The organism is Haloarcula hispanica ATCC 33960 (assembly GCF_000223905.1).
GTDB classification, from domain to species: domain Archaea; phylum Halobacteriota; class Halobacteria; order Halobacteriales; family Haloarculaceae; genus Haloarcula; species Haloarcula hispanica.
In genome coordinates this window covers 496000-607901 of the sequence record NC_015948.1, presented here as the reverse complement: position 1 = coordinate 607901, position 111902 = coordinate 496000, and the positions used below count along the sequence as shown (strand labels likewise).

The 111902-nt window shown below is 63.4% G+C and carries 115 protein-coding genes and 2 tRNA genes (2 of these 117 only partly in view); 60 read left to right on the top strand and 57 right to left on the bottom strand.

What is annotated here, in order from left to right:
* From HAH_RS03105 to nadC, 4 genes are all read left to right on the top strand, one after another.
* Positions 1-914: the 3' portion of an amidohydrolase gene (locus HAH_RS03105; protein WP_014039598.1), read on the top strand. Its footprint begins 583 nt before the window's first position; only the last 914 of its 1497 coding nucleotides appear in the window; the start codon falls outside the window, past its left edge; the stop codon is at positions 912-914.
* A 269-nt stretch (positions 915-1183) separates the two neighbouring features.
* A complete protein-coding gene (gene nadA, locus HAH_RS03100) occupies positions 1184-2311 on the top strand; it encodes a quinolinate synthase NadA (RefSeq protein WP_174878663.1) in 1128 nt (375 codons plus the stop codon).
* A 2-nt stretch (positions 2312-2313) separates the two neighbouring features.
* Entirely contained in the window at positions 2314-3840 is a 1527-nt protein-coding gene (locus tag HAH_RS03095) for an L-aspartate oxidase (RefSeq protein WP_014039596.1), read from the top strand.
* Positions 3840-4661, top strand: coding sequence for a carboxylating nicotinate-nucleotide diphosphorylase (nadC, locus tag HAH_RS03090; RefSeq protein WP_014039595.1), 822 nt, complete (start codon positions 3840-3842; stop codon positions 4659-4661). Before HAH_RS03095 ends, nadC begins: the two co-directional genes overlap by 1 nt.
* A 7-nt stretch (positions 4662-4668) precedes the next feature.
* On the opposite strand, the gene HAH_RS03085 is transcribed toward nadC, so the two are convergent.
* Together HAH_RS03085 and HAH_RS03080 are read right to left on the bottom strand one after the other, a co-directional pair.
* Entirely contained in the window at positions 4669-5160 is a 492-nt protein-coding gene (locus tag HAH_RS03085; RefSeq protein ID WP_023843134.1) for a pyridoxamine 5'-phosphate oxidase family protein, read from the bottom strand.
* A 90-nt stretch (positions 5161-5250) separates the two neighbouring features.
* A complete protein-coding gene (locus HAH_RS03080) occupies positions 5251-5985 on the bottom strand; it encodes a bifunctional helix-turn-helix transcriptional regulator/GNAT family N-acetyltransferase (RefSeq protein WP_014039593.1) in 735 nt (244 codons plus the stop codon).
* A 183-nt stretch (positions 5986-6168) separates the two neighbouring features.
* Here HAH_RS03080 and HAH_RS03075 point away from each other — a divergent pair, with 183 nt between their 5' ends.
* A complete protein-coding gene (locus HAH_RS03075; protein ID WP_014039592.1) occupies positions 6169-6837 on the top strand; it encodes an RNA 2'-phosphotransferase in 669 nt (222 codons plus the stop codon).
* Between the two features lie 17 nt (positions 6838-6854).
* On the opposite strand, the gene gpmI is transcribed toward HAH_RS03075, so the two are convergent.
* A complete protein-coding gene (gene gpmI / locus HAH_RS03070) occupies positions 6855-8414 on the bottom strand; it encodes a 2,3-bisphosphoglycerate-independent phosphoglycerate mutase (protein ID WP_014039591.1) in 1560 nt (519 codons plus the stop codon).
* A 170-nt stretch (positions 8415-8584) separates the two neighbouring features.
* Here gpmI and HAH_RS03065 point away from each other — a divergent pair, with 170 nt between their 5' ends.
* Both HAH_RS03065 and HAH_RS03060 read left to right on the top strand, forming a co-directional pair.
* On the top strand, positions 8585-8977 hold the full coding sequence (locus tag HAH_RS03065; protein ID WP_008310728.1) for a DUF7522 family protein: 393 nt from the start codon (positions 8585-8587) through the stop codon (positions 8975-8977).
* Positions 8978-9114: 137 nt separating this feature from the next.
* Positions 9115-10365 carry a DNA double-strand break repair nuclease NurA gene (locus HAH_RS03060; protein ID WP_014039590.1) on the top strand — a complete coding sequence of 417 codons (1251 nt, stop codon included), beginning with the start codon at positions 9115-9117 and terminating at the stop codon, positions 10363-10365.
* 6 nt (positions 10366-10371) lie between these two features.
* Here the strand turns inward: HAH_RS03060 and HAH_RS03055 are convergent, their stop codons facing one another.
* From HAH_RS03055 to HAH_RS03040, 4 genes are all read right to left on the bottom strand, one after another.
* The gene (locus tag HAH_RS03055) at positions 10372-10674 is read right to left on the bottom strand and encodes a DUF7521 family protein (RefSeq protein ID WP_014039589.1); all 303 of its coding nucleotides are present in this window, start codon (positions 10672-10674) and stop codon (positions 10372-10374) included.
* Positions 10674-11024, bottom strand: coding sequence for a winged helix-turn-helix domain-containing protein (locus HAH_RS03050; RefSeq protein ID WP_044951683.1), 351 nt, complete (start codon positions 11022-11024; stop codon positions 10674-10676). Before HAH_RS03050 ends, HAH_RS03055 begins: the two co-directional genes overlap by 1 nt.
* A gap of 90 nt (positions 11025-11114) precedes the next feature.
* Entirely contained in the window at positions 11115-11450 is a 336-nt protein-coding gene (locus tag HAH_RS03045) for a DUF7113 family protein (protein WP_014039587.1), read from the bottom strand.
* 43 nt (positions 11451-11493) lie between these two features.
* On the bottom strand, positions 11494-12285 hold the full coding sequence (locus tag HAH_RS03040) for an endonuclease/exonuclease/phosphatase family protein (protein WP_079891611.1): 792 nt from the start codon (positions 12283-12285) through the stop codon (positions 11494-11496).
* Between the two features lie 87 nt (positions 12286-12372).
* Between HAH_RS03040 and HAH_RS03035 the strand changes: the two genes are divergently transcribed.
* Both HAH_RS03035 and HAH_RS03030 read left to right on the top strand, forming a co-directional pair.
* The gene (locus tag HAH_RS03035; protein ID WP_014039585.1) at positions 12373-14223 is read left to right on the top strand and encodes an ATP-binding protein; all 1851 of its coding nucleotides are present in this window, start codon (positions 12373-12375) and stop codon (positions 14221-14223) included.
* 69 nt (positions 14224-14292) lie between these two features.
* On the top strand, positions 14293-14724 hold the full coding sequence (locus HAH_RS03030) for a universal stress protein (RefSeq protein WP_014039584.1): 432 nt from the start codon (positions 14293-14295) through the stop codon (positions 14722-14724).
* Between the two features lie 2 nt (positions 14725-14726).
* On the opposite strand, the gene HAH_RS03025 is transcribed toward HAH_RS03030, so the two are convergent.
* Positions 14727-15170: a universal stress protein gene (locus HAH_RS03025; protein WP_014039583.1), complete on the bottom strand. Its 444-nt coding sequence runs from the start codon at positions 15168-15170 to the stop codon at positions 14727-14729.
* A 157-nt stretch (positions 15171-15327) separates the two neighbouring features.
* Between HAH_RS03025 and HAH_RS03020 the strand changes: the two genes are divergently transcribed.
* Entirely contained in the window at positions 15328-16041 is a 714-nt protein-coding gene (locus HAH_RS03020; RefSeq protein ID WP_014039582.1) for a DUF4013 domain-containing protein, read from the top strand.
* Here HAH_RS03020 and HAH_RS03015 read toward each other — a convergent pair.
* Positions 16038-17171, bottom strand: coding sequence for a KaiC domain-containing protein (locus HAH_RS03015; RefSeq protein ID WP_014039581.1), 1134 nt, complete (start codon positions 17169-17171; stop codon positions 16038-16040). The two genes, HAH_RS03020 and HAH_RS03015, sit on opposite strands and share 4 nt — an antisense overlap.
* Before the next feature lie 108 nt (positions 17172-17279).
* On the opposite strand from HAH_RS03015, the gene HAH_RS03010 reads away from it, so the two are divergent.
* Positions 17280-18131 (top strand): NAD(+)/NADH kinase, encoded by an 852-nt coding sequence (locus HAH_RS03010; RefSeq protein ID WP_008310745.1) that lies wholly within the window; start codon positions 17280-17282, stop codon positions 18129-18131.
* On the opposite strand, the gene HAH_RS03005 is transcribed toward HAH_RS03010, so the two are convergent.
* Together HAH_RS03005 and HAH_RS03000 are read right to left on the bottom strand one after the other, a co-directional pair.
* Positions 18128-18415 (bottom strand): hypothetical protein, encoded by a 288-nt coding sequence (locus HAH_RS03005; protein ID WP_008310747.1) that lies wholly within the window; start codon positions 18413-18415, stop codon positions 18128-18130. The genes HAH_RS03010 and HAH_RS03005 overlap by 4 nt on opposite strands.
* 76 nt (positions 18416-18491) lie before the next feature.
* Positions 18492-19100 carry a hypothetical protein gene (locus tag HAH_RS03000; RefSeq protein ID WP_023843132.1) on the bottom strand — a complete coding sequence of 203 codons (609 nt, stop codon included), beginning with the start codon at positions 19098-19100 and terminating at the stop codon, positions 18492-18494.
* Positions 19101-19224: 124 nt separating this feature from the next.
* On the opposite strand from HAH_RS03000, the gene HAH_RS02995 reads away from it, so the two are divergent.
* The gene (locus tag HAH_RS02995) at positions 19225-19779 is read left to right on the top strand and encodes a response regulator (protein WP_014039579.1); all 555 of its coding nucleotides are present in this window, start codon (positions 19225-19227) and stop codon (positions 19777-19779) included.
* Between the two features lie 54 nt (positions 19780-19833).
* Here the strand turns inward: HAH_RS02995 and HAH_RS02990 are convergent, their stop codons facing one another.
* A complete protein-coding gene (locus HAH_RS02990) occupies positions 19834-20466 on the bottom strand; it encodes a TetR/AcrR family transcriptional regulator (protein ID WP_014039578.1) in 633 nt (210 codons plus the stop codon).
* Between the two features lie 204 nt (positions 20467-20670).
* On the opposite strand from HAH_RS02990, the gene HAH_RS02985 reads away from it, so the two are divergent.
* The 3 genes from HAH_RS02985 (at position 20671) to HAH_RS02975 (ending at position 26610) form a co-directional block, all read left to right on the top strand.
* Positions 20671-22596 (top strand): COG1361 S-layer family protein, encoded by a 1926-nt coding sequence (locus HAH_RS02985; protein ID WP_014039577.1) that lies wholly within the window; start codon positions 20671-20673, stop codon positions 22594-22596.
* A 3-nt stretch (positions 22597-22599) separates the two neighbouring features.
* Positions 22600-25116 (top strand): efflux RND transporter permease subunit, encoded by a 2517-nt coding sequence (locus HAH_RS02980; RefSeq protein WP_014039576.1) that lies wholly within the window; start codon positions 22600-22602, stop codon positions 25114-25116.
* A gap of 93 nt (positions 25117-25209) precedes the next feature.
* Positions 25210-26610 (top strand): dihydrolipoyl dehydrogenase family protein, encoded by a 1401-nt coding sequence (locus HAH_RS02975; RefSeq protein WP_014039575.1) that lies wholly within the window; start codon positions 25210-25212, stop codon positions 26608-26610.
* Here the strand turns inward: HAH_RS02975 and HAH_RS02970 are convergent, their stop codons facing one another.
* The 3 genes from HAH_RS02970 to HAH_RS02960 all read right to left on the bottom strand — a co-directional run bounded on the left by HAH_RS02970 (position 26611) and on the right by HAH_RS02960 (position 30522).
* Positions 26611-28608: a hybrid sensor histidine kinase/response regulator gene (locus HAH_RS02970; protein WP_014039574.1), complete on the bottom strand. Its 1998-nt coding sequence runs from the start codon at positions 28606-28608 to the stop codon at positions 26611-26613.
* A gap of 86 nt (positions 28609-28694) precedes the next feature.
* Positions 28695-29423, bottom strand: coding sequence for a 5-formyltetrahydrofolate cyclo-ligase (locus HAH_RS02965; RefSeq protein WP_014039573.1), 729 nt, complete (start codon positions 29421-29423; stop codon positions 28695-28697).
* A gap of 4 nt (positions 29424-29427) precedes the next feature.
* Complete coding sequence (locus HAH_RS02960) at positions 29428-30522, bottom strand: PGF-CTERM-anchored ABC transporter substrate-binding protein (protein WP_023843131.1); 1095 nt, start codon at positions 30520-30522, stop codon at positions 29428-29430.
* A 58-nt stretch (positions 30523-30580) separates the two neighbouring features.
* On the opposite strand from HAH_RS02960, the gene btuC reads away from it, so the two are divergent.
* From btuC to HAH_RS02945, 3 genes are all read left to right on the top strand, one after another.
* Positions 30581-31651 carry a vitamin B12 ABC transporter permease BtuC gene (btuC, locus tag HAH_RS02955; protein WP_014039571.1) on the top strand — a complete coding sequence of 357 codons (1071 nt, stop codon included), beginning with the start codon at positions 30581-30583 and terminating at the stop codon, positions 31649-31651.
* 53 nt (positions 31652-31704) lie between these two features.
* A complete protein-coding gene (locus tag HAH_RS02950) occupies positions 31705-32919 on the top strand; it encodes an ATP-binding cassette domain-containing protein (protein ID WP_014039570.1) in 1215 nt (404 codons plus the stop codon).
* A 70-nt stretch (positions 32920-32989) separates the two neighbouring features.
* A complete protein-coding gene (locus tag HAH_RS02945; RefSeq protein ID WP_014039569.1) occupies positions 32990-35452 on the top strand; it encodes a DEAD/DEAH box helicase in 2463 nt (820 codons plus the stop codon).
* A gap of 26 nt (positions 35453-35478) precedes the next feature.
* On the opposite strand, the gene HAH_RS02940 is transcribed toward HAH_RS02945, so the two are convergent.
* The 4 genes from HAH_RS02940 to HAH_RS02925 all read right to left on the bottom strand — a co-directional run bounded on the left by HAH_RS02940 (position 35479) and on the right by HAH_RS02925 (position 39375).
* Positions 35479-36666, bottom strand: coding sequence for a sensor histidine kinase (locus HAH_RS02940; RefSeq protein ID WP_014039568.1), 1188 nt, complete (start codon positions 36664-36666; stop codon positions 35479-35481).
* 134 nt (positions 36667-36800) lie between these two features.
* Positions 36801-37901: an AI-2E family transporter gene (locus HAH_RS02935; RefSeq protein ID WP_014039567.1), complete on the bottom strand. Its 1101-nt coding sequence runs from the start codon at positions 37899-37901 to the stop codon at positions 36801-36803.
* Between the two features lie 88 nt (positions 37902-37989).
* Positions 37990-38865, bottom strand: coding sequence for a mechanosensitive ion channel family protein (locus tag HAH_RS02930; protein WP_014039566.1), 876 nt, complete (start codon positions 38863-38865; stop codon positions 37990-37992).
* Positions 38866-38961: 96 nt separating this feature from the next.
* Positions 38962-39375, bottom strand: coding sequence for an Lrp/AsnC family transcriptional regulator (locus tag HAH_RS02925; RefSeq protein WP_008310783.1), 414 nt, complete (start codon positions 39373-39375; stop codon positions 38962-38964).
* Positions 39376-39477: 102 nt separating this feature from the next.
* Between HAH_RS02925 and carA the strand changes: the two genes are divergently transcribed.
* Complete coding sequence (gene carA / locus HAH_RS02920; protein ID WP_014039565.1) at positions 39478-40524, top strand: glutamine-hydrolyzing carbamoyl-phosphate synthase small subunit; 1047 nt, start codon at positions 39478-39480, stop codon at positions 40522-40524.
* Between the two features lie 293 nt (positions 40525-40817).
* Here carA and HAH_RS02915 read toward each other — a convergent pair whose 3' ends face one another.
* The 10 genes from HAH_RS02915 to HAH_RS02870 form a co-directional block, all read right to left on the bottom strand.
* Positions 40818-41444 (bottom strand): hypothetical protein, encoded by a 627-nt coding sequence (locus HAH_RS02915; protein WP_014039564.1) that lies wholly within the window; start codon positions 41442-41444, stop codon positions 40818-40820.
* Positions 41445-41670: 226 nt separating this feature from the next.
* Positions 41671-44691, bottom strand: a complete 3021-nt coding sequence (locus HAH_RS02910; protein WP_014039563.1) for a PAS domain S-box protein — start codon at positions 44689-44691, stop codon at positions 41671-41673.
* 107 nt (positions 44692-44798) lie between these two features.
* Positions 44799-48050 carry a carbamoyl-phosphate synthase large subunit gene (carB, locus tag HAH_RS02905; RefSeq protein ID WP_014039562.1) on the bottom strand — a complete coding sequence of 1084 codons (3252 nt, stop codon included), beginning with the start codon at positions 48048-48050 and terminating at the stop codon, positions 44799-44801.
* A gap of 156 nt (positions 48051-48206) precedes the next feature.
* Positions 48207-48437, bottom strand: coding sequence for a hypothetical protein (locus HAH_RS02900; protein WP_014039561.1), 231 nt, complete (start codon positions 48435-48437; stop codon positions 48207-48209).
* Between the two features lie 87 nt (positions 48438-48524).
* Positions 48525-49286 carry a hypothetical protein gene (locus HAH_RS02895; RefSeq protein WP_014039560.1) on the bottom strand — a complete coding sequence of 254 codons (762 nt, stop codon included), beginning with the start codon at positions 49284-49286 and terminating at the stop codon, positions 48525-48527.
* A 49-nt stretch (positions 49287-49335) separates the two neighbouring features.
* Positions 49336-49869 (bottom strand): DUF5815 family protein, encoded by a 534-nt coding sequence (locus HAH_RS02890; RefSeq protein ID WP_011224755.1) that lies wholly within the window; start codon positions 49867-49869, stop codon positions 49336-49338.
* Positions 49870-49923: 54 nt separating this feature from the next.
* Positions 49924-50697 carry a DUF7847 domain-containing protein gene (locus HAH_RS02885; protein WP_014039559.1) on the bottom strand — a complete coding sequence of 258 codons (774 nt, stop codon included), beginning with the start codon at positions 50695-50697 and terminating at the stop codon, positions 49924-49926.
* A 74-nt stretch (positions 50698-50771) separates the two neighbouring features.
* The gene (locus HAH_RS02880; protein ID WP_004963972.1) at positions 50772-51188 is read right to left on the bottom strand and encodes a DUF7124 domain-containing protein; all 417 of its coding nucleotides are present in this window, start codon (positions 51186-51188) and stop codon (positions 50772-50774) included.
* Positions 51189-51240: 52 nt separating this feature from the next.
* On the bottom strand, positions 51241-51465 hold the full coding sequence (locus tag HAH_RS02875) for a hypothetical protein (protein WP_004963975.1): 225 nt from the start codon (positions 51463-51465) through the stop codon (positions 51241-51243).
* Positions 51466-51514: 49 nt separating this feature from the next.
* Positions 51515-52765, bottom strand: coding sequence for an NAD(P)/FAD-dependent oxidoreductase (locus HAH_RS02870; RefSeq protein WP_014039558.1), 1251 nt, complete (start codon positions 52763-52765; stop codon positions 51515-51517).
* Positions 52766-52896: 131 nt separating this feature from the next.
* On the opposite strand from HAH_RS02870, the gene HAH_RS02865 reads away from it, so the two are divergent.
* A complete protein-coding gene (locus HAH_RS02865; protein WP_044951676.1) occupies positions 52897-53505 on the top strand; it encodes a DUF6149 family protein in 609 nt (202 codons plus the stop codon).
* A 105-nt stretch (positions 53506-53610) separates the two neighbouring features.
* Here the strand turns inward: HAH_RS02865 and HAH_RS02860 are convergent, their stop codons facing one another.
* Entirely contained in the window at positions 53611-54972 is a 1362-nt protein-coding gene (locus tag HAH_RS02860; RefSeq protein ID WP_014039556.1) for an NAD(P)/FAD-dependent oxidoreductase, read from the bottom strand.
* 11 nt (positions 54973-54983) lie between these two features.
* Positions 54984-57215, bottom strand: a complete 2232-nt coding sequence (locus HAH_RS02855) for a sensor histidine kinase (RefSeq protein WP_014039555.1) — start codon at positions 57213-57215, stop codon at positions 54984-54986.
* 123 nt (positions 57216-57338) lie between these two features.
* Here HAH_RS02855 and HAH_RS02850 point away from each other — a divergent pair, with 123 nt between their 5' ends.
* Entirely contained in the window at positions 57339-58214 is an 876-nt protein-coding gene (locus HAH_RS02850; protein WP_014039554.1) for a homoserine kinase, read from the top strand.
* Between the two features lie 45 nt (positions 58215-58259).
* On the opposite strand, the gene HAH_RS02845 is transcribed toward HAH_RS02850, so the two are convergent.
* Complete coding sequence (locus HAH_RS02845) at positions 58260-58712, bottom strand: peroxiredoxin (RefSeq protein WP_014039553.1); 453 nt, start codon at positions 58710-58712, stop codon at positions 58260-58262.
* Between the two features lie 104 nt (positions 58713-58816).
* Here HAH_RS02845 and HAH_RS02840 point away from each other — a divergent pair, with 104 nt between their 5' ends.
* The 9 genes from HAH_RS02840 to HAH_RS02800 all read left to right on the top strand — a co-directional run bounded on the left by HAH_RS02840 (position 58817) and on the right by HAH_RS02800 (position 66516).
* Positions 58817-59467, top strand: coding sequence for an adenylate kinase (locus HAH_RS02840; RefSeq protein ID WP_014039552.1), 651 nt, complete (start codon positions 58817-58819; stop codon positions 59465-59467).
* An 87-nt stretch (positions 59468-59554) separates the two neighbouring features.
* A complete protein-coding gene (locus HAH_RS02835) occupies positions 59555-60445 on the top strand; it encodes a DUF106 domain-containing protein (RefSeq protein WP_014039551.1) in 891 nt (296 codons plus the stop codon).
* 45 nt (positions 60446-60490) lie between these two features.
* Positions 60491-61069, top strand: a complete 579-nt coding sequence (gene cmk, locus HAH_RS02830; RefSeq protein WP_007189104.1) for a (d)CMP kinase — start codon at positions 60491-60493, stop codon at positions 61067-61069.
* A gap of 4 nt (positions 61070-61073) precedes the next feature.
* Positions 61074-61964, top strand: coding sequence for an RNA-guided pseudouridylation complex pseudouridine synthase subunit Cbf5 (locus HAH_RS02825; protein ID WP_014039550.1), 891 nt, complete (start codon positions 61074-61076; stop codon positions 61962-61964).
* A gap of 90 nt (positions 61965-62054) precedes the next feature.
* The gene (locus HAH_RS02820) at positions 62055-62675 is read left to right on the top strand and encodes a hypothetical protein (protein ID WP_014039549.1); all 621 of its coding nucleotides are present in this window, start codon (positions 62055-62057) and stop codon (positions 62673-62675) included.
* A 44-nt stretch (positions 62676-62719) separates the two neighbouring features.
* The gene (locus HAH_RS02815) at positions 62720-62911 is read left to right on the top strand and encodes a DUF1328 family protein (RefSeq protein ID WP_014039548.1); all 192 of its coding nucleotides are present in this window, start codon (positions 62720-62722) and stop codon (positions 62909-62911) included.
* Between the two features lie 75 nt (positions 62912-62986).
* Positions 62987-63673, top strand: a complete 687-nt coding sequence (locus HAH_RS02810) for a nucleotide exchange factor GrpE (RefSeq protein WP_014039547.1) — start codon at positions 62987-62989, stop codon at positions 63671-63673.
* A 165-nt stretch (positions 63674-63838) separates the two neighbouring features.
* Entirely contained in the window at positions 63839-65743 is a 1905-nt protein-coding gene (gene dnaK, locus HAH_RS02805; RefSeq protein ID WP_014039546.1) for a molecular chaperone DnaK, read from the top strand.
* A gap of 455 nt (positions 65744-66198) precedes the next feature.
* Complete coding sequence (locus HAH_RS02800; protein ID WP_014039545.1) at positions 66199-66516, top strand: DUF7344 domain-containing protein; 318 nt, start codon at positions 66199-66201, stop codon at positions 66514-66516.
* Positions 66517-66553: 37 nt separating this feature from the next.
* Here HAH_RS02800 and HAH_RS02795 read toward each other — a convergent pair whose 3' ends face one another.
* Positions 66554-67267, bottom strand: a complete 714-nt coding sequence (locus HAH_RS02795) for a TrmB family transcriptional regulator (RefSeq protein ID WP_233425846.1) — start codon at positions 67265-67267, stop codon at positions 66554-66556.
* A 718-nt stretch (positions 67268-67985) separates the two neighbouring features.
* Here HAH_RS02795 and HAH_RS02790 point away from each other — a divergent pair.
* On the top strand, positions 67986-68294 hold the full coding sequence (locus HAH_RS02790; RefSeq protein ID WP_014039543.1) for a HalOD1 output domain-containing protein: 309 nt from the start codon (positions 67986-67988) through the stop codon (positions 68292-68294).
* A gap of 86 nt (positions 68295-68380) precedes the next feature.
* On the opposite strand, the gene HAH_RS02785 is transcribed toward HAH_RS02790, so the two are convergent.
* The gene (locus HAH_RS02785) at positions 68381-68899 is read right to left on the bottom strand and encodes a hypothetical protein (protein WP_014039542.1); all 519 of its coding nucleotides are present in this window, start codon (positions 68897-68899) and stop codon (positions 68381-68383) included.
* Between the two features lie 246 nt (positions 68900-69145).
* On the opposite strand from HAH_RS02785, the gene dnaJ reads away from it, so the two are divergent.
* Positions 69146-70300 carry a molecular chaperone DnaJ gene (gene dnaJ / locus HAH_RS02780; protein WP_014039541.1) on the top strand — a complete coding sequence of 385 codons (1155 nt, stop codon included), beginning with the start codon at positions 69146-69148 and terminating at the stop codon, positions 70298-70300.
* Here the strand turns inward: dnaJ and HAH_RS02775 are convergent, their stop codons facing one another.
* Positions 70301-70606, bottom strand: coding sequence for a MazG-like family protein (locus tag HAH_RS02775; protein ID WP_014039540.1), 306 nt, complete (start codon positions 70604-70606; stop codon positions 70301-70303).
* 78 nt (positions 70607-70684) lie between these two features.
* Between HAH_RS02775 and HAH_RS02770 the strand changes: the two genes are divergently transcribed.
* On the top strand, positions 70685-71434 hold the full coding sequence (locus HAH_RS02770) for a hypothetical protein (protein WP_044952150.1): 750 nt from the start codon (positions 70685-70687) through the stop codon (positions 71432-71434).
* Between the two features lie 29 nt (positions 71435-71463).
* On the opposite strand, the gene HAH_RS02765 is transcribed toward HAH_RS02770, so the two are convergent.
* Positions 71464-71646: a DUF7333 family protein gene (locus tag HAH_RS02765; protein ID WP_014039538.1), complete on the bottom strand. Its 183-nt coding sequence runs from the start codon at positions 71644-71646 to the stop codon at positions 71464-71466.
* Between the two features lie 47 nt (positions 71647-71693).
* Positions 71694-72443, bottom strand: coding sequence for a hypothetical protein (locus HAH_RS02760; protein ID WP_014039537.1), 750 nt, complete (start codon positions 72441-72443; stop codon positions 71694-71696).
* Between the two features lie 127 nt (positions 72444-72570).
* On the opposite strand from HAH_RS02760, the gene HAH_RS02755 reads away from it, so the two are divergent.
* Positions 72571-73239 (top strand): halocyanin domain-containing protein, encoded by a 669-nt coding sequence (locus HAH_RS02755; RefSeq protein ID WP_014039536.1) that lies wholly within the window; start codon positions 72571-72573, stop codon positions 73237-73239.
* Between the two features lie 15 nt (positions 73240-73254).
* Here the strand turns inward: HAH_RS02755 and HAH_RS02750 are convergent, their stop codons facing one another.
* Positions 73255-73785 (bottom strand): type II toxin-antitoxin system RatA family toxin, encoded by a 531-nt coding sequence (locus tag HAH_RS02750; protein WP_014039535.1) that lies wholly within the window; start codon positions 73783-73785, stop codon positions 73255-73257.
* Positions 73786-73927: 142 nt separating this feature from the next.
* Here HAH_RS02750 and HAH_RS02745 point away from each other — a divergent pair, with 142 nt between their 5' ends.
* Together HAH_RS02745 and HAH_RS02740 are read left to right on the top strand one after the other, a co-directional pair.
* The gene (locus HAH_RS02745; protein ID WP_014039534.1) at positions 73928-74203 is read left to right on the top strand and encodes a MarR family transcriptional regulator; all 276 of its coding nucleotides are present in this window, start codon (positions 73928-73930) and stop codon (positions 74201-74203) included.
* 128 nt (positions 74204-74331) lie between these two features.
* Complete coding sequence (locus HAH_RS02740; RefSeq protein ID WP_014039533.1) at positions 74332-75405, top strand: tubulin/FtsZ family protein; 1074 nt, start codon at positions 74332-74334, stop codon at positions 75403-75405.
* Positions 75406-75452: 47 nt separating this feature from the next.
* Here the strand turns inward: HAH_RS02740 and HAH_RS02735 are convergent, their stop codons facing one another.
* From HAH_RS02735 to HAH_RS02730, 3 genes are all read right to left on the bottom strand, one after another.
* Positions 75453-76796, bottom strand: a complete 1344-nt coding sequence (locus HAH_RS02735) for an alkaline phosphatase family protein (protein WP_014039532.1) — start codon at positions 76794-76796, stop codon at positions 75453-75455.
* Between the two features lie 86 nt (positions 76797-76882).
* Positions 76883-77008, bottom strand: a complete 126-nt coding sequence (locus HAH_RS20260; RefSeq protein WP_004593838.1) for a hypothetical protein — start codon at positions 77006-77008, stop codon at positions 76883-76885.
* A gap of 131 nt (positions 77009-77139) precedes the next feature.
* Positions 77140-77673 (bottom strand): inorganic diphosphatase, encoded by a 534-nt coding sequence (locus HAH_RS02730; RefSeq protein WP_004593839.1) that lies wholly within the window; start codon positions 77671-77673, stop codon positions 77140-77142.
* Between the two features lie 297 nt (positions 77674-77970).
* Between HAH_RS02730 and HAH_RS02725 the strand changes: the two genes are divergently transcribed.
* Entirely contained in the window at positions 77971-78330 is a 360-nt protein-coding gene (locus HAH_RS02725; protein WP_004518536.1) for a PadR family transcriptional regulator, read from the top strand.
* 83 nt (positions 78331-78413) lie between these two features.
* Here the strand turns inward: HAH_RS02725 and HAH_RS02720 are convergent, their stop codons facing one another.
* The 3 genes from HAH_RS02720 to HAH_RS02710 are packed head-to-tail and all read right to left on the bottom strand — an operon-like array spanning position 78414 to position 80000.
* The gene (locus HAH_RS02720; protein ID WP_014039530.1) at positions 78414-78968 is read right to left on the bottom strand and encodes a DUF7108 family protein; all 555 of its coding nucleotides are present in this window, start codon (positions 78966-78968) and stop codon (positions 78414-78416) included.
* Positions 78961-79557 carry a ribonuclease HI gene (rnhA, locus tag HAH_RS02715; RefSeq protein ID WP_014039529.1) on the bottom strand — a complete coding sequence of 199 codons (597 nt, stop codon included), beginning with the start codon at positions 79555-79557 and terminating at the stop codon, positions 78961-78963. Before rnhA ends, HAH_RS02720 begins: the two co-directional genes overlap by 8 nt.
* Before the next feature lie 47 nt (positions 79558-79604).
* Positions 79605-80000, bottom strand: a complete 396-nt coding sequence (locus HAH_RS02710) for a hypothetical protein (protein WP_008310867.1) — start codon at positions 79998-80000, stop codon at positions 79605-79607.
* A gap of 100 nt (positions 80001-80100) precedes the next feature.
* Here HAH_RS02710 and nreA point away from each other — a divergent pair, with 100 nt between their 5' ends.
* Entirely contained in the window at positions 80101-81390 is a 1290-nt protein-coding gene (gene nreA, locus HAH_RS02705) for a DNA repair protein NreA (protein ID WP_014039528.1), read from the top strand.
* A 42-nt stretch (positions 81391-81432) separates the two neighbouring features.
* On the opposite strand, the gene HAH_RS02700 is transcribed toward nreA, so the two are convergent.
* Entirely contained in the window at positions 81433-82299 is an 867-nt protein-coding gene (locus tag HAH_RS02700) for a DUF4013 domain-containing protein (RefSeq protein ID WP_014039527.1), read from the bottom strand.
* A 105-nt stretch (positions 82300-82404) separates the two neighbouring features.
* Positions 82405-82566 (bottom strand): DUF7560 family zinc ribbon protein, encoded by a 162-nt coding sequence (locus HAH_RS20545; RefSeq protein ID WP_117614927.1) that lies wholly within the window; start codon positions 82564-82566, stop codon positions 82405-82407.
* A 179-nt stretch (positions 82567-82745) separates the two neighbouring features.
* On the opposite strand from HAH_RS20545, the gene HAH_RS02695 reads away from it, so the two are divergent.
* Complete coding sequence (locus HAH_RS02695; protein WP_014039526.1) at positions 82746-83174, top strand: arsenate-mycothiol transferase ArsC; 429 nt, start codon at positions 82746-82748, stop codon at positions 83172-83174.
* Between the two features lie 145 nt (positions 83175-83319).
* Here the strand turns inward: HAH_RS02695 and HAH_RS02690 are convergent, their stop codons facing one another.
* From HAH_RS02690 to HAH_RS02670, 5 genes are all read right to left on the bottom strand, one after another.
* On the bottom strand, positions 83320-84177 hold the full coding sequence (locus HAH_RS02690) for a hypothetical protein (RefSeq protein WP_007189124.1): 858 nt from the start codon (positions 84175-84177) through the stop codon (positions 83320-83322).
* A 207-nt stretch (positions 84178-84384) separates the two neighbouring features.
* Positions 84385-85134: a class I SAM-dependent methyltransferase gene (locus HAH_RS02685; RefSeq protein WP_014039525.1), complete on the bottom strand. Its 750-nt coding sequence runs from the start codon at positions 85132-85134 to the stop codon at positions 84385-84387.
* 418 nt (positions 85135-85552) lie between these two features.
* Positions 85553-85626, bottom strand: a tRNA-Ile gene (locus tag HAH_RS02680).
* An 81-nt stretch (positions 85627-85707) separates the two neighbouring features.
* A complete protein-coding gene (locus HAH_RS02675; protein ID WP_007189126.1) occupies positions 85708-86265 on the bottom strand; it encodes an FxsA family protein in 558 nt (185 codons plus the stop codon).
* A gap of 73 nt (positions 86266-86338) precedes the next feature.
* Positions 86339-87715: a cytochrome P450 gene (locus HAH_RS02670; RefSeq protein WP_014039524.1), complete on the bottom strand. Its 1377-nt coding sequence runs from the start codon at positions 87713-87715 to the stop codon at positions 86339-86341.
* Positions 87716-87796: 81 nt separating this feature from the next.
* Here HAH_RS02670 and HAH_RS02665 point away from each other — a divergent pair, with 81 nt between their 5' ends.
* The 3 genes from HAH_RS02665 to HAH_RS19075 all read left to right on the top strand — a co-directional run bounded on the left by HAH_RS02665 (position 87797) and on the right by HAH_RS19075 (position 91379).
* Positions 87797-89410 carry a DUF255 domain-containing protein gene (locus HAH_RS02665; RefSeq protein WP_014039523.1) on the top strand — a complete coding sequence of 538 codons (1614 nt, stop codon included), beginning with the start codon at positions 87797-87799 and terminating at the stop codon, positions 89408-89410.
* 76 nt (positions 89411-89486) lie between these two features.
* Entirely contained in the window at positions 89487-90293 is an 807-nt protein-coding gene (locus tag HAH_RS02660; RefSeq protein ID WP_008310877.1) for a TrmB family transcriptional regulator, read from the top strand.
* Between the two features lie 64 nt (positions 90294-90357).
* Positions 90358-91379 (top strand): IS630-like element ISHhi1 family transposase gene (locus tag HAH_RS19075; RefSeq protein ID WP_076611118.1). Its coding sequence is split into 2 segments (ribosomal slippage): positions 90358-90861 and positions 90864-91379, totalling 1020 coding nucleotides; the frame shifts between segments, so codons are not numbered across the junction.
* Between the two features lie 197 nt (positions 91380-91576).
* On the opposite strand, the gene mptA is transcribed toward HAH_RS19075, so the two are convergent.
* The 3 genes from mptA to ahbB all read right to left on the bottom strand — a co-directional run bounded on the left by mptA (position 91577) and on the right by ahbB (position 94322).
* Positions 91577-92515 (bottom strand): GTP cyclohydrolase MptA, encoded by a 939-nt coding sequence (mptA, locus tag HAH_RS02645; RefSeq protein WP_014039521.1) that lies wholly within the window; start codon positions 92513-92515, stop codon positions 91577-91579.
* A 97-nt stretch (positions 92516-92612) separates the two neighbouring features.
* Positions 92613-93212 carry a response regulator gene (locus HAH_RS02640; RefSeq protein ID WP_023843125.1) on the bottom strand — a complete coding sequence of 200 codons (600 nt, stop codon included), beginning with the start codon at positions 93210-93212 and terminating at the stop codon, positions 92613-92615.
* Between the two features lie 72 nt (positions 93213-93284).
* Entirely contained in the window at positions 93285-94322 is a 1038-nt protein-coding gene (gene ahbB / locus HAH_RS02635) for a siroheme decarboxylase subunit beta (RefSeq protein WP_014039519.1), read from the bottom strand.
* 109 nt (positions 94323-94431) lie between these two features.
* Here ahbB and HAH_RS02630 point away from each other — a divergent pair, with 109 nt between their 5' ends.
* The 14 genes from HAH_RS02630 to HAH_RS02565 all read left to right on the top strand — a co-directional run bounded on the left by HAH_RS02630 (position 94432) and on the right by HAH_RS02565 (position 107644).
* On the top strand, positions 94432-95517 hold the full coding sequence (locus tag HAH_RS02630) for an anthranilate phosphoribosyltransferase (RefSeq protein ID WP_014039518.1): 1086 nt from the start codon (positions 94432-94434) through the stop codon (positions 95515-95517).
* A 57-nt stretch (positions 95518-95574) separates the two neighbouring features.
* On the top strand, positions 95575-96507 hold the full coding sequence (locus tag HAH_RS02625) for an alpha/beta fold hydrolase (protein WP_014039517.1): 933 nt from the start codon (positions 95575-95577) through the stop codon (positions 96505-96507).
* 166 nt (positions 96508-96673) lie between these two features.
* Positions 96674-97222 carry a peptidylprolyl isomerase gene (locus HAH_RS02620; protein ID WP_014039516.1) on the top strand — a complete coding sequence of 183 codons (549 nt, stop codon included), beginning with the start codon at positions 96674-96676 and terminating at the stop codon, positions 97220-97222.
* Positions 97223-97261: 39 nt separating this feature from the next.
* On the top strand, positions 97262-98047 hold the full coding sequence (locus HAH_RS02615; RefSeq protein WP_014039515.1) for an MOSC domain-containing protein: 786 nt from the start codon (positions 97262-97264) through the stop codon (positions 98045-98047).
* 57 nt (positions 98048-98104) lie between these two features.
* Positions 98105-98446, top strand: coding sequence for a hypothetical protein (locus tag HAH_RS02610; protein ID WP_014039514.1), 342 nt, complete (start codon positions 98105-98107; stop codon positions 98444-98446).
* Positions 98447-98714: 268 nt separating this feature from the next.
* The gene (locus HAH_RS02605) at positions 98715-100565 is read left to right on the top strand and encodes an ABC transporter substrate-binding protein (protein WP_014039513.1); all 1851 of its coding nucleotides are present in this window, start codon (positions 98715-98717) and stop codon (positions 100563-100565) included.
* A gap of 111 nt (positions 100566-100676) precedes the next feature.
* Positions 100677-101717: an ABC transporter permease gene (locus HAH_RS02600; protein ID WP_014039512.1), complete on the top strand. Its 1041-nt coding sequence runs from the start codon at positions 100677-100679 to the stop codon at positions 101715-101717.
* On the top strand, positions 101717-103174 hold the full coding sequence (locus tag HAH_RS02595; RefSeq protein WP_079891631.1) for an ABC transporter permease: 1458 nt from the start codon (positions 101717-101719) through the stop codon (positions 103172-103174). Before HAH_RS02600 ends, HAH_RS02595 begins: the two co-directional genes overlap by 1 nt.
* The gene (locus HAH_RS02590; RefSeq protein WP_014039510.1) at positions 103171-104391 is read left to right on the top strand and encodes an ABC transporter ATP-binding protein; all 1221 of its coding nucleotides are present in this window, start codon (positions 103171-103173) and stop codon (positions 104389-104391) included. The genes HAH_RS02595 and HAH_RS02590 overlap by 4 nt, the downstream gene beginning before the upstream one ends.
* A complete protein-coding gene (locus tag HAH_RS02585) occupies positions 104384-105721 on the top strand; it encodes an ABC transporter ATP-binding protein (RefSeq protein WP_044951665.1) in 1338 nt (445 codons plus the stop codon). Before HAH_RS02590 ends, HAH_RS02585 begins: the two co-directional genes overlap by 8 nt.
* On the top strand, positions 105714-106121 hold the full coding sequence (locus HAH_RS02580; protein ID WP_014039508.1) for a DUF7555 family protein: 408 nt from the start codon (positions 105714-105716) through the stop codon (positions 106119-106121). Before HAH_RS02585 ends, HAH_RS02580 begins: the two co-directional genes overlap by 8 nt.
* Positions 106122-106158: 37 nt before the next feature.
* Positions 106159-106683 (top strand): DUF7529 family protein, encoded by a 525-nt coding sequence (locus tag HAH_RS02575; protein ID WP_014039507.1) that lies wholly within the window; start codon positions 106159-106161, stop codon positions 106681-106683.
* 148 nt (positions 106684-106831) lie between these two features.
* Positions 106832-106916 (top strand) — tRNA-Leu (locus HAH_RS02570).
* 215 nt (positions 106917-107131) lie between these two features.
* Positions 107132-107644, top strand: coding sequence for a DUF5813 family protein (locus tag HAH_RS02565; RefSeq protein WP_014039506.1), 513 nt, complete (start codon positions 107132-107134; stop codon positions 107642-107644).
* Between the two features lie 39 nt (positions 107645-107683).
* On the opposite strand, the gene HAH_RS02560 is transcribed toward HAH_RS02565, so the two are convergent.
* Both HAH_RS02560 and HAH_RS02555 read right to left on the bottom strand, forming a co-directional pair.
* Positions 107684-107914: an Lrp/AsnC family transcriptional regulator gene (locus HAH_RS02560; protein ID WP_014039505.1), complete on the bottom strand. Its 231-nt coding sequence runs from the start codon at positions 107912-107914 to the stop codon at positions 107684-107686.
* Between the two features lie 2 nt (positions 107915-107916).
* The gene (locus HAH_RS02555; RefSeq protein ID WP_008310911.1) at positions 107917-108603 is read right to left on the bottom strand and encodes a potassium channel family protein; all 687 of its coding nucleotides are present in this window, start codon (positions 108601-108603) and stop codon (positions 107917-107919) included.
* Between the two features lie 140 nt (positions 108604-108743).
* Here HAH_RS02555 and HAH_RS02550 point away from each other — a divergent pair, with 140 nt between their 5' ends.
* Together HAH_RS02550 and HAH_RS02545 are read left to right on the top strand one after the other, a co-directional pair.
* Positions 108744-108974, top strand: coding sequence for an Lrp/AsnC ligand binding domain-containing protein (locus HAH_RS02550; protein WP_014039504.1), 231 nt, complete (start codon positions 108744-108746; stop codon positions 108972-108974).
* 52 nt (positions 108975-109026) lie between these two features.
* Complete coding sequence (locus HAH_RS02545; protein ID WP_014039503.1) at positions 109027-109347, top strand: hypothetical protein; 321 nt, start codon at positions 109027-109029, stop codon at positions 109345-109347.
* Here HAH_RS02545 and tmk read toward each other — a convergent pair.
* Entirely contained in the window at positions 109344-109931 is a 588-nt protein-coding gene (gene tmk / locus HAH_RS02540; RefSeq protein ID WP_014039502.1) for a dTMP kinase, read from the bottom strand. The genes HAH_RS02545 and tmk overlap by 4 nt on opposite strands.
* A 139-nt stretch (positions 109932-110070) precedes the next feature.
* On the opposite strand from tmk, the gene HAH_RS02535 reads away from it, so the two are divergent.
* Both HAH_RS02535 and HAH_RS02530 read left to right on the top strand, forming a co-directional pair.
* The gene (locus tag HAH_RS02535; protein ID WP_014039501.1) at positions 110071-110970 is read left to right on the top strand and encodes a complex I NDUFA9 subunit family protein; all 900 of its coding nucleotides are present in this window, start codon (positions 110071-110073) and stop codon (positions 110968-110970) included.
* A 137-nt stretch (positions 110971-111107) separates the two neighbouring features.
* Positions 111108-111902, top strand: partial view of a tubulin/FtsZ family protein gene (locus HAH_RS02530; protein ID WP_005536054.1) — the 5' portion only. Its footprint extends 387 nt past the window's final position; the window shows 795 of its 1182 coding nt (coding positions 1-795); it begins with the start codon at positions 111108-111110; its stop codon lies beyond the right edge, outside the window.

The window sequence follows — 111902 nt, the reverse complement described above, 5'->3', positions numbered from 1 at the left end:
AGGTGGCTCTCTCTGAGGGAATCACTGCCGTCCACGACATGGTACGGCAGTCTCACGCCCCGCGGGTGTACCGCGATCTAGACACCGAGGACGCCCTCTCCCTGCGGATTCGGCTCAACTACTGGGTAGACCACCTCGACGCCATACGGGAACTCGGCTTAGTGACGAACCACGGGAGCGACCGAGTGCAAACGGGCGCTATCAAGGCGTACATCGACGGGTCGCTCGGGGCCGGAACCGCGCGGCTCCGGGACCCCTACGCCGACAGCGACAGCGTCGGCGAGTGGCGAACGGACCCAGATGCCCTCCGGGAACTCGTGTCAGCGGTGGACGACGCGGGCCTCCAGTTCGCCGCCCACGCCATCGGCGACGCGGCTATCGACGCGCTGCTTTCGGCTATCGAATCAATCGACGCCGCGGACGAGCGCCACCGCGTCGAACACGCCGAGGTGCTCACGGGCGATCTGGTGGAGCGACTGGCGGCGTCGCCGCTGGTCGTTTCGGCGCAGCCGAATTTCCACCGCTGGGCGGTGCCGGGCGGCCTGTACGACGAGCGACTCGGCGAGCGCCGCGCGCTGACGAACCGGTTCCGCGACCTCGTGGATGCCGGCACACAACTGGCCTTCGGGAGCGACTGTATGCCGCTCTCCCCGCTGTATGGCGTCCAGCAGGCCGTCGCCGCGCCGGAGCCGAACCAGCGCTTGACAGTCGACGAGGCGCTCCGAGCGTACACCAGCGGTGCCGCGTACGCGGGCTTCGACGAGGACCGGATGGGCACGATTACGCCGGGATCGGTTGCGGATTTCGCCGTGCTGTCGGCCTCTCCGTGGGATGTCCCGAATGCGGATATCTCGGACGTAGCCGTCACGCTGACCGTCAGCGACGGCGAGGTCGTGTTCGATTCCGGCGAGTAAATCCGACAGGCGGCAGTATCGACGCGTCACGGTTCCTGTTTCTCGGTAACAAACAACATAATTCGACAGTACGGGATATAGAAGTAGTTAGATCGCCAAAGACAGATTTAAAACCCGATAGACCACCAACACCGGAAACAGAACTGTAGTTGACTCCAATATCAGGTATACAATTTCTTTGCTCACCAACCCTCGTCATTGAAGATAAAATCTTTTCACGAGGGAGTTCCGAAGTGTGAGTACCGACAGGTGGATACATCGTGCCCGAAATGGAAACCGCCGCGTTCGAGACGGACCTTAGCCTCTTCAAGTATGACAACCTCGAGCAACTCCCGCCGGCGTACCGGGACCTCGAGGCGGACGAGCGGACCGAGCGCATCGAGAGCGCGCTCGATACCCTCGGCGACGACGTGGTCATCCTCGGCCACAACTACCAGCGTCGGGAGATAGTCGAACACGCCGACTTCATCGGCGACTCCTACCAGCTCTCGAAGGAAGCCGCCGAGTCCGACGCCGACTACGTGATTTTCGGCGGCGTGACGTTCATGGCCGAATCCGCGGACATCATCACGGACGACGACCAGTCCGTGATCCTCCCGTCGATGGAGGCGTCCTGCCCGATGGCGGGCATGGCCGAGGCGCTGCAGGTCGACGCCGCGTGGGCAGAACTGACCGCGGCGCTCGACGACGACGAAGATATCATCCCGATCACGTACATGAACAGCTACGCCGACCTGAAGGCCTTCTGCGCCGAGCAGGGCGGGCTGGTGTGTACGTCCTCCAACGCCCACAAGGCCTTCGAGTACGCCTTCGAGAAGGGCGACAAAGTACTCTTCCTGCCCGACAAGCACCTCGGCGAGAACACGGCCCACCGGCTCGGCATGGCCGACGAAACCGTCGAGTGGGACCCGTGGGACGCCGAGGGCACCGACGCCGCTGACGCCGTCGAAAACGACGTCATTCTCTGGGAGGGGTACTGTCAGGTTCACGAACGCTTCCGCGAGCACCACATCGAATCGATCCGCGAGGACTACCCCGACGCGAACGTCATCGTTCACCCCGAGTGTCGCCGCGAGGTCGTCGAGGCCGCCGACGTGGCCGGCTCTACGTCGACTATCTGTGAGTCCGTCGCCGAGGCTGATCCCGGCGAAACGTGGGCCATCGGCACCGAGATTCACCTCACCCACCACCTCCAGCGGTGGCACCCCGAGGTGGATGTCGTCCCGCTGTGTGGCGACGCCTGCATGGACTGCAATGCCATGCGCCAGATCGACCCGAACTACCTCGCGTGGGTGCTTGAGGAACTGGTCGAAGGTCGCGAGCGCAACGTCATCGAGGTCGCGCCCGAGGAGAAGGAACTGGCACAGGTCGCGATGGACCGAATGCTGGAGATCTAACCATGACGGACGACCCGATTACGACGGACGTGCTGGTCGTCGGCTCCGGCATCGCCGGGCTGGCGGCGGCGCTCGCCGCGGCCCGTGAAGGCGACGACGTGACGCTCGCCACGAAGGCGACCCGTCCGGAAGGCTCCTCATCCTGGTGGGCTCAGGGCGGCATCGCCATCTCCCGAGATACGCCCGAAGAATTCAAAGACGACATCATGGCCGCCTCCGACGGCACCGCCGACCCCGACGCCGTCGATGTGCTGGTCGAGAATGCCAACGAGGCCGTCGAGGACGTGCTGCTTGAGACCTTGGACGTCGAGTTCGACCAGAACGGCTCGGGCCACGACTTCACCCGCGAGGCCGCCCACAGCGAAGACCGCATCCTCCACGTCGATGCCTCCACGGGCAAACACATCCACGTCCCGTTCCTGAACTACATCGACGACCACGACGGCGTGGAGATTCTGGACGACACCGCCGCGCTCGAACTCATCCGTCACGAGGGGCGGGTCCACGGCGCGATGCTCGAATCCGACGGCGAGGTCGACCCGTACTTCGCCGGCAGCGTCGTGCTGGCGACGGGCGGTATCGGCGACCTCTACCCGCGGACGACGAACCCCGACAACACCACTGGGGACGGCATCGGGATGGCCGCACTCGCCGGGGCCGAGGTCGAGGACATGGAGTACGTGCAGTTCCACCCGACGGCGTGCGTACTCGAAGGTAATTCCGGTAGCGCTGAGGTCGCCTTCCTCGTCAGCGAGGCCGTCCGCGGCGAGGGCGGCCTGCTACGCAACGACAAGGGCGAGCGGTTCATGCCCGACTACCACGCGGACGCCGAACTCGCGCCCCGCGACGTGGTGGCCCGGGCAGTCAAGGCGGAGCGAGAGGCGACCGGTGAGGTGACGCTGGATGTCTCGCCGCTTGACTTCGCCGAAGAGTTCCCGAACCTCGCAGACCGCTGTAAAGAGCACGGCATCGACTGGACAGACGGCATTCCGGTCGCGCCCGCCGAGCACTTCCTCTGTGGCGGCATCAACGTCGACGACCGCGGCCGGACGACGCTGGACCGACTGTACGCCGTCGGCGAATGCTCCCGGACCGGCGTCCACGGCGCGAACCGCCTCGCCAGCACCTCCCTGCTCGAAGGGCTGGTCTGGGGTCTACGCGCCGGCGAAGACGCCGCCGGGGCCGAACCCGAACCAATCGAAGCGCCGGAACTGCTCGAACGCGACCCGGACCTGCCCGAGCGGTTCGCCCGCGACAAGTTCCAGCGGCTGACCCGCGTGATGGACGAGAACGTCGGCGTCGAGCGCGACCCGGCCGACCTCCAGCGGGCGATGGCCGTCCTCCGCCGGCTCAAGGGCGAGGTCGACGCCTACGTCCGCACGCGGACCAGTCGCTCGCTGTACGAACTCCGCCACGCCAGCGTCACCGCCCTGTTGATCGCGCGCCACGCCGCCGAGAACGAGGAGAGCGTCGGCACGCACAATCTCGTGGATGCGAGCGAGGAACCACCGGAGTCCACGGCTGACTGATGCTCGCCGACAGCGACATCGAGCGGTGGCTCCACGAGGACGTGGGCCACCACGACGTGACCAACGACGTGCCCGGCACGACCGAGGGGCGACTGGTGGCAAAAGAGTCCGGCGTCGTCGCCGGCCTTGACGCTGCCACCGCGGTGTTTGAGTATCTGGACTGTGCGGTTGAGACACCGGTCGACTCGGGGGCGGCCATCGACGCCGGCGACGTAGTGCTTCGCGTCGACGGCCCCGCGCAGTCGGTCCTCCGCGGCGAGCGCGTCGCCGTGAACATCACCGGCCATGCCTCGGGCGTGGCGACGAAGACACGGGCCGCCGTCGATGCGGCGGAATCGGCTGCGACAGATTCCACCCCTCGTATCGCCGGCACGCGCAAGACGACTCCCGGCCTGCGCGGCATCGAGAAGCGGGCGGTAGCGGCCGGCGGCGGCGACACCCATCGACTGGACCTCTCGCACATGGTGATGGTCAAGGACAACCACATCGCCGAGATGGGACTGGTCGACGCCATCGAGCACTTCCGCGAGCGGGCCTCCTTCGCGACGAAACTCGACGTCGAGGTCGAAGCTCCGGAGGACGCCCCGCGGGCCGCCGAGGCCGGCGCGGACATCGTCCTGCTCGACAACATGTCCCCCGCGGAAACTGAGCGGGCCGTCGACAGAGTGGCAGCGTCTACTTCCGGCGCGCTCACCGAGGCTAGCGGCGGTATCACAGTTGCGGACGTGCCGGCCTACGCCGAAACGGGCGTGGACATCATCTCGATGGGGTCGCTGACCCACTCCGCGCCGACGCTGGATTTCTCTTTCCGCACGGGCTAGGTACCGGTCAATCCGGCCCGCTCGTCGAGAATTCGGTTCTGAGTTCCGGCGGGAGTTCGAGTTGCTTGATACCAACCCGGTCGTCGATCCGGAACCGATACAGCGCTGTGGCTTCCGTCTCGGCCGCCCGTTCGAACACGTCGGGCGTCCAGGAAGTGTCTATCTGTTCTTCGATTGCCCTGCGTTCGTCGTCAGGGACTCGTTCGATGGTCCCCGTCAGCAGGACGCTGCGCCAGTTGAACGTCGTTTCGACGTCGTAGATGAGAAACCGGGCAACGTCCGCATGGTCGCTTGCCGTCACTTTCCGGCTGTCGGCACCGAGAACGTAGACGAAGTAGAGCGCGGACTCGCCGTCGTACCAGAAACCAAGCGGGCGCAGTAGCGGCGCGGAATCGGTCGGGACGCCAAGCACGCCAATGCTCTTCCGTTCGAGGGTCTTTTCGATGTCCTCGACGTTCATCCGGAGCATTCCGTAGTCTTCTAGTTCGGTAACTGTCATGTCGTCACTTGTCGGTAGATAATCATAAAGCCATAGGGCGCTAGCCCCGGGTTCTCCGCTCACAAGGGTAGCCCTTGCCGTCAGTCCGTCTCAGTCCAGCCGGCGCGCCAGCATCACCTCGTCGACCAGTTCGCCGTCGATCTCGTAGTGGCCATCGCGGACAGCCTCGACCGTCCAGCCGGTCTCCTTCAGGAAGTCGATGGCCCGCTCGTTTGTGGCCGGCAGGCTGTTGTACACCTTTCGACAGCCGCGGCTCGCGGCCCATTCGACCCCGCGGTGGAGCAGGTGGCTGCCGATACCGTGGCGGCGGTACGTCTCCATTACTCCGAGCGTGAGTTCGGCCGTCGACGCGAGTTCGGCCACCTCGGACATGGCGACGTGGACCCAGCCGACGACGTCGTCGTCGACCGTGGCGACGAAGACGACGCGACAGCGATTGGGACCCCAGCGGACGAGCGTGTCCTCGTAGGCCAGTTGCTCGGCGACACCGGCCGCGATGATGTACGGTGCCTCGCTGGTCACGTCGCGTATCGTGCCGACGACGCCGGAGAGGTCCGACGGCCGGGAAGGTCGTATCTCGTAGCTGACGCCGGCCTCGTAGTGTTCGGCCGTCTCGCCGTGGTGGAGCGCCACGGTCAGCTTCCCGTCCTCGGTGGACTCGATGAGGTCGTCCCGTTTGAGAATGGAGACATGGTGCTGGAACCGCTCGGGATCGACGCTGATGGCTTCGGCCACCTCGGCGGGCGCGACGGGGCCGTTCCGCTCCACGAACCGATACACGTCGGACCGCTCACCGCCGAGTTCGAGGTCTGTTGGGGACGGCATTTCGCTATGGCTCACTGATGACTGTATCCACTTGAAAATTCCCGAGAAGTTAGTCTGAGAGCTTATGTCGACTTGCCAGCAGCGATGCCGTGGCCGCCGGTGAAAGCGTCTGGCAGCTGTCGATACGCGGGCCGTCGTCACGTCCGCGTGATGCTTTTGTATGGTCGTGGCTCATTCTCGACCATGCCAGACGCGGTCCGTCGCTGTTCCGAGGACGGCTTTTTCGAGGGGGATGCGTGCCCGGTCTGTGACAGAGAGGGGACCCTCGTTCTCGACGGCGAACGGCGGCGACAGCTCTCGAAATTCACCTCGGGAGCGCTCAGGCACTTCCCCGAAGACGCAGGCATCGAGGTAGACGAAGCGGGGTGGACGGCGTTCGCGTCCCTCCAGGCCGCAGTCGAGCGGAAGTACGACTGGGCCGACGGCGAGGCGCTGGCTGGAGTCATCGCCACGGACCCGAAAGGGCGGTTCGAGCGGACAGGAACCAGTGACGAGTCAAGTACAGTGGCCGCTGGCGGCCGCGTTCGGGCGGCCTACGGGCACTCTGTCGACGTAATCTTGGATGCGACCGACGACCCCATCCCGGCGACGCTGTATCACGGAACTGTACCGCGAAACGTCGCGTCGATACGCGAAACGGGACTGAAGCCGATGGGGCGACAGACGGTCCACCTCTCGGACTCCGTCGCGGCGGCCCGCGAGGTGGGACGTCGCCACGCCACCGAGCCCGTCGTGTTCGTCGTCGACGCCGCGGCGATGCAAGCCGACGACCGCCGAATCGTCAAGCGCGGGACCGAGACGTACACGACTGACCGCGTGCCGCTGGGGTATCTCTCACTGCTCGAAAAATAGCGTGATCGCGTCGCCCGCTATTCGACAAGCGGCGTGCCGGTCATCGCCTCCGGCTGGTCGATGCCCATGAGCATGAGCATCGTCGGCGCGAGGTCGGCCAGCGTCCCGCCATCGCGGGCGGTCCGTCCGCCGGCAGTCCCGTCGGAATCGAGGTAGATGAACGGGACGGGGTTGGTCGTGTGGGCCGTGTGCGGGTCATCGACAGTCCCCATGTCGTCGGCGTTCCCGTGGTCGGCACAGATGAGAGCGTGGCCGCCGGCGGCCCCAATCGCCGCGACCAGCCGGCCGAGCTGTTCGTCGACGGCCTCGACGGCAGTCACCGCCGCGTCGAAGTCGCCGGTGTGGCCGACCATGTCGGGGTTCGCGAAGTTCAGGACCATCGCGTCGGGGTCCTCGGTCTCGATGAACTCGATGGCAGTGTCTGCCAGCTCCGGCGCACTCATCTCCGGTTGCATATCGTAGGTCGCCACGTCGGGGCTATCGACGATTTCTCGGCTCTCGCCGTCGAACGCGACCTCGCGACCGCCGTTGAGGAAGTAGGTGACGTGGGGGTATTTCTCGGTCTCGGCCAGCCGAATCTGTGTCTTCCCGGCTTCAGAAATCACCTCGCCGAGTACGTCCTCGGGCTGGTTCGGCGGGAAGGCGACCGGCAGGTCGAACGTCTCGTCGTACTGCGTCATCGTCACCAGTCGGGTGTCCGGCGGTTCGGTGTCGGCCCCCCAGTCGTCCGGGCGGATGTCGCCGAGCATCCGGGTGAGTTGTCGGGCGCGGTCCGAGCGGAAGTTGAAGAAGATGACCGCGTCGCCGTCTTCGAGACCGGCGTGGTCGCCGACGGTCGTCGGCTCGATAAACTCGTCCGTGGTGTCGCGGGCGTAGGACTCCGTAGCGGCCGTGACGGCGTCATCCGCGTGGTGGTCGCCCTCGCGGTGGACGATGGCGTCGTAGGCCCGACGGGTCCGCTCCCAGTTCTGGTCGCGGTCCATCGCGTAGTAGCGCCCGCAGACGGTGGCGACGTGGCCAGTTCCGTGCGCCTCGGCGTGGGCTTCGAGGTCGGTGAGGTAGTCCTCGCCGCCGGTCGGCGAGGTGTCGCGGCCGTCGGTGAAGGCGTGCGAGACGGCGTCAGTCCCACGCTCGCCAGCGAGTTCGATGAGCGCGTGGAGGTGGTCCTGATAGGAGTGGACGCCGCCGTCCGACACGAGGCCCATGAAGTGGACCCGGCCGCCGTGGTCCTCGGCGTGCTCGAAGGCCGACAGAATCGTTTCGTTCTCGAAGAATGGCGGGTCCTGTGCGGCGTCATCGGGCGGCGACTCGCCCCGGGAGCGCGCGATACTATCGCTGACGCGAGCGGAGTCCTGCTTGACGACGCGGCCGGCCCCGATGTTGAGGTGGCCGACCTCGGAGTTGCCCATCTGGCCCTCCGGGAGGCCGACCCGGCGGCCGTGGGTGGCAAGCGTCGACGCTGCGCCTGCGTCTCGGTAGCGGTCGAAGTTCGGCGTGTCGGCGGCGGCGACGGCATCCCGGACATCGTCGTCCGGATTCAGGCCCCAGCCGTCTAAGATGATAAGTCCGACGTCCATACCCGGTGGGTCACGCGACCGGCCTAATACACTGTCGGTCAGTCCCGAACGTGACGGTCGATAATGCGAAATTCGGCGGCTCTGGTGTCGGTACTCCATGTCGCTACTCCGCTATCGCTGCCGGTATCGGGAACCCTGAAATTAAGAGGGTGGCCCGCCTTCGGTCTGGCATGACTCGGAACATTCTCTCGGACGATCTGGCCGACGCAATCGTCACGACAGCCCGGACAGCGACGGGTGACTCGCTCCGTTCAGTGACGTATTTCACGCGTGCGAACTTCGAGCAACTCTACCTGCGGGAGGACCTTGAACAGGACGCCGACCTCAACGACTTCGTGGGCCACGAATGGCAGGGGTACAAGCAAACGAAAAACGCATATCAGGAGTCCGAACTGGGCGACTACCGCTTCACCGTCCGCGCGTTCTCTAACGGCTACCTCCTGCGGGCGACGACCGAGCGCCAGGGCGTGCTCATCACCACGGACGGCCTGACGATGCAGTCCTACGAGGAGATCGCCGAGGCCATCGAACGCATCCTCCGTGAAGAGTCCGGTAAGGAGTAATACTGTCGGCTGTAACAGTTACAAGATATTCGCCAACCCCGGAGTGGCGGAATTCGTCACAGACGGACAGCCGACAGTATAAGCGCCGAATCGGCAGGTGACCAAAGGGTTATGCCCGTCCCCGCGAACGCACGGGCATGACGCTGGACCCGGTCCACGTCGACGGCATCGCCAAGCTCGCCGGGCAGGTGCGCGAGACCGTCGAGACGAGCGACCAGGAGGCGGCCGCCGAGGAAGTCTGGGACAGTTTTCTCGACCCGCTGTGGCAGGACGGGACGAAGATTCTGGAACCGCTAGGCGAGCAGCGCCGCCGGAAGGTTCCCATCGAGGACATCGCGCTGGCGGACCCGCCGTTTCCAACCCAGCACGGCCTGGATTCGGGGACTATCAATCCCACGACATTCAAGAACGGACTGGTGCTGGACGTGGCGCAGGCGGCGATGGGCAGCGTGCCATCCGACGTCGAACTGCATCGCGGCCGGACGATCATCATGGCCGTCCACTCGAACGACGCGACGCTGGGGTTCGACGGCGAGTGGCAGGGCGGGGACCGCGGCTACGCCAAGCGGCGCGTCCTCGACGTGCCCCAGGTCGACCGCTACGAGCAGCGGGTCGTCCACGCGCTGGCACTATACCTCGCCGAGAGCCAGCACGCGCTGACCAACGCCGACGTGGTCGAGGACCTGTTCATCCTCGACGGCCCTATCTATCCGACCGGTGTCCTCCGATGGGCCGACCGCGACACCGAACTGGCCGACCTGCTCGCGGAGGACGACCGCCCCAAAACGGTCGTGAACAACTACGTCGACCTCGTCGAGCGGTTCGTCGAGCGGGACGTCCCGATGGTGGGGTTCATCAAGAACTCCTCAACGAAGGCCCTCACGCGGGCGCTCCGGCGCAAGACCAACGCGCCGTGGGTGAACGACACCGCCTTCTTCCGCCGAATCCTGGAGCGTCGCGACGACGATGGTGAGCGGCAGACCGACTGTCTCACCGCGACGAACTGGTTCCGCTCGCGGGGCGGCACCGACGGCATCATGGCCGCCGACGGCGACGCGCTGGGCATCGAGCGGTCGCTCGACCCAGAGGCCTACGAGGTGACGTTTTTCGTCCTCTATGACCCGCGCTCCGACCTCGTGTTCCGCGTCGAGGCCCCGTACGCGTTCACCAAAGACCCGGAGTGTCGGGCCAAACTCACACGGCAGATACTCCACGACGTGGCCCGGGAACAGGGGCCGCCGCTGGCTATCGGGAAGGCTGACGAACTCGCCAAAATCGACCGCCAGGGCAGCGAGGAACTCACCCGCCGCATCGAGCGGACCTTCGAGACCGACCGCGAGCGGGAGTTCAACGATATCCGGTGGGGAGCCGTCGAAGAATCGTTCTGAAGCGTGCTATCCGCGGCGGGCCAGAACGATGGCGTACAGGAGGACGAGGAGCCCGACGAGTTCTGTGATAGTGCCCGGAAGGGGAAACACCACTCGCGGGAAGACCTGCACGGCACCAAGGGTAACGAGGTACGAGACGAAGGTGAGGAGGCTGATTCCGACGGCCAGCGCGAGCATGGAGCGGGTCCGCTGTCGACGGTAGCCGACGAGCGCCAATGCAGCAATGAGCAGCCCGACCCCCGTCTGTGCGAGGTGGAAAGCAGTGTTCACGGTAACCCACGTTTCGGCGGAGAGGCCGGCAACGTCCATCAGAGCCCCTCCCAGAGATCCACCAGCGCGTCGGCGAACTCGTGTGTCGTCGATTCGACGGAGAGGCTGACATCGAAGGTCCCGTCGGTGAGACACACGGTGAGTTCGTCCATCTGTGCCTCGTACACGTCTACATGGTGCCCATCGTCCGCGATTTGCGTTCGAGCGGCGACGAGGCCGCAGTCCTCGAGGGCGTCGAGGCGGCGATACACGGTCGAGAGTGACATGTCGCAGTCGTTGCTGAGTTCAGTTGCAGTCATCGGTCTGTGACTCGTGGCTGCAAGGAGCGCGCGAGCGTAGTCATCGTCGAGGAGGGCGAACACCTCGGTCGGGGACGGGTCCTCGGCCACGCGCAGTGGGTTCACCCGTCACATTGGTATAACTCACTGGTCGTTCGCTGACTCAGAAAACGGGCCGCCTTTCTCCACAGACCTGTGCAGCTACGCCGTCTCAGCTTGCTGCACCGTCACGTCAACGGTCTCGCCAGCCACGCCGAGCCGGGCGAACTGCGTTCTGACGTGTTCCTTGGCCGCGTCGATGGCCGCATCGCGCGTCTCGAAGCCGCGGGGCATCGGGGACTCGAAAGCAATCCGGATCTCGCGGTCGCCGATAGACTGGACCTGACCGCCGCTTTCGACCTCGTAGAAGGCGTCACAGAGCCAGACGTAGGGCGTCCCCTCGTCCGGCGCGCCGTTGAACTCGGGCGGCTCCTCGCCCGGTTCGTACAGCGTCCCGGTCAGCGCCGTCCCGCCTGCTGTCCCCCGAATAAGCAACATAGCTCACTGTAGGGGCCACACAGGCAAAAGATTCTCCCCCAGGTCAGGGCTCGCAGTCGACCACGACGGGCAGGTGGTCGGAGCCGTAGTGGTCGTCGTCGCGGTCGGCGATGACCGCTCTGGTGTCGACGGCCACGTCCTCGCTGACGAACACATGGTCGATCCCCATCTCGGGGAGCAGAGCGTGGAAATCGGTCCGGCTCGTCGTCGGGCCGTGAGTGACGGTCGCTGTGTCGCGGGCGTCGACGAGCGTGCGGCCGTCCGGGAGTTCGTGGCCCTCGGCCCGCTCGTAGGCCGGCTCGCCGACGATACAGTTGAAATCGCCGGTCACGACTGCGGGGGCCTCGCGGGCGATGGAATCGAGGTGGTCGAGTACCAGTTCGATGCCCTCGACCCGCGCGTCAGCCCCCTGGTGGTCCAGATGCGTGTTCAGACACAGCAGGTCGTCGTCGGTGTCGCGGTCACGGAGGCGCGCCCAGGTCGCTACGCGGGGGTAGGCGGCGTCCCAGCCGACGCTGCTCGGCTCGGCGGGCTGTTCGGAGAGCCAGAACGTGTTCGTGGCCGCGCAGTCGAAGCGCTCGGCCCGGTAGCCGATGGCCGTGTGCTCCCCACCGGCATCGACGGATTCCCGTGGGTCACCAACCCACTCGTAGCCGTCCAGCAACACCTCTAGCTCCCGGAGCTGGTGTGCCATCGCCTCCTGCACCCCGATAATATCGGGATTGTGATACTGGATGGTCCCCGCCACCAGCCGCCGCCTGTGGGGCCACCCGTCTACCCCATCCCCGGCGGTATCGTACCGCACATTGAAAGACATCACCCGCGTCGGCTTCATATGCGTTCGTTGACAGCCATCCGGGTAAGGTTTCACATTCATGCTGCTGGGGAAAGGTGTTAATCCCCGGCTACCCTGAACTGGGGTATGTCCGACCTCGGGGATTTCACTGATTTCGACGGCGACGATGCGGCGGCCGACGACGAGGCCGCTGATTCTGCCGAGACGACCGACGACAGCGACCGGGCTGTCGACGCGTCGGGGAGCACCGACCCGACAACACAATCGACAGACGACGACTTCGAAGATATGGACGTGACACCGGCCGGCACAGACACCGGCCTCGGTGTCCTCTCGGCGGCGAACGGCCTCCGAATCAGCGAGGAAGCGGAGGAAACGGTCCTCCGGGCGTACGTCACCGCACGGAACCGCTCGCGTCTGCGCATCGGCACGTATCTACTCGTCCCATACCCAGGCGGTGAGCGCCTGTTCTGTCGCATCAAGGCCCTGGAGTACGCACAGGAGTTCCACGCCGACGACGCGACCGAAATCCACGCCCGGCGAGCGATGCGCGAGCGGGGCATCGACGAGCGGGATTTCAAATTCATCGCCGAGCTTGAGCCGGTTGCAGTGCTGTACAGCGACGGTGGCGAACTCAAGCGGCGGATGACTGACCGGGTGCCCAAACCCGAAACCGTCGTCCGGGAGGCCACCGACAAATCCGAGATCAAGACCGGCCTGAAGATTCCCGAGGACGGCGTCTTCCTGGGCCATCTCGCCGTCGGCGGCGAGAAGGTCCGAACGGCCGCCGAACCACCGACCATCGACTACCGGCTGAAAGACGACTACGACGCCGGCGACCCGCTCGTGTTCCGCCACACCCTCGTCGCCGGCGGGACCGGCTCCGGGAAGACCCACAGTTCCAAGAACGTCCTGCGGCAGTATCTCGGCCGGACCTACGAGATGGGCGACGGCCGCACGCCCGAACTCGCCGTCGTCCAGTTCGACCCCCAGGACGAGTACGCCCAGATGCACGACGACAACCCCGCGATGACGGACGAGTTTGAGCGCCGCTGCGAGCGGGAGGGCGTCGCCTACGGCGGGCACGACGACACCATCGCCTTCGTCCCGAAGGTGGCCGGCGCGGATTACAACGCCAGCCACCACCGCGCCGAGCAGGTGGAGTTCACCATCCCGTTCTCGCTCGTCCACGACAACCCCTGGCTCATCGCCGGGTCCAGCCTGAACGACAACCAGTACGGCGCGCTCGTCAATACGCTGCTCCCGCGGTTCGAGCGCGAATACGGAACCGGTGGGACCTACAGCGACTTCCGGACGTTCCTCGGCGACCCCGCGCTCAAGGAGGAACTGGACGAGGCGGGCGACGTGCACGAGGCCACGTTCGACGCCATCAAGCGCCGCGTCCAGGGCTTCGGCGCAGTCTTCGACCAGGACGCCCGCCCCATCACCGACCAGATATCGCAGTTCGTCCGCGACGGCGGGCTGACGGTCATCCCGACGTACCACATCACGGACTCCCGGACCGCATCGACCATCGTGCTGGCCGTCTCCAGCCTGCTCATCGATCAGAAGCTCTCGAACGACCCGGACTACGACCGCATCAAGGAGACGCCGCTCGTGCTCGGGATGGACGAGGCCCACAACTTCCTCACCGACGCCGACAGCGTCCAGGGCCGCAAGGTCATCGGGAAGTTCACCGAGGCCGCCAAACAGGGCCGGAAGGAGCGCCTCGGCCTGTACCTCATCACGCAGGACCCCCAAGACATCGCCGACCCGGTGTTCAAGCAGATCAACACGACGATGGTGCTCAATCTCGGCGACGAAGACGCCATCTCGGCGGTAAACATTCCCAGCAACCTCGAATCGAAGGTTCCCTATATGGAGAAGGGCCAGCGGGTCGTCTACTCGCCGGATAACTCCGAACCGGTCGAACTGATCGGTCTGTCGACGTGTGTGACCCGTCACGGGCGAGACTGACAAACCGACGGCCCGCTCACCGATTGCAGCGGGCCGAAGATTCAAACCGGCCCCAGCGGAAGTGGGCATATGGCAAAGCGAATCCTCGTTCCGGTCGACAGTTCAGATCAAGCAACAGTAGCCTGTGAATTCGCGGCCGAGGAGTATCCGGACGCGACGGTCGTTCTCCTGCACGTCATCAACCCCGCAGAGGCCGGCTACAGCGCGGAGGCCTCGATTCCATCCTTCTCCGAGGAGTGGTACGAAAAACAGAAAGCCACAGCGGAGGACCTGCTCGACGAACTCGAAGCTGAAGTGGCCGAGTCCGGTGTCGAGTCCGTCGAACGCGTCATCGAGGTCGGGCGACCGACGAAGGTCATCGTGGAGTACGCGGACGAACACGACATCAACCAGATCGTCATGGGAAGCCACGGCCGCTCGGGGATGTCCCGCATCCTGCTGGGCAGCGTCGCCGAAATCGTCGTCAGACGAGCGTCCGTCCCCGTAACCGTCGTCAGATAGTGCTACGGGTGCCGGACGATATGGACGTCGTACTCGGGGTCTTCCGACACCGGTGAGCCGACACTACAGACCGGTGTCGACACCCGTCCGGCGTTCTCACTGCCGATAAACACGATTGAGGCCCCCGCTTCGTGAGCGACTTCTCTGATGGTCCGGGTGATGTCCGTCGTCGTCGATGCCATCGAGCTCACGTCTTCCGGGACCTCGTAGCGGAACGACGCCGTCGGGGCGACCGACTCGGCTTGCTCTCGCATTCGGTCGGCGACGGTCCCAGTATCGAACACCTCGTCCGCATCGATCCAGCCGCGTTCCCGCGCGTACGCCGCATCGTCCGGGATAACGGACAGCACAGTGATGTCCTCGTCGCGATAGTCCGCGAACTCCATCGCCCGCGTTAGCGCGGCTTTCGACAGGTCCGAACCGTCGAAGGGCACGAGTAGTACCATATCCCTCCTGTCGCCCGGTTGTGATTTATTGGTTCCGCAAGCTGGCGCGATTTGAGTGGAATCGTGTTGGAATCGACACATCGCAGTCCTGCGGTAAGCCGAGCGAATAACCCGGCAAGGTGTCTGTAACTAATTATGTAGGGCGTGACCAAGACACATGGAATCACTCGAAGAGACACTCAGATATCCCATGGAAGACGACGACTGGACCGTGACCGTTCTCATCGGCGGCGTTCTCAGCCTCCTCGCCTTTCTCCTCGTACCCGGTATCCTCGTGTACGGCTATCTCGTTCAGGCAGTCCGCGAACGGGCAGACGGGGCGACAGAGCCGCCGGCGTTCGAGGACTGGGGCGAACTGTTCGTCGGCGGCCTCAAGGCCTGGGTCATCGGCATCGTGTACATGCTCGTCCCGCTCGTCGTGTTCGGGGTGACCGTCGGCGGCAGCCTGTTCGCGATGGCGACGGGGACCCGCGCCGGAGCGGGTGCCGGCCTGGCCGGCCTCTTCGGCGGGCTGGTGATCTCGTTCGTCCTGTCGCTGGTGTTCGGCTACGTGGCGACGGCCGCCATCATCCACTTCGCCTGTACCGGCGAGTTCGGTGCTGGGTTCGATTTCGGGACGCTACGGAAGTTAGTCCTGTCCCCGAAGTACGCGACGCCGTGGCTGGTCTCGATTGCGCTGTTCATCGCCGTCAACGTCGTGGTGAACTTGCTCAATGTGATACCGTTCCTCGGTTCGCTCCTCGCCGTGATTCTCAGCCCGTTCGCCACCTTCTACGTGCTGGTCGTCGCGACGGACCTCTGGGCCGGCGGCTACAACGCCGCACTCGACGAGCGGGACGAACCGGAGTCGGTCGGGACGGCGACGGCTTAGAAGATGTTGGCCTGCTGGTAGACCGAGATACCGTCGTTCGTTATCTCGTAGGGTTTCGTCTCCCGCGAGTGGTTCGCGTTCCGTATCTTCTGAATCTCGACGGCGAGTCGCGTCTCGCCGGTGTCCGACCGGACGTACTGAAGGATGAACACCGCGTCAGTCAGGTATTCGATGATACCGTGTCTGGACGCGAAGGGGTTGTTCTCGCTGGCTTCGGAGACGAGCATCGTCGTCACGCCGGCCTGTTTCAGTGACCGGGTGAAATCGAACACTTCGGTGCGTCTCCGGGACTGGTCGTCGTACATCATCTCTAGCAGGGAGACGGAGTCAAGCACCAGCCGGTCGGCGCCGAACTTCTCGATGAGCGCCGGCAGTTCGCCCCGGATGTTGTCGAGGCTGTTCGCCATCTCGACCGGGTCGAGGTCGACAATCGCTAGCTGGCCCTGTTCCTCGTACTCCTCGAACCCCCAGCCGCGTTCACTGGCAGTGTCCAGTATCGCGTCGTGGGACTGTTCGAGCGTCAGAAACACCGCGTTCTCGCCGTTCCGGAGGCCGTGGTGAAGGAACTGCAGCCCGAACGTCGTCTTCCCGGTTCCAGCCGAGCCGATAGTGACGATGAGATGGCGCTGTGGAATCCCGCCCTGAATCATCTGGTCGAGCCCCTCGATACCGATGTCGACCCGCGGGATGTCGGACTCGAACTCCTCCTCGAAGTCGCTACCGCTGTCACCGTCACCGCTGCCGGCGGACTCGAACGCGGTGGCGAAGTCGTCGTCGAAGAGTCCACCGCCGCCGTCGTCGTCACCGGAGGACCCGGCGTCGGTATCGGAGGCACCACTCTCGCTGCTGAAGGGGTCACCGCCGCTGTCGTCGAACGGGCTGCTGTCACTCTCCTCGCTAAAGGGAGTGCCCCCATCGTCGTCCAAGGGGCTGTCGCCACCACTGCGCTTGGATTGCCCGTCGTCGCCGTCGGCGTCGAACGGCCCAGTGTCCGCGGATGTGGACTCCGCTGCGTCGCTTTCGGATGGTGTCGCCGAAGTATCGTCGGTATCCGTCTGTTCGCTGTCGCCGTCCTCGTCGTCCAGCGCACTTTCGAACCAGTCGTCGTCGGACCCGTCGTCCCCGCTCATACGCACGACCACCAGCCACACGAACGGCCCATGGAAGTGGATACGCGTCGGGACGGATATAATTGCCGTCGTAGAGGGTTTATATGCGGCCGGCGGGAACGTCCGGCAATGACTGTCGGTATCGTCGCGCAGCGGGACAACGACCGGGCCATGTCGCTTGCGAGTACACTGTGTGACCGACTGCGCGCCACGTCGGCGGCCGTCGTCGTGGACGAAACGACCGCCGGGGCGCTGGGAGACCACGACGCGTGGGAGGCCGCCGTACCCGATTCGGCCCCGGTCGATGAGATGTCCGCCTGTGACCTCGTCGTGAGCATCGGCGGCGACGGGACGTTTCTGTACGCGGCCCGCGGCGCGGGGTCGACGCCGATCCTGGGCGTCAATCTCGGCGAGGTCGGCTTTCTGAACGCTATCGCACCCGAAGAAGCCGTCGAGACAGTCGTCGCGGAGGTCGAACACATCCAGAAGACCGGCAGCGCCAGAACGCGGGCCAAGCCGCGGCTCCAGGCCAGCGGCGACGACTGGGAGCTATCGCCGGCGCTGAACGAAGTCGTCGTCCAGGGCGAGCGCCGCGGTCACGGCGGCGGGGCGACGCTCGACGTGTACATCGACGACTCGCTGTACACGTCCGGTCACGCAGACGGCGTGCTGGTGGCGACACCCACCGGCTCGACGGCGTACAACCTCAGCGAACGCGGCCCGCTCGTCCATCCCGACGTGGCCGGCCTCATCATCACCGGGATGGCAGACGAAATGGGGACGCCGCCGCTGGTCGTCGACGTCGACAGCGAAATCGTCGTCGAACTCAGAGACGCCGACAGTGGCGTCGTCGTCAGCGACGGACGGGTCAGAGAAGACGTGGTCCCGCCGGAGCGAATTACGGTCTCGCGTGCGAGCGAACCGGTCCGGCTCGCCGGGCCGCCGCTTGACTTCTTCACCGCACTGGACAAGCTAGCCTAACGCCGACCGACGGCGTACAGCACCGGGGCGAGGACGAGCAGCACCAGGCCGAACAGTTTGTACTGGAACGACGACGCGAGGACGCTCGCACTGCTTGGTTCCATCGCCGACGCCGGCGTAATCACGAGCAGTGCGCCCAGCGCAATCGTATGCAGCCCCAGCATCCGGAGCGACCGTTGCGGGAGAATTGCGACGAGCCCACCGACAAAGCCGAGTAGCAGGACATCACCGATGGTGTAGTTCAGCAGGAAACTATCGATGAGTTGCAGCGGTGACGCGAGCATTCCTATCCAGAATTTCGCCGGGATGGAATCTTTAAAGTTCCGTTACGCCGCCGACCTGCGGGCGGCGTTCGACCGTTCAATCGCTCGCCGTCCCCAATGGTGTGAGCAGGAGGTAGCCGGTCGATGGGACGCCGGCCGTCCGCAGCCGGAACTGCCTCGGTTCGTCGAGTGCCGTCGAGAGGGCCACGACATCGAGGTCAGTTGTACTGACTGTCTCGGCGTCCACTTCGTCGATACCAGCCACGAGCAGCGCCTCGGAGAGCGCCGTTCCGTCGAGGCGGTCGGACGGCACGTCGAACGTGGTCCCGAACGCCTCGTTGGCCGCACGCACGACCGGGCCGTGGCCCTCGTCGGCGAAGTACAACACCGGGTCCGGATGACCGTCGAAGAGATCGACCGGTTGTGGCTCCGGTGTTCGGTCGACATCTGCCGACACCGTCATCGTCTCGTCGGTCGTCTCGCCGGGCGAATCAGTCACCAGGAGATAGGAGACGCCACCCAGTCCTCCACCGAGCGCCAGGCCGAGGCCCACGGTGACCTGTTCCGAGAGCCCGAGCGAGAACACCGACTGCACCACCAGCGCGACGGTGGCGAGCACGACCGCTCCTGCCCCTATCCAACCGACCACGGCCGCGAGGCTCCCAAGGCGATGTCGACCGCCTGTGCCCGCCGACGACTTGCTCATCAGTACACACTCGATGGGCCATCGGTTAACGCTTTTCGAGAGGCGGCTGCCGATAAAACATATACAGTTGCCAGCCCTAGAACGGTGTAATACCGTGTCAAGAACTACAGGCGGCCCGCCGCGGGTGCTCGTCGTCGACGACGAGCACGACGTCGCCGACACGCAGGCCCTGAAACTCGGCGAGCGCTACGAGACGACTGTCGCGTACAGTGGCCAGGCCGCGCTCGACGCTGCCGGCCCGGAGTTCGACGCCGTGTTGCTCGACCGGCGCATGCCCGACGTGCACGGTGACGACGTGCTTTCGCGGTTGCGCGAGCGGGGGTACGACGGCATCATCATCATGCTGACCGCGGTCGACGCCGACCTGAACATTCTGGAGATGCCCTTCGACGATTACCTCCAGAAGCCGGTCGACCAGTCGACGCTTCTGTCGGCGCTCGACCAGCACCTCGACAGGCCCGACGAGGATGACAGGCTCGACGAGTACTTCCGGATCTCCTCGAAACTCTCCGTGCTGGAACGAGAGAAATCCACGTCACAACTGGAGGCGAGCGACGAGTACACCAGGCTGAAAGAGCGGGCCAGAGAACTGGAGTGGGTGTTGCACGCCGAGAACGACGATTTCGAGGAGCTGAAGGAGACGTACCAGTCGATCAGCCGAAGCTATAGTAACAATTGAAACGATGTACACACTGATCGCACTGCCGTCGCGCGATCAGGTGTGCATTGATTTTCAATGGCTACTATAGGTACCGAGAATCAGCGTCTCTTCGATATACTCGTCGATAGTGTCCCGAACCTCGGCGACAGGGTTGTCGTTGCGAGTTGCGCTCTGGAGAATCACGCCGTCGAGTATCGTAATCATGAACCGCGACACCGTCTCGGGGTTGACGTCGGCGAAGACCCCCTGTTCGATGCCGTCCTCGATGATCTGTACGAGTTGCCGGGCGAACAGCTCGTCCGTCTCAGTGAACTTCTCGCGGAAGTCCGGGTTCTGGACCGCCTGGGCGCGCATCTCGACGTACGACCCGAGGACGGCGTTCTTGTCCGGCGTTTCGACGCAGTCCGGGAAATCGTCGAGAACGAGGCTGACAAACGTCTTGATGTCCTGTTCGGGGTCGCCGGTCGATTCGACCTGAAAGATGCGGTTAAATTCCGTGAGGATGAACTCCTGGAACGACAGCAGGAGGTCCTCCTTGCCGTCGAAGTGGTGATAAAACGTCGATTTGCTGAGGTCGGCCTCGTCCGCGATTCGCTGTATCGAAAGTCCGGCGTACCCGTATTCCCGGAGGGCACGGAACGTGGCCCGCATTATCGCCTCGTGCGAGTCCGCTGGCTCCCCGGCGAACGGAATTCCATCAGTCATCCCGACCGAATATTCGTTCGGGCAGTAAATATCTTCCCACTGTTACGGAACCACAACGTTGATAGGCGACCGAACGTTCGTTCGATGTACACGGTTCGGGCGGGAGTCTGCACAGACGTATGTGGGTACATATCCCGATCTCCCAAGCATGACGTCCGCTCCAGACAGAAACAACGGCAAGGAATGTCCGAAGTGTCCCTACGCATGAAACCACGAACATTACTGACGCTGGCAGTTGTCGCATTGCTCATGGCATCCGGAACGGCGATCGCCGCCGTAACCGGGAGCCCCGACTTCGACGCAACGTTCGTCGATAATACCGTCACGCCCGGTGAGGAGACGACACTCGACGTCGTCCTCGTCAACAGCGGCACGATCGACTCCGGGTCTTCGACCCAGGGTGTCCAGAGCAGCGAGGTGACGACCGCCCGCGGGACCACAGTCAAAGTCAACGACGGTGACGCCCCGATTACGGTGACAACGAGCAAACAGGCTGTGGGTTCCGTCCCGGAAGGGAAGACCCAACCCATTTCATTCGACATCAGCGTCGCTGACGACGCAAGTCCCGGGAGCTACACTGTTCCTGTCATCGTCGAATACGAGTACACGAGCTACATTTCGGAAAGCGACGGTGCACGGGACGAAGAGACCACCACCGAACGAATCGAACTCGAACTCGACATCGACGACGACGCGGCTTTTGACGTGGTAAGCGTCGACTCCGACGCGCGCGTCGACTCGACCGGCACGGTCGCAGTCACTGTCGAGAACACCGGTGACGAGCCGGCCCGAGAATCCTCGGTAACGCTGAAATCGACGAACTCCGAACTCACAGTCGGTGGCGACGCCAGCAGCTCCCGGTTTATCGACACCTGGGAGGCCGGTGAACAGCGTACCCTCCGGTACCGCGTCGGTGCGAGCGGTGATACGAGAGCCGAACCGTATCAGTTCGACCTCCAGGTCGACTTCGACGACACGGACGGGGTGCGAAAGAGCACGACCGCCTCCTCCCTCGGTATTACGCCCGACCCCGAGCAAACGTTCACCGTCGAAAGCACCGACAGTGACGTCGCTGTCGGCGATTCCGGGACGTACAACGTGACCCTGCGCAACGACGGCCCTGTCACGGTCTCGGACGCGACAGTGTCGCTTGCCACGCAGAACACCGCGATTACGTTCGGGCAGTCCGAGTCCACGTCGCAGTTCGTCGGCTCCTGGGAGCCCGGTGAAACGCGAACGGTGAGCGTCGACGCAAGCGCCAGCGACGACGCCAAGACACAGAGCTACGCCCTGTCGGCGTCAGTGAGCTACGACGACCCCGAAGGCGATGCCGGCGTCGCTGACGACATCTCGCTCGGACTCACGCCCGAGCCCGAACAGTCCTTCGCCATGGGCGACGTGGAATCGACCCTCCAGGCGGGCGATGACGGAACCATCGAAGCGTCACTGACCAACACCGGCGACCGAACAGTCCGCAACGTCGTCCTGAACTGGGCGAGCACCCACGACAACATCTCGCCGAAGGAGACCCAGTACGCGGTCGGCAACCTCGAACCGGGCGAATCGACGACCGTCTCGTTCGACGCCGACGTGTCGGACAACGCGAACTCCGGCCCGCGGCAGTTCGACTTCGTCGCCAACTACCGCAACAGCGAGGGCGACCAGCGCGAGAGCGACACGCTCGAAATCCGGCAGAGCGTCGACGGCAGCGCTGACGAGTTCATCGTCGAGACGACGAACGCGTCCGTCGACGTTGGCGGATCCAGCACACTCGAAGTGACGATCACCAACGACGCCGGCGAGCGACTGACCGATATCGAGGCAAAGCTGTTCGCCGAGTCACCGATTTCCGTGTCGGACGACCAAGCGTACGTCGACAGCCTCGACCAGGGCGAGTCGACGACCATCGAGTTCGGTATCAGCGCAAGCGGTGCCGCGATGACGAAAAACTACCCCGTCTCGGTAGACTTCCAGTACGAGGAGCCGGACGGAGATACGCCGGTGTCCGACACCTACCGCCTTCCGGTCTCCGTGACTAACTCCGGCGGTGGCAGTTCGCCGCTGACGGCGATTATCGGCGTCGCACTCGTGGCCGCCCTGGCCATCGGCGGCTACTTCAGGTTCCGCTAACGCATGGACTACCAGCGCTACATCGATTGGGCGGACGACCGAATCGTCCACGATTCACGGAAGGTGGTGCTCCTCTTCCTGATCGTGACGGTGGTCTTCAGCGCCGGCCTCGGGAGCGTCTCGACCAACTCCGGGACGTCACAGTTTACGACCGGGCTTCCGGCCGAGGAGGCACTGCAGGAGGTCAACGACAAGTTCTCGCCGACCTTCTCGCCGGATACAGGGAGCACACAGCTCATCCAGCAGGAGAACAACGTGCTCTCGAAGCCGGCGCTGCTCCGGATGCTCAGGTCACAGCATCGGCTGGAACAGCACGGAGCACTCCGTGTCACGTCGACCGCAAGCGCCGCCAGCATTGTCGCCCAGCAGCTAGACCCGGAAGCGACGACGACTGAACAACAGATCTACGCTGTCGAATCAGCGACGCCGGGTGAGATCGATTCCGCTGTCGGGCGCGCGGCCGAGCAGAGCCCCCGGTTCAAATCGTTACTGAGCAAGGATTTTAACCGCAAAGCCGCCTCGGCGTCGGCGACCATCGGGGTCGTCACGCACGAGGTCCCGGCCGGAATCTCCTCCGGGTCAGGCCAGGGCGGTTCGAGTCCGCTGACGAGCATCCAGAAACAGGCCGGGTTCACTGTCTCCAGCGCTGACCACGGTGGCATCACCCTGTTCGGCAGCGGTATCGTCGCAGACGAGTTCTCGAACGTCGTCGGCGACTCGCTCATCCTGACCGTACCCGCGGCAGTGCTGTTCATCCTGTTTTTCCTGACGATTGCCTACCGCGACCTCGCGGACATGGCGCTTGGCCTGCTCGCGCTGTTTATGGCCGTCGTCTGGACGTTCGGCTTCATGGGGCTTGCCGGTATCCCCTTCTCGCAGATGCTCATCGCCGTGCCACCGCTGTTGCTGGCGGTCGGGATCGACTTCGGTATTCACGCCGTCAACCGGTATCGCGAGGAGCGCGAGACCGGGGCGTCCATCCAGAAGTCGATGCGAATCACGACCGACCAGTTGCTTGTCGCCTTCTTCATCGTTACCGGGACGACAGTCATCGGGTTCGCCGCGAACCTCACCAGCGCGCTGCCGCCGATTCAGGACTTCGGCTACGTGGCCTCTGTCGGTATCACCTTCACGTTCCTCATCTTCGGGGTGTTCCTGCCCGCCGCGAAGGTGGAGCTGGACCGGCTCAGACAGTCCTACCCCATCCCGACGTTCAGCGAGACGCCGCTGGGTGCAGAGGATTCCGCACTCAGTGACGTGTTGCGCGGCGGCGTCGTCATCGCGAACCGCGCCCCGATCATCTTCCTCGTTCTCATCCTCGTGTCCACGGTCGGCGCCAGCTACTACGCCACCGGCGTCTCGACGTCGTTCAGTCAGGAGGACTTCCTGCCGCCCGAGGAGAACCCGGACTTCGTCGAGGCCCTGCCGGAGCCGTTCGCCCCGAGCGAATACACCGTAACGGAGGTGACGAACTTCCTCGATGAGCGATTCGACACGACCCAGTCCAGTCAGGCGACGGTGTACGTAGAGGGGCCAATGCGGAACGATGCGGCGCTCGAACAGATGTATCGGGCGGGTAACAACCCGCCGGACTCGTTTGTCCGCGAGGACGGGCGCGCCGATTCGACATCCATCGTGACAGTCATTCAGGACCAGGCGGAACGCGACCCCGAGTTCCGTCGGATGGTCGAGCGCAACGACCAGAACGACAACGGCGTCCCGGACGATAACCTCGAAGAGATCTACGAGTATCTGCTCGACTCGCCGGCCCGTAGTACGGCGCTAGAGTACATCACCGAGGACTACCGGAGCGCGCGTGTCGTCTACACAGTCGAATCGGACGCAACCGACGCAGAGGTGACCGCCGATACAAGAAACGTTGCCGACGACTTCCGGTACGAGGCGACGGCAACCGGCTCGGTCGTCGTGTTCCAGGCCGTCTCGGACCTGATTCTGGAGTCCGCAATCCAGTCCCTGGCGATTGCGCTTATCGGCGCGTCAGTGTTTCTGGTCCTCATCTACAATATGCTGGAGGGGCGGCCGTCGCTCGGTCTCGTGAACATCATCCCCGTCGTCGTCACAGTGGCGTGGCTCGGCGGGACAATGCGGCTGCTCAGCATCCCGTTCAACGCGCTCACAGCGACGATGCTGGCGATAACTATCGGGCTGGGGGTCGACTACTCGGTCCACGTCACCCACCGGTTCGCCGACGAGTTCGACGAAAACGACCTCGAAACGGCGCTGGACCGGACCGTCCGCGGGACCGGCGGTGCGCTGTTTGGCAGTATGCTCACCACGACGTTCGGCATCGGTGTGCTCGGCCTGGCTGTGTTCCCTGCGATCGGCCAGTTCGGCATTCTGACAGCGTTATCAATCGGGTACGCCTTCCTCGCGTCCCTCCTAGTGATTCCCTCCGCCCTCGTCGTCTGGGACCGGGTGTTCAACGTTGACTGGTCGGTTCGTGGCCTACTCGGGTTCGGGCGGTCGCGTCCGCCCGCGCCCGTCGAAGGCGACGATTGAGTCCGCGGCCCTGGCGGCAGAACTACCGCCGGTCGTGTTCGAGCAAAACACGCCACTGAAGCCTTTATTTGCTGGCATCGTCCTAGCACTGGTATGACTCACGTCGTTATTATCGGCGCGTATGGGAGTGCCGGGGCCGCAGTCGCCGGCGACCTCGTCGAGGAGGAAGACATCGAACTCACGCTCGTCGACAACGGCGAGCCCGGCGGCGGCCTCTGTATTCTTCGTGGCTGTATGCCGTCCAAGGAAGTCCTCTCGGCGGGAGCCCACCGCTTCCAGGCGCGCCACGACGAACGGCTCGTCGGTGACGTGCCCGAGGTTGACCTGGAAGCCGTCGTCGAGCGCAAGGACGACCATGTACTCGACTGGGCCGGCCACCGGCGGGACTCCATCCACGAGATGGCCGAGCGCGACGACGTGACGTTCATCCACGACACTGCCACGTTCGTCGACGAGCACACGGTCCGGGCCGGCGGCGAGGAGCACGAGGCCGACTACGTCGTCATCGCGACCGGGTCCAGCGTGAACGTCCCGGACACGCCCGGCATCGACGAAGTCGACTTCATGACCAGCGACCAAGTGCTCGACGCCACGGAGTTCCCCGACTCCGGCATCGTGATGGGCTTCGGATACATCGGGATGGAGATGGTCCCGTATCTGGCGGAGGCTGGCGGGATGGAACTCACCGTCATCGAGCACGACGACCGGCCAATTGACGAAGGCGACCCCGAGTTCGGCGACGCGGCACTCGACATCTACGAGGACAACTGGGACGTGACCATCCCGACAAACTGCTACGAGCAGGAACTCGAAGAGACCGAGGACGGCGGCGTCCGCCTCACCGTCGAGTACGACGACGGGGGCGAGGAGACGTTCGAGGCCGACCAGCTGTTCCTCTTCACCGGCCGCCGGCCGACTGTCAACGGTTTGGGCCTGGAGAACACGTCCGTCTCGGTCGAGGGCGACTGGGCAAAGGATACGATGCAGACCCGCGACGCCGACCACATCTACGCCGTCGGCGATGTCAACGGCAAGGAGCCGATTCTCCACGTCGCCAAGGAGCAGGGCTTCACCGCGGCCGAGAACATCGTCCGGCAGGAGGCCGGGGGCTCGCTCAAGGACTACCGGAACGTCCACCACCACGTCATCTTCTCCGGGCTGGGGGTCTACCCGTTCGCCCGCGTCGGCCACAACGAGGAGACGGCGAAAGAGGCTGGCTACGACGTCGTCACGGCGACGCGACAGGCCAGCGACGACGGCGTGTTCAAATCGAAGGACGTGCCCGAGGGGCTGGCGAAGCTCGTCGTCGACGCCGACGACGGGACAGTGCTCGGCTGGCAGGGGATGCACTACCACGCGGACAGCTTCGCCAAGGCGTTCCAGATTATCGTCGAGCTGGGACTCGACGTGCGTGACCTGCCGGACCGGGCCTACCACCCGACGCTCCCCGAAAACGTCGACGGCCTCATCCGGGACTGCGTCGACCAGCTGTAGTCACTCGACCTGAATACCGGTCACGTCGAAGCGCGCGCCGCCGTCCTCGCTTTCCGAGACGGTGATCCGAGCGCCGTGCGCGTCGACGATCTCGGAGACGATGGCCAGCCCGAACCCGGTCCCGTCGTCGCTCGTGGTGTAGCCGCGTTCGAACACCTCGTCGCGCTCGTCCTCGGGAATACCAGGGCCGTCGTCGGCGACGTAGAAGCCCCGTCCGTCCGAGAGCGTCCCGACCCGGACGGTCACATGTTCGTCGCTGTCGCTGTCGTCGGCCCCCGTCAGACTGTGCCCGTGTTCCACGCTGTCGTCGGACTCCGTCCGACTGCTTGTGGAACCATGTTCCACACTGTTTCGGAAGAGGTTCTCGAACAGTTGCTGGAGGCGGGTCTGGTCGCCCGTGATTCGCACGTCCGTGTCGCGCCGTTCCAGCGTCGCGTCCGAACTCTCGACGGTGTCCCAGGCGGCCGTGATGATATCGTCTAACGACGCTTCGGTCGCGTCGATGACCTTGTGGCCGCCACGGGCGAGCGCGAGCACGTCGTCGATGAGTTCGTCCATCCGTTCGAGCGACCGCCGGAGCGCCTCGACGTGCTCCGGGTCCCCGTCGTACGCCTCTTCGACGAGCGTGAGCCGGCCGAACGCGACGTTGAGCGGGTTCCGGAGGTCGTGGCTGACGACGCTGGCGAACTCTTCTAGACGATTTCGCTCGCGTGTGAGTTCCTGCTCGCGCCGTTCGCGCTCCTGTTCGTAGCTGACCCAGTTCCCCATCAACTCCACGAGCGTGACTTCCCACTCCGAAAAGGAATCGCGGGGCTCCGTGCCGTAGAAGCAGAACGTGCCGTACACCGAGCCGTCGACGACAACGGGCGTTCCGAGGTAACAGGAGACGCCCATCTCGGTGTAGCCCGCTCTGTCGGTCAGTTCTGGCCGGTCTTCAGCGATATCAGCGAGCACCAGCGTCTTCTCCTCGACGACGGCCCGCTCGCAGTTCGTCGCGTCCAGCGGGACTGCATCGCCCGCCTCGATGGCCCCCGTCCGGTCGCGAACGATTTCGAAGACGTACATGTCGCCATCGATGCGCGAGAGGGCGGCCGTTTCGGTCCCGAGGGCGTGCTGCCCGATTTCGAGCAGGCGCTCGACCTTGTCCTCGAAATCGAGGTCCTTGCGGGAGATGACCCGGTAAATCTCTCGGAGCGTCCGCTCTCTGCCCCTGATCTCCTTCTCGTGCTTGTGGCGCTCAGTGATATCGCGGAAGTACACCGAAATCCCGGTTGGCGACGGATAGACGGACACCTCGAACCACGTCTGCAGCGGTTCGAAGTACGCCTCGAAGGAGGTTGGCTCCTGCTGTGTCATCGCCTGCCGGTACTGCTTGCTGAACTCCGTTCCTTCCAGGGACGGAATCGCCTCCCAGATGTTCCGTCCCAGCAGGTCAGTGGTATCTCCGTCAACGTCCATCGCACGGCCGATGACACGTCTGCCGCGTTCGTTGGCATACGTGAACTCCCAGTCCTCGTTGAGCGCGAAGAACGCGTCCGTCATCCGGTCGAGAATGTCCGCCTCCTCCTGAGAGCGGGCGACGGCCGAAGTGATCCGCTGTCGGAGCAGTTCCGTCTGCTCCGAAAGCGGCGTTTTCGTCACGTAGTCTGTGACGCCGGCAGAGATAGCGTTGCTGGCCACGCTCTCGTCGCCGTCGTCAGTGAAGAGCAGAAACGGGAGGTCGAACGACTGGTCCCGGACGGCCCGTAACAGTTCGATGCCGTCTCGGTCCGGGAGTCGGTACTCGCTAACGACGCAGTCGTACGACGCGTCTTCGAGGGTTTTGAGCGCGTCGTCCGCCGTCTCACACACCGTTACAGTGAATTCATCGGTGCTACCGCTCAGCGTCTCCTTGACCGCCGTGATATCGTCACATTCCGAGTCGACGTAGAGGACGCGTAGCCGCCCAGCAGGTCCATCGACCCCGTGACGGTTCGACGTGGCCACGGGCGTATCCATATGCGTCCCAAGGCATGTGGGGCTAAAGTTGTACCGCCGGTAAGCTTTCATTACCAGGGTTCTACCCCGCGATAGCGGCTGAGAGGTCAGTCGGGCCGGCGGGTCGAAAGTACCGGTATCTCGTCGATGCGGTCCGTCGAAAGCGCATCCCAATCGACGCCCGCTGGTGTCGTGTGCGTGGTCTCCGTCTCGACAGTTCGCTCCGGCGTCACGACCCAATCCATCGGCACGTCGTGGTCGTCGACGGGAACAGAGGTGTCGACGGCACCCCCGGGACCCCCCACAATCTGGAGTTCGTGGACCGTCGTCACGACTGGCGTCGTCTCGTCGACCAGCCCCAGTTCCCGGAGGACGGCGTATTCGAGGTCGCTGTACCCCTCGCCCTTTCCGATACGAGCGCCGTCCTCGGTGACCGCGACTGAGCCCGACACCACGAGGTCGACGCTCCCGACCGCCTCGGGGCCGACCTGTCGTGCGTGGTCCGCGACGTTCGAGATCGCCGGTGCCGCCTCGATGTTGTCGAGTTCGTCGGGGTCGAGTTCGTAGAAGCACCGCTCGTCCCGGAGCCGAGGAACGGCCATATATACCGTCTTGCCGGCCCGAAGCGCCGCCCGTCGGACCGGGAGCTGTGGCGAGTCCGGGTTCGCCTTCACCATCTCGGCGGCGTCCCAGACCGCCGTCTCGGTCAGGCGCTGTGCAGCCTCGCTTGCGCCCTCGAAGTTCGGAATCCGGTCGTGGGGCGGGAACGGGAACCGGGCGATACCCTGCTCTTCCAGCGCGTCCCAGACCGTTTCGCGGATAGTTTGCTTGTCCATGGCGCTACGGCCTCCGGCGTGAGAGCGTGCTGACGAGGGCGAGTACTGCGAGAAGCGCCCCGACGGCGGTGAATCCGGGACCGCTGGCGTCGGTCGTGGGCTGGTCAGTGCTCGGCGTGTGGTCCGCGGGCGTGGGCTCGCTCGTCTGGGTCACTGCCGGCGTCACAGCCGACCGGGGAACGTAGCTGTCGGCGTCGTAGCGGTCCGGATAGAGCTGTGCGGTGGCGTTGTGCGCGAACGAGACCACGCTCCGTGGGGCGGGCTGATTGATGTTCCGAGCCCGGGCAGAAACCGTCGAGTTAGTCTCGCCCGCGGTCGTACTGGCGTAGGGCTCGGTCTCCGCGATGTTCGCCGTGTTCTCGGTGACAAAGAGCACGTCCGGATCGAACCGGAGGATGACTTCGTCGCTGAGCTGTGGGTACTGGGTGTGGTTGCGGGCCGCGACGTTCTCCGCGCCCGCGAGTTCGATGAGCGACGTGACGAAGGTATTGTTCGCCGCCACGTACCCCCCGCCAAGCGGGTACAGCGCAGTCGGTCGGTCTTCGGCGTCCGCGGTGACCTGCCGAACGGCGTCGACGTTCGCGTCCATCCAAGCGTTCGCTTCGCTCGCACCCTCGCAGTTACCAGTCAGTCGACCGATGGTCGCCGTCTTTGCTCGAATGTCCTCAATAGTTGTCGCGGCGGGGAGGTGATACACCGTGAGCCCGGCCTGCCGAAGCGGGGCCACATCACCGGCGCTGGCGTTCGGTGCAATCACCAGGTCCGGGTTCGTACCGACGACGCGCTCAACGTTGACACCGAAGCTCGCGGAGACGTTCGTTCGGCTCTCAGCACCGTCGAGATAGCTCGCGTACTGGGTGAGCCCGACCACCTGGGAGCGGCCGTCGATCTCCCACATCGTCTGGGCGGCCGAGGGATTGGTCGTCGTGACCCGTTCCGGGCGCTCCTCGATAGTGACCTCGGTCCCGGTCGCGTCGGTCATCGTGACCGGGAACGAGCAGTCGTCCGCCTGCGTGTCGGCTGTTGCTGCGGCCGAAGTCACACCTGCGGACGAGCCCACGAGCAAGGCAAAGACGCAGACGAGAGAAAGTCGTCGCATGCTCTAGGCGGGTGTCAGGAGCAATAAATACTTATCTACTGCAACTGGGCTTTCATACATGCGTTTCGCGGGTCGGACTGTCGGGTGGTCGGCGGGGCTCGTCGCCGTCCTCTGTGCCGTGGTGACGACGAGCGCCGGTATCGGCCCGGTGTGGATTCCACCCGAAATCGTCGGGAAAGTGCTGCTCAACGCCGTCGTCGTCCCGACTGGCATCTCGGTTTCCGGCCCTGCCGTCGACGTGACTACGGCCCATGTGTTTTCTTACGCCGTGAGCGACCTCCAGACACAGATTGTGATGCAGGTCCGGCTCCCCCGGATACTGCTGGGCGCGGTCGTCGGCTTCTCGCTCGCCGCCGCGGGGACGATCATGCAGGGGATCTTCCGGAACCCGATGGCCGACCCCTCTATTATCGGCGTCTCCTCCGGCGCGGCGGTCGGCGCGGTCGGCTTCATCGTCACGCCGGTCGTGATCCCGTTCGGACTCGGCCTCCGCGGCGCGGCCTTCGTGGGTGCGCTGGTCGCGGCCTTCGGCGTCTATCTCATCGCGACGCGGAACGGCCGCACGCCGGTCGCGACGCTGTTGCTGGCCGGCGTGGCGATACAGACGTTTCTGGGCGCTGTCGTCTCCTTCCTGTTGCTCCACAGCGGCGAGAGCATCCGCCGGGCGCTGTACTGGCTGATGGGCCATCTCAAGGGCGCGTCGTGGCCTGAAGTGACCAGCAGCGTCGTGCTCGTCGCCGTCCCGTTCGTCGTGTTGCTCGCGTACGCACGCGACCTGAACGTCATGCTACTCGGCGAGGAGGACGCTCAGAGCCTCGGTATCGAAGTCGAACGGACCAAGCGGGTCCTGCTCGCGCTGTCGGCGGTCATCACGGCGGCGGGTGTCGCCGTCGCCGGCATCGTCGGCTTCGTCGGCCTCATCGTCCCCCATGTGATGCGGCTGCTCGTCGGGCCGGACCACCGGATACTGCTCCCGACGGCGGCGCTCGCCGGCGCGTCGTTCCTCGTCGCGACGGACACGCTAGCACGCTCGGGCAGCGCCGAGGTCCCAGTCGGCATCGTCACCGCCGTCCTCGGCGCGCCGTTCTTCCTGTACTTGCTCCGGAAGCGGGAGGTGCACGAGCTGTGAGCGGGCCGGCTACATCGAACGGTGGGGACCCGGGACGGGACCGCTCCGGGCCGATGCTCGACGTGTCCGACCTCGCGGTGTCCTTCGGCGACCAGTCTGTCGTCTCGGGCGTCGAGTTCAGCGTCGACCGCGGGTCGCTCGTCGGTCTCGTCGGTCCCAACGGCGCGGGCAAGACGACCGTCCTGCGGACGGTGAAAGGGACGCTCGACCCGGACGCCGGCACAGTCCGTGTCGACGGCGAACCCATCCACAGGAAGTCCGCGAAGGAAGTGAGCCGCCTCGTCGCGAGCACGCCACAGGGCACTGCGCTGTCGTTCGACTTCAGCGTCAGGCAGACCGTTGAGATGGGCCGGACACCGCATCTCGGCCGGTTCGACCGAATGGACGAGAGCGACCGGAACGCCGTCGAAACAGCGATGGAGCGTGCGAGCGTCACCCAGTTCGCCGACCGGCCGTTCACCTCGCTCTCGGGCGGCGAGCGCCAGCGGGTCCTCCTCGCTCGGGCGCTTGCACAGGAGACACCGGCCCTCCTGCTCGACGAACCGACGGCGAGCCTCGACATCAACCACGCCGTCCGCACGCTCGAACTGGTCCGAGCGCTCGTCGACGACGGGAAGACGGCCGTCGCCGCGATTCACGACCTCAACCTGGCCGCGCGGTACTGCGACGAACTGGTGTTGCTCGCCGGCGGCGGGGTCCGCGCCGCGGGCCGCCCCGCGGACGTGCTCACGAGCGACACGCTCCGTGACGCTTTCGACGCGGAGACGCTGGTGACGACCCAGCCCGGCACCGACGCGCCGCTCGTGACCCCGCTGGCCGAACAAGAGTCGGTCGCCCGTCGCGTCCACGTCGTCGGGACCGGCACGCCAGCGGCTGCCGCCGTCTCGAAGCTCGTCGGGGCCGGCTGTCGGGTCAGCATCGGCGTCGTCCCCGCCGGTGACACAGCTGCCGAGCGGGCCGCCGATCTCGACTGCGAGGCGGTCACGGTCCCGGCCTTCGCCGGCACCGACGACGCGGCACGCCAGCGCGCCGCCGACCTCGCCGCTGCGGCCGATGCCGTCGTGATAGCGGGCGAAACCGGTGACGGAAACAGTGCGGTTATTGAGGCAGGTAGCCCCCGTCTCGCCGTCGAGACAGACGAGAGCGCCTACACCAGCAACGGTCACGACACCGTGCCGCTGGCTGCGCTCCCTGCGGCAGTCGCGTCCCTGCCGTCCGCGGCGGAGCCCGACGCGACACCGCCACTCAATCAGTCGACCACTGACTGAGTCCACCGCCAGCCGAGCCAGTTCCGGCAGAAACAGCAACACCGATACCTCTCGTCCACGTATACGGCCTGTGGACGATACGATTTCGTGGCTCCGGGACCGGCCGTACTACGAGGGACAGATCGTCGACCAGCGGACGGTACCCGGTCGGGACGCACGGACCGCGGACTGCGAGATTGCGGACCGCCTCGCTGGCGTCCTCGAAGATCAAAGCATCACCGACCTCTACACCCATCAGGTGGACGCTATCGAGGCGGTCCGCGGCGGCGAGAACGTCGTCCTCGCGACCGAGACGGCAAGCGGCAAGAGCCTCGCCTACACCGTGCCGGCCTTCGAGCGGGCGCTGGACCGCCGGGCGACGACGCTGTACGTCGCGCCACAGGTCGCGCTCATCAACGACCAGACCGAGACGCTGTCGGAACTCGCGCAGGGGCTGGGCTTCGCCTCCGGGGTCTCCGTCGCCCAGTACACCGGCCGGCAGTCGAAGTCGGAGAAGGAGGCCATCCGGGAGCGCCAGCCCACCGTGTTGCTGACCACGCCGGACATGCTCCACTACGGCATCCTCCCCCACGCCCACCGGCTGTGGGACTGGTTCTTCCAGCGGCTCGAAACCGTCGTCGTCGACGAGGTCCACGGCTACCGCGGCGTGTTCGGCAGCCACGTCTCGCTGGTGATGCGCCGCCTCCAGCGCATCGCCGAGCGGTTCGACGCCGGCGGCGATAGCAGCGAAAGCAACGGCAGAAGGGGCGACAGCGCAACAGCGGGCGGCCCTGAGTGGGTCTGCTGCTCGGCGACCATCGGCAATCCGGTCGAACACGCGGCGGCCGTCACCGGCCAGCCCGAGCCGTCGTTCGCACTGGTCGACGAGGACGCGAGCGCCAGCGGGCCGCGGCACTGGCTGCTGTGGAATCCGCCGGAGTACGAGGGCGACGGCTGGGGGAGCGGCCGCCGGAAGTCCAATCACGTCGAGACGAAACAGCTGTTCGTCGACCTCGTCGAGCGGGGCCTCCAGACGGTCGTCTTCGCCGGGTCGCGCCAGACGGCCGAACGGTACGCCAGCGACAGCGCGGACGAACTCCGGAGCCGCGGCGAGCACGCCCTCGCCGACAGCGTCGGCGCGTACCAGGCCGCACTGACCGACGACCGACGGCGCGAACTGGAGCAGGGCCTCCAATCTGGCGACCTGCGGGGCGTCTGGTCGACCAGCGCGCTCGAACTGGGCGTCGACGTGGGCGGCTTAGACGCCGTGTTGCTGGACGGCTACCCCGGGACGCGGATGCGGGCTTTCCAGCAGGCCGGGCGGGCCGGTCGCGGCACGGACCCCGCCCTGGTCGCGCTCGTCGGCGGCGAGGACCAGCTAGATCAGTACGTCCTGCGCAACCCCGACGCGCTGTTCGAGACGGGAGCCGAGCAGGCCGTGACAAACCCCGAAAACGAGCAACTGCTTCCGAATCACGTCCACGCGGCCGCCTGCGAGAACTGGCTCTCGCCGGACGACGACCGCCACTTCGGCGAGCCGTTCCCCGACGTGGTCGCGGACCTCGAATCGGCCGGGAAGCTCGACCGCCGCCAGACCGATCAGGGGATGCGCTGGCTCGGCAAGGGTAGTCCACACCACGAGATGAACCTGCGGACCGTCGACGACGGCGAGGTGAAACTGGTGGCGAAGGGTGACGTGATAGCCAAACTCTCCGTCGAGGACGCATTGCGGGACGCCCACCCCGGCGCGATTTACCACCATCAGGGCCGGCGCTACGAGGTGACGGACCTCGACCTCAACGCGGGTGTGGCAGAACTCGACCGGACGTGGGCCGACTACTTCACCCGCGTCCTGCACGACAAGACCATCACCGTCGAGGCGGACCTGGCGGAGCGGCGACTGCCGACCCGCGAGGACGTGCCGGTCCGGTTCGCGTCGGTGACGATGCGCAAGCAGATCACCGGCTACGAGCGCCGCGACGGCTCCTCCGGAGAGGTGCTGGGACAGCGACTGCTGGATCTGCCCGAGACCACGCTGGAGACGAAGGCGCTGTACCATACGGTGCCATCGGACATAGAAAGCGAGATTCGGCAGGGTGCGTACGGAGCCGAAAGCGACTCCGGTGGCGGGAGCGAGAGCGGAAGCGGTGGCGGGGGCGGCGGTCAACACGGCGATGCAGCGACCGACGGCGGCAGCGAACCCGGTGACTTCCCGGGATCCATCCACGCCGCCGAGCACGCCATGATTTCGATGTTCCCCTTCGAGTACCTCTGTGACCGTGGCGACATCGGCGGGCTGTCGACGCCGCGTCATCCCCACACCGGCGAGCCGACCATCTTCATCTACGACGGCTACCCCGGCGGCATCGGTCTGACGCGGGCCGGCTACCACGACATCGGGCCGCTGATGGACACCACGCTGTCGATGCTGACTTCGTGTGACTGCGCCGACGGCTGTCCGGCCTGCGTGCAGTCGCCCCACTGCGGGAATGCAAACGACCCACTGGACAAACACGGCGCGATACATCTACTGGACGGGCTGGTAGAGCAGTAGCGTGACCGCCCGGTGGAAAAACCGCCTCAGGCGTCGCCCGCTGCCTTCCGCAGCGTGACTCCGACTACCGTCCCCGTCGGCTCGTTGTCTTCGACCCACACGTCACCGCCGTACGCGTCGACCAGCGTTCGGACGAGGTAGAGGCCGACCCCGGTACCGTCACTGTCCAGGCGTTTCTCCCCGCGCTCGAACACCGCCTGTTTCTGCTCGTCCGGGATTCCCGGTCCGTCGTCGGCGACAGTGACGTGGACCACGTCGCCATCGTCGATCACGTCGATGACGACCGACGGCACTGCCGAGTCGTTGTGCTGGATGGCGTTGGTGAGGACGTTCCGAAACACAGAGGACAGGAGTTCGTCGGCCCGCACCCGTACCGACGGGGACTCGTCCGGGACAGTGACCTGTGCGTCGCTGTACGTCGCTGCGATATCCTCGGACACCGAGGACAGTACTGGTCCGAGGGCGACCGGCTCGGTCTCCCAGTCCGTCTGTCGCATTACCGTCGCAAGGTTTCCAGCCGTTTCGAGCAGTTCCGCGGCTGCCTGGCTACTTTCCTGAATACCGTCGGCGTGTTCCAGGGCGTCACCGCTACACTGGTCCCGGAGCAGTTCCGCCCGGCCGCTGATGGTCTGCAGGTGGTTCGTAAGGTCGTGACGAACGATCTGGTTCAAGAGATCGAGGTTGTCACGCTGCCGTTTCAGCTCCCGCTCGCGCTCGATCCGTTCGAGGGTCGAGAGCACGTTCTTCCCGAGGATGTCGGCCAACTGCGTCTCCCGCTCGGTCGGTTCGGCTCGTTCATCCGTCCCGGCTGTCAAGAGCCCGTACTCCGGGAGTGGAACGGAGATACAGCCGTGAAGGGGTGCATCGGACGCCGCTTTCTCTTCATCAACGAGGACCCGCTGTGTCTCGTCACTCTCGTAATGGTCCCACAGCCAACTCCCGCGTTCGTGTCGCATTCTCCGTCCCGGCTCGGCCGGGACCTCGACGTGCTCTCGAAGCGGCTCAGAGATCGCCTCGGCTTTGAGTCCGCTGTCAGTGGCCTCCCAGAAGACACTGAACGGGAAGTCGAGAATCGCTGTCGCAGTCTCGACTGCGATAGTCGCGACTTCGGACCGGTTCTCGGCTGTCATCAGCCGGCGTGTCGCCGCGTACAGCTCCCCGATCTGGTCCTCCGGAGTCGCCTGATAGCAGGGGGAGTCGGAGTTTGACCCCATTTTTACTCATTTACTTTGTCCTGAATATAAATGTTCGTCAAGGCCTGTGACACGGACACACCCCACCTGGCCGTCGATGCTCGTCCGTTCGGAAGCCCCGTTCGCGTTCGACTCCCCGTTATCGGCCACGAGGGCTAGCTGAAGTCTTCAAGACGTAACTGGTCGGGGTGGAGACCGTCCGGTTCGCTCGCGCCGAGCAGACGAGGCAGGGCCGTGTTCGCAAACGTCATGCCGACGACGAGCAGTATGGGGGCGAAGAACAGACCGTAGAAGCCCAGCACGACGGGGCCAAGCGTGTACGCGAGCATCAGGAGCCCGACGTGCGTGCTCTCGCCGCTGAGAAGTGGCCGAAGCAGCAGGTCCGGGATCGTGTCGACGACGACCACCGCGACGAGGAGGAACCCGAGCACGTACGCGAGCAGCGAAGACTGCCCGTCGAGCACCACCGGGAGCGCGGTGAAACCGGTCAACGGGAGGTAGATTATTTTCATCCCAACGACAGGAATCAAGCTCGCGATACCGGTCAGCGCGCCGGCGAGCGTCGGATACGGGACCTCGACAGCCGCCGGCGCTATGACGTTATAGCCGGTGAACGCGGCGATAGCGATGAGCGAAATCGCCAACACGTTCAGGAGATTGCCGAACAGTACCGCTTCCAGTTCCTCGTCGACAGCTTCGAGGTACTCGCGGATGATGGCCCCGTCATCGAACCGGAGCAACCACTCACGAATGCGCCGCCCGTCCACCAGAAGGTAGTACGTGACGATGGTCGTGATGAACAGATTGAGGACGAACTGGGAGGCGACCGAGGTAAGCACCATCGCGTTCTCGCTGAGAAAGTCGACGAACGGTGAGAGCTGTCCCGACTGGTAGGCGCTGTACAGCCCCTCGACGGTGAGGTCCGGCACGGACTCCGCGCCGTCGAGCCAACTGACGTGCGTCGCGGCCACGTCAACGAGCGCGTACTGGGTGACGAACTGCCGGGCTTCGACAATGAGGAGGACGGCCGCATAGCTGACGAGCAATAGGAGCGGAATCGCCAGCGATGCCATGACCACGACCGCACGCACTCGCGCCGGAAGGCGGAGTCTGCGCAAAGAACTGTAGTACCGTCGCGTCGAATAATAGAGGAACACGGAGACAGTCAACGCCGCGATAAACTGATATGCGAGTACGCCGACCACCACCGCGACAGCGAGGCCGAAGAGGGCGACGACGAAGCGCTTCTCGTCCATATACGTACCAGCTTATGAACAGTTATAAACATACGGGCGCAGGGAACCTCACAGACAACATGGGGCCGGACACGGTCCCAATCGGTGGCTACTCGGTTCGCTCGCGCACCGGCCCGATGCTGTCGTGGACGCCGATGTTGCCGGAGAGTTCGTGCTGGCTCGTGTCGCTGAGGTCGATACCCTCAGCGCGGCAATCCTCCTGGACCTGCTGGATGAAGTCCGATCTGACCGATGCGAGGCGGTTCCGCCGTTCGTTAGGGATCCAGATCCGGCCTGTCAAGATGACCGCCGTCGACGCGAGGTCGCTGACTCTGGCCGTCGGTGCCGGTTTCTCCGAGACATGGTCGAGGTCGCGGGCGGCGTTCTCGATAATCGCCCGGACCGTGTCGATGTCGTCGTCGTAGCCGATACCGAACTGATAGGAAACTCCAATTGGACCCGTCGAAGTCTGGTTCGTCACCGCGCTCGTCGCCAGCGTCGTGTTCGGGACGATGATGCGCTCGTTGTCCAACGTCCGAATCCGGGTTACCCGCAAGTCGATGTCGACCACCGTGCCCTGCATCCCGTTCCATGCGATGATGTCACCGACGTTCAGATCCGGGTCGGTCACGATGAACGCCCCGGCGACGAAGTTCCCGAGGACGTCCTGTGCCGCCAACCCCACCGCAAGCGTGATGCCCGCCGCCAGCAGGGTCGACCCCGCGAGCGCGCCCCGGAAGCCCGCGACGCTGGCGCCGATGACCACCGCGAGGATGACCGATATCAGGTGGACAGCGCTGGTCAGCGCGCTGGCGACTGTCTTGTTAGTCTCGGTTCGTGACAGCAGCCATCGAACTGCTGGCACGACGATTAGCCGGCCGATAGCGTAGAGTAGCGCCGCGACAGCGAGGAATTGCGCCCCGTCGGTCGCGAGTTGTCCGTACGCCGAGACGATGTCGGTATCCAGGCCCACCGGGAACTGCATACTGTCTGTCGTAGCCCAATAGATATGAAATCAGGGTGCCACGTCGGTGCTGGTGGGGACCACGGCTCCGCCTGCTGTTCGCGGCGGTGCTGCGCGTTACCCAACTCGCTCGTTCAAAATTAGCCTCGTCTTCGTCCCCACAACCTCCTCCAGCTCGCGCGCCTGCGTGATGAGCCCGTTAACCGCGTCGGTGTCGGCGGCGTCGACGACGACGACGATGTCCTCCTCGCCGGAGACTTGCCACACGAAATCGACCTGCTGCCAGTCAGCGATGCGGTCCGAAACCTCGGCCGTGTCGACGTTGACATCGACGCTGACCTCGATCATCGCTTTCACGTTGCCGGTCCGCGTCGCGACAGTGAAGCGTTCGATAACACCGTCCTCGACCAGTCGTTCGACGCGGTTTCGCACAGTCCCTTCCGACGTGCCGACCCGGTCCGCGATCTCAGTATACGGGGTTCGGGCGTCCCGGCGAAGTATCGAGAGTATCTCTCTGTCGAGGTCGTCCATCGAGATGTGACAGTATCACCGGCCATGACTTGAGGATTACGAAATTCGAAACTCGTCTTCGAAAGCAACCCTTATGGCCGACTATAGTGTACGCATCTCGTAATGGCTGACGCATACGTGGCAATCGAGGGCGACCGCGTCATCGAGGCGCGCGCTCGCGCTCCGGGCACCGCCCGTGGCGAACTGGTCTTTACAACAGCGTACACCGGTTACGAGGAGAGCCTCACCGACCCGTCCTACGAGGAGCAGGTGCTGACGTTCTCCTACCCGCTCATCGGGAACTACGGCGTCCGAGAGGAGCGCTTCGAGTCCGACCGCGTCCACCCGCGTGCGGCAGTGGCTCGCGAGATGACCGACGACGTGGCCGAGTGGCTCGAATCCGAGGGTATCCCGGCCGTCGACCACCTCGACACGCGCGACATCGTCACCGAAATCCGCGACGAGGGGGCGATGAAATGCGGGATCGCCGCCGGGCCGGACGTGACCGAGCAGGACGCGCTCGACGAACTCCACGAGTGTAAGCATATGTCTGACCACACCGACATCGGCGCGCAGGTCTCCGTTGACGAGGTCGAGGTCCACAACGAGGGCGGCGACGGTGCGACAGTCGCGCTGGTCGACTGCGGCGCGAAGGGCTCCATCGCCGAGTCGCTCGTCGAACGCGACGCCGAGGTCTACGTCTTCCCATACGACGCCAGCGAGGACGACGTGGCCGCGGTCGACCCGGATCTGCTGTTCATCTCGAACGGCCCCGGCGACCCTGAGAACTTCGAGCAGGCTGGGGAACTCGTCGAGACCTACGTCGGCGACGTGCCGCTCGCGGGCATCTGTCTCGGCCAGCAGGTCGTCGCCAACGCGCTCGGCGGCGAGACCGAGAAGATGGAGTTCGGCCACCGCGGCGTGAACCAGCCGGTCCGTGACCTGCGTTCGAACCAGGTCGTGATGACGACCCAGAACCACGGCTACACCGTCGCCGACCCCGGCGACAAACTCGACGTGACCCAGGTCAACGTCAACGACGATACGCCGGAAGGGCTGGAAAACGACGACCTGGACATCATCACGCGTCAGTACCACCCCGAGGCCAACCCCGGCCCGCACGACTCGCTCGGCTTCTTTGATGATGTGCTAGGGATGGCGGGGAAGTAGGGAGAACCCGAGCGTAGCGAGGGGTCTCCGAATGCCCGAACGGCGACGGTAGGAGCCGTGAGGTGTAGCGAGGGGCGCGACTGAAAGGAGCGGCCCTCGGAATTGTGAGCGGGGAGCGGGACCTTTGGTCCCGCAGGCAGTCGGGCGGCATTGCCGCCCGACGACGGGGAACGGAGTGACCCGCGAGCAGTAGCGCGGTTCGGAGCGAGCGAAGCGAGTGAGAACCGCGAGACGCGAACGATGACGACAGGAACCGTGAGCAGCGCGGTTCGCATCCACATAAGCCACGTCTCTCAGTCGCTGTCGTCGTCGATTGGCTGTCCGCGGTAGTACGTGGTCTGGTCGCTGTCTTCGTCTTCGTTTGTGGTGTCTTGTGGTGCGACGGGGCGGCCGCGATACATGACCCGGTTGGCGGTGTCGTCGCCGTCGATTGCGTCCGGGCTGTCCTGCTGATGGTTCTCGATGAACTCGGCGGCCGCGTTCAGGGTTGTCTTGTCGGTCTTTCGGTGTACCCAGCAGTGGTACATTTTCCGTGGGGTCCGGAGCGCGAGGCGGTGCGCACGGAATCCGGACTTGGTGGTAACGTCGGCAACCGCCTCGTGTGGGACCTCGATGACTTCGTCGTCCTCGTCTTTCCCGATGAGACAGAGCGTCCGGCGGCCGGTAATCAGAATGACCGTCCGACGGTCGCCGACCGGTGAGTCGGTCTTACGTTTCGTCCCGCGCCCGATGCCGCGCTTCCCGTTGGTCAGGAGATACGCCGGGGCTTCCGCGCCGTCGAGGTACGTCAGCGGTGGGTTGTTCAGCGGTGGTGACCCGGAGAACCGACTCTCGTGTCCGGCGAGAACTGCCGTCGTTACCGAGCTACCGGGAGCCATCTCCGCAACTGTCTCCGCCCGCTCGGTGACGTCTTCTATCATCGGCTTTCCGGAGCGGCGACGGTGATTGCAACGCGATCCATACAGCTACTGCCACAGCCGCAGGAATGAGTGTTACGAACGTGCCATTATTGTCCCAGAACAAGACAGATAGGCACCGATATATGAATAGTTACTATCTATCGCCACCATATTGGCGTAATACTGCTGAGTTGTAAGGCCAGGAAGAGAGGTATCCACGGCGAGCAGTCATCACAGCTCCACAGGCTCAGAACTCCTGTCTGACGCCCCGGAACTCGAACCGTGCGCCGCCGTCGTCGCTCTCAGTCACGGACACCGACCAGTCGTGTGCCGCCGCGATCTCCTTGACGATAGCGAGGCCGAACCCGGTGCCACCGTCAGTGGTGGTGTAGCCGCTCTCAAACACCGTTTCGTGTTGTTCAGCCGGGATACCGCCGCCGTCATCGGCGACGTAAAAGCCCGAATCGGTGAGATCACCGACCTCGACAGTGACAGCCGGGCCGCCGTGTGTCACGGCGTTGTTGATGAGGTTCTCGAGGAGCTGGCGAACGCGGCTCTCGTCGGCGTAGATCGTGCTCTCGGCAGTGACTTCGAGGGTGGCATCAGACGTCTCGACGGCCTGCCAGCAGGACAGGACAGTCGATTCGAGGGCGAGCGGCTCCGTTTCCGAGACCGTGTCCCCCTCACGGGCCAGGGTCAGCAGGTCCTCGATGAGTTCCTTCATGCGGTCGATGGCACGGTAACAGCGGTCGAACTGCTCGTCGTTGCCGGTGTCTCTGGCGAGGGCGAGCGAACCTTCGAGGACGCTGAGCGGGTTCCGGAGGTCGTGGCTGACGATGCTCGCGAACTCTTCGAGCCGGTCGTTCTGCCGCTCCAGTTGCTCGCGGTACTCGATGCGGTCGGAGATATCCCGGGAGATAGCAACGAGTCGGTCGATCTCCCCGTCAGCGAAGATCGGTGTCACCTGCGTCTCCCAGACGCCGGTCGGGTGGAGGTCCCGCTCCTCGAACGTGATGGTTTCGCCGGCCGAGACACACCGCTCGTAGTGGTCGGCGATTCGACGGCCGGTGTCCGGGCCGGCAGCCTCGATTGGGGTCTGACCGGTCAGTGACTCGGTTTCGAATCCGCTCTGTCGTTCGTAGGCCTCGTTCGTCCGGACGTAGCGGAACGTCGGATCGTCCGCCGAGTCCTCGATGTCGACGAGCGCGATGGCGTCGTTCGTGTTCTCGAACACCGCCTCGTACTCGTCGGTGAGGCGGGCCAACTCCCGCTCGCGCCGTTTCTGTTCGGTGATGTCGGTCGCAACGACACAGAGGGCGTACGGCTCGCCGTCCTCGTCGAGTATCGGCGTCTTCCGCGTCAGATGTGTCCGCTCCGTCCCGTCGACAGGAATCACCGTCTCGACTTCGACGGTTTCTTTCTGTTCGAGGGCCCGCTGATCGTCGGCGTGGGTCTGCTCCGCGATGTGGTCCGGGAGAATATCGTAATCGCTCGTCCCGACGACGGACTCGTCAGCGTCGATCCCGTAGAGGTCACGGGCCGCGCTGTTAATGAAGAGAAAGCGGCTGTCGGTATCTTTCATCAGGATGTACGTCGGCGCTGTATCGAGAATGACCTGCAGTTTGCGGCTCGTGTCTTCGAGGGCCTGTTTCCGTTCTTTGTGGTCGGTCACGTCCTGATGGATTCCCACCGCACGTACCGGGTCGCCGTTCTCGTCGCGTTCGAACACCTTACCGATGTCGCGGATCCATCGGTAATCACCGGCAGCTGTCTTGAGTCGGTGGTCGCACTCGTAGATCTCCGTCTCACCGTCGAAGTGTGCGTTCAGTGCTTCGTAGGTCCGCTCGCGGTCTTCGGGGTGGATCAGTTCGTCCCAGGTGTCTGCCGACGGCTCGAGGTCGTCGAGCGAGTAGCCGAGCATATCGGCCCAGCGCTCGTCGAAGGTGACTTCATCCGTCTTGACGTTCCAATCCCAGACGCCGAGTTCGGCACCTTCAAGCGCGAGTTCGTGGCGTTCCGTGAGCGTTCTGAGCTCTTGCTGCCGGTCGAGTCTGGAAAGCGCCTCTTCGGTGTTGGCAGCGAGAGTCCGCATCAGTGAGACCGATGCGTCCTCGAACGCTGCGGCGTCGGTTGATGCGGCGATCAGCACCCCGTGGTCGCCCAGTGGGATCAGAATCTCGCTGCTGATGTCGGTGTCGGGGTTGTAGCGGCCGGGGATAGTGGAGACATCGTCGAAGACACGCTGTTCGCCGGATTCGAACACCTCCCAGACGAGGCTGTCGCCCTCGCGAAACGTCGGATGCTCGTCGATGATCGCCTGTGCCTGGTCGGTCACCGCAGCCGGTCTGAGAGCGTCGGCCGACTCGTCGGCGAGAAAAACGGCGCTGAGCGGCAGCCCGAGCAGGTCGCGTGCGGTTTCGACGACCAGTTCGGCGACAGCCTCGCGTGACTCAGCGTGCATCAGCTTCCGGGTCGTGTCGTGCAGCGCCTCGATACGCTGCTGTCGCTGCCGGCGCTCAGTGATCTCCCGAAACTGTGAGAAGATCGCGACGGTCTCCCCGTCTTCTCGGATGGTGCGGTTGTGCCACTCACAGACGATCTGCTCGCCGTCGCCGGTCTCGATATCGAGCACGGTATAGTAGCCACCGCTGGCTTCCTGTAGGGCCGTGATCGTCTCTTCGACCGCATCCAGCGCTGAGTCCGGGACGAGCGTCTCGAACTCCTTGCCGACGAGGTCCGCTTCCCCACGCCGGAGAATCTCCTCGCCTTTCTCGTTGACCTGAACCACCTCGAAGCTCTCGTCCCACTCGATGACGCCGAGCGGTGACTTATCGATAAACAGCGAGAGCCGCTTCCGGCTCGCATCCAGTGCTCGCTGTGACCGGTACTGCTCGACCGCGTTGGCGATTCGGTTGGCCAGAATCGTGTACTGGTCAGTGCCTTGCTGCTTCTGGAGGTAGTCCGTCACACCGGCCGAAATCGCCTCGCTGGCTACTTCCTCGGAGCCTTTCCCGGTAAAGAGAATGAACGGGAGGTCTTCGTCGACGGCCCGGACGGATTCCAGAAACTCGATGCCGTCCTGGCCGGGCATATCGAAATCCGAGACGACGCAGTCGATAGGCTCCTCGCTGAGCCGGGTGAGCCCCTCCTTCGCCGATGTTGCCGAAATCACGTCGAAGCGGTCGTCGGTACGGCTGAGAAACGCCGCCGTCATCGACGCGAACTCGGGGTCGTCCTCGACGTGTAGGACACGTACTGCATCGGCCATGGAGAGTATATGAGCGTGTCCAACGAATAAGTATTTGTGCCGATCTGTTCGAGTGACAGGAATCAGTGCCGCCGCGGTGAGCGGTCTGCTCCCGAGGCTAGCCGGCGTTACTCAGCGCCCCACTCGCGCTGGGTCTTTGGCCGTTCGTCGATGGCCTGGACGGCGAGTGGCTGGTCGGCGGAGTTGATCGCTTCCAGCGCCGCCTCGGCGCTCTCGTGGGTCGAGAAGTACGTCACGGTCTCCTCGACGCAGGCTTCCAGCACGTCGCGGTCGCGGGAGAGGACGAGGTCGACCTCGCCGCTCTGGATGGCGTCGATGATAGCGTCGGTGTCCTCGTAGTCGTCGAAGTCCTGTACGTCGAAGTGCTCCTCGAAGCCGAGGATGGGCAGGTCGACGATGGCCGTCCCCTCAAGCGGGATTGCCTTGCCGACGGCCATCTGGGCCTTCTGGTAGGCCTTGCCGAAGGAACCGGCGGTGCCCATGACCTCGCCGGTGGATTTCATCTCCGGGCCGAGACGCGGGTCCGACCCCGGCAGGCGGTCGAAGGGCAGGACGACTTCCTTGACAGAGACCTGCTCGGGGATCTGCTCCTGCACGTCGAGTTCCGATAGCGTCGCGCCGGACATCACCTTGGCGGCGATCTTCGCGATCGGGACGCCGGCCGTCTTGGAGATGAACGGAACGGTACGGGACGAGCGCGGGTTCGCTTCGAGGACGAACACCTCGCCGTCACGGACGGCGAGCTGGACGTTCAGCAGACCGACGGTGTCGAGCGCGTCGGCGATGTCCTCGACGACCTCGCGGATGCGCGGCATCACGTCTTTGATCTCCTGGGACCGTGGCGGAATCATACAGGCGGAGTCGCCCGAGTGGATACCCGCCGTCTCGACGTGTTCCATCACGCCGCCGATGAGGACGTCGTCCTCGTCGGCCACGGCGTCGACGTCCAGTTCGACGGCGTCGGCGAGGAACTCGTCGACGAGAATCGGCTTGTCCGGGCTCACGCGGACGGCCTCCTCGATGTACGTTTCGAGGTCCTCGTCGTTGTACACCACGTCCATCGCGCGGCCGCCGAGCACGTAGCTCGGGCGCACGAGGACGGGGTAGCCGATGTCGTGGGCCAGGTCCAGCGCTTCTTCCTTGGACGTTGCCGAGCCACCTTCGGCCTGTGAGATGCCGAGTTCGTCCATCAGCTTGTTGAATCGGTCGCGGTCCTCGGCGAGGTCCATCGCGTCGACGGAGGTCCCCATGATCTCACAGTCGAGGTCGCGGCGTTGGAGTTCCTGTTCGAGCGGGTGGCCGATGTCGACGGAGGTCTGGCCGCCGAACTGGACCATCACGCCATCGGCGTCGGTCGCTTCGATGACGTCGGCGACTTCCTCGGCGGTGACCGGCTCGAAGAACAGCCCGTCGGAGGTGTCGTAGTCCGTCGACACCGTCTCGGGGTTGTTGTTGACGACGTGGGCGTCGATGCCCAGGTCCTCCAGTGCGCGGACCGCGTGGACCGAGCAGTAGTCGAACTCAACGCCCTGCCCGATACGGATGGGGCCGCCACCGACGACCACGACACTTTCGAGGTCCGGGTCGATCTGGAGTTCGTCGCGGTCGATACCCGACAGTGGGTCCCGGGTCGAGTAGTAGTACGGCGTCGTCGCCTCGAACTCGCCAGCGCAGGTGTCGACCAGTTTGAAGTCGCGGTCGGTCGTCTCCGTCTCGACAGTGTCCACTGTGACACCAGAGCCATCCGTCGCCGCTTCGACTTCCGGCTCGTCGCCGCCGTCCTCGTCGAGGTCCGCCGGGAGCCAGGAGACGTGCGTGTCATTGAACTCCCCGCCGGCCAGCGCGGTGATCTCCTGATCGGTGAAGCCGGCCTGTGCGGCGGTCTCGTAGTCGCCCTCGCGGGCGGCGTCGGCGGCGTCGGCGACCTCTTTGAACCGCTCGACGTACCATTCCTTGATGTCGGTGATATCGACGACTTCCTCGACGGTGTAGCCGCGGCAGAACGCCTCGAACATCGCGTACGGGCGGTCGGGCGTCGGCTTTTCGAGGTACTCCGTTTCGAGTTCCGCATCGGCGATCTCGTTGAAGTCGGCAGCCGGGTTGTACTCCGAGGAGCGAAGGGCCTTCAGCAGGCTCTCGGGGAAGGTCCGACCGATGGACATCGCCTCGCCGGTGGATTTCATCGCCGTCGACAGTTCGAACTCCGTGTCGCGGAACTTGTCGATAGGCCAGCGCGGCACTTTCGTCACGACGTAGTCGATAGCCGGCTCGAAAGCGGCGGTCGTCTCGCCGGTAATTTCGTTGTCGATTTCGTGGAGGCGCTTGCCGAGCGCGACCTTCGCGGTGACACGGGCAATCGGGTAGCCGGTTGCCTTCGAGGCCAGCGCAGAGGAGCGGGAGACACGCGGGTTCACCTCGACCACGCGGTACTCGCCGCCGGGCGTGCCGTCGTCGTGCCAGGCGAACTGGATGTTACAGCCGCCTTGGATGCCGAGGTCGCGGATGACTTTCAGCGCGGAGTCGCGCATCTCCTGATGGCCCTCGTCGGGGATGACCTGCGAGGGGGTGACGACGGTCGACTCTCCGGTGTGGATACCCATCGGGTCGATGTTCTCCATGTTGCAGATGATGATACAGGAGTCGTCGGCGTCGCGCATCACCTCGTATTCGAGTTCGACCCAGCCGGAGATGGATTCGGTGATGAGGACCTCGTTGTTGCGCGAGAGGCGCAGGCCCTTGCGGACGCGTTCGATGAGTTCGTCCATCTCGTCGACGACGCCGGAGCCGGAGCCACCGAGCGTGTACGTCGTGCGTGCGATGACGGGGAGCCCGCCGACCTCGTCGACGGCCGCTTCGACGCGGTCCACGAGCGATTCCTCGTCCAGATCGGTGACCGACTCGCCCTCGTCGAGCGTGATGGTCGTCGAGCGCGGCACCGGCTCGCCGATGTCCTCCATCCGCTGTTTGAACAGGTCGCGGTCCTCCGTCGCGTAGATGGTGTCCAGTGGCGTCCCCATCACGTCCACGTCGTACTCGTCGAGGACGCCCTCCTCGGCGAGTTCGGCCGTGACGTTCAGGCCGGTCTGGCCGCCCAGACCGGCGATGACGCCGTCGGGGTTTTCTTTCCGGATAATCTCAGAGATGGCTTCGGTGTTGATGGGTTCGAGATACACCTTGTCCGCCATCTCCGGGTCGGTCATAATCGTCGCCGGGTTCGAGTTCACGAGCACGACGCGGGCACCCTCTTCCTGAAGGGCACGACACGCCTGTGCGCCGGAGTAATCGAACTCGGCCGCCTGTCCGATCTTGATCGGGCCGCTGCCGATGAGTAGGATTGTACGGTCCTCGTCCGCTGTCATTGTACGAGCGGAGTCTATACATCGTAATAAGCCCGGCGAAACAATGCGAAGCTCGAAGCCTAATTTCGAATATCGTAACGTATGAGTGTCATACGATTGGCTGTCTCACAGAGAAGCCACAAGTTAGAATTCCGACGGCAGCGGTGCTGAGAGGCGTCAGTTGTCGCGGTCGGGAACGCGATACCGGTAGGGCTGGCCCTGAATGACCTCGACCTCGCCGGACTGCGCACGGCGACCGAGGACAGTCGCTACCCGGTGGGCACTCCCGAACGCCTCGTCGTGCTCTTCGAGCAGGTCACAGATCTCGCGGGCCGTCAGCGTGCCGTCGGTGTCAGCTTCTTCGAGCACTGTCAGGATGCGCTCGAACTCTCCCTCACGTATAGCCATACACAGTTACAACACCGCAACCATCATATAACACCGTCAGACAACAGTCAGACGGCTGATTTCGGGAAATCGACCGACAGCGGCGAGTCACTGGCTGTCGGACAGTTCGGGGTCGCTGTCTGTCGCGTTCCCCCAGCGCTTTCGGACCCACGTCGGTCGGGAAACGGTTGTCTCGCCGACTGCAGAGTACCGGATTTCGTAGCTGACCAGCGAGTTTCTGGAGCGGTCCCAGTACGAGACGGTGAGCGACCGGACGAGTCCGTCCGGCCGGACAGTCGCCCGTGCGCTGTAATTGTCGGCCGGTTCGAACGCCGCCGGTGGGTCCGTCGCCGTCAGCGTCACGCGACAGGTGTCGCAGTCGTCTCTGGGTCGCTCAACGCTGACGTTTGTCGCGAGATAGGCTTCGATGAGTCGCGCGGGGTCGGGGTCGAGTACCCCGCTGACCGGAGTTGGCCGCCTCGTTGCGGTCCAGGCCCCCTGTGCTCGCACGTCGTAGACGTAGCGTCGGTTCCCGTTGGTGTACACCTGCTTGGTGTAGTTCTGATCGAGAATTTCGGTCCGAAACTGGTAGTGATACCTGTCTTCGACGACGAGATTGACGATTTGGGTTCCCCATTCCAGCGACAACCGCATCCCCAGCACGTACGAGCGGTTCCACGTCGCACGCCGATGGGCCGCCGCGAGTCGCCTGGCATCGACGGTGTTCTCGGTCAGGGCGGGTTCGACCCGGTCGTCCTGAGACTGCTCGGGGACCGGAACTGGCGTCACCGTCTGTCGCTCCGCCCCGCCGAAGGCTCCACAGCCCGCAAAAACCAGAAGCAAGAGCACGACCGCGACGCGACCCGCCATGCGTCAGCGTGGGGACCGGACCAACTAAGTACTCAGGTCGCAGTCGGCCTCAGATGGCGGTGTCCGACCGGCCGTCGAAGTTCCGCTCGTCCCGGTACTGCTCGACGAACGCGTCGACGTCGAACTGGAGCATCTGCTCCTCGAACTCCGCCATCACGTCGTCGTCCTCGGCGTGGCTGATTGCGTGTTCCATCAGTTCCACGAGCAGTTCGACGACGATTTCGTGAAGACGGCGGGAATCGAAGTCACTCACCCATGCCAGCGAGAAGCCAACTGACCCGTCCTCGCTGGTGTCGGCGGCGACGACCTTCTCGGGGAACTCCTCCATGACGACGCCCATCAGGTGGACGGTGGTGAACTCATCGTAGTCGTCGTTGGTCTCGATAGTCGCGTGTAGCACCTCGGTGAGAAACTCCGGCACGAACCGTGCCAGCGGGTGCGGGTCAAGCACGACGCCGTGAGTCTGCCCACAGTCACACGCGAACTCCCGCATCCCCAGATGGAGGTCATGCGTGTCGACAAGTTCGCCACAGGCCAGTTCGAGTTCGGACTCGCGCCCACCGGGCACGCGCGGTTCAGCCATTACCCGTGATTGGTCGCTCGCGTGGTTAAAGGCCGCGATACGGACTACAGCGGGTTAGAGCCCGCCGATGGACTCTGTATCCTGTGTGTAGCTGGACCCCGTTGCTTGGAGGTACGCGACAGTCGTCACAGCGATTGAGAAGACGCTGACGACACTTGAGAAGACAGTAGAGACTGTCGCCAACACCATCGGCGGCAACGAGATTGGGAGGAAGCTGACGGCACCTCCGAGAACGAATCCAAGCACCACGAGCACAATAGCCAGAACGAACGTGGCGAGGAGGTTGTCGATGACGACGCTGACACTGTTGCTAATTGATTCGATAACGCCGCTGTCGTTCAGTGCAATCTCCTGTCGGACAAAGAAGAACAGGAGTCCAAACACCAGTCCGGGGATGATGAGTAGAATGAGGCCGATACCCACTGCGATAGTGGTGAGGATGCCGGCTGCGATCGCGACCACAACGGTCCTCCCGAGCCGTCGGCCCACATTGTCGGGAATCGGTTCGCGGTCATCACTGGCAAAGGCACGGATTGCGACGATGTTCAGCGCCTCATTGAGGATAAGCAACACGAGCGCACCGACGCCAGCAACTGCAAGCGGCAGGTCGAGTGCCAGTGGGGTACCCCCAGCCATTGCTGCCTGATTTACCTGTGCATCGCTCGGCAGTCGCCCCAGAAACAGTTCTGTGAACGCCTGCGAAAGTGACGCCCAGACAACAGAGCTGAGCAATCCATAGACGATGAATACGCCGGCAAACATCGCCCCACGTTCGCTGAGTAGTTCGTCAATACCGTCCTGGAAGGCACGGCCGATCTGGAGGGCCATATCTTCAGTCGCTCTCCGGGAAAATATAAAACTAGTCGAATCGTAGATACCCGCCGACGGCGGGACTGTGCCGCTTACGGCCAGTCGTCGCGCTGCTCGTCCTCGTCAGTTGCTGTGTCCGGCGTCTCGGGTTCGCCAAGGTCCCAGTCGGCCGCCTCTGCGGCCTGCGTGACGGGGAGGTACTCCCAGCCCGCCGTTTCGGCGAGATCGGCGTCCTCGTCGTCAGCGCCGACGAAGACGTGTCGGTCAGTGTCGAACTGCTCTTTGACGTTTTCGAGGCTCTCCTCGCGGCCGCGCGGCCCTGAGAAGAAGTCCTGTCTGATCCGGTGTTTCCGGGTGAAGTTGGTCACGACGTAAGTGGGCTGTTCGGAGATGACGCCGACGTACTCAGACCACTGGCGCGCGTCGTTGAACACGCTGTCCGGGTAGGCCAGTTGCTTGAGGGCGTCGAGGTCGAACGCGAGTGTCATATCGCCGCTGCCGCCATCCATACGCGACTCTCCGCCTTAGGGCGAAAAAAGAGCGTCGTTCTCCCGCTGGCAGTTATTCGCGGTGCTGGTCCGTCTGTGTGAGCCGGTCGGCCTCCGCTTGGACCGCCGCCATCTCGCTGGCGGCCCGTGGGTCGCCCTGACCGTGCCCCTGATTGACCGACGCATCGAGCCGCGAGCCGGCGAAGCCGCCGCTCTCGTCGCCCGTTTTGTCTGCCTCACCCGACCGGTCGCTGCGGCGGCTGAGCCAAGCAACGACGCGGGAGAGGGCGTTGCGCATACGCATCGCTAACGTCCGCAGCGCTGAAAAAGATCGGTGTCGGCGAGCCTTATTCGGCCGGTGCGGGCGTCTGTGCCTTGACTTCTTCGAGGTCCACTTCCTTCTCCAGCAGCAGTTCCTTCTTGTCGGCGACCTGCCGCTCTTCGCGGATGAGCTGTTTGAACGCCGACTGCTGTGAGAGGTCGCCGATCAGCACGCCGCCGATGAGCTGTCCGTCCTCGAAGGCGAGACGCCGCCACTCGCTGTCGGAGTACTTCCGTTCGGCCTCGTCGTCGCCGCGGGTCGGGTGCCCGAAGGAGAGGAACGGGAAGTCGAAGTGCGTGATGGAGTACGAGGAGACCCAGCGGAACTCCTTCTCCTCGGCGTCTGCGACCATGTTCGTCCCGGCGACCGACCCCTGTTCCTTGGCCGAGCCCCACGCGCCGTTTTGCGCCTGGGAGTCGAGGATGGTGTCGTAGAACTTGGTGAGGTCGCCCGCGGCGTAGATGTCCTCGACGTTGGTCTGCATGTACTCGTCGACGACGACGCCGTCGTCGAGTTCGAGCCCCGTTCCGTTGAGGAACTCGGTGTTGAAATCGAGGCCGATAGCGACGCCGGCCCACTCGCCGTCGTAGTGGTTGCCGTCGGGGTCGACGGCACCGGTGACGTGGCCGTCGTCGTCGACTTCGAAGTGGTCGACGCCGGACTCGAAGACGGGTTCGACGCCGTTCTCTTCGAGGGCCTCGTGGATGATCTCCGCGCCGTCCTCCGAGAGCGCGTAGCGCCACCAGCGGTTGCCACGCATCAGGTACTTCGCGTCGATTTCCTGAGCGGCACAGACCGCCGCGAGGTCGATGCCGAGCAGGCCCGCCCCGACGATGATGCCCTGATCGGACTCATCAGCGTGCTCGCGGATGCCACGCGCGTCCTGGAACGTCCAGAAGTGGTGGATGCCGTCGGCGTCGCTGTTCTCGACCGGTAGCTGTGCTGGCGTCCCGCCCGTGGCCACCAGCAGCTTGTCGTACTCGTAGGTGTCCCCCTTGTGGGTGTGGATCTCGTGAGCGTCGGGATCGATGTCCGTTACGTGGGTGTTCAGCTGCAGGTCGATGTCACGCTCGTCGTACCACTCCGGCTCGTGAATGGAGATCGGCGCTTCCGGCAGCTTCCCCTTGGCGAACTCCTTGATGAGGATCCGGTTATACAGTGCCTCCCCCTCGTCGGTCAGGACTGTGACCGACGCGTCCGGGTCCGCTTCCCGGATTGTCTCGGCTGCGGACGCACCCGCGATGCCGTCACCGATGATTACGTGCGACGTGCTCATGTACGGCCGATACGAAATCGGGCTTAATGTGGATTGCTATCTGCGTATCGTTTGCGATATTGCGCGGAACACCGCGAAGGACGCCGATAGTCGAGGATTTGAAGGCGCTGGGGCCCGTATCGGTGATCGAAATGAAAATATACCAGAACCCGCGCCACTGGGCGAGCAAGAAGGCGCTGACCACGCCCGGCGTCCGGTCGGTGGCCAACTACGGGCTGGTGAAACTCCACACCAAAATCTTCCTCGGGAAGGCCGACGAGGCCCACCGGGAGGAGCGGCGTGACCACCTCGACGACTTCTTCGACGCCACGATGGACACCTACGTGGCCACGCTCCAGGCAGATTACTCGGAGGCCGAGGCCCGGGAGATAACCCACATCCAGGCGAACTTCGACTTCTACAACCACGGCTGGACGGAGATGATGGAGTTCCCGGCCGACGAACTCGAAGCCCACTACGAGCGGTACGCGGACTTCTTCGACGCCCACGACATCACCATCGACGACCCGCTCGGGACGTTCCGGCCGGCCGGCGGCGTCACCGACGCGCCGTCGACGCCAGAGCGACTGGACGAGCCGGAACACCCCCACGCCGTCGGTGGCTTTGCTGACGACGTCTACGTCGAAACCGAGGACGGCGAGATGGTCGTCGGTGGCGGCCGCGAGGAACCGGACGACGTGAGCCCGACCGACGCGCCGGTCATCGACGAGGACGACGTGGAAAGCGCGGCCGGCGACTGAGCTAGACGGCGGTCGGAGGCCTGTTTTTCGCTGTATCAGCCGTAATCAGAAGGGGCAGCCAACATATGGCCGGAGCGTAGGATATCGACTCGGGCAGCAAAGCCCTCAGCGTTGGGCTTCCGAAAGCGGCGAATCGTCGATTTTCGTCGCCGCAGACGGGTCGCGTGCGATGCGGTCGGCGCATTCGAAGCCCGCGACGATACCGCCGTTGAGCGAGCGCTCCGGGTACTGGGCACGTGAGGCCATCCCGGCGTAGTAGAGGCCGTCCGCGACGGCGTCGCTCAGGTCGTACGGGATGACCATGTCGAGATACCCGCGTTCGTAGACCGGCGCAGTCCGTGGATTGCGCCCTGTTCGAACCCAGTTGACGGCGTCGCGGTCGAAATCAGGGAAGAGCGATTCGATGCCCTGCAGCCACGTCTCGGCGACCTCGTCGTCGCTCTGTTGCCAGATGGCTTCGGATTCGTCCTGAATGTAGCGGGCGACGTACAGGAGATGTTCGCCGCCGTACCGCTCCGCGGAGACGAAGTTGGTGTGCTCGATGAGCGCGCCGAAAGGGGCGGTGTCGGCGATGTTCAGCCAGTACGTATCCAGCAGGGGTTCGTCCATGCTGATGACCGAACACACCGTCCCCTGGAAATCGATGTCACAGGTGTAGCCGGTCAGGTCTTCCAGCACGGTCGGCATCGTCGCGACGACAACGCTGTCGACTTCGTGAACCGTCGTCTCGGTTCCGTCCGTGGCCGTCAACGACGAGACGGCCCCGCCGCTCGTGTCGACCTCGGACACGCGTGTGCCCGTCACGATGCTATCGCGGCCGACGGCGTCGACCAGCGCGTCGAGCAGGCGACCGAATCCGCCGTCGAAGTAGCCCAGAATCTCGCCGTTCAGGATGTCCCGCTCGCCGCGGAATTTGACTCGGCCGAGTAGCCACGCGGCGCTCACGTCGTCTTTCCGGTCGCCGAACTTCGCATCGAGCAGCGGCTCGAAAAAGTTCTCGTAGACGCCCCGGGTAGTGTGGTCGACGACGAACTCCTCGATGGGCACGTCCTCGAAGTCCTCTAAGCGTTCGTAGGTGTCGAACGACGGGATGCCGCCGCGAACGTCGATGTCGAGGACGAGCATCCCCAGCCGGAACGTGTCGTACAGCGAGAGATGCGGGTACGAGAGGATCTCCCAGGGCTTGTCCATGGGGTGGACGACGCCGTCGACGTAGTAGGCGTTCTCCCCGATGTGCCACTCGACCGCGTCACCGAGGCCCAGGTCCTCGGCGAGTTCGACGATGGTTTCCTCGGATTTCGAGAGGTGGTGATAGAACTTCTCGATGGGGTCCCCGGCCGTCTCGTAGGTCGCTGCCAGGCCGCCCAGATCCTCGCTCGCTTCGAACACACGGACCTCGTGGCCGCGTTGCTGGAGCCGGTACGCTGCCGAGAGGCCGGCGATACCGCCACCGACGACGCCAATCATACCCCGACCTATCAGCGGTCGTGGGATTTAGTTTGCGCTTCGGTCGCCGCCGTCTCCGTGTCGTCGGGTCCGAAGTCATCTTCCGCCTCATCACCCGTCACCGCCTGCTGGAATTCGAGGATCGCGACGGTCCCCGTCGGGTGGTTGTCCTCGAACCAGAGCGTCCCGCCGTACAGGTCCATCATGACCGAGACGAAGTAGAGGCCGAAGCCGCCAGCGGTCTGGTCGGGCGAGAGCCCGCGTTCGAACACCGTCGTCTTCAGTTCGTCGCTCATTCCGGGGCCGTCGTCGGCGATACGGACCTGCAGCCAGTCGCTGGCCTGCTGGACCGAGACGGTCACTTGCGGGGTGTCAGCGTTGTTGTGGTCGACCGCGTTCCGGAGGATGCTCAGGAGGACCTCTTCGAGCAGTTCGTTCGCCTGCACGCTGTAGTCTCCGTCCAGTTCACAGGAGATCGATACCGAATCGTACTCGACCCGGAGCGACTCAATCGAGCGACGGAGTGTGGCGTTGAGGTCGACGGCGTCCAACCGCTCAGCTTCGCTCGCCGTCACGGTGTTGTTGATATCCCGGATCGTTTCGCTCATCTCCGTGAGCTTCCCACACCAGTTGCTGATGCTGTCGAGATGCCGTCGTTTCGACCGCGGCACGTCGGTTCTGATGTGCTCCGCGCGGCCGCGGATGACGACCATCGCGTTGTGCAGCGAGTGTCTGAGGACGCCGTTGAAGAACTCGATCTGCTCGCGGCGTCGCTGGACAGAACTGCGGCTCTGGCGGAGTTCGCGCTCGCGTTCCACCTGGTCGAGGGCGACCTGCGTCGTCTGTGCCAGAATCGCGGCGTATCGCCTGTCCTCCGTGGCGAGGGTGCTGTCGTGGGACGTAATCGCCATCACGCCGTGGGAGCCAAGCGGCAGCATCAGCGCGTTGTCCAGTGGGTCGAGTCCGTCCTTATCGAGCGAGACGGCCTGTATCTCACCGGTTTCGTATGTCTTCCAGAGCTTGCTTTCGGGCTCGTCCGTCGGCGAGGCGTACAGCAGTTCGTCCTCGACGTGTTCCGCAATCGATTCGCTAATGACGGCCGGTTCGAGGATGCCGTCGTCTTCGAGGAACACGCCCGCCGCGTTCTGGTCGAGGACGGCCGTCGCGAACTCGACAGCCATCTCCGCGACCGCCTCGGCGGTCTCGGCCTCGATAAACTGCTGGGTCGCGGCCTGTAACGCTTCGAGTCGGTCCTGGCGGCGCTGCTGGCCGGTCACGTCCCTGAGAACGACGAGCCGACCGCGTTCCGTCCCGGACTGGTCGGTGAGGCTCGTCGTCTGTGGGTTGTAGTACGTGAACGAATCTCCGAACGAGAACACCTCGCCACGCTCGATGTGGTCAACGAGCCCCGGGACGAGGTCGTCAAGCAACTCTCCGTCGGGGTCCGGCTGATCCAGTGCGCTGGCCGCCGCGGCGTTGTAATCAATGATGACACAGTCGTCGTTGAGAGCGATGACCGGGTCGGGGAGGTTGTCGACGAGGGTGTCACCCGACAGCGTCGTCACAGACAGCGACTCGTCCTTGAACAGTACCCAGCCGACGAGCACCGCGTTGAGCGAGAACGCTACCGGCGTGAAGTCGATGGCCGGGTGCGGCGTGTAGCCGAAATCATACAGCACAGCGACGAATATCGGAAGGCCGGTTCCGATAATGATCGCCGCTGTCTGTCGCCGATAGACGTTCTGCGACCGGAACAAGAACTCAATCAGGAGTGCGTATCCGAGCAGTAACAGCCCGTAACTGACGGCGAGAAGTACCGCGAACGTGGGACCACGCTGGATGGCGACCAGCGTCGTACCGAGCTGAGTGACAGGCACGGCCGCCACTTCGACGAGGTCGTGTGCCTGGTCCGTCAGCAGTAACAGCACGTCCGCGTTCACCACGAGAAACAGCGGGACGAGAGACGATGGCCGAAGCCACGACTGTCGGCCGGTGTAGACGAGCGCGAAGACGACCCAGAGCCCGATGACCTGCATAGCGGCGGTTCGCGACAGCAGGTACACTGTCCTGACAGCGGCGGGGTCCGAAACTAGTATCTGCCATATCGAGAGAGCACACCAGCAGCCCCCAGCGACCGCGAGCCAGCCGTACTGGCGAGCGCCGGGGACATCCTGGTTTCGGGCGGCGACGACAGCGATTGCGAAACCGATGAGCGCCCCACCCGCGTTCCCGAGGATGGCGACCGTGGCGATGTCGACATCCATATCGATACCTATTCCAACGTCAGGTTTCCCTGTATTATGCCTTTGGGCCGCGTTCTCAGTACTGCGAAACGGCCACAGTGTCGGTTCGCTACCTTTTTGCCTACACTGCTGAAATTCGCAGGCATGCTGACAGTCCGGGCGCCGGCTACCAGTGCGAACCTCGGGAGCGGCTTCGACGTGTTCGGCGTCGCACTGGAGCGTCCGGCCGACGTCGTCCGTCTGGAGAAGGCCGACCGGGTCACCATCGAAATGACTGGCGCTGGCAGCCAGTATATCCCGGAGGACCCCGACAAAAACACCGTCGGCGCGGTCGCCGAGGCGCTCGATGCGCCGGCACGCATTCAGATAGACAAGGGGGTCCGTCCCGCATCGGGGCTGGGCTCCTCCGCGGCCAGCGCCGCCGCGGCGGCCGTCGGGCTGAACGAACTGTACGACCGCGGCTACTCCCGCGAGGAACTGGTCCCAATCGCCGCCAAGGGCGAGGCCGTCGTCTCCGGGGACGCCCACGACGACAACGTGGCCCCCTCCATCATGGGCGGGTTCACCATCGCGACCGAGAAGGGCGTCACGCAGGTCGATGCCGACATCCCCCTCGTCGCCTGTCTCCCCGACATCGTCGTTTCCACGCGGGACGCGCGCAACGTCGTCCCCGAGACCGCCCGCGTCGATCAGATGGTAGAGACGGTCGGCAACGCCGCGTCGCTGACGACGGGGATGCACCGCGACGACCCCGAACTCGTCGGTCAGGGGATGCACGACACCGTGGTGACGCCGGCCCGCGCGAAACTCATCGACGGCTACGAACAGGTCCGCGAGGCCGCGCTGACGGCCGGTGCGACCGGTGTCACCATCTCCGGGGCTGGTCCGACGGTTATCGCCGCCTGTGCCGAGGAAGACCGGCGGAAAATCGCGAGCACGATGCTCGACGCCTTCGGCGACTGCGGCGTCGATGCCCGCGTGTACCAGACCCGAATCGGCGGCGGCGCTGAAGTGTTCTGAGACTGGTGGTCGGTATGCTGTCGCGGCAAAACAGGCTACAGCCGTCTATCCACCCTGGACGTACTCGTTGCGAACGTCGTGGAGCACTTCCTCGGCGTGGCCCTCGGGGTTCGAGGGGGCTGGGTCGTAGACGGACTTCACTTCGCCGTCGGCCAGCACGAACGTCCGGCGGTCCGTCCGGCCACCACTGGTGTCCAGGCCGAACGCTTCGGCCACGGCCCCGTCGGGGTCGGCCAGCAGGTCGTACAGCAGGCCCTCCTCCTCGGCGAACTCGTCGTGGGTCGCCACGTCGTCCATTGAGACGCCGTAGACGGTGATACCGCCCTCGCGGAACTGCGGGAGGTGTTCCTGGAAGTCGCGGGCTTCGATGGTACAGCCGCCGGTGAAGTCCTCGGGGTAAAAATACACGACCGTGGGCTCCTCGAAGTCGGGCGAGACGGGTTCGCCGAACTGGTTCTGGGTGCTGACCTTGGGCGCTGGCGCTCCGGGTTCGAGCATACCGTCGGTTGGTCAGCGGGGCCTACACACCTTTGGGTGGCGGCAGCACGACCCGACGGCAGGATTTGGACAACCATTTAACTGACCCCTTGGAAACCGTTCCTATGTCGAATCCGCGAATCCTGATTCTCGGGCCGCCGGGAGCCGGCAAAGGGACCCAGAGCGCCAACCTCGCCGAAGAGTACGGCGTCGAACACATCACGACCGGTGACGCGCTCCGGGCGAACAAGGACATGGACATCAGCGACATGGACACCGAGTACGACACGCCCCGCGAATACATGGAAGCGGGCGACCTCGTGCCGGACGCGGTGGTCAACGCTATCGTCGACGAAGCGCTGTCCCAGGCCGACGGGTTCGTACTCGACGGCTACCCGCGCAATCTCGAACAGGCCGAGGAGCTGGAAGGGATGACCGACCTCGACGTGATTCTCTCGCTCGATGTCTCGCGAGAGGAGCTGGTCGACCGGCTCACGGGCCGGCGGGTCTGTGACGACTGCGGAACGAACTACCACGTCGAGTTCAATCAGCCCGAAGAGGACGGTGTCTGTGACGACTGTGGCGGCGACCTCATCCAGCGCGACGACGACAACGAGGAGTCCGTCCGCAACCGACTGGACGTGTTCGACGACAACACCGCACCGGTCATCGACCACTACGGGGACCACGACGGCTTCGTCGCCGTCGATGGCGAACAGACACCCGACGAGGTCTGGAACGATATTCAGGACGCCGTCGACGCACAGACGGCCTGAGACGCGACGGAACCGCCGTTCGAGGCCGATATCGTCGAGACAGTCAGAGTAAAACGTTGATATGCCGTCGCACCTCAAGCACACACAATGGCACGTACCGCGCCGAAGGTAGAACGACTCGCCGAAGACGGCGAGGCAATGACTGATGCGCTCTCGACGGTACTCGCTGCGGCCGAAGAGAACGGGACCGTTACCTGGAGCGACGTGAGCGACGACCTCACGAGCGGCGAGTGGGGCCGGCTCATCGAATCCGGCCTGCTCATCGACGCCGACGGCGAGGGGTTCGTCATCGACGATCCCGAGGGCGTCCGCGAGGCGCTTGAAGAGTCCGACGCCGAGCCCAGCGACGATGACGACGACAGCGGCTGGTCGAAGTGGGACAAGCTCGCCGGCCTCGGGACGCTCGGCCTGTTTGCAGGCTACTCGATGACCTCGGTCCGTGACGTTATCGCAGGCGGGGTCATCGACATTGTCCTCGGGCCGCTCAACGATATGCTTCCCTTTTATGTCGTCATCCTGGTGCTTGCGATCATCACCGGCACCACCTCGACGATTCTCCAGGACAACCTCATGGATATGTCGGGGATGGGCGACCATCAGGAGAAGATGGAGGACCTGAAAGAGCGCCGCAAAGCCGCGAAGGAACGCGACGACCAAGAGGCGCTTGACCGTCTGGAAGAGGAGCAGATGGAGCTGATGACCGACCAGATGGGGATGTTCAAACAGCAGTTCCGCCCGATGGTGTGGATCATGCTGGTCAACATTCCGCTGTTCCTCTGGCTCTACTGGATCGTCTTCGGAGCCGGCGTCGACGCGAGCCCGGTGATTACGCTCCCCATCTTCGGCGAGGTCGAAGCGTGGAGCAACAGCGTCGCCGGCCCAGTCCAGGCGTGGATTGTCTGGTACTTCCTGTGCTCGCTGTCGTTCACCCAGATCATCCGGAAGGCGCTCAACGTCGAGACGACGCCGACCGGGTAGGCGCGAAGAGACAGCCCTTTCTATCGGGGCCCCCCGAACACCTCTATGTTGATTACCGTCTCCGGCCCGGCCGGCAGCGGCAAGAGCACGCTTGCCAAGAGCCTGGCCGACGCCCTGAGCTACGAGCACGTCAGCGGCGGCGATATCTTCCGCTCGCTGGCCGAAGAGCGCGGGATGACGCCGCTCGAACTGAACAAAGCCGCCGAGGAGGACGATCAGATCGACCGCGATCTGGACCGCCGGCTCCGGGATATCGCCGCCGAGCGCGACGACCTCGTACTGGAGTCCCGTCTCGCCGGCTGGATGGCGGGCGAGTACGCCGACATGAAACTGTGGCTGACCGCGCCGCTCGATGTGCGCGCCGACCGCATCGCGACACGGGAGAACAAGCCCTTCGAACAGGCAAAGACCGAAACCCGGGAGCGTGGCGACAGCGAGGCCCAGCGCTACAGCGACTACTACGACATCGACTTCGACGACCTCTCTATCTACGACCTGTCGGTCAACACCGCTCGCTGGGACCCACAGGGAGTCCTGAGCGTGACCCTCCACGCTGTCGAATCATACAGCCCCGATGGCGACGAGGGGAAGGCACCGGTCGAGAACGTCCGGTACGAGTTCTGAGCCGATGACACTCCGTGCCCCGCCCGGCGAACGGGACCTCGATTCGCTTCGCTCGTTCGGCGTCGTCAACCTCGACAAGCCACCGGGACCCTCGGCCCACCAGGTGGCGGCCTGGATCCGCAACGCCACCGACCAGGACCGGGTCGCCCACGGCGGGACCCTCGATCCGAAGGTGACCGGCTGTCTCCCCGTGTTGCTCGGCGACGCCGCCCGGATGGCGCAGGTGTTCGACGACGCCGTCAAGGAGTACGTGACGGTGCTCGAACTCCACGACCAGGCCCCCGCCGACATCGCGGATATCGTCGCCGAGTTCGAGACCGAGGTCTACCAGAAGCCGCCCCGGAAGAGCGCGGTCAAGCGCCAACTGCGCGCGCGGCGGATTCACTCGCTGGACATCCTCGAACAGGGCGAGCGTCGGCTGCTCCTGCGCGTCCGGTGCGCTTCGGGCACGTACATCCGGAAACTGTGTCACGATATCGGGCTGGCGGCGGGGACCGGCGCACACATGGGCGATCTCCGCCGGACGGCGACCGGTACCTTCGACGACGCGTCGCTGTCGACGATGCACGACCTCGTCGACGCGCTAGCGTTTGCCGACGAGGGTGACGAGGGGAAACTCCGCGAGATTGTCCAGCCGGCGGAGCGCGCGCTGGTCCACCTGCCGCGGGTCACGATTGCACCGAGTGCTGCTCGGGAAGTCGAAGACGGTGCGCCGGTGTATGCGCCGGGTGTCATCGAAACTGGGCCGGCCGAAGCCGGCGACGCGACGCCCGAGACGGGTTCGCAGGTTGTCTGTGTCACGCCCGACGGCGCTGCGGTCTGTCTGGGAACGCTCGTCGGCGACCCGGACGCCGACAGCGGCCTCGTTGTCGAACTCGACCGCGTGCTGGTGTAGGTCGTCGTTCCGGGGCCAACGTCGATAATTCCGGGTCAGGGACTCATGAGCCGCGGGAAAAGCTAAGAACGCTTCACGCATAGTACTAGTATGGACCGATGGGTCGACCCCGACGAGGCCGACCCGGCGCAGTGGCGTGGAACGGGACCGTACGACGACCTGCGCCGGGGCGAGGAGACGGTCTCAGTGCTCGAACGCGCAAGTCGGACGCCACTGCCGTATCAGTACGAGATCGATATCCACCATGACGACGACGTCGCCGAGCAGTTCCGGTCCAGCGAATACAAACACGCACGTATCGTCTACAACAGCGGTGTTGACGCCAACCGACGGATCAAGCTCCTTACCCGCGGAGTGCTGTGGGGTGGCGACGAACTACACCAGCGGTTTCAGGCGCAGTACCGTCGACCGCCGCCACCCACTGAGACCGTTCCGTTCGGTGAGTATACCGTCTGGACCCGGTACCAGTACGGGACCATCGAGCGAACAGACGACGGACTAACGTTCACTGAGAGCGAGGCGAACCCGGACGAATCGCTCCGGGAACTCGACTGGGCGACCCTTTTCGACCCGGTCCGGGAACGGCTCGCAGAGTTGGAACTGGTTCGGAACCCCTCCTTCGCGAAATACCGCTTGAAAGAACTCGGTGAGTGGACTGCCTATCGAACGCGGTTCCAGTACGACCCCGGCGCGTTCGCCATCGGTCCCTGATTAGGGGATCTATAATAAATCAGGATGGGGTGGTACACAACGGCATGAAGCACCTACTAACTGCGGTCCCGCTTCAGCCCGGTGGCGGGTTCCTCGAACTGGCGCTGCTGTTTCTCGTCCTCGCCGTCGTTGCTGGGCTGGCCGGCCTGGGGGGCGTGGCGGGGCTCAGCATGCGAATAGCGAAGATACTCGTCGTCGTGTTCCTCGTCCTGATGGTCGTTAGCTTCCTCCTGTGACGCCGGCTTCGGTGGGTAGTGTCACCGCCACACCGTTTCTGAATCCTTTTATCCATGTGACGACTTCTATCGGGTATGACCGAGCAGGACGCAGCCGACGACACGGCCGCGACGGAGGAGTCGACCGCGAGCGAGGCGCAAGCGGACGGCAACGTCGACGCGGATTTCGAAGACGCCCCCGAGGACGTCACCGCGGACGAGGTTGACCTGGGCGAGTTCGACGTCGACGACGATCTGGTCGACCGGGTCGCCGAATCGGACCCCGAAGACGTCGCTCGGGAACTCTCCGCACTGCGGACACGCGTAGACAGTCTCGAATCGCAGGTCGAACAGCAGGACGACGACATCGAGGAGCTAGAGGAGAAGCTCAAGCGCAAGCAAGCGGAGTTCCAGAACTACAAAAAGCGGATGGACAAGCGCCGCGAACAGGAACAGAAGCGCGCCACCGAAGACCTCGTGACGCGGCTGCTCGACGTTCGGGACAATCTGGAGCGCGCGCTCGGACAGGACGAGGACACCGATATCAGAGGCGGGGTCGAGTCCACGCTCCGGCAGCTTGACGACGTGCTCGACGCCGAGAACGTCGAGGTCATCGACCCCGAGCCCGGCGGAGACGTCGACCCGACACAGCATCAGGTGCTCGCCCGCGTCGACAGCGACCAGCCGGACGGAGCCATCGCCGATGTCCACCGGCCGGGCTACGAGATGGCCGACAAAGTGCTACGCGAGGCACAGGTCACCGTCAGCGAGAGCGAGGAGTAGCGGGCGACCACGATGGTATAGCGGTCGTATTGCGGTACATTAAATAATCACCGGTCAGGGAACGCCACCGAGTATAAAACCGCCCGGAGGAGGCCCCTTTGTCCGTTTTTCCGGTCAGTACATCTAGCAACTTTTAACCGGCGCAATCCGCTATGAGCGGGTAAGATGGCGAGCAACAAGATTCTGGGTATCGACCTTGGGACCACGAACAGCGCGTTCGCGGTCATGGAAGGTGGCGACCCCGAAATCATTGTCAACGGCGAAGGCGAGCGGACGACACCCTCTGTCGTCGCGTTCGACGACGGCGAGCGACTCGTCGGGAAACCGGCGAAGAACCAGGCGGTAAAGAACCCCGACGAGACCATCCAGTCGATCAAGCGCCACATGGGCGAGGACGACTACTCGGTCGAACTGGACGGGGAGGAGTACACGCCGGAGCAGGTCTCGGCGATGATCTTGCAGAAGATCAAACACGACGCCGAGGAGTACCTCGGCGACGAGATCGAGAAGGCCGTCATTACCGTCCCGGCGTACTTCAACGACCGACAGCGCCAGGCGACCAAGGACGCCGGGGAGATCGCCGGCTTCGAGGTCGAGCGCATCGTCAACGAGCCGACCGCGGCCGCGATGGCCTACGGCCTCGACGACGAGTCCGACCAGACCGTCCTCGTGTACGACCTCGGGGGCGGCACCTTCGACGTCTCCATCCTCGATCTCGGTGGGGGCGTCTACGAGGTTGTCGCCACGAACGGGGACAACGACCTCGGTGGCGACGACTGGGACCACGCCATCATCGACTACCTCGCAGACGAGTTCGAGGCTGAACACGGCATCGACCTGCGCGACGACCGGCAGGCCCTCCAGCGGCTGACCGAAGCCGCCGAGGAAGCCAAGATAGAACTCTCCTCGCGCAAGGAAACTCGCATCAACCTCCCGTTCATCGCGACCACGGACGACGGGCCGCTGGACCTCGAACAGAAGGTCACGCGCGCGAAGTTCGAGTCCCTTACCGAGGACCTCATCGAGCGCACCGTCGGGCCGACGGAGCAGGCGCTTGCTGACGCGGACTACACAAAGAGCGACATCGACGAGGTCATCCTCGTCGGCGGTTCGACGCGGATGCCCCAGGTGCAAGACCAGGTCGAAGAGATGACTGGGCAGGAGCCGAAGAAGAACGTCAACCCCGACGAGGCCGTCGCGCTGGGCGCGGCCATTCAGGCCGGCGTCCTCTCGGGCGACGTGGACGACATCGTCCTGCTCGACGTGACGCCGCTATCGCTGGGTGTCGAGGTCAAGGGTGGTCTGTTCGAGCGGCTCATCGACAAGAACACGACCATCCCGACCGAGGAATCGAAGATCTTCACGACCGCCCAAGACAACCAGACGCAGGTCCAGATCCGCGTCTTCCAGGGCGAGCGTGAGATCGCCGAGGAGAACGAACTGCTCGGCGCGTTCGCGCTCTCCGGCATCCCGCCAGCCCCCGCGGGCACGCCCCAGATCGAGGTGTCGTTCAACATCGACGAGAACGGTATCGTCAACGTCGAAGCCGAAGACAAGGGCTCGGGCAACAAGGAGGACATCACCATCGAGGGCGGTGCCGGACTCTCCGACGAACAGATCGAGGAGATGCAACAGGAGGCCGAACAGCACGCCGAAGAAGACGAGCAGCGCCGCGAGCGCATCGAGGCCCGCAACGAGGCCGAGGCCTCGGTCCGCCGTGCCGAGACGCTCCTCGACGAGAACGAGGAGGAGATCGACGAGGACCTCCAGTCCGACATCGAGGCGAAAATCGAGGACGTCGAGGAAGTCCTCGAAGACGAGGACGCCACGAAGGAAGACTACGAGGAGGTCACCGAAACCCTGAGCGAGGAACTGCAGGAGATCGGCAAGCAGATGTACCAGGACCAGGCCCAGCAGGCCGCCGGCGGTGCCGCGGGCGCTGGTCCGGGCGGCGCAGCCGGGGCCGGCGGAGCCGCTGGGCCAGGTGGCGCAGCAGGCGGCGCTGCAGAGCAGGGCGAGGAGTACGTCGACGCCGACTTCGAAGACGTCGACGACGAGGACGAGGACTAACAGGACGAGGCCGAGTCGTCGGCTCGGAAGATGAGCGAAGCGATATCTTCCGGTGTTTCGAGACGTGAGCGGAGCGAACGTCTCGAAGACGATGACGAAGAATAAGTCGTTTTCACCAGCTCGTTAGACGTGTCTGGCGGGCTCGCAACGGTGAACGGCACATATTTTTTGAGTGCCGGAAGTGCTGAAGCTGAATCCACGGGTCTGGGGAGCGTTGTCGGATTCACGAAGCGGTCGGATTGGGTCAGTAGGAGTATCTGTTCAGTACATGGCTGCGTTCCATCATGTTGAGTTGACAATCGCTGTGAGCGGGCACATCGCTGTTCCGATCCTCCTAACCAAGGAATCGGAGTATTAGTAGGGATCGCCTAGCGCAGGTAACCCTGATAATCAAAACAGTATAAGATAATGAAAATAGCGCATATATATCAGATAGTCGAGCGTACGGCCGCACAGTGAGCAACCAGAAACAGATACAAGCGCAGCGGCTGAGCACCCACCTCGACGCGGTGCGACACGAAGACCGTCGGCAGATACTCTTAGCGATACGTGACACGGAGCGGTGGCGGCCGTCCATCTCGGAGTTCGACGGCGGTCGGACACCAGTGGGCGAGCCGGCAATCCCGGCGGACCTCTATCACCGGCATCTCCCGAAGTTAGCGGAGATAGGGCTCATCGAATGGGACCAGGAGACCCACTGGGTAACACGCGGCCCGGAGTACGAGCAGGTCCGGCCGCTCCTTGCGTTCCTCTTCGAGAACTACGACGAGTGAGAGATAGGGAGCGCAAAATCCCGAACTGCGTTGTTCGCTAATCCTGTTCGAGTGGCGTCATTTCCACGACGCCCTGCGAGAGGAGGCGGCGCGCGATGACGATGAGTCCGTTTCTGAGTCCGGTCGCGAAGATGGCTTGTTCGTTGCCGGTCTGCGGGTCGATTGAGCTGACGAGCATCGCTGACCGGTCGACGAGCAGGAGCCGCCCGACAGCAGCATCCTCCTGCGGGGTTATCTCGCCGCGGAGCCAGTCCAGTTCCGACAGGAACGCGGTGGCGCGTGGGATCTCCCGTTCCACGCGGTCCCGTATCGATGCGGACCCGCTACCGACGATAAGATCGATATCCGAGTCGATGGAATTGAGTTGCTCGATCAGTGGCTCGGTGAGGACCGCGTCGGAACCGATGACGAGGACCACTTCGTCAGTGGCCTCCTCGATGATTGCCGCGGCACGGTTCTCGATAGCGTCGGACCCGGAGAGCGACCAGACCTCCTGTAGCTCGGCCTCGTCGTCGTCGGACTCGATGCTTCCCATCTCGCGCAGCGCGGACTGGAGGCGTTCGACGCGCTCTTCGTACTGATCGCGGAGCGTTTCGGTGGCCTCGGAGAGCGGGACAGCCCGGAACTGCTGGGGGCTCGAATGCTGGACCTCGACCAGCCCCTTCGCTTCGAGAATCCGAACGGCGTCGTAGACGCGCGTTCTCGGAACCTCCGTTACCTCGCTCAATCCCTTCGCTGTACCGCTGGACATCCGAGAGAGTCCGACAAAACATTTCGCCTCGTACTCTTTCAGGCCCAACTCCTGGAGTAAACTTACTGCTTCTTCGTGTGTTGCATCAGATGTCATGTGTCCCAACCTTCATCTCGGTGGAAGCCGAGGATGTGTAGAGAGATGACGCCCACAGGTAAAAGACGTTGTTACTGTAACACTGTCGGCTCTCGTCTCAGTGAGCGGTGGTCGACGAACGATCCACGGTGTATCGTAACTGAATGGGCCTCTAGCCGTTGTAATCGGTGATGTGTGTCGACGTTGTTTCTACGCGACAGTTATATTTACTCAATTAATCACACAACTGTTATACATGGGTCCTGACTATGAGTAGTTGGCACGCAGCAATCTATGTGTCCCAACCACATCTGCTGCGTGCTACTTTCAAAAAGTCGGTCCGACAGGCTTTGAGCGATGTGTCCGGAACGTGATTCGGCCGAAGCGGATCGCTGTCAGATAGAACTCAGCAGTCATCTCGCTGCCCGTAACTTCACCGCCCGATGGAAACAGTTCACTCCGAAAAGCAAGTTCATCAGATAGCTATTGTATCAGCCTACGGTTATAAACTGTAACCAGTACTGTACATTCGCGGACACGTAACCGGTGTTCACTCGGGTATTAGGTAGCCGTATTATACATCACATATCCAACTGATGAATTGACAGTAGAATTAATATGATAGATAGACATATTTCCAGTAATGAGTGGGTCCGACAGGCGGCCCGACCGGACATCTGACGACCCGGACACCCTCCACGCGGAGTTCGACTGGGACGTTGTCTCACCGTCAGTCGCGGTGATGCAAACGGTCGCGATCGCGGCTGACCGAGAGGCCATAGAGCTATCGCCCCTCATCGAAACGCTCGATCCGGACGCGCTTGACGAGCTATTTGTCCATGCATCAGGTCCGGACAGAGCCGTCTCGCTCTCGTTTCAGCTGGACGACTACGCAGTGACCGTGACCGGAGCCGGGGACGTGTATGTCCGCACCGGGCCCGTCCGTTCGTGACCGTTTGCAGGACAGGCACACCACCGATGGCGGCCGGTGACGCTTCCCGGAGACGCTATACGGACCCGCCCGTGAGGTGCAAACAGTCAGCCAGTCTCGTTACCGAGCGTCACTGTGTCGAGCGTCGTCGTCCGCTCGCCCGGCGCACCGAGTGGGCGGCCGGTCCAGCGAACCGCAATCGTATCGCCGCTGTCGAGGAAGAAGCCGACGGAGACGTCGCCGTCAAGGTAGTTACCGTCACCGTCTGAGTCCACGCGCGGGTCGTCAAGAACGATTGTATCGTCAGATTCGACGGGTAGCTGGTCCGCCTCAGCCCACGTCAGCGTGGTCGAGCGGTTCCGGTCGGCATCAGTGACGACGAGCGCCAGCGCGTGCGTGCTGGTGTCCGTGAGTCTGTCCCCGCCAGCGTGGGTAAGCGTGACCGCCCCTGCCTCGGCGTCGAACTGGCCGTCGATGGTGACCGACGGGGACGCCGTCCGCAGGTCCGCGCCGGGGCCGACGACGAGTGCGGCCAGCCCGACGACGGCCAGCGCCGCGAGCCCCCAGACTGCGACTCGCTCGACCGTGACGAGACCCCGGTGACCACGCGACGACTCAGGATTCATTGCCCGAATCCTCCCCCGGCACGGAAATAAGCGCCCCGGTACGGTCCGAACGCTGGAGTCGTTAGTTGAATGTTCGAGGACCCGTTCAATTGGACCACGGTAAAGAGCTATAGTAGCCATTGAACAGCAATGCACACCTGATCGCACGACAGCAGTGTGATCAGTGTGTAAGCAGTACAGTCAAACACTACTAGTCGGCAACCCGTTCTTTTGAAGTAGCTCAATCGTCTAAGCCTCGTACAACGAATGAGTCAGGATTTCTACGAGATACTCGGTGTCTCTCGGGACGCCTCCGAAGACGAGATCAAGGAGGCCTATCGAGAGAAAGCCCGGGAATACCACCCGGACGTGAGCGACGACCCCGACGCCGAGGAGAAGTTCAAGAAAGCCAAGAAAGCCAAGGAGGTCCTTACCGACGAGGAGAAGCGCCAGATGTACGACCAGATGGGCCACGAGCGCTTCGAGCAGGCCGAGAAGCGCGGCGGCGCTGGCGGTGGCGGCGGCCGCGGCGGCATGGGCGGGGACCCGTTCGGCGGCGGCGCTGGCGGCTTCGATATGCAGGATATCTTCGACCAGTTCTTCGGTGGCGGTGGCCGCGGTGGGCGCGGTGGCAGCCGACGGCGGCAGGGCCAGGACCTCCAGACGCGACTGGAAATCGACCTCGAAGAGGCGTACAACGGCGCGACAAAGCAGCTGAACGTCACCCGGCCGGAAGCCTGCGACGACTGTGACGGGGCCGGGCATCCGCCGGGGGCCGACTCGGAGACCTGCCCGGAGTGTAACGGGCAGGGCCAGACGACGCAGGTCCAGCAGACGCCGATGGGCCGGGTTCAGCAGCGGACGACTTGCCGCCGGTGTGACGGCGAGGGAACGCTGTACGACGAGACGTGTTCGACCTGTCGGGGCAACGGCGTCGTCCAGAACGACGCGAGCCTCGAAGTCGAGATCCCGGCCGGCATCGCCAACGGGCAGACGCTCCGGATGGAGCGCGAGGGCGCGCCCGGGGAGCACGGCGGCCCGAACGGCGACCTGCTCATCGAGGTGAGCGTCCGCGACCATCCGGACTTCGAGCGCGACGGCGACGACCTGCAACACCAGCAGGCCATCTCGTTCCCGCAGGCCGTCTTCGGCGACACCATCACTGTCCCGACGCTGGACGGCGAAGTCGAAGTCGACGTGCCCAGCGGGACCCAGAGCGGCGAGGTGTTCCGACTGGAGGGCAAAGGAATGCCGCGACTCCGCCGACGCGGCAAGGGTGACCTCTACGTACAGGTGCAGGTCGTCACGCCCGACAGCCTCAACGCCGAACAGAAGGAGGCCCTCGAACAGTTCGCGGAGGCCGGTGGCGAGGAGGTCGACGTCGAGGAAGGCTTCTTCGAGAAACTGAAGAACTCGCTGTAGTCAGTCGCCGCTCGCCGGCGTCCCGTCTGAGCCGGACTGACCCTCGTACTTCGCAAGCGCCGTCGAGAGCGCGGCGTCGGCATCGACATCGAGTTGTTCACACAGCGCGAGCAGCGCGAACAGGGCGTCGCCGAGTTCCTCCTCCCGTATCGACAGCGCCGTCGAGTCGGTACCGTAGCCGGTCGTTTCGTTGACTTCGGCCGCGATGTCACCGAGTTCAGCCACCACGTCGAGCAGCCGGTGGGCGGGCGGTGTGTCGAAGTCATTGTATCCGAGTACGTCGGCGACTTGTTGTTGTCTTTTCATTTCTAGAGCGTGGAGGAGGCCACTTATATCGGCTTTGTGGCCGCGCTGTTTTTCATCGGCGGGGCCGAACGACGACACATGCAGGTACTCGGTGACCTTGTCGCGCAGGCCCGCGACCGCGACGGCGTTCTCTTTCGCTCGCCGGAGCGGTCGACACCGTACAGCTACTCCGATTTCGCCACGAACGCCTGGAAAGGAGGAAATCTGCTGCGACACTACGGCGTCCGGCACGGGACGCGGGTTGCCGTCGTCGTCGGCCCGAAAGAGCCAACTGACGAGGACCAGCCGGGCTACCTTCGGGACGGGCCGGACGCGCTGCTTGCCTTCCTCGCGGCCGCGCTCGATGGCGCGGTCGTGGATATGGACCCGCCGAATGCGGTCGATGCGACGGCGCTTATCGCACCAGCGGCGTGGCTCGACCGCTACACGCAGGGGCCAGGGACGAAGGGATTAGCATACGGCGGCCCAGTCGATGATCCCACCATCGCCCAGTTCGAGCGGGAGCTGTGGAGCGAGAACCCGCTCCAGCCGCCGGGCGAAGTCGCGCCCGAGGACAACGTGCTGGCGGCCGACAGAACGTACACGCACGGCGAGCTCATGGCCGAAAGCGGTCGTGTCGTCGCAGACTACGATATCGGCGCGGAGACGACTGTCGCGCTCCGGGCACCGATGACGACGGCGGGGGCAATCGTCGCCGGACTGCTTGCGCCGATGCGGGCCGGCGCGACGGTGGTGTTCGGTGGCGACGAGACTGGGGATATCGCTGTTGCTGACGGGGATGCGCCGGAAGAAACCGTTGTTCGGCCAGACGACACGACGCCGTCGTAGCTCCTTTTAATCGTCCGCTACGGGGCCGTTTAGCGAGTCGCGCGGTACTCGCCGTGTTTGACGCCGAGCGCTAGAATTAGCGCGAAGACGACTATCTGCCCGACACTGACGGGAAGTGCGATACTCGAAGGCATTCCCATGAACGAGCCACTCACCATTACCCCGACAAGGACGAGAAAGGCGATTGCAGTCTTTGTCGTATCGAATTCCATAACAGCCGATCATTGGAGCCCGGGTCGTCTAAACGTTGGCTTTGCGGTTACTCTGTCGGGCGGACGAAGTCCGCAAGCGTCACCAGTAGGCCGAGCACCCACCCCAGCGGGATAGAGATGCCGAGCCAGATGATGACGTAGGCGATACCTTCCCGGTCGAAGTTCTCGATAAAGAACTCAGCGACGCCGACGGAGGCCAGCACCTCGTAGAGGAACCACCGGGACAACGAGTCGCTCGCGGGAATGACGACGGAGGCGACGGTCGTCGAGTACAGCGCTGCGACGACCGGCGGCAGGAAAATGGCCGTCATAGCGAACGGATATGCCAGCGCGACCGTCGTCCCACGGCCGCCGACCCGCCGGAACGTGACCGCGAGCGCGCTCGATAGCGTCGCAACGCCGCCGGCGACAACCACGGCGGTGAACCCACCCGACACGAGGTCGATACTCCCCGGTTCGAGTCGCGCGAGAGCCGCCAGGCCACCCCAGGCGACGACGGAGAGTAGAACGACGCCGACGACGCCCAGGCGGGTCGCCGTGCCGTCGATGCGACGGGTCTGGTAGCGCAGGACGACGCCACACAGTACCAGCGGATACACCAGCGCGATGACTGGGACCCCGAGCGCAGACCAGAGGCGATAGAGGGCCAACCCGACCGAGGAGTCCGGCGTCCACGTCCCGAGGACGGTGTCGTTAGCGTTTCGCTGACGTGGATACACGAGTTCCATCCACGTTTCGTGTAATCTATTGAGGTCGATACGGATCCCGCCGACGACCCCGTGGCTTCCGGTAGACATACCGGTGGTTTCGTTCTACCGGCGTTAAATGTTTCACGGCAGCCGTGGCAGTTGTGATATGCTGTGAAGAGTACTGCCCCGATTCGAAACCGACATATTCAGGACGGGGAGTCACAAACGGTCAGGTATGACAGACGGTAGAGCGGACGTGTCCCGTCGGGGCTTCCTGCGGACGGCGGCAGGGGCCACGGCTGCGTCGGCCGCAGCAGGCACCGCGACCGCACAGGAAGGCACCGAGGGCGGCGACGGCGGTGGAGGCGGCGGCGAGCCGGACTACGGCGGTTTCCTGGACCAGGTAGGGAACTTCGACGGGTCGACCGTCGACGCAACCGGACAGGACACAGCGACGGTGGAGGTCGGCGTGCAGGCCAACGGCGGAGCCTTCGGCTTCGGCCCGCCCGCAATTCACGTCGACAACGGCGCGACCGTCCAGTTCGAGTGGACAGGTAACGGCGGCGGCCACAACGTCGTCTCGGACGGCGACGGGCCGCTGGACTCCGGTAGCGCTGTCTCAAGCGCCGGCGTCAACTACGAGCACACCTTCGAGGAGGACGGCATCTACCCCTACGTCTGCGTGCCACACGAGAGCCTCGGCATGAAGGGGGCCGTCGTCGTCGGGACGGACTACCCAGCGAAGTCCTCCGGCGGCGGTGGTGGTAGTGGGAGCTCCGGCCCGCCGGAAGTGCCAAACAGCGCGAAAACGCTCGGCGTCGCAACCTCGTTCGTGATGGTCGCGACGCTCGGACTCGCGTACTTCTTCATCCGGTACGGCGGCGACTACGAGACGCCCGAGTAACGCTCCGTCGCCGCGTTACACCGAATCCGGACCGGCGTGAATCTCCAGATCGACGTCCCGTTCCTGCCCTTCGAGGTCCTCGACGACACGTTCGACGATTTTGGTCGCCTCTTTGCGGATGAGCGGCTTGACTTTCTCGATGACCCAGTCCATCGAAACGAGTCTGGGGAGGTCGACGGCATTGTCCGAGGCCGACCCGGGGTCGAACGCAACGTGAAACCGCACCCGTGACGCCGTCTCCACGTCCGCCGGGACGCCGTCCGGGTCAGGCTCGACTGCCCAGTACCCTTCGGCGTCGATGTCTTTGACGATCCGCCAGTCGATACGCGTCGGCGGCGAAACGTCAGTCACCGCCGACCGAGCGGTGTAGGAGAGCTTCCACCACGAGAACACGAGGTCGTAGTTCGTCCCCGGCGAGCCGTCGCCGTCCTGTACCACGCGATCGAGATACTCCGAGTATCGCGCGTAGCCCGGAAAGTCCAACAGAAACTCGTAGACCTCTTCGGGTGGGACGTACACGACCGTGCTGACCTCGACTTCGTCCACGTCTGTGACACCGGATGTACTGAAGGTAAACTTTCGGGCATCGAACCCCGGCCGTGGCCGCGCTTTTTGCCGAAACATTTCCACAGAGCATAATTACGAACAGAAAATATTATCACTCTGTATTGGATATGGTGACAGTACCATGAGTGCATCCGATATCCAGTCCGCTGATACCGACAGCGAGCACGAGACCAGCGGGTGGGACGCCGTCCGCGATCTCCCGCCGAGCGCGAAACTCGTCGCGAAAGTCCTGGAGTACAACGAGACTCTGACTCAGAGCCAACTCGCCGAGGAGACGCTGCTGCCACCGCGGACGGTCCGGTACGCACTCTCCCGCCTCGAAGATGTCGGCGTTATCGACTCCCGGTTTTCCTTCGCCGACGCGCGAAAACGGATCTACACGCTGCAGGTCGAGTAGCCACCCGACACGACTCACGTCGAGTAATCGAACCCTGTATTCCGCGCCAAGAACCGTTTTACCGCTCCTTGTCGCCCGTTGACAGTGTGAGGACAACGTTGATTAGTCAGCCTCACAAGACATCTGGTATGAAAGTCGTCCTGATTGGTGTCGGGCAGGCTGGCGGGAAAGTAACCCAGTCGCTTGCCCAGTTCGATTACGACATGGGGTTCGACGCTGTCCGGGGGGCCCTCGCCGTTAATACGGCGCGAGCCGACCTCCAGGACCTCGATATCGACACGGCCCTCATCGGACAGGACCGCGTGAAAGGTCACGGCGTCGGCGGTGACAACGAACTCGGGGCCCAGATTATGCAGGAGAACGCCACCGAGGTGCTCGACGAACTCGACGGGCGCATCACGACCGAGGCCGAGGCCATCGTCGTCGTCGCCGGACTCGGCGGTGGCACTGGCTCCGGCGGCGCACCGATGCTCGCCCGCGAACTCAAGCGCATCTACGAGAAGCCGGTGTACGTCCTCGGCATCCTCCCCGGCCGGGACGAAGGCGGTCTGTACCAGGCAAACGCCGGTCGCTCGCTCAAGACCGCCGCCCGCGAGGCCGATTCCCTCCTCCTCGTCGACAACGACGCCTGGCGGGGCAGCGGCGACAGCGTCGCTGCCGGGTTTGAACGCGTCAACGACGCTATCTCCCAGCGCGTCGGCCTGCTGTTTGCCTCCGGCGAGGCTGTCGAGGGAGTCGGTGAGAGCGTCGTCGACTCCTCGGAGATCATCAACACGCTCAGGGGCGGCGGTATCGCCTCCATCGGCTACGCCAGCGCCGAGGCCAGCGAGGACGCCGGTGAGAACGTCAACACCATCACCAGCGTCACCCGGAAAGCCCTCCTCACGAGCATGAGCCTGCCCAACGCGGTCAAGGCCGACTCGGCCCTCCTCGTCGTCGCGGGCGACCCCGAACGCCTCTCGCGGAAGGGCGTCGAACGAGCGCGCCGCTGGGTGGAAGACCAGACCGGGAGCATGGAGGTCCGGGGCGGGGACTTCCCGCTCGGCTCCGACAAAATCGCGTCGCTCATCGTCCTTTCGGGCGTCGAACGGTCCGAACGGGTCGACGAGTTCATGAAGCGCGCCCGCGAGGCGGCCGACTCCCAGGGCGGGACGACCGACCCGGACGAGTTCACAAACGACAAACTGGACGGACTGTTCTAAACTGTTTTCGGCGCAGATACCGGAATTACTCGACTGAGACGGCAGCCTCAGGCGAGGCTGCTACCGTCGAACTTCGCGCGGTCGAAGTCGTGGTCGAGCAGGTCGAGAACGGTCGGCGCGATGTCGTAGAGGTCGGCGTCTTCGATGCGAACGTCCGGGTCATCAACCAGGAGCGTCGCGTTGTCGAAGCTGTGCATGCCGTTTCGCGGCCCGACACCGAAGACGTCATCGGAGCCCTTGAATCCGGCCTTCAGGTCGAACCCGTGGTTCGGAACGACGGTGAGATCCGGCGCGATGTCATCGTGGTCGCCGCGGAAGGCGTCTTCCTTGGTCACGACACGGTCGGCGACCTTCTTGCCGTCCGGGCCTTCCAGCGATTCGAGTTTCTCCTTGAGGTCCGCACGGACGGACTCGTACTCGGATTCGGGAACGCTGCCGTTCGGTTCGCGGCCCTCCAGATTAATGTAGAAGCGACCGGGGATGAGCGAGTAGGCTTTCGTGTCCTCGCTGATGTCGCCGAGTTCGGAATGGTCGTCGGTCGCATAGTCGAGCCACCCCTCCTGCTGGAGCCACTCGTTGAAGTGAACCTCGTAGTCGAGGGAGGTGAAGCCGTGGTCCGAGGCGACGACCATCGTCACGTCGTCGGGGAGTCGGTCGCGTAGGTCACCGAGATAGGCATCGACCTGCTTGTAGAACTCGAAGAACGCCTCCTGGTTCTCGCCGTCGCGCTCGTAGTCTTTGAACAGGAAGTGGTTGACCCGGTCAGTGGTCATGAACACCCCGAAAAACAGGTCCCAGTCGTCCTGCTCGACGTAGTGTTTGAACGCTTCGTAGCGTTTTTCTAGCGTCTTGTGGGCGTCCTCGACGAAATCGCTCTTGTCGTCGTCGTGGCCGAGTTTGGCGTTGACGTCGATCCGGTAGTCGCTGTCCTGAAGGTGATCTCGGAGTTCGTCCGGGTAGGCGGCCTTGTCCACGCCCGGTGAGAGGAAGCCCGACACCATCCGCTGGACGTTCCGCTGTGGCGGGAAGGTAACCGGCACGTTCAGAACCGTGGCATTGCGGCCATCGTCGGTGACGCGGTCCCAGAGGCGCGTCGCCTGCACGTCACGCCCCATCGGGACGTAGGTGTCGTATGACCCGACCTCACGGTCCTGAAAGCCGTAGACACCCGTTTGTCCGGGGTTAACGCCAGTCGTCAAAGCCGGCCAGCAGGCGCTAGACTCGGGCGGGACGATGCTGTCAATGGGGCCGGCGCTTCCGTCCGATGCCATCTCCGTGAGGTTCGGGAACACGTCGGGGTGTTCGTCGATGAGGCTGAACGGTACGCCGTCAATGCCGAAGAAGGCAACACGCGGTGCGTCGTCTCCCTTCAATCGGTCGAATAATCCCATACGACCCGTTAGTCAGGTCAGGAACAAGAAACTTCTTTTCGGAGCCGCGTCACCGAAAGCGGCAAAACCATCGATACAGCCCACGCTCAGGACGACTGGTCCGCGTTCTCCGGAACCACGGTCAGATGTGCGATTCCGGGTGTCGACCGCCGCTCGACTCGCGGAACGACAGTCGTGTGGTCCAGCGCCGCGTCGGTGTCATCAGTAGCCATACACATATCGATAGTAGTTACACGGACAAAAAATTACCCATGCTCATACATAATCGGAGACACCTGCCGGTATTACTTCTGGAAATACGGCGGCGGTGGAACAAAACCGCAAAAATGTGGTCCCGGAAGCGTCAGTTGAACTCTTCGTCGTACAGTTCCTGGGCGTGGACAATAGCGTCCTTTGCGGCTTCTTTGTCCTCCCAGCCCAGCGTTTCGACTTCTTTGCCTTCTTCGAGGTTCTTGTAGGTCGAGAAGAACTCGTCGATCTCGTCGAGGGTCTGCTGCGGGATGTCGTCGAGGTCCTCAATGTGATCGTAGCGCGGGTCCTCGATCGGAACTGCGATGACCTTATCGTCTTGCTCGCCGTCGTCGTCCATCTTCATCAGGGCCACGGGACGGGCCTCGATGACACAGCCGGGGAACGTCTGGTCTTCGACGAGGACTAACACGTCGAACGGGTCCTCGTCGTCGTAGTACGACTGCGGGATGAAACCGTAGTCAGACGGGTAGTGAACGTTCGAGTGGAGAACACGGTCGAGGACGACACCAGGGATGTCCTTCTCGTATTCGTACTTGTTACGCTCGCCTTTCAGGCACTCGACGACAGCGTAGATCTCTTCGGGCGGGTTCGGTCCAGTTTCCAGGTCTTCCCAGAGGTTCGTCATCACCGGCGACTGCGCGACGCCGTCAAAAAATCCTTTCGTAATAGCCACAGCTATTCGGTATTATGCGCTATATAACCCAATAATATCTAACTATAGATATATTCTTAGATTACACTTACTACCTGTAAACGACAATCTGAAAGCAGATTAATCGGAAACTCAATTTAACTGAACCCATATAATATAATTTTCTCGATATTATTGTACCTGCTAGTTGTGTGGTGGTTAATGCCCCACAGCAGGCGTTGTGCGCCAGAGTTAACAAGTGTTAAATAGCTTGCTGACATTTACTCAACTATGTCAGAGGCACAAACAGTTACTGACAGTCCGGGCATCGCAAAAGAGCTTACCGCTTTTCAGCAGAATATCCTGGTAATACTCGCTGAAGAGCCACGGTATGGTCTCGCTATCAAGCGCGAACTGGAAGAATACTACGACGACGAAGTCAACCACGGTCGCCTGTACCCGAACCTCGACGACCTCGTCGAGATGGGGCTCGTCGAGAAGAGCGAACTCGACAAGCGAACGAACCAGTACTCCCTGACCGAGTCGGGCAAGGACGCAGTCCTCGACCAGCTCGGATGGGTGTTCGGGAAGTTCATCTCCGATGACGGTCGAGCCGACGAACTCCGTGACCTGATCGCGGCGCAGCAGTAGACTCGCATCTGGGCACCTGCGAACTACTGTTAATCAATTCTTAATGCGAACCAAACCTGGCTACCGGCGGGTATACCGAACGGTTACGCGTCGGGGACGCGGCCACCGGCTTCTTCCACAGTGAGACGGATCGACTGGTCGAGGGCCGACTGTTGTTCCGCAGTTGGCCACGCGTTCCGTCGGACGTAGTCGTCCCGAAACTCCTGAATTTCGTCCGGTGTCGCCTCCGAGATGGGCTTCGCGTAGTGGTTACCCATGAAATCGGCGAGCAGCTCCGCGTTGGCGCCGTGTGTCTCACCGTGTGTTTCGGTCACAGCTTCGACGACGGCTCGGTTTGCAGCGTCGATTTCCGCCCACTCGTCCGGGTCGCCGGGGCCCGAAAGCCGTATCTCGACGCCACGGTCGATGTCGTCGACCCGCTCCGGACGGATGACGCCGTCATCGACCCATTCGACGGGATGGCAGACGAGTACGTCACCCGTCTCGTCGTTTCTGATACGGGCAGTGTAGTCGTACTCCGCGAGGATTTCGTCGCGTTCAGTCCTGTAGGCGTCGGCCTCGGCATCATCAACTACTTCGCGAGCGAGCCTGGTCAGCCGTTCGGCCTGTTCGGTCACATCTGTCGGCAGGTCAGTCATCGTCGAGTGCGTCGTTAGCTAGTTCGTCTGCACGGTCGTTTATTTCCCGCGGAACATGCTCGATCTGCCAGTCGTCGAAGTCGGTCAGCAGTTCGCGCACGCGGACACGGCTTTCGCGCAGGTCTGGGTCGTTCGTATCCCACTCGCCACGAACCTGTTTGACGATAAGCTCTGAGTCACCCCGGATATGGACATCGTCGAATCCGTAATCGCGTGCGACTTCAACCGCGCGGATGAGCGCCTTGTACTCCGCCTGGTTGTTTGTCGCCGTTCCTATCGTTTCTCCACCCTCCGTGACAATCCCGCTGTCGTCAACCAGCACGTAGCCGACTGAGGCCGGTCCCGGGTTTCCCCGCGATGCGCCATCAAAATATGCATGGACGCGCCCGCCGTCAGTGCCGCGCAGCAGGGCCTCAAGTCGTGCAGTCCCCTCACCCTGTACGACGACTTTTCCGTCGTAGGCGACCGCCGTCGCGCCGCCGTATTCGACGCGCCAGCGCTCGTGGTCGGTGTTTCCCGCGTCAATGTCGAGTCCCGCATCCGCCAGACGCTCGCGGGCCGTCGTCTCGTCGCATTCGATGACCGGCATTGTCCGAGGGTGGCTGACCCGTCGGTATAGACGTTGTGGTCGGCCCGTCAGTTTCCGGCGTTTCTGCTGATTCGCTCGGCACCGGTCTGTCGACCCTCTTCACCGCCGAGTACCCGACCGAGAACACCGACCAGCCCGCCGACGGTGACAACGGCTCCGGCGGCGAACATTATCGACAGGATTGGGTCGACAGGCTCGATGAGGATGGGTGAGAGAAACAGGACAATCCCGGACAGAATGGCTATCGCCGCTGCAACGGGGCTTACCTGTTTCCCCGACGAGACGCGGTAGGTGGAGTGTGCGAGCGTGAGGGCCGCGAGTTCTCCGACGAGAAGGTTGACCAGCGCCTGCTGGTACGCGACGGGAATGACGGCAGAGACGAATACGACGACCATGCTGACCAGCGTCGCGCCGAGGAGGAACCACTTCGTTGTATCTACCATGATTTATATCACCTGTTGTTACTCAATCCAACCCTGTAAGAGTTGCTCTCCCACGGACCGCCGGAAAGGTTCTTATCGGGGAGGACCGAAGGCGTGACAGATGCAACTCGACGAGTTCATCGAGGGGTTCGAGGAGGACGAAGCCGCACAGCGGCGCCGCCTTGCGGCGGAGAAATCCTACGCCATCACGGACCACCTCGAAGACGTCGAGCAGCAGTTCGAGGCAGCAGTGCAGGGCGATTCGCTGTTCGGATCGACGGCCCCCGAGATATTCGTCGGTCGGTCGGGGTACCCCAACGTCTCAACGGGCCTGCTCTCTCCAGTCGATACCGACGCCGCCGCTGCCGGGTTCGCGACCAGCGGCGACTGGTATCAGGAGGGGCTTGGCATCGAGGACGTCCTCCAGCGCCGGACCGGCATGGTGAACTCCACCCAGACCACGTCAGTCGATTCGGTCAGCGCCGGTGGTGGGCGCGGTACCAGCGGGGTCCACGACGTCTGGAACGGTTTCGTCGGCGTCCAGCGTGAAGTCGCCATCGCGGACCATCCCGTCGACGTGGAGGTGGGTCTCGACGGCACTCCCGAGATGGATGTGAACTTCGACGACGTTGGGACGCCAACGGGGCCACGGGCACACGCGACGGGTGCGGACCTGGCGGAGAACCCCCACGTCCCCCGGCCCGTCGAAAAGACGCTGTCGGACGACGACTGGCGCGCGGAGGGTGCGATGGCGTACCTGTACCGCCGCGGGTTCGACGTGTACGATATCAACACCATCCTCTCGGCAGGCGCGCTCGGGCAGGCCAGCGAGCGGTCGCTGGTGCCGACACGGTGGTCGATCACCGCCGTCGACGACACGGTCGGGCAGTACGTCCGCGGGACGCTCCGCAACGCCGACACCATCGATAAGCCGGAGTTGTGGTACAACGAGTACATGGGAAACCGCTACTGGGTGGTGCTTGCGCCCGGCCGCTGGGAGTTCGAACTCGTCGAGATGAAAGCCCCCCAGAGCGTCTGGAACCCCCGTCCCGAGACGGGCTACTACATGTCTAGCGCTCACGAGGGCTACGAGGGACGGACCGCCTATGTCGAGGAGACTGCGGGAGCGTACTACGCGGCACGCCTCGGTGTCCTCGAACACCTGCAGGAGCGCGACAAACAGGCGAAGTGTCTGGTGCTGCGGGAGATCACCGACGACTACTGGGCCCCGGTCGGCGTCTGGCAGGTACGCGAGGGTGTCCGCAACGCGTTCGACGGCGAACCCGGGACCGCCCAGTCCTTCAAGGAGACGCTGACGGCCATCGCCGACCAACTCCCCGTCACCCTCGGGCAATTACGGCGCAAGTCCGAACTGGTCGCCGGGCTCCAGTCGCAGTTAAGCGATTTCTAACAGCGCTTCGCGTTGCGGTAAACGACCCGTATCCAGCAACCGTTATCGGCGTCGCCCGCTGTCACCGTCACCGGCGTCGTCCCAGGCTGAAGTGCCGAATCCGCTCTCGTCGGTGTCGTCGCTCCAACTCGGTTGGTCAGTATCGCTGTCTCCTATCGGTTCATCCACGCTCGGAGTGGTCCCTGTCGTGGCTGGCCCGGACCCGTGTGTCCCGCCGGTCGCAGTCGTGGGTGCGAGCGGCGGTTCGCCGTACTCCTCCTCGTATGCGTCCGCGAAGCCACGCCCCCAGACGTACATGATGGCCGACTGGCCAACGAACGCGAGGAACGGAACCGCGAGGTAGCCGACGATGGTGAATCCCAGAATGGTCGCTCCAACGGAGACGATGACGTTGACCGCAAACGCCATCACCACAGCCATCAGCATTGTTCGGCTCGTCCCGACAGACGAGAGAACATCCCGGTCAAAACCCGCAGCGATACTATCAGCCCGGACGAAGTTCCCTGTCGCGACGGGCAGTATCACTGCCATTGCGAGAACGCCGATAAGGTAGAGCAAGGCGGCGACGAGAAAGCCCACGAGCAGCAATCCTTCAGAGCCGCCGAGTCCACCGCCGATCACCAGCAGGCCCGGGACAGCAAGCGCGAGCGTGAGCAACAAACCGTACCCCATAACGACAACGGTATGTCGAATTCCGTCAACGGTTATGTCGGTCAGATCCAGTTCGTCCCAGGCCGGCGGCGTGTCAGTCTCGCCCCTGAGGACCCGGCGCATCACTTCGAGCATGTATCCCTGAAACGTGAACAGCGGAACGATCAAAAAGCCGAAAAACAGTACAACCCCACCGAGGGCAACGCGTTTGACCCAGTCGTCGCCCTGTGTCTGGTAGCGAAGTGCGTCCTCTATCATGTTCAGTCAGTCTTGAGATAGGTTCAAATAAGTTGTGTAATGATTGAAAGCTGCGACCCAGACATCGCAGCTCTTGGACCAATTCAGCACGGGCAACGGCGTGGCTCAGGGTCGGTCAGTCCCGTGTGGCGAGACCTCAACAAACGCCGGGGTATCGACACCTCCAGCGCAAACTGGGCATCCAACAACCAACAGGCGCTCGCGGACGCCACCGTCGACCGTTGCACACGCATCACAGTTCGGGCACGTGAAGCGGTACTCCGGCATATACTCAGGCACGGACTTGGATAGCCGAAGGAACTGTCCCCTCAATGTGAAGGGTCTATACGCACGTGAGAGCGTCCCGCTCGCCAACCGCGACTGCCGTACGGTAGACGGTCTCAGATATATAGCCCACAATAGTGGTCTTAGGAAGGATTATTCCACTCGCTCGGTACGGTTACACGATGACTGATACGCCACTGAAGTTCGGATTCGTCTGCGTCCAGAACGCGGGCCGAAGCCAGATGTCCGCAGCGTTTGCCGAGCGGGAGCGCACCCGTCGCGGACTCGAAGATGCGGTCGAAATCCTGACCGGAGGCACAGACCCCGCGGACGAAGTGCACCCGGAGGTCGTCGAAGCGATGGGTGAACTCGATATGGACCTCTCTGACCGGGTTCCGCAGGCAGTTTCGAACGACGAACTCAACGAGTGTACCGTCGTTGCGACAATGGGATGTTCGACGCTTGAACTCGACGCCGATGTCGCAGTGCGCGACTGGGCGCTAGAGGACCCGCACGGGCAGCCAATCGAACAGGTCCGGGAAATCCGAGATGCGATCGAGAAGCGTGTCGCCGACCTGTTCGACGAATTCACCGACAGCAGTATCAGTTGAAACGAGTGACACATTGAGCGCACTGCTCTCGTGCGATCAGGTGTACATTGAATTTCAGTGGCTACTATAACCGATACCTGCTGCAGACGCTGAAGTTAGAGCGGTCCGATGCGCCGGCCGAGTCGCCTTAGTCCTTGACTGCTGACTACCACTCGACGTACGTGAGATACTCGACCTGTTCGTACGCCAGAAGCCACGTCCCGTAGCTATCTGTGACCTCGATCCCTTCGTGTTCCCGAATGCGGTCAGTGACTGACCGGAAGGCCTCGTCATCCTGAAAGTAGCCGCCGTCAATCGCTTCTTCAACGACTTCTCGTTCGGCTTCGGAAAGGCCCGTAAGGGTGAACAGGTACTGGTCTCGGATCTGGTCAGCAAACGAGTCGACACCCGACGCAACTTCCGTCGCTTCGTACCGGTATTTCGTCTCTGTTGTCGTTCGTGTGCTGACCGTCACCCGGTAGCGGTCGCCGTCGTGGACGATAATATCGTACTGGCGCTCCGGAACGAACACCGACCCGTCACCCACTTCCGCGGCGGTTCCGTATCCGATACCCACATCGTATCCGTCCCCGCTGGGCGGGTTGTCGTCTGAAATAATTGGGTCAAGGCGCTGGCGGTCCACCGCCGGTAGCTCCTCATAGGCGATTTCACCGATTTCAGCCGTCGAATCAGCCGGGTCGAAATCGATTCGCACCTCGTACACCGTCACTTCGTTGCTCTCAAGTGGCGTCTCCGAAACTTCGTAGAAGGTCTCATCGATCCGGACGGTATCTATCTGGTCGAACAGTTCGTTTCGGCCCCGGCGCGTCGCGGAGCCGTTTTCGATGGCCGCTGAGACAACCGTGTATTCCGCCGATTCGGAGTCAGGCGATATCGAAACTTCGTCGGCAATATCGGTCGCTGTCGCGTCGTCCATGTCCAGCACGACGGAGGGATGGCCACAACCAGCGACAGCAGCCGAGAGGAGGACTGTGCCGCCCGCGAGGAACTGGCGTCGTCGCATACAGCTACTGACAGACAACTGGAAGGAAAGTCTTCCGGGCCGGGCCTGTTGTGTCACCCCCGGTAATCGCTATGAACAGAGTGAGCGTGCGCACTGACTGGCAGGATGTCTACTCACTTCTGCTAGTGGTCGTTCCCCCGTGTGAAATACCGCAAATATGATGAAATCGGTGTGGATGGTTCGCCGAAACGGAGCCGAGGGACCAGCTTATTTTTCCACAACCCAGACCATCTCTTTTGCCCCGTCTTTCAGCGGTTGCCAGTCAAAGCCGCCATAGCCAGTCCAGTCGCTCCATCCGGTTGTCTCCAGAAGGAGCTCGAACTCTGACTTCGAAAGGAGGGCCAGTTGAAACGTTGCCCGTCGAACCACATCTCCGTCGTGTGCAATCGTTCGCTCCGTTTCGACAGTCTGCGCAACTTCGTCGACGAGCCGGGATATGTTGGTGACAACGTATTCCTCGCCCTGATATGTCACAGACTGTGTCTGTGGCTCGTCATAGGATTGGGAGATCAGATCGAAACTCGGGACAAAGAAGTTCAGGGCAAGTCGTCCATCCGGCGCGAGAGCCTCGCGGAATTGTCGGAGCGCCGCCTTCTGCTCCGCTACTGTGACGTTATGGAGGAAGGTGCGGAACGGGACGATAATGAGTTCGTACTTCCGGGAAGTAGCAAAGTCAGTCATATCGGCTTGCCTGACAGCGGGTGTGAGGCCAGCTTCGTCGGCTTTCTGCTCTAGAACCTCAAGCATCTCCGCAGAGATATCGATACCGTCCGCATCTACACCAGCCCGGAGGAGTTCAAGATAGATGCGGCCTGTTCCACAACCGACTTCGAGAACCGGGCCATCGGTCTCTGCGGCCAGATCAACGTAGAACTCAACATCGCCGATTTCCTGATCCTCGTAATTAGCATCGTAAAAGCCCGCCCACTCGTCGAAAAAGTCTTTTGCGAGGTCCATACGTTCGTCACGGTGGGACGGCCTCATGGTATTATCGGTGGTATGTCATGTGATGTCTCTTTAGACAACGCCGAACGCACCCGTAGCTGTTCAACACTGTGTGTGGTCGTCTGGTCAATTTCTTCCGTCACCAGTTCCGAGCAAGGCCAGAAGCGCCGGTTTACCGTCTAATAGGGTGCAGCTTCCACGTCGCAGCTTTGTTGGCGTACGTCTCTCGGGACTTCGAGCTGGTCACCGGAACCACCTCGTGAGAACAGCCTGAGCCGTAGTAAACGCCAGACGGCGGCAGGGTCCGCAAGGTTCCCTTGCGAGTTGACAGAGAATTCCTTCAACGGCACTTTTCAATTCCGCCGAAATCAGCGAACTACAGCGCTGTAGCTCCGGTTTCGGTAAAGCCAACAACGGGAAGAACTCGGTATGGGCCAACGCGGATTTGAACCGCGAACCTCCCGGTTATCAGCCGAGCGCTCAACCTGATTGAGCTATTGGCCCAACGCATTCTTTTGTACCCGAGGGGTATTGAAAAGGGTAACGTTTCGCGGCCGGTTAGGGATGTGAAACCGCGTCAGGGCTTCAGTTTTCGTCGCTATCGTCGAAGTCGACGTCAGTGGCTTCGGTGGGGTCGAAGGAGGTGCCGGAGCCGGAACCGGACCCCGAACTGGGGCCGCCATCTGGACCGGTCGCACCGGGGCCGGCCGGGCCGTTCTCGTCGTTAGGGAACCCGCCGACGTACACCTGGCCGCTGGCGAAACCGCTGGTCTTGGCATCGATGTAGGGCCGGACGACCCAGCGGCGCGTGGCAGCGCGGACGGGGTACCGGGTGAACGGCACCGCGAGCAGGAGGCCAACGAAGTCCGTCACTAGGCCGGGGGTGAGGAAGAACGCGCCAGCGGCGATAAGGAGGCCGCCGTCGATGAGTTCGTCGGTCGGGAGTTCGCCGACGGCGAGCCGCTGTTGTATCTTCCGAAGCGTCGCACGGCCTTCGGCGCGGACCAGCAGCATGCCAACCAGCGCCGTCAGAACGACGAGGGCGACCGTCACGAGCGAGCCGAGGAACGGTATCGCGACCGTCACCAGTAACACGATGTCGAACAGCGGGATGAGCAGCAATAGCCCGATGACCCGGAGCATACGACTGCTTGCAGGCCCGCCCCCAAACGCCTTTCGAGAGCAGGACCGAGCTGTCGACCGCCGGCGTAGCGGGTCAGCGTTCCCGCAGTCGGACTTCGACGGGGTCTGTGGGACTCAGTGTAATCTGCATCGCCAGCGACAGCGGCGGTTCGGTGACTGCTTCGACGGCGTACTGTTGGGCGATGGTTGCCAAGGCGAGTTTGGCCTCCATCCGGGCAAAGCGCATCCCGATACAGTGGCGCGGACCGCCGCCGAAGGGATAGTAGGCGTAGTCCGGGAGCGACGCTTCGAGGTCGTCGTCCCACCGTTCGGGGCGGAAGGCGTCGGGTGCGTCGTACCACCGGTCGTCCCGGTGGACGAGCCACTGCGGGAGAGTGAGCTGGGCGTCCGTCGAGAGCTCGTACCCTCCGAGCGTCACCGGCTCTGTCGGCTGGCGAAACACCGTGAACGCGGGCGGGTACAGCCGCAGGACTTCATTCAGCACGGCATCGAGATACGGCAGTTCGAACAGGTCCTCGGGCGTCGGCTGGCGCTCCCCCAGCGTTGCGTCGAGTTCGTCGTGCAGGCGCTGCTGGCGCTTCGGATTGTTTGCCAGCAAGAACCAGGCGTAGGTGAGCGTCAGCGCCGTCGTGTCGTGACCGGCGACCAGAAACGTCAGGAGCTGGTGACCCAGTCGCTCGCGGTCCATCGTCTCGTCGTCGAGCGAAAGCAGCAGGGAGAGTACGTCGTCGCGTGCCTCGCGGGCGTGCTCGTCTTCACGCTGACGGGCGGCGATAACGTCGTCGAGCGTGGACTGGAACTCGGCCAGCGAATTAGTGACGGCGCGGTTCGTTCCGGTCGGAACCCACAGCGGGAGGTACGCCGACAGCGACCGCGGGTCCAGTCGCGTACGTAGCGCGTCGAGTAGCGGTTCCAGCGCGTCAGCAGTCGTCTCGATATCCACGTCTAGCAGCGTCTTGCCGAGAATGTTCAGCGTCAGCGACTGCATGTGTGGGAGGACATCGATGCGCTGGCCGTCGCTCCAGCCCGCTGCTGCTCGGTCGGCAAACTCTGTCATCGTGTCGCCGTAGGCGGCGATGCGTTCCCGGTAGAACGCCGGCTGGAGGGCCGTCCGCTGCTGTTGCCACTCCTCGCCCTCCAGCAGGAACAGCCCCTCGCCGATAAACTGGCCGAGGGTGTCCTGAAGCAGTTGTCCCTTCTCGTATACGTCGGCGTCGGTCACAAGCACCTGCTCGACGAGGTCGGGATGGCAGACGAAACAGCCCGTCGTCCCGGCGACGCTGTACCCCACCATGTCGGCCTCGTGGGCGCCGGCGCGGTCATAGAACCCCAGTGGGTCACGCAACATCGCGGCGGTGTTGTCGACGAACGGGACGCGGCCGAGACGGGGTGGCCGGTCGCCCGGTGTGACCGGTTCCGGCGTTTCGCGAATCGCCTGCTGGGTATCCATCGCCCACGCTTGGACCGCGCCGCCAATCGGTCTTTCGCCGGGAGTGAGAGGGCCTTTGTACGCCCACCGCCCACACCCGGTATGGACGAATACGCACGCGACACGAAGGTCGAGTGGCGCGAGTGGGGCACAGCCCCGTTCGAGGACGCCGCCGAGTCGGGGAAGCCGGTACTGCTGGCGCTGACGGTTCCGTGGAGCGCCGAGTGCCGGGCGATGGACCGAGGCACGTATGGCGAGCCCCGCATCGCGGCCAACATCAACGACGGGTTCGTCCCGGTCCGCGTTGACGCCGACCGCAATCCGCGCGTCCGCGAGCGGTACACGATGGGTGGGTTCCCGTCGACGGTGTTTCTGACTCCTGACGGCGAGGTTATCACCGGCGCGACGTTCCTCGGGCCGGACGGGTTCCGCGGCATTCTGGACTCCGTGCGAGAATCGTGGGACGCACAGGGCGCGGCGGCGGGCTCGGTTCCCCGACAGCTTCAGGACGAATCGCCGCCTGCCGGCGAGCTCCGGCCGCGCATCGAGGAGCACATGGTCGAGCAACTGCTTGGCGCGTTCGACGACGAGTTCGGCGGCTGGGGAACCGACGTGAAGTTCCCGCTGCCGCGGACCGTCGAGTTCGCTCTCGTCCGGGCGCGAGACCAGGCCACCCGAACACTCGAAGCGATTCGCACGCACCTGCTCGATACCTACGACGGCGGCTTCTTCCGATACTCGACGGAGCGCAACTGGGGGAACCCACGGCGCGAGAAACTGCTGGACGAGAACGCCGCCCTAGTCCGGGCGTTCGCTCACGGCTACCGGTACACCGGGACTGAGGCGTACCGGGACGCCGCCCAGCGGACCGTCGACTACCTCACGACGACGCTGTGGGCCGACGACGCGTTCGCCGCGAGCCAAGCCGGGTCGGACGAGTACTACCGACTGGAACCGACTGAACGCGAGGGAACGGTGTCGCCAAACGTCGACGAGACGGTGTTCGCCGACCGCAACGGGCTCGCCATCGATGCCCTGCTGTGGGTCGCTGCCTACACTGACGACGAGCGCGCCCAGCAGTACGCCAGTCGCGCCCGGGACGCTGTCTGTGAGTCGCTGGTCGACGGCGGCGAAGTCGCCCACTACGACGGCGCGGACAGCGATACCGGCCTGTTGCTGGACCAGGCGCAGCTCCTACAAGGCCTGACGACGAGCTGGCAGGTCCTCGGTGAGCCGGGGCCGGCCAGAGCTGTCGCCGACTGGACCATCGAGAACCGTCAACAGGACGGCGGCGCGTTCCGCGACGGTCCCGCCAGCGGGGCGGGGCTCTGTAACCGCTCGCTCCATCCGCTCGACGCGACAGTGGAACTGGCTGACGCCCTTGTCGACCTCGCGGCACTCACCGGCGAGGACCGATACCGCAACGCGGCGCTTTCAGCCGTCGAGTCCTTCGCCGGCGCAGCAGAACGGATGGGCGTCGAGGTGGCCGGCTACGCCGGCGTCGCGGCCCGCCTCCAGCAACCCCAGACGCTCACCGTCGGGGCCGAAGCGGGAACGGACCTCCACCGCGCGGCACTTCGGCTGGCCGACCACGAGACCACCGTCGTCCCGGAGCCGGACGGCGACGGCACGGCGCGACTCCTCGACGGGGACGCTATCGTCGCCGAGGGGACGACGCCGACCGACCTCGAAGCCTCGATAACTGGCGAACGCTGACACGAACAACGGCAGCAAACGTGGACAAACGGTAAACCCCCGACAAGTTTTTGCACACGTACCCTGATGTATGGGTATGTCCAGTCTCAGAGATCTCGGCCTCTCCGAGTACGAAGCTAGAGCATACCGGTCGCTACTGGAAACGGGACCGACAACGGCCAAGGAACTGTCGCGGGCCAGCGACGTCCCGATGGGCCGCATCTACGACGTGCTCAACAGCCTCGAAACGTACAATCTCGTCCGCAGCCAGACCGCCAGCCGACCCAAGAAATACGTCGCCGTCGAGCCGGACACCGCCCTCGACCGCCTGCTCGAAGACAAGAAGCGCGAACTCCAAGAGAAGGTCGGCCAGTACGAGGAAATCGTCGACGACCTCTCGTCACAACTGGAGTCGGCAGACCCCGTCGAGGAGCCATTCTGGACGGCCGCCGTTGGCCCCAACGACTCGCTTGACCTGTTGCTCGAACGGCTGGCTGCCGCCGACGACGAGATCATCATGGTCGGCTCGGCACCCGCTCGACAGGTCGATATCCTCTCCGGCACCGAGCGGATCGTCGATGAACTCGAGGCGGCGCTGGAACGAGGCGTCGAGGTGTCCCTGCTCGTCCGACCGGATCTGTTCGAGAGCCTTCCCGAGGAGGCCAACCGCGAGTACTACGAGCGCCTCTTCCACTACGACAACTACAGCGCCCGCGCTAGCCCGAACATCAGGACCACGTTCGAGCTACTCGACGGCGTCGAGGTCTGTATCGAGGTCCCACACCCCCTCGGCCGCGAGGAAACCTTCGGTGTCATCGACATGAAGGACTCCGATTTCACTGCCGATATCAGCCAGGCCTTTGAAGAACACTGGGCCGAAGCGAAGCCGGTCGGCCCGCCGTAGCTGGGTCAGCAGAGAGTTATACTGTCGGCTGAAAATTCTTTAGGCTAGAGTGTGACTGTCGAGTATGGCCGCGCTTGACGACGCCACTCTCGACGACCTCCGCGAGGCTCTCGCGGAGGTCGAGGACAAGAAGCCGACACAGCGGCTAATGGCGGTGATTAACTACCTCGAAGAAGACAGCGCAACGATGGCAGAAGTAGCTGAGCGGTACGGATACACCGGTCCATGGCTGTCTCGATGGGTTGGGCGGCTCGACCGGCTCGCTGATGAGCCGGTCGAGCAAGTCGTCTATGACGATCCACGTGAAGGCAGAACAGCAGAACTCTCTGGTGAACAATACGACCAGTTCGTTGAGGCTCTCCACGAATCACCCGAAGAAGTTGGACTAGACGCGCCCGCGTGGTCTGTTCCACTAGCCCGTCACTATCTAGCCGAAGAATTCGACGTTGAGTATTGTGAACGCCACGTCCGTCGATTGATGTCTGAGGCCGGGCTGTCCTGGAAGACAGCCCGGCCGGAGTACTACAAATCCGACGAGAGAGCTCAAGAAGCCTGGCAAGAAGGCTTCAAAAAAAGCGCGACAACCTGGACGACGAATACACGGTCCTGACCATCGATCAGACGCGTCAAGTGCTCTCGACGCTGATCTATGCGTGGTTTCCCGAAGGAGAGCGCCCGTCACTCCCGGTGACGGGCGCGTGGGACAGCATCAAACTACTCGGTGCAATCAGCGATTCCGGCGAGACGTTCTTTCTACCCTGTGAGGAGAACTTCAACAGCGACACGACGAATCGCTTGCTAGACGCTCTCCAAACCGAATTCGGCGAGAAAATCTGCGTCATCTTGGACAACGCCTCGTATTTCACGGCCAACGCAGTACAGGAATTCGTCGAAGACACGCCGATCGAACTGTGTTATCTTCCGCGGGGTTCACCAGAGCTGAACCCCGCGGAAGAGTGCTGGCGACAACTCGATCAAGAGCTTGGCAACCGTCTGTTCGACACACTTGACGATCTGCGTGATGCTGCGCTCACTGCACTCGATCGAATTGAAGTTCCAGATGTCTTCACGTATTTATGTCCGTGAGTATTAGAAACAGCGTCACAGACAGCGACCGCAATCTCGCGAGTCGCTACGCCTACGGCTTCGCCGTTCGTAACCGAGACGTGTTGCGTCTCGCGCTCCTCGCTCAACGTCCTGATGACTTCGCTGTGCTCAAAAACTACCGCTGTCTCGCGGGTCGCTATGCTCCCCGCTCCGACGTTCCGAGTACTTCGCTGCGCTCAGTCCTCGCTGTCCTCGCTAACTTCCTGCCGCAGATCGCCCAACTGCGCCACACGCTCGGCGTGGGCGTTGTGCTGGTGAATGGACTCGTCGTTGGACTGTTTCATCGTCACGACGGCGTCGTCCGGCAGGTCCGGGAACGTCTCGACGACGCCCTCGGCAAGCGCGCGAACGCAGTCCTCGACGAACTTGGCGTCCTTGTGGGCCTCGTAGGTCATGTGGTCCTCGTCGGGCCGCTTTGCGAGGTTGTAGATGCGGGCGCTCATCGAGTCGCGGGCGACTTCGATGAGTTCGTTCAGGTCGACTTCGGGCGCGCCGTCGCTCTGGACTGTGAGCGTGGCGTGGCCGCGCTGTGAGTGGCCGGCCTGGGGAATTGTTTCGAGGAAATCCTCGATGACGTCGTCGTCGACGTCGAGTTGCTGGAGCGTCTCGCGGGCACGGGAGGCTGACATCCCCTGGGAGCACGGACAGACAGTCATCCCGGTGACGCGAGCGCCGATCTCCTCGCTCGTCCCGTCTTCGGTCGCCGTCGCCGAGGCGATGATATCGGCGGTCGACTGCGTCGGCATCCCGGAGGCCGGCGTGGACTCGTGGGTGACGTACTCCGCTTCCATCCGGACCTCCGCCTTCGTCGTGTAGTCGTGTTTCTCCAGCAGAAGTTCGGCGGCGTCGCCACAGACATCCTCGACCCGATAGGCTTCCTCGGACACGGCGGTTTCCAGCGTCTCGTCGATGACCTCCATATTGCGGGACATATCGGCCCCCTTGCGCCAAGACGGCAGATCCACGAACACTTCGAACTCCGCCATGAGTACGATGGGGTCGCGGTCACGACGCCCCAGTTTGACGAGTTTCTCGACGCCCGTCACACCGACGCGATTGAGACCGACCGTTACGTCCGGACTCGACGCCTGCACGTCCGGGAGTTGCTGACTCATTGCCCTTCCTATGGAAGAGAATCGGTTAGTGCTTTCGAAAGGGTGGGCGGGTCGCCGTGAGCATCGCCACCGTAGAAACGACCCGCTCCGAACCGGGTCAGAGCTGTGTGTTGTCCGGCATCGATTCGCCCGTCTCGAAGTCCCGGAACAGCAACTCGAAGTCAGTGGCGTCGAAGGAATCGGTGATATCGTCAAGCTCCGCCCGGACCTCCGCGAGTTCGGCCTTCAGTTCGGAGAACTCCTCGCTCTCATCGAGGACGGCCTGTGGTTTCGACGATTCCAGTGCCGCGTATTTCGCCGTGAGCGAGTAGCACTCACGCAGGCGTTCCTCGTAATCGGCGTACAGGAGCAACTGTTCGATTGTCCCGAAGAGGTCCTCCTTCGACACCGGTTTGAGGACGTAGTCATCGAAAGGCATCTCGATGATGTCGAAGTCGGGGTCTACCGCGGTCACCATGGCTACGCGCGTATCGTAGCGTTTCTCACGGATCGCCGACAGCACCTCGTCGCCGGAAAGGTCCGGCATCCGCCGATCTAACAAGACAACGTCGACTGCGGAATCAAGCTTCGAAAGGGCGGCCTCACCGCTGTATACCGTCTCGACTGTGTACCGGTCCCGCAACTGTTCCGCGTACACGTCGGCCACGGCTGGTTCGTCGTCAACGACGAGGATTGTCGCTTGCCGACCCATTGTCATTAGCTAGCATGTTTAGAACAGAATTGCAAAAGGATTCCGGCTGTCCCAACTGGCTGCCTTATTATCCAGGCCCTACTGGCCGACGATATCGTCGTACCGCGCTCCGGTCTGTTTGAGCGTCGCCGTCGAGTAGAGCCGGTCGTGTTCGTAGGGGAGGTGTTCGGTGGCGAGTTCGTTTATCTTCTGGTCGACCACGCTCGCTTCGCGCCCGTGAATCATGGTAAAGAGGTTGTACTGCCAGTCCTGCTCCGGGCGGCGTGGCCGGTGATAACAGAGCGTGACGTAGGGGAGTTCCCCGACTGCCTGTCCCCGCTCGTCGAGGGCGTCGTCCGGCACGTTCCAGACGACCATACAGTTGTTGTCGAACCCGGTGACGATGTGGTTCACGACACAGCCGATGCGCTTGATACAGCCGGTCCGCTGGAGTTGCTTGATAGCCGAGAGTACTTCGGACACGTCGGCATCGACAGCGTCCGCCACGTCCCGGTAGGGCGTCGCGACGAGCGGGAACCCACTCTGGATTTCGAGCAATAATCGCCGGTCCAGTTCCGAGAGGTCGACGGCGGCGTCCTCGCTTATTCGCGTTGCACTGGCGTCAGTTGTCTCCAGACTCTCCCGGGCGAACCGGTCCCCATTGACGACCGGGAACTCCAGATCGATGTAGTAGTCTGTCAGCATCGGCAGGACGAGCACCGAGCAGCCGGTTTGCTCCTCGATCTCGGCCAGAATCTCGTCGCGTCGCTTTCGGGACCCTGCAGTGACGACGAACCACATGTTCCACTCGTGGTCGCGAGCGTAGTTGTGGTTCACCTGCCGGTACTCGTTGATTATTTCGGCGACCTCGTCGAACCGATCCTCCGGGGCACTGACAGCAGCAAGCGTCGAAGAGCCGATGACCGGCGGGTTCAGAACCGGGCCGAAGCGGCGGAAGATGCCGTCGTCACGGAGCGTTTTGACCCGGTCAAGTGCTGTCCCTGCTGAGACCCCCAGCGCTTCACCGACAGCCTCGAAGGGACGTTCCTGAATCGGGAAGTCACTCTGGAACTCGTCGATGAGCGCAGCGTCTACCTCATCGATCTGCTCGCGCCACTCGCCCGACTGGAGACTCATTGTATTCGGTTAGGAGTGTAATGGTGTATCCCTTTCGGGACCGCAGCCAGTTCCCGCAAATTGAGAACGAAACGCAGGGGCTTTTGAACTCTGGCCCGAACACGTTTCCATGGCGCAAGCGACCCGGGAGTACGGCGAATGGCCGCTCAAACGACTCATGACGGAAGTCGTCGGCTCCGGTCACAAATCGGCCGACGATATGTCCCGCACGCAGGCCCGGGAGGCGTTCCGACGCATCCTCGGCGACGAACCCGACCACACGACGCTCGGCGCGTTCTGGCTCGCCAACCGCTGGAAGCGCAACACCCCAGAGGAACTGGCTGCCTATGTCGACGTGATGTCCGAGGAATCGGTCGAGACAGCCGCTCCGGACGCTGACCCGGTCGACTGCGGGGCCAACTACGACGGCAAAGGTCGGTCCGCGATTCTTGGCGTCGCCGCGGGCGTCGTCGCCGCCGCCGCGGGCACGCCCGTTGTCGTTCACTCCGGCGACCGCGTCCCCACGCAGAAACAGGACGCCTACAAACACGTTCTGGACGAACTGGGCGTCCGAACGGAGATTGAACCGAGCGAAAGCGCCGATATGGTCGACGAGGTCGGCTTCGGCTTCTACTACCAGCCGGCGTTCAATCCCGGCATCGACGCCCTGTTCGAGCGCCGCGACAACATGGGTGTCCGGACCTTCGTCAACACCGTCGAGACGCTCGCGAACCCGGCCAACGCCAGCGTACATCTCGGCAGCTTCTACCATCTGGCCTTCGCGAAGAAGATGGTCCGAACGCTCGCACGATCTGAAACCAGCAGCGTCGAGCGTGCCCTGTTCTTCCAGGGAATGGAAGGCTACGACGACGTTCGCCCCGGCGAGACGGTCGTGGCCGAATGGCCCGTCACCGGCGAGGAGTCCGACGACGAGGACATCGCGGACTTCGAAATCCGTACCGGCGAGTACGGAATGGACATCGAAAGCGAGGACCTGCAGGTCGACGACATAGCCGAAGAGTCGGCGGCGATAACCGAGGCCGTGCTGGCCGGCGAGCGCGAGGACGGCTTCGCCGACGCTGTCGCGCTCAACGCCGCCCTCCGCATTTACGCCCGCGAGGACGCCAACAGTATTCAGGACGGCCTCGAACAGGCCCGTGAAGCGATTGCCGACGGCAGCGCAGCGGAGATACTCGACGACCTCCGGGCCTTCTAATCCGGCGACGGGGTACGGAGCGGAACCCACTTCTACCGAGCGGTCGAAGTGATTCTAATGGGACAACACGCCAGCGCTCGCGACAGCACTGCGTGGACAGTACCCGCATCAGAAACACCCGGCGTCCACGAGCTGGTCGACACCAACGGTATCAGGCTCCACACCGTGACCGCTGGGCCGCCGGACGGCGACCTCGTCGTCTTGTTGCACGGCTTTCCGGAGTTCTGGTACGCATGGAAACACCAGATCCCGGCGCTCGCCGACGCCGGCTACCGCGTGGTCGCGCCGGACCTCCGGGGGTACAATCACTCCGACAAGCCCAACGGCGTCGCCGCGTATCACATCGACGAGCTGGTCGCCGACGTCGCGGGTCTCGTTTCGGCGTTCGACCGCGAACAGGCCCACATTGTTGGGCACGACTGGGGCGGCGTCATCGCCTGGCAGACCGCCATCGACCGTCCCGATATCGTCGACCAGCTAGCGGTCCTGAATGCACCCCACCCGTCGGCGTACGAGCGAGAGCTCCGCCGCTCGTTCGACCAGGTTCTGCGGTCCTGGTACGTGCTGTTCTTTCAGCTTCCCGTCCTTCCCGAGGCCAGCCTCCGCTGGAAGGATTGCACCGTGCTGGAGCGCATCCTCGCTGACGGGCCGACCCGCCCCGACGCCTTCACCGATACCGACGTGACGCGGTACAAGCGGGCGCTCGGGCAGCCGGGCGCGCGCACGGCCGCAGTCAACTACTACCGGGCACTCGGCCGACGGAACGCAAAGCTGACGCTCACAGCAGGCGGCATCGGCGACCAGCCGGTGACAGCGTCGACGCTCCTTATCTGGGGTGTTCAGGACGACGCGCTCTCGCTCGCCCTGACTGAGGACCTCGACGAGTGGGTCCCGGACTGTCGAGTCAAGCGGCTCCCGGCGGCGAGCCACTGGGTTCAGTTCGACGCCCCCGAGCAGGTGTCGAAGCTGCTACTGTCACACCTGCCGTAGCCCGGAATAGCGAACAGCCGACACTCCCGCTCGCGTGGCGACGTGTCGGGCTCCCGCGACCCGCCACGCGACGGCTACTCAGATCATGGCGGCGATGGCCTCGTATCGGTACTTGAACTCTCGGTCAGTGGGCAAGCTTTTCTGCCGGGCTTCCCTCCGATTGAGTATGAGTGACCTGACTGCGACCCTCCACACGACAGAGGGCGAGATCGAAGTTGAACTGTACGACGAGCGCGTACCGACCACCGTCGAGAACTTCGTCGGCCTGGCCGAGGGTGCCGACGACTACGACGGGACCGAAGTCGGTCCGGGGACCGGTGCGTGGGAAGACCCCGAATCCGGCGAGAAGCGCATCGACCCACTGTACACCGACATCGACATCCACCGCATCATCGAGGACTTCATGATCCAGATGGGCGACCCGACCGGCACCGGCCGCGGCGGCCCTGGTTACTCCTTCGACGACGAGTTCCACGACGAACTCAGTCACGACGGCCCGGGCGTCCTCAGCATGGCCAACAGCGGCCCGAACACCAACGGCTCGCAGTTCTTCATCACGCTCGACGCCCAGCCCCACCTCGACGGCAAACACGCCGTCTTCGGGAAAGTCATCGACGGGATGGAGGTCGTCGAATCCATCGGCAGCGTCGACACCGACCGCAACGACGCGCCGACCGAGGAGATGCTGCTCGAATCCGTCGAGATTCACCGGTAACCACACAACGTTTTCGTTGTTCCGAGCGAGCAACCGATAGTGGCACACGTCGAGCGACTCACCGTCTACCCCGTCAAGGCACTGGACGGCATGGACTGCGACTCTGTATCGATCCGCCCGGGCGGGACGCTGGCGCACGACCGCGAGTTCGCCATGTTCGACGCCGACGGCGACGTGGTCAACGGGAAGCGGACCGACCGCGTCCACGACATCGACACCAGCTACGACACCGGAACGGGAACGCTGTCGGTCACCACTGACGGCGATAGCGTGTCGTTCGAACTCCGGGATGCGGATGACCGCGCCCGAGCAGCCGAATGGCTCAGCGCGTTTTTCGACGTGGACCTGACCGTCGAGCGCGACGAGACGCTCGGATACGTCGACCGGCGGGAGATGGGCCCGTCGGTCATCAGCACTGCGACGCTTGAGACCGTGGCATCGTGGTTCGACGACGTGACCGTCGAAGGGCTGCGACGGCGGCTCCGCGCGAACGTCGAAATCGGCGGCGTTCCGGCGTTCTGGGAGGACCGCTTCGTCGGTACGGACGCTCCTGCCTTCCGGGCCGGCGGCGTCCGCTTCGAAGGGGTGACACCTTGCGGTCGCTGTGTCGTCCCCCAGCGGGACCCTGACACCGGTAGGGAAACCCCGGAGTTCCGGGAGCGGTTCATCGAACGCCGGCGAGAGACGTTTCCGGAGTGGGCTGACCGGGACGCCTTCGATCACTTCTACACCCTGATGCTCATCGCCCGCGTTCCCGAGGGCGACCGCGGTGCGGACCTCGCCGTCGGGGACCTCGTCGAGGTCGTGTCGACGGATGAGACGTAGCGGGCGAACGCGGCCGAGACCGACAATCGAAAGGCGGTCCGCCTCGAACGGGGCGTAATGGCAGACGCGGACGACCACGTCGACCCGAGCGAGTTCGGCGAACAGGACGGTCCCCCGGTCGAGGAGAAGCCCTACAAGATCATCTTCGAGGCCAACAAGTGCTTCGGCGCGGGCAAGTGCGCCGAGAAGTCGCGCAACTGGACGCTCGACCTCGACACCGGCATCGCCAAGCCCGAGACTTACTTCATCGACGAGGAGGACCTCGATCACAATGTCGCGGCCGCGGAGGCCTGCCCGGCGAAGAAAGACCGGGGCATCATCCACGTCATCGACCGGCGAACGAACGAAGAGATCGCCCCAGACCCGAACGGCGACGGGTCACTCTCCGTCGACTGGTAGCGCAGTTTCTGATAGCGACAGCCGTTACTGCCACCTATCAGTCCACGGTGGTCTCCCGTGCGCGCGGTCAGAGACACCGAAAACTCGGTTCTGCGGGGGTGAATCTCCGCCCCCAGAAAACAGCCACCACAGGATATATCATGTAAGATTACTATAGATAATAAACTGAATTTCTTGATGCAAGCAGTTTAATATTTCAAGCTACTGTATGACATAACTTCTATTTATGGGGGGCAATTTGGGTATCAATATGCCACGTTCAAGTAGCATGGAGCGTCGATCGTTTCTGAAAGCGACGGGCAGTGCTGCGGCCGCCGCAGCACTGGCAGGATGTTCAAGTGATAGTGACAGTGACGGAACTGAGGACGAGGCGGGGACCGGAGACGGTATGGACTCGACGGACAGCAGTGGGGGCGATGTCGGGACCGACCTGAAAGAGGACGGTGACCTCTGGCGAGTCAATACGGGGACGATGACGACGATGGACCCGATCGAGGCGACCGACACCCAGTCGGGGATTGTCATCCAGCAGATGTTCGACCCGCTGATGAACTATCCCAACAGCCAGCCTGCTGTAGAGGGGCTTATGGCTGCGGATTACGAGGTATCCGACGACTTCACGACCTATACGTTCCAGTTGAAGGACGCGACCTTCCACAACGGAGACACCGTAACCGCCAGTGACTTCGCCTACGCGTTCGAGCGGCTGACTGCATCTGACAACTCCAGTCGTGCCTACTTCGTTCTGGACTCGCTGGGCGTCACACACGAAACGACGACCGAGACGGTCGACGGCGAAGAACAGGAAGTGTACAAGCCCGGGACACTCGGCGTCACGGCCGTTGACGAAACAACGCTCGAGATCCAGCTAGACGCACCGTTCGCCTCCACGCTGGAGATGCTCGCGTACTCCTCCTTCTCACCGGTTCCCGAGGGCCTGGTTGGCGACATCGAAGGGTACGACGGCGAGATGACCCAGGCCGAGTTCTCCAGTTCGAACCCCATCGGGAACGGCCCCTTCGAGTTCGATACATGGGACTCCGGAACTGAAGCCAGAGTCGGCGCATACGACGACTACTACGGCGAGAGCCCGAGCGTCGACGGCGTCCACTTTGCGGTCATCGAGAGCGATTCGGCCAATTACAACTACGCGATGAACCGCAATGCCGACATCTTCGAGTTGCCCACGGCGCAGTACGACCCCGGGAAGGTATCCGTTGAGGAAGAAGACGACCAGGGTCGTCAGATCGGGACCTACGGCGAGTTGCGTAACGGCGCGACGGCCAACTACTCCGGTGTGTCGACCATCGGTGTGTTCTACCTCGGATTTAACATGGCCAACGTGCCCAAGCCCGTCCGTCAGGCGGTCGCGTACGCGATGAACCAGCACACCGTTGTCGAGCAGGTCTTCAAGCAGCGCGGCGAGCCCGCGTACAATTTCACGCCGAAGTCCATCTTCCCCGGCGGTGCCCAGAACTACAACGACCGCGCCGAAAACGAGTACCCGTACGGCTACGACGACAGCCAGCTCGGCCAGGCCCGTTCGGTGATGGAAGAGGCCGGCTACGGCGAAAACGAGCGTGTCGCCATCGAGCTGACGATCTACGAGTCCGGTGTCTGGAGCGAAACGGCAAGCATCCTCCGGGACCAGCTTCAGAGCGTCTACATCGACCTCGAAGTCAATCAGGCGCCGTTCAACACGCTGCTCGAACGTGGCCGCAACGGCGAGCTAGAGATGTACTCGCTTGGCTGGGTCGCCGACTGGCCCGCCCCGGACAACTTCCTCCAGCTGCTGAACCCGCCACAGACCGATACGAGCCTCGACTTCCCGATTTCCTACGTCAACTGGCAGCCGGAGAACGGCGACGCCGCACAGCAGGCAGAGGAGGCATACCAGTCGCTCAGCGATAACCCGGCACCGACAGAAGAAGACCAGGCCGCCCGGAACGACGCGTACATCAAACTGGAGAACGCGAACTGGGAAGACGTCGCAATGCTGCCGGTGTATCACGAACTGAGGGAGCTGTTCTGGTACGACCACGTCGACTTTACCCCGCCGGCTGGGATGGGGCCGAGCCGCCAGAAGATGAACACTGTGTCTCTCGGAGAGAGAGAGTAGTCCCGCTCCCGCTAGCGTTTCGTTTCCGTCATACCCGGTGACGGTACCAAGTTCGCAGCCCTCAAAGATTATGAACTCACAAATACCCGTACAACCGAGACAAGACAAGCCATGAGCCGCTTCACATACCTGTTCAAGCGTGTGGCTCTGTCAATCCCCGTTATCATTTTCGGGACGACAGTAACGTTTGCAATCATCCGGCTGGGGCCGCTTAGCCCCGCGGCAGCGATCCTCGGACCGCAAGGCGATGCGCGTGCGATTCGACAGATCGAGCAACGATTGGGATTGAACGAGCCCCTCTGGGAGCAGTACTTCGATTTCATGGGTAATCTGTTCCTGTTTGATCTGGGCCAATCGTGGGTCGTCAACTCCGGAACGCCGGCCATCGACCTCATCATCAGCTATGCCCCACGGACGATCTGGCTCGGGTTCTGGGCGGTCCTGATCGCCCTCGGAATCGGAATTCCACTCGGCTTCTACGCCGGCCTGAATCCCAATACGTTCTCTGACTACTTCGCCTCCTTCGGTGGAATTGTCTGGCGAGCGATGCCGAACTTCTGGCTTGCGGTGATTCTGGTTACGGTGCTTTCACAGACAGAGCAGCTGTTCGGGTTCAGCTGGACCAGCTTCATCGTGGAGACCAATGTCGTGACCTCTCCGAACCTCGCCGTGCTCAGGAGCCCGACGAGATTGATAACTGATCCCGGGCAGGCATGGACAAATCTGGCGAAAGCGACAAAACAGATACTGCCGCCCGCACTGGTGCTCGGGTCCGCGTCGATGGGCACAGAGATGCGTATCGGCCGAACCGCCGTCCTTGAGACAATCAACTCGAAGTACGTCGAAACGGCCAAGGCCAAAGGCGTCTCACCGCGAGTGCTGGTGTGGAAGCACATCTTCCGGAACGCCCTGATTCCGCTCGTGCCGGTCATCACTGCGGAAGCGTTCATCCTGATCGGCGGATCAGTGCTCGTCGAGACTGTCTTCTCTATCAACGGTATCGGCCTGCTGTTCGTCAAGGCGGCAAAGCAGGGTGACCTCCCGCTTGTCGGGACGCTGATGTACCTGTTCATCCTGCTTATTGTCGGCCTGAATATCGTACAGGACTTCGCGTACACGATTATCGACCCGCGTGTGGGGTACGACGGATGATGGAAACAGAACTCACCGATGACATCGATCAGCCGTTGAAGGACCGACTCAGGGCACACCCCAGACCGGCACTACTGTGGGGAGCAGGACTCTGTATCCTGTTGCTGCTTGAAGGACCGACATACCTCGATGGGCTGCTTGGCGCGATAGGCGCCGGACTCGGGTTGCTCCCGGGAGCACCCGGCGCCGAGGCGTTCGCCAGTGCGTCAGCCTTCTTCAGCGAACTGCCGCATCTGTTGAGCCGGGAACTGGTACCCAACCGAGGGTATTACGACGGGAGCGCCTGGCAGGGGACCTTCCTCGGCCTTGAGCCGAAATACGCGTGGCTCATCCGCTTCCTGCTTGTGTATGCATACGTTGCAGCGTTGCTAGGCTGGCTGTGGTACGGCTACGTCCTTTTCCGTCGGCACTACCGCGCTGCTGACTGGACGCCGACTGACGACGTCATCGACCGACTCCGAAGCCACTACTGGGGCCTGTTCGGGCTCACTGTCGTCGTCTTCTTCGTCACGATGGCCGCGTTCGCGCCCGTTGTCGGCCCAACCACGGCCGAAGAGAATATCGAGGGACCGTACTCCCACGATATGAAGTACTACGACGAGGACACGGAGACGGTCGAAACAATTACCATCGGTGAAGCGAACCTCGGTTCCGCTTCCCGCGGTAGCGGGGACAGCAACGTCGGAGTCTGGAGTTACGACGACTTCGGGCGGTTCCACCCTGTCGGAACGCTCGTCAGCGGCAAGGACCTGTTCACCTTCCTCGCGTTCGGCGCACGGGTGTCACTGTTCATCGGGCTCGGGTCGATGGCGATTGCGGGCTTTATCGCAACGACGCTGGCATTAGTTACCGCCTACTACAAGGGGGTGACTGACCTCATCGTGGTGCTGACCAGCGACTCCGTCCAGGCAATGCCAGCATTGCTGCTGGTGATTCTTGCGACGGTGGTGTTCAGGAACCACTGGATAGCAGAGCTATACAGCGGGGCCATGCTGTTCATCCTCCTGTTCGCGTTGATACGCTGGCCGGGGCTGTGGCGAGCGGTCCGTGGCCCTGCACTACAGGTCGGTGAACAGGAGTGGGTCGACGCGGCAAAGAGTTACGGCCAGCGACCCACTGTGATTATGCGGAAACATATGGCACCGTATATCCTCGGTTATCTCCTGGTTTACGCCTCCCTGACGCTCGGTGGCGTGATTATTTCCGTCTCTGCACTCTCGTTCCTCGGACTCGGGATCACCGCCCCGACTCCTGAGTGGGGGCGGGCGATCAACATCGGACAACAGTACATCGCCAGTCAGTCCTGGCACATCTCGCTCATCCCGGGTATCCTGATTACGCTGGTTGTCACCGGCTTCAACGCATTCAGCGACGGGATTCGTGACGCTATCGACCCACAGAGCGAGGGTGCCGAAGGCGGTGCGACTGGCGCGGCCGCCGGAGGTGGTGGCGGATGAGCCACACCGACGACGGCGAGCCGCTGCTGGCCGTTGACAACCTCCGAACCGTGTTCCACAGCGACCGAGAGGAGATCCGCGCTGTCGACGGCGTTTCGTTCGACATCGAACGCGGCGAGACGCTCGGTATCGTCGGCGAATCCGGCTCTGGCAAGAGCGTCACCGCACGCTCGATAATGGGACTGGTCGACAGTCCGGGCGAAATCCGCGAGGAGTCGTCTATCCGATTAGACGGGAGAGAGCTGACGACGCTTTCCGAAAAGCAGTATCGGTCAGTTCGTGGCGGGGACATCGCGATGGTGTTTCAGGACCCGCTGAGCTCGCTCAACCCGGTGTACACTGTCGGGAACCAGATCATCGAGGCGCTGGAGCTCCACCGCGGTATGGAAGGCACCGAAGCCAAGTCGGAAGCCATCGAACTGCTGCGTGCAGTCGGTATCCCCGACGCGGCACGGCGTGTCGACGAGTTCCCCCACGAGTTCTCCGGCGGGATGCGCCAGCGAGCCGTCATCGCGATGGCACTAGCCTGTGACCCCGACCTGCTCATCTGTGATGAGCCGACGACAGCACTCGATGTCACCATTCAGGCCCAGATTCTGGACCTGCTACAGGAAATTCAGACGGAGCGTGACATCGGTATCATGTTCATTACGCACGACATGGGCGTCATCGCGGAGGTTGCCGACCGCGTCGCCGTGATGTACGCCGGCGAAGTCGTCGAGAAAGCACCCGTAGAGGAACTGTTCGCGAACCCACACCACCCATACACGCAGGGACTACTGCAGAGTATTCCCGGTCGGAACCCCAGTACGGATCGGCTGCCCACTATCGAAGGGGACGTGCCGACGCCACACGAATCGGCGTCGTACTGCCGGTTCGTCAGCCGATGTCCGAAGGGCTTCGACGAGTGTGAGCGGGTCCATCCCGCCCATGTGGAGGTCGGCGAATCAGCAGACCACACCGCCGCCTGTCTCCTGTATCCCGAAGATATGCCTACCGACGACACTGTGACACACCACGAAGAGAACGCAGACCAGACGGGCGCCGAGGCAAGCGAAGCGCTGTCGGCGGACGACTGGCCGGCTGAGCGCCGAAAAGCCGGTGAGGATACCGGCCCGGCCGGGTCCGAAGACAGCGATGCCCGGGCTGACGGTGGCCACGGCCACAGTGCCGGAGACACCGGCAGACAGCTGGAGGGAGGTGACACAGATGAGTGAGTCAATCGTCGATACTGTGTCACACCAGACCGGCGAGACGTTGCTCGATGTGCAGGACCTGAAGACGTACTACGAAGGCGGTGGGCTGTTCGGTGGGGACCCGGTGAAAGCCGTCGACGGCGTGAACTTCGAGATCGCGCGCGGCGAGACGTTCGGGCTGGTCGGTGAATCCGGTTGTGGCAAGACGACTCTCGGTCGGACGCTCATCCAACTGGAGACGGCCACGTCCGGGACGGTCTCCTTCGATGGAACCGATATAACCGAACTCAGCGGCGGCGACCTCAAGCAGTGGCGCCGCAACGCCCAGATGGTGTTTCAGGACCCCGAATCGAGCCTCAACGACCGGATGACTGTCGGCGAGATCATCCGCGAGCCGCTGGACGTCCACGAACAGGGGACGGCCCGCGAGCGTCGGGAGAAGGTACGGACACTGCTCGACGAGGTCGGGCTCATGCCGGAGCACTACTACCGGTATCCCCACCAGTTCTCCGGCGGGCAGCGACAGCGTATCGGCATCGCTCGGGCACTCGCGCTCGAACCGGAGTTCGTCGTCCTCGACGAACCCGTGTCGGCACTCGACGTGTCCGTCCAGGCCCAGATACTCAATCTGCTGGAGGAACTTCAGGAGGAGTTCGGTCTCACGTACCTCTTCATCGCGCACGACCTGAGCGTGGTCCGGCACATCTGTGACCGCGTCGGGGTGATGTATCTCGGGAACCTCATGGAAGTCGGGCCGACGGAACAGCTGTTCCAGAACCCGGAAAACCCCTACACGCGCGCACTGCTGTCCGCAATTCCGGAACCGGATCCGACGGCTCAAGCGGACCGGATTACCCTGCCTGGCTCACCGCCGAGTCCACGGGACCCGCCGGAGGGGTGTCCCTTCGCAACGCGGTGCCCCGTCCGGATTCGGCCCGAAGACATAGACGCTAGCGACGAAGTGTGGGACCGGATTCGAGAGTTCCGTGATGTCATTCGCGAGCGGTCCCGCGCGGAACAGTCGATCGGTGAGCGGCTCAAGGAACGGCTCGGGTTCGATACCGCGTTGGCCGACGGGGATGAGATCGTCGAGGAGGAGTTCAGCGACGTGGACCTCCCGCCGGACGTGCGGGAGCACGTCGAACAGGCTGTGACGTATCTCAGTGATGGAGACCCCGACGCTGCACGGGCCTACCTCAAGGAAGCGTTCGGCAGTCGGTGTGACACCGAAACGCCGCAGTACTACGATGTCGACGACAGACGGACGAGCTTCTGTCACCGGCACGCGACGGACCACGACGCTCCCGGCGAAGAACTGCGTCGCCGTGGCTACGACACGCACGATGGATAACCTGGCGGGGAAGGTACTCGATCTGCTGTGGTACGCCCTCGGCGTCACACTCACAGCAACGCTTATCGGTGGCGTGCTCTCGCCGCTCCGTGGCGGTGGCTGGCTGACGGTGAAGTTCGTGCTGTTTTTTATCGGCTTCGCGCTGTTCGGCTACGCATCGATCACCCTGTGGCGCGCGCCGTCCCTCGATTCCGACGAGTCTGATGAGTCCGGCGTGTCGTTCGGCGTGTCAGCGCGGGAGCGGACGCCGTTCGAGTCGGTGTTGGCCCGCGTCGTGCCGCCACTCGACTCGCTCGCCCCGCCCGAAGACCGGCTCTCACCGCCGGTGAAGCTATTCGTAGCGAGTCTGTTCGTCCTCGGGCTTTCACTGAGCATGGAGGTCGTCTTCGGCGTCCAGTGACACCACCATTTACCTCCCGCGGGCGTAACGACAGGATATGGTTAAGACAGGTGGCGAAGGGACAGACGACCTCGAACGGCTTGCCGCCGGTTCGGACGACCGCAAAGCATCGTGGAAACAGACGCTGGAAGAGACACAGGCGCTGGCTGACCAGCGGCGCGCTAACGGCCGCGAGGCCGTCGTCGTCCCGGCCGGGGACGCGGGCCTGCAGACAGTCGACGACGGTGACGGACTCGAACTCGTGTTCGTTATTCCGGGTAACAAGGCCGAGGAAGTGACGCGACTGGTCGAATCGAACCCACTCGAAGCGTACGACGTGTACCGGCGGACGGTCGGGGAGCAGGTGTTTCTGGCCGTCGAGTACTTCGATCCGGACGCCGCCTCGCTGTTCATCGCTGGCGCGTACAAACTCCAGGATGCCGGGAACGCGGTTACTGCCGCGAACGACGGTGCGACGTTCCAGACGTTGCTCAGGAAACTGGACGGGACGCCGGTCGCAACGTTCGACCACGCCGACCGGACGAAGTTCCTTCCGACCGACAGGCTCCCGGTCGAGGAGTAGACGGACGTCAGAGGAGAAGTGACAGCTGAACCAGTGTGTCACGGTCGCTATCGAGTTCCGCCGACCTGACTGTGGTGGGACGCGATAGGACACCTCGCAGTCCGAGACCGAAAGGACCATTCACTAGCCCCCGCAGAGTTCAATCTGCGCGAGGGTAGCCGAGCTTGGCCAAAGGCGGTGGGCTTAAGACCCGCTCCCGTAGGGGTCCGTGGGTTCGAATCCCATCCCTCGCATTCTGTTGCGAACAATCCGTGAGCAACGAATGTCATCGTGGGATTCGAATCACGGAAATTCGAACGAAGTGAGGATTTGCATCGGGTTCGAATCCCATCCCTCACATGAATCCGCTCGAACAATGTGAGAGCGTGTGAACCGTTTTGATGGCAATTCGAACGGAGACGAACCGGACACGACGCGTTTTTGCACGTCTGTGGCCTATACCGGCGTAATGACTGATGTGCCAGATGACGTTGCCGAAGCATTCGACCGACACGATGCGCTCGTCCCGGCCGGGGATAGCTACGCTGTCGAGACGACGAACTTCGACGGCCGCGTGACTGCAACTGAGGGCGAAAAGTGGCGGACGAACTACGAGGTGACGGTCAGAGCGCCGTCGCTACAGGCCGCGACAAGCGACGAGGTCGGTGACGCCGTCATCGACGGCTGGTTCGAGACGCTGGAGCGGCGGCTCGAGGACGCGCCGAAAGCGACCCGGACATCTGTCGAACTGGACGATTACAGCGTCGTCGAGGACGGCGAACAGGTCGTCGTCACGTTCGAGTACACGATGGGCGGCGAACGGCAAGCCGCAGACGTTGCCAAGACCTTCGTCGAGTACGTCGAAGGGACGTACGTCGAGGGCGTCATTCCCGGCTACGACTACGTTGGCGTCGTGGCTGACCTGCTCGATTCGGCGAGTACCGGCGGGAGCGAAGGCACCCGCGGCGGGACGCCGCTGTAGCTATACGGTTCCGAGCGCCGAAAACCGTGGCCGCGTCGTTTAGTCCATCGCGATGTAGGTCTGTGTCGTTTCGACGCCCTGGATTTCCTGGATATGTGTCGCTGCGACGTCCTTGACTTCGGCGGGCGTCTCCACGTTCACTTTTGCGATGAAGTCGACGTCACCGGCGACGATGTGGGCTTCGACAACGCCGTCGACGGCTTCGATATCACTTTTCAGACGATCCGCATCACCGGTGTGGGCTTTGACCATCACGTACGCAATAACCATGTTCAGGCACCTCCAAGCGCGGTCGCGGGCTCTGATTCACCGACAACGATACTACGAACGTCGGAGAGCGTCTCGAAGTCGGCCAGTATCACGACCCGGTCACCGGCCTCCAGTGTTTCGTCCGGGTCGGGAATGGCGAGCGGGGCTTCGCCTTTCCCGTGCGCCATCAGTCGGGAATTCGACGGAAGCTCCAACTCCGACAGTGAGTACCCCTCCATCGGCGATTGCTTCTGGATGGTGAACTCCACGAGCTGGAGGTTCTGTGCGATGTCGGCGACTGCGCGGATGTTCCCGCCCAGCAGCGCGTTCTTCGCGGCGATAGCGCCCAGCCGTTCGGGGTAGATGACCTCGTCGACGTCGGAGGCGTAGCGTCGGTAGATCTCCTCGCGGTAGTCCTCGTCGATGCGCATAACGGTTCGACAGCCGTGTTCCTTGGCGATCATACAGGCGACGAAGTTGTCGTTGAGGTCGCCGGTGAGCGCGCCGAGCGCGTCGGCGGCTTCGAGGTCGGCGCCACCGAGTGTCTCCTCGATAGCGCCGTCACCCGCGATCACCTCGAAGCCAGCCGTCCGCGCGCGCTCGACCGCGTTCTCATCGCGCTCGATGAGGACAACTTCGTGGCCACTCTCTTGCAGGACGCGAGCCGTCCGCAGTCCGACACGACCTGCACCCACGATAACGAATCGCATACACGCTCCTATGGGACGGGGGTGAATAAAAGTACCCACCCGGTGGAACCACCGGACGCCTTGACCACGCTATCAAACAACAAAGCCGTTGTTGTCCCCTGACGGAAGCTTTTTCGTGCTATGACACGACACACCACAATATGGTTAGCGCGTTCATTATGATCAAGACCGCTGCCGGGAAATCCGAAGAACTCCTTGCGGCAGTTCACGACGCCGAGGGCATCACCGAAGCACACATCGTCGCCGGGCAGTACGATATCATCGCCGAAGCGACCGGGACGGAGGTGTACGATATCATGCAGTCGGTCTCAGGTCACGTCCGTGATCTCAACGGCGTCGCTGACACGCGCACGTACATCTGCTTAGAGTGAGCGAGTCACGTTGTTCCGACACGGCAAAGGGACTTGCCGCCCTACGTCGAACATGGTCAGTGTCGCTGGTATTATCGGCCTGCTCGTCATCGTGCTGGTCAACAGTGCTGTGACGGCGCTCATGACGCGCTTTTTCCGCGTCCGTTTGCACACGCGGTGGGGAAGTATCGTCTACTCGCTGCTCCTCTGTCCGGTAGTCATGGTCGTCATCCTCATCGTATTGAGCGGTGTATTCAAACTCGGTGCGGATCTCGGGAGTCAGACGGCTGTCATCCTCATGACGGTCGTTATTCCGCTCGCTATCGGGATCACGTTCGATTACTTTTGGATGCCTGCCCCCGACGAGGTCGAGCTGCCGGCGTCGATGGACTAATCGAAAATCGCCGCTCGGACGCGTTCGTACACGGTGTCCGGGTCAGCGGTCGCGTCGACGCGTACGAACCGCGCCGGGTCGGCGTCGATGAGTCGCTCGTAGTTGTCACGAACCGTCGAAAGATAGTCAGCAGTTTCGAACTTGTTCGTCGCGCCGCTGCGCTGTGCGGCGGTTTCGGGATCGAGGTCGAGATACACGGTCCGGTCCGGCGGACGGGTCCAAGGGGCGTGGACCTCCCGGACGTACGACAGCGGGTCGTCGAACGTCTCACTAGCTTCGAGTGTCGCACCCTGATACGCGTACCGCGAGTCGCTGTAGCGGTCGGAGACGACAAGTCGGTCCTCGTCGAGCGCCGGTCGGACCGTGTTCGAGAGATGTGCGGCGTGGTCGGCCGTGTAGAGGAACAGTTCGGCCAGCGAGTCCGCGCCGTCGTCGTCGATGGAGCGCTGGACGGCGTCCCCGTACCAGGTGTCGGTCGGTTCGCGCGTGAACACAGCCTCGCTGGGGACAGCGTCGTCGCTCTGGAGCCGTTCCCACACAGTCGTCTTGCCGCTCCCGTCCAATCCTTCGAGCGTGACGAGCATACCTCACAATCCGTGTGGGGGGACGTAAGCGCCCCGACCGGACAGTGCATCCGTAGGCTGACACAAGTGGCCGGACTGCGGACCGGTCAGCCGAACAAACACGCCCACCTTTACGGTTCTACCAACCGTACTGGAGTCTATGAATGTACTTGTCGTCGGCGGGACTGGATTCATCGGGCAACACCTGTGCCGCGAACTCGACGACCAGGGACACACCGTCACTGCGTTGTCCCGGTCACCGGAAGATGCGACGCTTCCCAGCGGTGTCGAAACTGTTGCCGGGGATGTCACGGAGTACGACAGCATCGAGAGCGCGTTCGAGGGCCAGGACGCGGTGTATTTCCTGGTCGCACTGTCGCCCCTGTTCAAGCCGGACGGCGGCGACGAGATGCACGAACGCATCCACCTCGGCGGGACCGAAAACAGCGTGCAAGCCGCCGAAGAGCACGACGTCGACCGGTTCGTCCAGTTGAGTGCGCTGGGTGCGGACCCCAATGGCGACACGCATTACATCCGGTCGAAGGGTCGGGCCGAGCAGGTCGTTACGGAGTCTTCGCTGGACTGGACCATCTTCCGGCCGTCGGTCGTCTTCGGCGAGGGCGGAGAGTTCGTCTCCTTCACGAAGCGCCTCAAGGGGATGTTCGCGCCGGGCGTCCCGCTGTACCCGCTCCCCGGCGGCGGAAAGCAAACCAAGTTCCAGCCCATCTGGGTCGGTGACCTCGTGCCGATGCTCGTCAACAGTATCGAATCCGAAGAACACGTCGTCGAGACCTACGAAATCGGTGGGCCGGAAGTGCTGACGCTCAGAGACGTGACCAATCAGGTGTATGATGCCGACGGGTCGTCGGTAAGCATCGTCCCGCTCCCGATGCCGCTGGCGAAGGTCGGTCTCTCTGTGCTGGGGAGCGTCGGGTTCCCGATGGGTGCCGACCAGTACCGCTCACTCAAATTCGATAACACTCCGACAACGAACGAAATCGACGCGTTCGGAGTCAGTAGTGGCTCTCTAACGACACTCAGCGGATACCTCAGCGGATAAGCGCCGGCAGTAGCCATCCCCTAAAGAGTGTTGTGTTGGATAGTATTGATTTTCAATCCTGGCTTTCAGGGCTGAGATCCGGGCAAAACACTTATACTCGCTATCGCTCTTTGACCCTTTAAGCGGAGAACTATATAATGAAACTGGCGATGATCGGCTTCGGGCAGGCCGGGGGCAAAATTGTGGACAAATTCCTCGAGTACGACAAGGAGACCGGCTCGGGAATCGTCCGCTCGGCTGTTGCGGTCAACACAGCGAAAGCAGACCTGCTTGGGCTAGAACACATTCCGGAAGAGAATCGAGTGCTCATCGGCCAGGCCCGCGTTAAGGGCCACGGCGTGGGCGCAGACAACGAACTCGGCGCGGAAATCGCCGAAGAGGACATCGACGAGGTACAGGGCGCTATCGACAACATCCCTGTTCACGAAGTCGACGCCTTCCTCATCGTCGCCGGTCTCGGCGGCGGGACGGGGTCGGGCGGGTCGCCGGTCGTCGCGAAACACCTCAAGCGCATCTACACCGAACCGGTGTACGGCCTGGGCGTCCTGCCGGGCAGCGACGAGGGTGGCATCTACACCCTCAACGCCGCTCGCTCGTTCCAGACGTTCGTGCGCGAGGTGGACAATCTGATGGTGTTCGACAACGACGCCTGGCGACAGACCGGCGAGTCCGTCGAGGGCGGCTACGACCACATCAACGAGGAGATCGTCCGGCGCTTCGGCGTGCTGTTCGGTGCCGGCGAGATCGAGGCCGGCGATAACGTCGCCGAAAGCGTCGTCGACTCCTCCGAGATCATCAACACGCTCGACGGCGGCGGCGTGTCCACCGTCGGCTACGCCTCCGAGGACGTCGAGGTCTCCTCCGGCGGCGGCGGCCTGCTCTCGCGGTTCAAGGGCGACGACTCGTCTGACGACGGGATGGACACGGCGAAC

Coding starts and splice junctions, on each gene's coding strand:
- HAH_RS02915 (WP_014039564.1), bottom strand. CDS start 41,444: ATGATAGAAGACGTCACCGAGCGGGCGGAGACAGTTGCGGAGATGGCT.
- HAH_RS03000 (WP_023843132.1), bottom strand. CDS start 19,100: ATGAGCAAGTCGTCGGCGGGCACAGGCGGTCGACATCGCCTTGGGAGC.
- HAH_RS02760 (WP_014039537.1), bottom strand. CDS start 72,443: ATGTCTACCGGAAGCCACGGGGTCGTCGGCGGGATCCGTATCGACCTC.
- mptA (WP_014039521.1), bottom strand. CDS start 92,515: ATGAGTCAGCAACTCCCGGACGTGCAGGCGTCGAGTCCGGACGTAACG.
- HAH_RS02970 (WP_014039574.1), bottom strand. CDS start 28,608: ATGGATACGCCCGTGGCCACGTCGAACCGTCACGGGGTCGATGGACCT.
- HAH_RS02640 (WP_023843125.1), bottom strand. CDS start 93,212: ATGACAATGGGTCGGCAAGCGACAATCCTCGTCGTTGACGACGAACCA.
- HAH_RS02690 (WP_007189124.1), bottom strand. CDS start 84,177: ATGCGACGACGCCAGTTCCTCGCGGGCGGCACAGTCCTCCTCTCGGCT.
- HAH_RS02980 (WP_014039576.1), top strand. CDS start 22,600: ATGGACTACCAGCGCTACATCGATTGGGCGGACGACCGAATCGTCCAC.
- HAH_RS02975 (WP_014039575.1), top strand. CDS start 25,210: ATGACTCACGTCGTTATTATCGGCGCGTATGGGAGTGCCGGGGCCGCA.
- HAH_RS02815 (WP_014039548.1), top strand. CDS start 62,720: ATGAAGCACCTACTAACTGCGGTCCCGCTTCAGCCCGGTGGCGGGTTC.
- HAH_RS03035 (WP_014039585.1), top strand. CDS start 12,373: ATGTCCGACCTCGGGGATTTCACTGATTTCGACGGCGACGATGCGGCG.
- HAH_RS02790 (WP_014039543.1), top strand. CDS start 67,986: ATGAGTGGGTCCGACAGGCGGCCCGACCGGACATCTGACGACCCGGAC.
- HAH_RS02860 (WP_014039556.1), bottom strand. CDS start 54,972: ATGATTGGCGTCGTCGGTGGCGGTATCGCCGGCCTCTCGGCAGCGTAC.
- HAH_RS02855 (WP_014039555.1), bottom strand. CDS start 57,215: ATGGATGTCGACATCGCCACGGTCGCCATCCTCGGGAACGCGGGTGGG.
- HAH_RS02710 (WP_008310867.1), bottom strand. CDS start 80,000: ATGGTAGATACAACGAAGTGGTTCCTCCTCGGCGCGACGCTGGTCAGC.
- HAH_RS03020 (WP_014039582.1), top strand. CDS start 15,328: ATGGAATCACTCGAAGAGACACTCAGATATCCCATGGAAGACGACGAC.
- HAH_RS02685 (WP_014039525.1), bottom strand. CDS start 85,134: ATGGACCTCGCAAAAGACTTTTTCGACGAGTGGGCGGGCTTTTACGAT.
- HAH_RS03075 (WP_014039592.1), top strand. CDS start 6,169: ATGCCAGACGCGGTCCGTCGCTGTTCCGAGGACGGCTTTTTCGAGGGG.
- HAH_RS02840 (WP_014039552.1), top strand. CDS start 58,817: ATGTCGAATCCGCGAATCCTGATTCTCGGGCCGCCGGGAGCCGGCAAA.
- HAH_RS02755 (WP_014039536.1), top strand. CDS start 72,571: ATGACAGACGGTAGAGCGGACGTGTCCCGTCGGGGCTTCCTGCGGACG.
- HAH_RS02910 (WP_014039563.1), bottom strand. CDS start 44,691: ATGGCCGATGCAGTACGTGTCCTACACGTCGAGGACGACCCCGAGTTC.
- HAH_RS02925 (WP_008310783.1), bottom strand. CDS start 39,375: ATGGACGACCTCGACAGAGAGATACTCTCGATACTTCGCCGGGACGCC.
- HAH_RS02665 (WP_014039523.1), top strand. CDS start 87,797: ATGGACGAATACGCACGCGACACGAAGGTCGAGTGGCGCGAGTGGGGC.
- HAH_RS02580 (WP_014039508.1), top strand. CDS start 105,714: ATGGATAACCTGGCGGGGAAGGTACTCGATCTGCTGTGGTACGCCCTC.
- HAH_RS02990 (WP_014039578.1), bottom strand. CDS start 20,466: ATGACTGATGGAATTCCGTTCGCCGGGGAGCCAGCGGACTCGCACGAG.
- carB (WP_014039562.1), bottom strand. CDS start 48,050: ATGACAGCGGACGAGGACCGTACAATCCTACTCATCGGCAGCGGCCCG.
- HAH_RS02770 (WP_044952150.1), top strand. CDS start 70,685: ATGCAGGTACTCGGTGACCTTGTCGCGCAGGCCCGCGACCGCGACGGC.
- HAH_RS03095 (WP_014039596.1), top strand. CDS start 2,314: ATGACGGACGACCCGATTACGACGGACGTGCTGGTCGTCGGCTCCGGC.
- HAH_RS02565 (WP_014039506.1), top strand. CDS start 107,132: ATGACTGATGTGCCAGATGACGTTGCCGAAGCATTCGACCGACACGAT.
- HAH_RS02660 (WP_008310877.1), top strand. CDS start 89,487: ATGTCCAGTCTCAGAGATCTCGGCCTCTCCGAGTACGAAGCTAGAGCA.
- HAH_RS02730 (WP_004593839.1), bottom strand. CDS start 77,673: ATGACGAACCTCTGGGAAGACCTGGAAACTGGACCGAACCCGCCCGAA.
- HAH_RS02550 (WP_014039504.1), top strand. CDS start 108,744: ATGGTTAGCGCGTTCATTATGATCAAGACCGCTGCCGGGAAATCCGAA.
- HAH_RS02875 (WP_004963975.1), bottom strand. CDS start 51,465: ATGCGCAACGCCCTCTCCCGCGTCGTTGCTTGGCTCAGCCGCCGCAGC.
- HAH_RS02555 (WP_008310911.1), bottom strand. CDS start 108,603: ATGCGATTCGTTATCGTGGGTGCAGGTCGTGTCGGACTGCGGACGGCT.
- HAH_RS02870 (WP_014039558.1), bottom strand. CDS start 52,765: ATGAGCACGTCGCACGTAATCATCGGTGACGGCATCGCGGGTGCGTCC.
- HAH_RS02940 (WP_014039568.1), bottom strand. CDS start 36,666: ATGGGGTCAAACTCCGACTCCCCCTGCTATCAGGCGACTCCGGAGGAC.
- HAH_RS02625 (WP_014039517.1), top strand. CDS start 95,575: ATGGGACAACACGCCAGCGCTCGCGACAGCACTGCGTGGACAGTACCC.
- HAH_RS02700 (WP_014039527.1), bottom strand. CDS start 82,299: ATGATAGAGGACGCACTTCGCTACCAGACACAGGGCGACGACTGGGTC.
- dnaJ (WP_014039541.1), top strand. CDS start 69,146: ATGAGTCAGGATTTCTACGAGATACTCGGTGTCTCTCGGGACGCCTCC.
- HAH_RS02585 (WP_044951665.1), top strand. CDS start 104,384: ATGAGTGAGTCAATCGTCGATACTGTGTCACACCAGACCGGCGAGACG.
- HAH_RS02670 (WP_014039524.1), bottom strand. CDS start 87,715: ATGGATACCCAGCAGGCGATTCGCGAAACGCCGGAACCGGTCACACCG.
- HAH_RS02900 (WP_014039561.1), bottom strand. CDS start 48,437: ATGGCTATACGTGAGGGAGAGTTCGAGCGCATCCTGACAGTGCTCGAA.
- HAH_RS02535 (WP_014039501.1), top strand. CDS start 110,071: ATGAATGTACTTGTCGTCGGCGGGACTGGATTCATCGGGCAACACCTG.
- HAH_RS02600 (WP_014039512.1), top strand. CDS start 100,677: ATGAGCCGCTTCACATACCTGTTCAAGCGTGTGGCTCTGTCAATCCCC.
- HAH_RS02795 (WP_233425846.1), bottom strand. CDS start 67,267: ATGTCCAGCGGTACAGCGAAGGGATTGAGCGAGGTAACGGAGGTTCCG.
- HAH_RS02745 (WP_014039534.1), top strand. CDS start 73,928: ATGAGTGCATCCGATATCCAGTCCGCTGATACCGACAGCGAGCACGAG.
- rnhA (WP_014039529.1), bottom strand. CDS start 79,557: ATGCCGGTCATCGAATGCGACGAGACGACGGCCCGCGAGCGTCTGGCG.
- HAH_RS02605 (WP_014039513.1), top strand. CDS start 98,715: ATGGAGCGTCGATCGTTTCTGAAAGCGACGGGCAGTGCTGCGGCCGCC.
- HAH_RS02885 (WP_014039559.1), bottom strand. CDS start 50,697: ATGGCCCTCCAGATCGGCCGTGCCTTCCAGGACGGTATTGACGAACTA.
- HAH_RS03065 (WP_008310728.1), top strand. CDS start 8,585: ATGACTCGGAACATTCTCTCGGACGATCTGGCCGACGCAATCGTCACG.
- ahbB (WP_014039519.1), bottom strand. CDS start 94,322: ATGAGTCTCCAGTCGGGCGAGTGGCGCGAGCAGATCGATGAGGTAGAC.
- HAH_RS03010 (WP_008310745.1), top strand. CDS start 17,280: ATGACTGTCGGTATCGTCGCGCAGCGGGACAACGACCGGGCCATGTCG.
- HAH_RS03030 (WP_014039584.1), top strand. CDS start 14,293: ATGGCAAAGCGAATCCTCGTTCCGGTCGACAGTTCAGATCAAGCAACA.
- HAH_RS02590 (WP_014039510.1), top strand. CDS start 103,171: ATGAGCCACACCGACGACGGCGAGCCGCTGCTGGCCGTTGACAACCTC.
- carA (WP_014039565.1), top strand. CDS start 39,478: ATGGCTGACGCATACGTGGCAATCGAGGGCGACCGCGTCATCGAGGCG.
- gpmI (WP_014039591.1), bottom strand. CDS start 8,414: ATGGACGTCGGACTTATCATCTTAGACGGCTGGGGCCTGAATCCGGAC.
- nadC (WP_014039595.1), top strand. CDS start 3,840: ATGCTCGCCGACAGCGACATCGAGCGGTGGCTCCACGAGGACGTGGGC.
- HAH_RS02595 (WP_079891631.1), top strand. CDS start 101,717: ATGGAAACAGAACTCACCGATGACATCGATCAGCCGTTGAAGGACCGA.
- HAH_RS02935 (WP_014039567.1), bottom strand. CDS start 37,901: ATGGACGAGAAGCGCTTCGTCGTCGCCCTCTTCGGCCTCGCTGTCGCG.
- HAH_RS02610 (WP_014039514.1), top strand. CDS start 98,105: ATGGCAGACGCGGACGACCACGTCGACCCGAGCGAGTTCGGCGAACAG.
- HAH_RS02785 (WP_014039542.1), bottom strand. CDS start 68,899: ATGAATCCTGAGTCGTCGCGTGGTCACCGGGGTCTCGTCACGGTCGAG.
- dnaK (WP_014039546.1), top strand. CDS start 63,839: ATGGCGAGCAACAAGATTCTGGGTATCGACCTTGGGACCACGAACAGC.
- HAH_RS03040 (WP_079891611.1), bottom strand. CDS start 12,285: ATGAAGCCGACGCGGGTGATGTCTTTCAATGTGCGGTACGATACCGCC.
- cmk (WP_007189104.1), top strand. CDS start 60,491: ATGTTGATTACCGTCTCCGGCCCGGCCGGCAGCGGCAAGAGCACGCTT.
- HAH_RS02775 (WP_014039540.1), bottom strand. CDS start 70,606: ATGAAAAGACAACAACAAGTCGCCGACGTACTCGGATACAATGACTTC.
- HAH_RS03005 (WP_008310747.1), bottom strand. CDS start 18,415: ATGCTCGCGTCACCGCTGCAACTCATCGATAGTTTCCTGCTGAACTAC.
- HAH_RS02895 (WP_014039560.1), bottom strand. CDS start 49,286: ATGGCGGGTCGCGTCGCGGTCGTGCTCTTGCTTCTGGTTTTTGCGGGC.
- HAH_RS02865 (WP_044951676.1), top strand. CDS start 52,897: ATGAAAATATACCAGAACCCGCGCCACTGGGCGAGCAAGAAGGCGCTG.
- HAH_RS02545 (WP_014039503.1), top strand. CDS start 109,027: ATGGTCAGTGTCGCTGGTATTATCGGCCTGCTCGTCATCGTGCTGGTC.
- HAH_RS02890 (WP_011224755.1), bottom strand. CDS start 49,869: ATGGCTGAACCGCGCGTGCCCGGTGGGCGCGAGTCCGAACTCGAACTG.
- HAH_RS02950 (WP_014039570.1), top strand. CDS start 31,705: ATGCTCGACGTGTCCGACCTCGCGGTGTCCTTCGGCGACCAGTCTGTC.
- HAH_RS03080 (WP_014039593.1), bottom strand. CDS start 5,985: ATGCCGTCCCCAACAGACCTCGAACTCGGCGGTGAGCGGTCCGACGTG.
- HAH_RS02825 (WP_014039550.1), top strand. CDS start 61,074: ATGACACTCCGTGCCCCGCCCGGCGAACGGGACCTCGATTCGCTTCGC.
- HAH_RS02845 (WP_014039553.1), bottom strand. CDS start 58,712: ATGCTCGAACCCGGAGCGCCAGCGCCCAAGGTCAGCACCCAGAACCAG.
- HAH_RS03085 (WP_023843134.1), bottom strand. CDS start 5,160: ATGACAGTTACCGAACTAGAAGACTACGGAATGCTCCGGATGAACGTC.
- HAH_RS02725 (WP_004518536.1), top strand. CDS start 77,971: ATGTCAGAGGCACAAACAGTTACTGACAGTCCGGGCATCGCAAAAGAG.
- HAH_RS20260 (WP_004593838.1), bottom strand. CDS start 77,008: ATGGCTACTGATGACACCGACGCGGCGCTGGACCACACGACTGTCGTT.
- HAH_RS02630 (WP_014039518.1), top strand. CDS start 94,432: ATGGCGCAAGCGACCCGGGAGTACGGCGAATGGCCGCTCAAACGACTC.
- HAH_RS02765 (WP_014039538.1), bottom strand. CDS start 71,646: ATGGAATTCGATACGACAAAGACTGCAATCGCCTTTCTCGTCCTTGTC.
- HAH_RS02835 (WP_014039551.1), top strand. CDS start 59,555: ATGGCACGTACCGCGCCGAAGGTAGAACGACTCGCCGAAGACGGCGAG.
- HAH_RS02675 (WP_007189126.1), bottom strand. CDS start 86,265: ATGCTCCGGGTCATCGGGCTATTGCTGCTCATCCCGCTGTTCGACATC.
- HAH_RS02880 (WP_004963972.1), bottom strand. CDS start 51,188: ATGGATGGCGGCAGCGGCGATATGACACTCGCGTTCGACCTCGACGCC.
- HAH_RS02850 (WP_014039554.1), top strand. CDS start 57,339: ATGCTGACAGTCCGGGCGCCGGCTACCAGTGCGAACCTCGGGAGCGGC.
- HAH_RS02965 (WP_014039573.1), bottom strand. CDS start 29,423: ATGGACAAGCAAACTATCCGCGAAACGGTCTGGGACGCGCTGGAAGAG.
- HAH_RS02560 (WP_014039505.1), bottom strand. CDS start 107,914: ATGGTTATTGCGTACGTGATGGTCAAAGCCCACACCGGTGATGCGGAT.
- HAH_RS03015 (WP_014039581.1), bottom strand. CDS start 17,171: ATGAGCGGGGACGACGGGTCCGACGACGACTGGTTCGAAAGTGCGCTG.
- HAH_RS02985 (WP_014039577.1), top strand. CDS start 20,671: ATGAAACCACGAACATTACTGACGCTGGCAGTTGTCGCATTGCTCATG.
- tmk (WP_014039502.1), bottom strand. CDS start 109,931: ATGCTCGTCACGCTCGAAGGATTGGACGGGAGCGGCAAGACGACTGTG.
- HAH_RS02735 (WP_014039532.1), bottom strand. CDS start 76,796: ATGGGATTATTCGACCGATTGAAGGGAGACGACGCACCGCGTGTTGCC.
- HAH_RS02575 (WP_014039507.1), top strand. CDS start 106,159: ATGGTTAAGACAGGTGGCGAAGGGACAGACGACCTCGAACGGCTTGCC.
- HAH_RS03045 (WP_014039587.1), bottom strand. CDS start 11,450: ATGTTGCTTATTCGGGGGACAGCAGGCGGGACGGCGCTGACCGGGACG.
- HAH_RS03060 (WP_014039590.1), top strand. CDS start 9,115: ATGACGCTGGACCCGGTCCACGTCGACGGCATCGCCAAGCTCGCCGGG.
- HAH_RS02740 (WP_014039533.1), top strand. CDS start 74,332: ATGAAAGTCGTCCTGATTGGTGTCGGGCAGGCTGGCGGGAAAGTAACC.
- HAH_RS20545 (WP_117614927.1), bottom strand. CDS start 82,566: ATGCCGGAGTACCGCTTCACGTGCCCGAACTGTGATGCGTGTGCAACG.
- HAH_RS02720 (WP_014039530.1), bottom strand. CDS start 78,968: ATGACTGACCTGCCGACAGATGTGACCGAACAGGCCGAACGGCTGACC.
- btuC (WP_014039571.1), top strand. CDS start 30,581: ATGCGTTTCGCGGGTCGGACTGTCGGGTGGTCGGCGGGGCTCGTCGCC.
- HAH_RS02810 (WP_014039547.1), top strand. CDS start 62,987: ATGACCGAGCAGGACGCAGCCGACGACACGGCCGCGACGGAGGAGTCG.
- HAH_RS02695 (WP_014039526.1), top strand. CDS start 82,746: ATGACTGATACGCCACTGAAGTTCGGATTCGTCTGCGTCCAGAACGCG.
- HAH_RS02930 (WP_014039566.1), bottom strand. CDS start 38,865: ATGCAGTTCCCGGTGGGCCTGGATACCGACATCGTCTCGGCGTACGGA.
- HAH_RS02820 (WP_014039549.1), top strand. CDS start 62,055: ATGGACCGATGGGTCGACCCCGACGAGGCCGACCCGGCGCAGTGGCGT.
- nreA (WP_014039528.1), top strand. CDS start 80,101: ATGCAACTCGACGAGTTCATCGAGGGGTTCGAGGAGGACGAAGCCGCA.
- HAH_RS02620 (WP_014039516.1), top strand. CDS start 96,674: ATGAGTGACCTGACTGCGACCCTCCACACGACAGAGGGCGAGATCGAA.
- HAH_RS03025 (WP_014039583.1), bottom strand. CDS start 15,170: ATGGTACTACTCGTGCCCTTCGACGGTTCGGACCTGTCGAAAGCCGCG.
- nadA (WP_174878663.1), top strand. CDS start 1,184: ATGGAAACCGCCGCGTTCGAGACGGACCTTAGCCTCTTCAAGTATGAC.
- HAH_RS03055 (WP_014039589.1), bottom strand. CDS start 10,674: ATGGACGTTGCCGGCCTCTCCGCCGAAACGTGGGTTACCGTGAACACT.
- HAH_RS02960 (WP_023843131.1), bottom strand. CDS start 30,522: ATGCGACGACTTTCTCTCGTCTGCGTCTTTGCCTTGCTCGTGGGCTCG.